Annotated in this window: 97 protein-coding genes and 2 tRNA genes (2 of these 99 cut by a window edge); 53 read left to right on the top strand and 46 right to left on the bottom strand. The window is 68.3% G+C overall.

Annotated elements, in window-relative coordinates; genetic code table 11:
- The 7 genes from P5F91_RS23975 to P5F91_RS23945 form a co-directional block, all read right to left on the bottom strand.
- Positions 1-291, bottom strand: partial view of a hybrid sensor histidine kinase/response regulator gene (locus P5F91_RS23975; RefSeq protein WP_277908462.1) — the 5' portion only. It extends 1,953 nt beyond the left edge of the window; 291 of the gene's 2,244 nt are visible here — the first part of the coding sequence; it begins with the start codon at positions 289-291; its stop codon lies beyond the left edge, outside the window.
- A 10-nt stretch (positions 292-301) separates the two neighbouring features.
- Positions 302-1,918, bottom strand: coding sequence for a methyl-accepting chemotaxis protein (locus P5F91_RS23970; protein WP_186454492.1), 1,617 nt, complete (start codon positions 1,916-1,918; stop codon positions 302-304).
- Positions 1,919-1,988: 70 nt separating this feature from the next.
- Entirely contained in the window at positions 1,989-2,639 is a 651-nt protein-coding gene (locus tag P5F91_RS23965) for a chemotaxis protein CheW (protein ID WP_145608168.1), read from the bottom strand.
- 3 nt (positions 2,640-2,642) lie between these two features.
- Positions 2,643-4,136: a CheR family methyltransferase gene (locus P5F91_RS23960; protein ID WP_277908461.1), complete on the bottom strand. Its 1,494-nt coding sequence runs from the start codon at positions 4,134-4,136 to the stop codon at positions 2,643-2,645.
- Positions 4,133-4,717 carry a chemotaxis protein CheW gene (locus P5F91_RS23955; protein WP_277908460.1) on the bottom strand — a complete coding sequence of 195 codons (585 nt, stop codon included), beginning with the start codon at positions 4,715-4,717 and terminating at the stop codon, positions 4,133-4,135. The genes P5F91_RS23960 and P5F91_RS23955 overlap by 4 nt, the downstream gene beginning before the upstream one ends.
- Complete coding sequence (locus tag P5F91_RS23950) at positions 4,710-6,782, bottom strand: response regulator (RefSeq protein WP_277908459.1); 2,073 nt, start codon at positions 6,780-6,782, stop codon at positions 4,710-4,712. Before P5F91_RS23950 ends, P5F91_RS23955 begins: the two co-directional genes overlap by 8 nt.
- A complete protein-coding gene (locus P5F91_RS23945) occupies positions 6,782-8,536 on the bottom strand; it encodes a response regulator (protein WP_145608176.1) in 1,755 nt (584 codons plus the stop codon). The genes P5F91_RS23950 and P5F91_RS23945 overlap by 1 nt, the downstream gene beginning before the upstream one ends.
- 458 nt (positions 8,537-8,994) lie before the next feature.
- Here P5F91_RS23945 and P5F91_RS23940 point away from each other — a divergent pair, with 458 nt between their 5' ends.
- Positions 8,995-11,058 (top strand): M3 family metallopeptidase, encoded by a 2,064-nt coding sequence (locus P5F91_RS23940; RefSeq protein WP_277908458.1) that lies wholly within the window; start codon positions 8,995-8,997, stop codon positions 11,056-11,058.
- A gap of 152 nt (positions 11,059-11,210) precedes the next feature.
- Here P5F91_RS23940 and P5F91_RS23935 read toward each other — a convergent pair whose 3' ends face one another.
- The 6 genes from P5F91_RS23935 to P5F91_RS23910 form a co-directional block, all read right to left on the bottom strand.
- Entirely contained in the window at positions 11,211-12,551 is a 1,341-nt protein-coding gene (locus P5F91_RS23935) for a GntP family permease (protein ID WP_277908457.1), read from the bottom strand.
- Positions 12,552-12,675: 124 nt separating this feature from the next.
- On the bottom strand, positions 12,676-13,647 hold the full coding sequence (egtD, locus tag P5F91_RS23930) for an L-histidine N(alpha)-methyltransferase (protein ID WP_145608180.1): 972 nt from the start codon (positions 13,645-13,647) through the stop codon (positions 12,676-12,678).
- Positions 13,644-14,999 (bottom strand): ergothioneine biosynthesis protein EgtB, encoded by a 1,356-nt coding sequence (gene egtB / locus P5F91_RS23925; protein ID WP_277908456.1) that lies wholly within the window; start codon positions 14,997-14,999, stop codon positions 13,644-13,646. Before egtB ends, egtD begins: the two co-directional genes overlap by 4 nt.
- 234 nt (positions 15,000-15,233) lie before the next feature.
- Positions 15,234-15,491 carry a hypothetical protein gene (locus tag P5F91_RS23920; RefSeq protein WP_138918527.1) on the bottom strand — a complete coding sequence of 86 codons (258 nt, stop codon included), beginning with the start codon at positions 15,489-15,491 and terminating at the stop codon, positions 15,234-15,236.
- A 112-nt stretch (positions 15,492-15,603) separates the two neighbouring features.
- Entirely contained in the window at positions 15,604-15,879 is a 276-nt protein-coding gene (locus P5F91_RS23915) for a hypothetical protein (protein ID WP_088873523.1), read from the bottom strand.
- A 47-nt stretch (positions 15,880-15,926) separates the two neighbouring features.
- On the bottom strand, positions 15,927-16,082 hold the full coding sequence (locus P5F91_RS23910) for a DUF3309 family protein (protein ID WP_004272020.1): 156 nt from the start codon (positions 16,080-16,082) through the stop codon (positions 15,927-15,929).
- A 320-nt stretch (positions 16,083-16,402) separates the two neighbouring features.
- Between P5F91_RS23910 and P5F91_RS23905 the strand changes: the two genes are divergently transcribed.
- The 11 genes from P5F91_RS23905 to P5F91_RS23855 all read left to right on the top strand — a co-directional run bounded on the left by P5F91_RS23905 (position 16,403) and on the right by P5F91_RS23855 (position 30,103).
- Entirely contained in the window at positions 16,403-16,804 is a 402-nt protein-coding gene (locus P5F91_RS23905) for a hypothetical protein (RefSeq protein WP_145608182.1), read from the top strand.
- Positions 16,805-16,856: 52 nt separating this feature from the next.
- A complete protein-coding gene (locus tag P5F91_RS23900; protein ID WP_040843936.1) occupies positions 16,857-17,042 on the top strand; it encodes a DUF3008 family protein in 186 nt (61 codons plus the stop codon).
- A gap of 170 nt (positions 17,043-17,212) precedes the next feature.
- Positions 17,213-17,590 (top strand): hypothetical protein, encoded by a 378-nt coding sequence (locus P5F91_RS23895; protein ID WP_145608183.1) that lies wholly within the window; start codon positions 17,213-17,215, stop codon positions 17,588-17,590.
- 307 nt (positions 17,591-17,897) lie between these two features.
- A complete protein-coding gene (locus tag P5F91_RS23890; protein ID WP_277908455.1) occupies positions 17,898-19,301 on the top strand; it encodes a TolC family protein in 1,404 nt (467 codons plus the stop codon).
- On the top strand, positions 19,298-20,668 hold the full coding sequence (locus P5F91_RS23885) for a multicopper oxidase family protein (RefSeq protein ID WP_277908454.1): 1,371 nt from the start codon (positions 19,298-19,300) through the stop codon (positions 20,666-20,668). Before P5F91_RS23890 ends, P5F91_RS23885 begins: the two co-directional genes overlap by 4 nt.
- Before the next feature lie 77 nt (positions 20,669-20,745).
- Positions 20,746-22,170, top strand: coding sequence for an MFS transporter (locus P5F91_RS23880; RefSeq protein WP_277908453.1), 1,425 nt, complete (start codon positions 20,746-20,748; stop codon positions 22,168-22,170).
- Positions 22,171-22,268: 98 nt separating this feature from the next.
- On the top strand, positions 22,269-23,978 hold the full coding sequence (locus tag P5F91_RS23875) for a flavin monoamine oxidase family protein (RefSeq protein WP_145608188.1): 1,710 nt from the start codon (positions 22,269-22,271) through the stop codon (positions 23,976-23,978).
- 76 nt (positions 23,979-24,054) lie between these two features.
- A complete protein-coding gene (locus P5F91_RS23870; RefSeq protein ID WP_186454493.1) occupies positions 24,055-25,773 on the top strand; it encodes an alpha-keto acid decarboxylase family protein in 1,719 nt (572 codons plus the stop codon).
- A 213-nt stretch (positions 25,774-25,986) separates the two neighbouring features.
- On the top strand, positions 25,987-27,369 hold the full coding sequence (locus tag P5F91_RS23865) for a glycoside hydrolase family 53 protein (RefSeq protein ID WP_277908452.1): 1,383 nt from the start codon (positions 25,987-25,989) through the stop codon (positions 27,367-27,369).
- Positions 27,369-29,729, top strand: coding sequence for a glycoside hydrolase family 2 TIM barrel-domain containing protein (locus P5F91_RS23860; RefSeq protein WP_277908451.1), 2,361 nt, complete (start codon positions 27,369-27,371; stop codon positions 29,727-29,729). Before P5F91_RS23865 ends, P5F91_RS23860 begins: the two co-directional genes overlap by 1 nt.
- 68 nt (positions 29,730-29,797) lie before the next feature.
- Positions 29,798-30,103 carry an NIPSNAP family protein gene (locus P5F91_RS23855; RefSeq protein WP_145608193.1) on the top strand — a complete coding sequence of 102 codons (306 nt, stop codon included), beginning with the start codon at positions 29,798-29,800 and terminating at the stop codon, positions 30,101-30,103.
- 130 nt (positions 30,104-30,233) lie between these two features.
- Here P5F91_RS23855 and P5F91_RS23850 read toward each other — a convergent pair whose 3' ends face one another.
- Positions 30,234-32,864 carry a TonB-dependent receptor gene (locus P5F91_RS23850; RefSeq protein WP_277908450.1) on the bottom strand — a complete coding sequence of 877 codons (2,631 nt, stop codon included), beginning with the start codon at positions 32,862-32,864 and terminating at the stop codon, positions 30,234-30,236.
- A gap of 428 nt (positions 32,865-33,292) precedes the next feature.
- The gene (locus P5F91_RS23845; RefSeq protein WP_145608196.1) at positions 33,293-34,243 is read right to left on the bottom strand and encodes an NAD-dependent epimerase/dehydratase family protein; all 951 of its coding nucleotides are present in this window, start codon (positions 34,241-34,243) and stop codon (positions 33,293-33,295) included.
- Positions 34,244-34,645: 402 nt separating this feature from the next.
- Here P5F91_RS23845 and P5F91_RS23840 point away from each other — a divergent pair, with 402 nt between their 5' ends.
- Positions 34,646-35,230 carry a TetR/AcrR family transcriptional regulator gene (locus P5F91_RS23840; protein ID WP_277908449.1) on the top strand — a complete coding sequence of 195 codons (585 nt, stop codon included), beginning with the start codon at positions 34,646-34,648 and terminating at the stop codon, positions 35,228-35,230.
- 7 nt (positions 35,231-35,237) lie between these two features.
- On the opposite strand, the gene alkB is transcribed toward P5F91_RS23840, so the two are convergent.
- The 4 genes from alkB to P5F91_RS23820 all read right to left on the bottom strand — a co-directional run bounded on the left by alkB (position 35,238) and on the right by P5F91_RS23820 (position 38,800).
- Positions 35,238-35,891: a DNA oxidative demethylase AlkB gene (gene alkB, locus P5F91_RS23835; protein WP_422394494.1), complete on the bottom strand. Its 654-nt coding sequence runs from the start codon at positions 35,889-35,891 to the stop codon at positions 35,238-35,240.
- Positions 35,888-36,637 (bottom strand): DUF72 domain-containing protein, encoded by a 750-nt coding sequence (locus tag P5F91_RS23830; protein WP_145608199.1) that lies wholly within the window; start codon positions 36,635-36,637, stop codon positions 35,888-35,890. Before P5F91_RS23830 ends, alkB begins: the two co-directional genes overlap by 4 nt.
- A 144-nt stretch (positions 36,638-36,781) precedes the next feature.
- Positions 36,782-37,624: an S-formylglutathione hydrolase gene (fghA, locus tag P5F91_RS23825; RefSeq protein WP_145608200.1), complete on the bottom strand. Its 843-nt coding sequence runs from the start codon at positions 37,622-37,624 to the stop codon at positions 36,782-36,784.
- Positions 37,625-37,690: 66 nt separating this feature from the next.
- Positions 37,691-38,800 (bottom strand): S-(hydroxymethyl)glutathione dehydrogenase/class III alcohol dehydrogenase, encoded by a 1,110-nt coding sequence (locus P5F91_RS23820; protein WP_145608202.1) that lies wholly within the window; start codon positions 38,798-38,800, stop codon positions 37,691-37,693.
- Between the two features lie 153 nt (positions 38,801-38,953).
- Between P5F91_RS23820 and P5F91_RS23815 the strand changes: the two genes are divergently transcribed.
- The gene (locus P5F91_RS23815) at positions 38,954-39,901 is read left to right on the top strand and encodes a LysR family transcriptional regulator (RefSeq protein WP_088873539.1); all 948 of its coding nucleotides are present in this window, start codon (positions 38,954-38,956) and stop codon (positions 39,899-39,901) included.
- Here P5F91_RS23815 and P5F91_RS23810 read toward each other — a convergent pair.
- The 6 genes from P5F91_RS23810 to P5F91_RS23785 form a co-directional block, all read right to left on the bottom strand.
- Positions 39,891-40,967, bottom strand: coding sequence for an ATP-binding protein (locus P5F91_RS23810; protein WP_145608203.1), 1,077 nt, complete (start codon positions 40,965-40,967; stop codon positions 39,891-39,893). The two genes, P5F91_RS23815 and P5F91_RS23810, sit on opposite strands and share 11 nt — an antisense overlap.
- 1 nt (position 40,968) lies before the next feature.
- The gene (locus P5F91_RS23805; protein ID WP_145608205.1) at positions 40,969-41,658 is read right to left on the bottom strand and encodes a response regulator; all 690 of its coding nucleotides are present in this window, start codon (positions 41,656-41,658) and stop codon (positions 40,969-40,971) included.
- Between the two features lie 15 nt (positions 41,659-41,673).
- Entirely contained in the window at positions 41,674-43,080 is a 1,407-nt protein-coding gene (locus tag P5F91_RS23800) for an efflux transporter outer membrane subunit (RefSeq protein ID WP_145608206.1), read from the bottom strand.
- A complete protein-coding gene (locus tag P5F91_RS23795; RefSeq protein WP_277908448.1) occupies positions 43,080-46,241 on the bottom strand; it encodes an efflux RND transporter permease subunit in 3,162 nt (1,053 codons plus the stop codon). The genes P5F91_RS23800 and P5F91_RS23795 overlap by 1 nt, the downstream gene beginning before the upstream one ends.
- 6 nt (positions 46,242-46,247) lie before the next feature.
- Complete coding sequence (locus P5F91_RS23790; RefSeq protein WP_277908447.1) at positions 46,248-47,405, bottom strand: efflux RND transporter periplasmic adaptor subunit; 1,158 nt, start codon at positions 47,403-47,405, stop codon at positions 46,248-46,250.
- Between the two features lie 200 nt (positions 47,406-47,605).
- Positions 47,606-48,784, bottom strand: a complete 1,179-nt coding sequence (locus P5F91_RS23785) for an MFS transporter (RefSeq protein WP_145608211.1) — start codon at positions 48,782-48,784, stop codon at positions 47,606-47,608.
- Positions 48,785-49,014: 230 nt separating this feature from the next.
- Here P5F91_RS23785 and P5F91_RS23780 point away from each other — a divergent pair, with 230 nt between their 5' ends.
- Genes P5F91_RS23780 through P5F91_RS23770 form a run of 3 tightly spaced genes read left to right on the top strand, consistent with a single transcriptional unit; the run spans position 49,015 to position 51,639 of the window.
- Entirely contained in the window at positions 49,015-49,740 is a 726-nt protein-coding gene (locus tag P5F91_RS23780; protein WP_145608213.1) for an SDR family oxidoreductase, read from the top strand.
- Positions 49,741-49,795: 55 nt separating this feature from the next.
- Positions 49,796-50,590 (top strand): SDR family NAD(P)-dependent oxidoreductase, encoded by a 795-nt coding sequence (locus tag P5F91_RS23775; protein ID WP_145608215.1) that lies wholly within the window; start codon positions 49,796-49,798, stop codon positions 50,588-50,590.
- A 20-nt stretch (positions 50,591-50,610) separates the two neighbouring features.
- Entirely contained in the window at positions 50,611-51,639 is a 1,029-nt protein-coding gene (locus P5F91_RS23770; protein WP_277908446.1) for an alpha/beta hydrolase, read from the top strand.
- 4 nt (positions 51,640-51,643) lie between these two features.
- Here the strand turns inward: P5F91_RS23770 and P5F91_RS23765 are convergent, their stop codons facing one another.
- Positions 51,644-52,000 (bottom strand): hypothetical protein, encoded by a 357-nt coding sequence (locus tag P5F91_RS23765; protein WP_145608217.1) that lies wholly within the window; start codon positions 51,998-52,000, stop codon positions 51,644-51,646.
- Positions 52,001-52,152: 152 nt separating this feature from the next.
- Here P5F91_RS23765 and P5F91_RS23760 point away from each other — a divergent pair, with 152 nt between their 5' ends.
- Positions 52,153-52,362, top strand: a complete 210-nt coding sequence (locus P5F91_RS23760) for a toxin-antitoxin system HicB family antitoxin (RefSeq protein WP_145608219.1) — start codon at positions 52,153-52,155, stop codon at positions 52,360-52,362.
- A gap of 43 nt (positions 52,363-52,405) precedes the next feature.
- Here P5F91_RS23760 and P5F91_RS23755 read toward each other — a convergent pair whose 3' ends face one another.
- Positions 52,406-53,518: a glycoside hydrolase family 43 protein gene (locus tag P5F91_RS23755; protein WP_145608221.1), complete on the bottom strand. Its 1,113-nt coding sequence runs from the start codon at positions 53,516-53,518 to the stop codon at positions 52,406-52,408.
- A 289-nt stretch (positions 53,519-53,807) separates the two neighbouring features.
- Between P5F91_RS23755 and P5F91_RS23750 the strand changes: the two genes are divergently transcribed.
- From P5F91_RS23750 to P5F91_RS23730, 5 genes are all read left to right on the top strand, one after another.
- On the top strand, positions 53,808-54,806 hold the full coding sequence (locus P5F91_RS23750; protein WP_145608223.1) for a cysteine synthase A: 999 nt from the start codon (positions 53,808-53,810) through the stop codon (positions 54,804-54,806).
- Between the two features lie 33 nt (positions 54,807-54,839).
- Complete coding sequence (sseA, locus tag P5F91_RS23745) at positions 54,840-55,706, top strand: 3-mercaptopyruvate sulfurtransferase (RefSeq protein WP_277908445.1); 867 nt, start codon at positions 54,840-54,842, stop codon at positions 55,704-55,706.
- A gap of 8 nt (positions 55,707-55,714) precedes the next feature.
- On the top strand, positions 55,715-56,338 hold the full coding sequence (locus P5F91_RS23740; RefSeq protein ID WP_277908444.1) for a GNAT family N-acetyltransferase: 624 nt from the start codon (positions 55,715-55,717) through the stop codon (positions 56,336-56,338).
- A gap of 156 nt (positions 56,339-56,494) precedes the next feature.
- The gene (locus P5F91_RS23735; RefSeq protein WP_145608229.1) at positions 56,495-57,214 is read left to right on the top strand and encodes a GNAT family N-acetyltransferase; all 720 of its coding nucleotides are present in this window, start codon (positions 56,495-56,497) and stop codon (positions 57,212-57,214) included.
- A complete protein-coding gene (locus P5F91_RS23730) occupies positions 57,211-58,407 on the top strand; it encodes an FUSC family protein (protein WP_277908443.1) in 1,197 nt (398 codons plus the stop codon). The genes P5F91_RS23735 and P5F91_RS23730 overlap by 4 nt, the downstream gene beginning before the upstream one ends.
- A 90-nt stretch (positions 58,408-58,497) precedes the next feature.
- On the opposite strand, the gene P5F91_RS23725 is transcribed toward P5F91_RS23730, so the two are convergent.
- Together P5F91_RS23725 and P5F91_RS23720 are read right to left on the bottom strand one after the other, a co-directional pair.
- Positions 58,498-58,875: a hypothetical protein gene (locus P5F91_RS23725; protein WP_145608233.1), complete on the bottom strand. Its 378-nt coding sequence runs from the start codon at positions 58,873-58,875 to the stop codon at positions 58,498-58,500.
- 328 nt (positions 58,876-59,203) lie between these two features.
- Positions 59,204-59,503 carry a hypothetical protein gene (locus P5F91_RS23720; protein WP_145608234.1) on the bottom strand — a complete coding sequence of 100 codons (300 nt, stop codon included), beginning with the start codon at positions 59,501-59,503 and terminating at the stop codon, positions 59,204-59,206.
- Between the two features lie 393 nt (positions 59,504-59,896).
- On the opposite strand from P5F91_RS23720, the gene P5F91_RS23715 reads away from it, so the two are divergent.
- The 4 genes from P5F91_RS23715 (at position 59,897) to P5F91_RS23700 (ending at position 66,137) form a co-directional block, all read left to right on the top strand.
- Positions 59,897-61,225 carry an amidohydrolase gene (locus P5F91_RS23715; RefSeq protein WP_145608236.1) on the top strand — a complete coding sequence of 443 codons (1,329 nt, stop codon included), beginning with the start codon at positions 59,897-59,899 and terminating at the stop codon, positions 61,223-61,225.
- Positions 61,226-61,325: 100 nt separating this feature from the next.
- Positions 61,326-62,507: a cystathionine beta-lyase gene (metC, locus tag P5F91_RS23710; protein ID WP_277908442.1), complete on the top strand. Its 1,182-nt coding sequence runs from the start codon at positions 61,326-61,328 to the stop codon at positions 62,505-62,507.
- Between the two features lie 2 nt (positions 62,508-62,509).
- Positions 62,510-62,956, top strand: coding sequence for a phosphoribosyl-AMP cyclohydrolase (hisI, locus tag P5F91_RS23705; protein WP_277908939.1), 447 nt, complete (start codon positions 62,510-62,512; stop codon positions 62,954-62,956).
- 136 nt (positions 62,957-63,092) lie between these two features.
- Positions 63,093-66,137 (top strand): response regulator, encoded by a 3,045-nt coding sequence (locus P5F91_RS23700; RefSeq protein ID WP_277908441.1) that lies wholly within the window; start codon positions 63,093-63,095, stop codon positions 66,135-66,137.
- Positions 66,138-66,239: 102 nt separating this feature from the next.
- On the opposite strand, the gene P5F91_RS23695 is transcribed toward P5F91_RS23700, so the two are convergent.
- Positions 66,240-69,236: an autotransporter outer membrane beta-barrel domain-containing protein gene (locus P5F91_RS23695; protein ID WP_145608242.1), complete on the bottom strand. Its 2,997-nt coding sequence runs from the start codon at positions 69,234-69,236 to the stop codon at positions 66,240-66,242.
- Positions 69,237-69,568: 332 nt separating this feature from the next.
- On the opposite strand from P5F91_RS23695, the gene P5F91_RS23690 reads away from it, so the two are divergent.
- On the top strand, positions 69,569-69,922 hold the full coding sequence (locus P5F91_RS23690; RefSeq protein ID WP_145608244.1) for a hypothetical protein: 354 nt from the start codon (positions 69,569-69,571) through the stop codon (positions 69,920-69,922).
- Between the two features lie 154 nt (positions 69,923-70,076).
- Here P5F91_RS23690 and P5F91_RS23685 read toward each other — a convergent pair whose 3' ends face one another.
- The gene (locus P5F91_RS23685; protein ID WP_145609026.1) at positions 70,077-71,939 is read right to left on the bottom strand and encodes a flagellin N-terminal helical domain-containing protein; all 1,863 of its coding nucleotides are present in this window, start codon (positions 71,937-71,939) and stop codon (positions 70,077-70,079) included.
- A 686-nt stretch (positions 71,940-72,625) separates the two neighbouring features.
- Between P5F91_RS23685 and P5F91_RS23680 the strand changes: the two genes are divergently transcribed.
- The 3 genes from P5F91_RS23680 (at position 72,626) to P5F91_RS23670 (ending at position 73,205) form a co-directional block, all read left to right on the top strand.
- Positions 72,626-72,702: transfer RNA gene (locus P5F91_RS23680), tRNA-Pro, on the top strand.
- A 70-nt stretch (positions 72,703-72,772) separates the two neighbouring features.
- Positions 72,773-73,078, top strand: coding sequence for an ETC complex I subunit (locus tag P5F91_RS23675; protein WP_145608246.1), 306 nt, complete (start codon positions 72,773-72,775; stop codon positions 73,076-73,078).
- A gap of 50 nt (positions 73,079-73,128) precedes the next feature.
- A tRNA-Arg gene (locus P5F91_RS23670) sits at positions 73,129-73,205 on the top strand.
- A 190-nt stretch (positions 73,206-73,395) separates the two neighbouring features.
- On the opposite strand, the gene P5F91_RS23665 is transcribed toward P5F91_RS23670, so the two are convergent.
- Positions 73,396-74,376: a zinc-binding dehydrogenase gene (locus P5F91_RS23665; protein WP_277908440.1), complete on the bottom strand. Its 981-nt coding sequence runs from the start codon at positions 74,374-74,376 to the stop codon at positions 73,396-73,398.
- A 95-nt stretch (positions 74,377-74,471) separates the two neighbouring features.
- Between P5F91_RS23665 and P5F91_RS23660 the strand changes: the two genes are divergently transcribed.
- Together P5F91_RS23660 and P5F91_RS23655 are read left to right on the top strand one after the other, a co-directional pair.
- On the top strand, positions 74,472-75,389 hold the full coding sequence (locus P5F91_RS23660) for a LysR family transcriptional regulator (RefSeq protein WP_277908439.1): 918 nt from the start codon (positions 74,472-74,474) through the stop codon (positions 75,387-75,389).
- Between the two features lie 118 nt (positions 75,390-75,507).
- On the top strand, positions 75,508-77,466 hold the full coding sequence (locus tag P5F91_RS23655; RefSeq protein ID WP_277908438.1) for an FTR1 family protein: 1,959 nt from the start codon (positions 75,508-75,510) through the stop codon (positions 77,464-77,466).
- 30 nt (positions 77,467-77,496) lie between these two features.
- Here the strand turns inward: P5F91_RS23655 and P5F91_RS23650 are convergent, their stop codons facing one another.
- Complete coding sequence (locus P5F91_RS23650; protein ID WP_277908437.1) at positions 77,497-79,251, bottom strand: DUF885 domain-containing protein; 1,755 nt, start codon at positions 79,249-79,251, stop codon at positions 77,497-77,499.
- Positions 79,252-79,521: 270 nt separating this feature from the next.
- On the opposite strand from P5F91_RS23650, the gene P5F91_RS23645 reads away from it, so the two are divergent.
- The 3 genes from P5F91_RS23645 to P5F91_RS23635 all read left to right on the top strand — a co-directional run bounded on the left by P5F91_RS23645 (position 79,522) and on the right by P5F91_RS23635 (position 82,422).
- Entirely contained in the window at positions 79,522-80,031 is a 510-nt protein-coding gene (locus P5F91_RS23645; RefSeq protein ID WP_145608254.1) for a nuclear transport factor 2 family protein, read from the top strand.
- Positions 80,032-80,110: 79 nt separating this feature from the next.
- Entirely contained in the window at positions 80,111-81,436 is a 1,326-nt protein-coding gene (chrA, locus tag P5F91_RS23640; RefSeq protein WP_145608256.1) for a chromate efflux transporter, read from the top strand.
- 128 nt (positions 81,437-81,564) lie between these two features.
- Positions 81,565-82,422: a class I SAM-dependent methyltransferase gene (locus tag P5F91_RS23635; protein WP_145608258.1), complete on the top strand. Its 858-nt coding sequence runs from the start codon at positions 81,565-81,567 to the stop codon at positions 82,420-82,422.
- On the opposite strand, the gene P5F91_RS23630 is transcribed toward P5F91_RS23635, so the two are convergent.
- Positions 82,419-83,336 carry a DMT family transporter gene (locus P5F91_RS23630; RefSeq protein WP_246134163.1) on the bottom strand — a complete coding sequence of 306 codons (918 nt, stop codon included), beginning with the start codon at positions 83,334-83,336 and terminating at the stop codon, positions 82,419-82,421. The two genes, P5F91_RS23635 and P5F91_RS23630, sit on opposite strands and share 4 nt — an antisense overlap.
- A gap of 155 nt (positions 83,337-83,491) precedes the next feature.
- Between P5F91_RS23630 and P5F91_RS23625 the strand changes: the two genes are divergently transcribed.
- Positions 83,492-83,908, top strand: coding sequence for a hypothetical protein (locus P5F91_RS23625; RefSeq protein ID WP_145608262.1), 417 nt, complete (start codon positions 83,492-83,494; stop codon positions 83,906-83,908).
- 215 nt (positions 83,909-84,123) lie between these two features.
- Here P5F91_RS23625 and P5F91_RS23620 read toward each other — a convergent pair whose 3' ends face one another.
- Positions 84,124-84,714: a hypothetical protein gene (locus P5F91_RS23620; RefSeq protein WP_277908436.1), complete on the bottom strand. Its 591-nt coding sequence runs from the start codon at positions 84,712-84,714 to the stop codon at positions 84,124-84,126.
- A 50-nt stretch (positions 84,715-84,764) separates the two neighbouring features.
- Here P5F91_RS23620 and P5F91_RS23615 point away from each other — a divergent pair, with 50 nt between their 5' ends.
- The gene (locus P5F91_RS23615; protein ID WP_277908435.1) at positions 84,765-85,337 is read left to right on the top strand and encodes a flavin reductase family protein; all 573 of its coding nucleotides are present in this window, start codon (positions 84,765-84,767) and stop codon (positions 85,335-85,337) included.
- 187 nt (positions 85,338-85,524) lie between these two features.
- On the top strand, positions 85,525-85,731 hold the full coding sequence (locus P5F91_RS23610; RefSeq protein WP_088873568.1) for a hypothetical protein: 207 nt from the start codon (positions 85,525-85,527) through the stop codon (positions 85,729-85,731).
- A gap of 51 nt (positions 85,732-85,782) precedes the next feature.
- On the opposite strand, the gene P5F91_RS23605 is transcribed toward P5F91_RS23610, so the two are convergent.
- Positions 85,783-87,837, bottom strand: coding sequence for a TonB-dependent receptor plug domain-containing protein (locus P5F91_RS23605; protein ID WP_277908434.1), 2,055 nt, complete (start codon positions 87,835-87,837; stop codon positions 85,783-85,785).
- A 209-nt stretch (positions 87,838-88,046) separates the two neighbouring features.
- Between P5F91_RS23605 and P5F91_RS23600 the strand changes: the two genes are divergently transcribed.
- On the top strand, positions 88,047-88,892 hold the full coding sequence (locus P5F91_RS23600; RefSeq protein WP_277908433.1) for a ferritin-like domain-containing protein: 846 nt from the start codon (positions 88,047-88,049) through the stop codon (positions 88,890-88,892).
- A 139-nt stretch (positions 88,893-89,031) separates the two neighbouring features.
- Positions 89,032-90,891, top strand: coding sequence for a DUF885 domain-containing protein (locus tag P5F91_RS23595; RefSeq protein ID WP_277908432.1), 1,860 nt, complete (start codon positions 89,032-89,034; stop codon positions 90,889-90,891).
- A 265-nt stretch (positions 90,892-91,156) separates the two neighbouring features.
- Here the strand turns inward: P5F91_RS23595 and P5F91_RS23590 are convergent, their stop codons facing one another.
- Entirely contained in the window at positions 91,157-91,759 is a 603-nt protein-coding gene (locus P5F91_RS23590) for a hypothetical protein (RefSeq protein ID WP_277908431.1), read from the bottom strand.
- Between the two features lie 157 nt (positions 91,760-91,916).
- Between P5F91_RS23590 and P5F91_RS23585 the strand changes: the two genes are divergently transcribed.
- Both P5F91_RS23585 and P5F91_RS23580 read left to right on the top strand, forming a co-directional pair.
- Positions 91,917-92,459: a GNAT family N-acetyltransferase gene (locus tag P5F91_RS23585; protein WP_277908430.1), complete on the top strand. Its 543-nt coding sequence runs from the start codon at positions 91,917-91,919 to the stop codon at positions 92,457-92,459.
- Between the two features lie 113 nt (positions 92,460-92,572).
- Positions 92,573-93,160, top strand: a complete 588-nt coding sequence (locus P5F91_RS23580) for a class I SAM-dependent methyltransferase (protein WP_277908428.1) — start codon at positions 92,573-92,575, stop codon at positions 93,158-93,160.
- Between the two features lie 88 nt (positions 93,161-93,248).
- Here P5F91_RS23580 and prfB read toward each other — a convergent pair.
- The 4 genes from prfB to P5F91_RS23560 form a co-directional block, all read right to left on the bottom strand.
- Positions 93,249-94,371 (bottom strand): peptide chain release factor 2 gene (prfB, locus tag P5F91_RS23575; RefSeq protein ID WP_277908427.1). Its coding sequence is split into 2 segments (ribosomal slippage): positions 93,249-94,301 and positions 94,303-94,371, totalling 1,122 coding nucleotides; the frame shifts between segments, so codons are not numbered across the junction.
- A 222-nt stretch (positions 94,372-94,593) separates the two neighbouring features.
- Positions 94,594-96,090, bottom strand: a complete 1,497-nt coding sequence (locus tag P5F91_RS23570) for a methyl-accepting chemotaxis protein (protein ID WP_277908425.1) — start codon at positions 96,088-96,090, stop codon at positions 94,594-94,596.
- A gap of 300 nt (positions 96,091-96,390) precedes the next feature.
- A complete protein-coding gene (locus P5F91_RS23565; protein WP_145608279.1) occupies positions 96,391-97,044 on the bottom strand; it encodes an OmpW/AlkL family protein in 654 nt (217 codons plus the stop codon).
- A gap of 115 nt (positions 97,045-97,159) precedes the next feature.
- Complete coding sequence (locus P5F91_RS23560; protein ID WP_277908424.1) at positions 97,160-97,678, bottom strand: hypothetical protein; 519 nt, start codon at positions 97,676-97,678, stop codon at positions 97,160-97,162.
- Between the two features lie 164 nt (positions 97,679-97,842).
- Here P5F91_RS23560 and P5F91_RS23555 point away from each other — a divergent pair, with 164 nt between their 5' ends.
- On the top strand, positions 97,843-98,241 hold the full coding sequence (locus tag P5F91_RS23555; RefSeq protein WP_277908423.1) for a hypothetical protein: 399 nt from the start codon (positions 97,843-97,845) through the stop codon (positions 98,239-98,241).
- Here P5F91_RS23555 and P5F91_RS23550 read toward each other — a convergent pair.
- Both P5F91_RS23550 and P5F91_RS23545 read right to left on the bottom strand, forming a co-directional pair.
- Positions 98,238-98,936, bottom strand: a complete 699-nt coding sequence (locus P5F91_RS23550) for a helix-turn-helix transcriptional regulator (RefSeq protein ID WP_145608285.1) — start codon at positions 98,934-98,936, stop codon at positions 98,238-98,240. The two genes, P5F91_RS23555 and P5F91_RS23550, sit on opposite strands and share 4 nt — an antisense overlap.
- 51 nt (positions 98,937-98,987) lie before the next feature.
- Positions 98,988-99,461: an OsmC family protein gene (locus tag P5F91_RS23545; protein ID WP_145608287.1), complete on the bottom strand. Its 474-nt coding sequence runs from the start codon at positions 99,459-99,461 to the stop codon at positions 98,988-98,990.
- 147 nt (positions 99,462-99,608) lie between these two features.
- On the opposite strand from P5F91_RS23545, the gene P5F91_RS23540 reads away from it, so the two are divergent.
- Together P5F91_RS23540 and P5F91_RS23535 are read left to right on the top strand one after the other, a co-directional pair.
- Positions 99,609-101,033 carry a sigma-54-dependent transcriptional regulator gene (locus P5F91_RS23540; protein WP_145608289.1) on the top strand — a complete coding sequence of 475 codons (1,425 nt, stop codon included), beginning with the start codon at positions 99,609-99,611 and terminating at the stop codon, positions 101,031-101,033.
- The gene (locus P5F91_RS23535; protein WP_277908422.1) at positions 101,023-102,402 is read left to right on the top strand and encodes a sensor histidine kinase; all 1,380 of its coding nucleotides are present in this window, start codon (positions 101,023-101,025) and stop codon (positions 102,400-102,402) included. Before P5F91_RS23540 ends, P5F91_RS23535 begins: the two co-directional genes overlap by 11 nt.
- On the opposite strand, the gene P5F91_RS23530 is transcribed toward P5F91_RS23535, so the two are convergent.
- The 3 genes from P5F91_RS23530 to P5F91_RS23520 are packed head-to-tail and all read right to left on the bottom strand — an operon-like array spanning position 102,386 to position 104,697.
- Complete coding sequence (locus tag P5F91_RS23530; protein ID WP_277908421.1) at positions 102,386-103,648, bottom strand: MFS transporter; 1,263 nt, start codon at positions 103,646-103,648, stop codon at positions 102,386-102,388. The two genes, P5F91_RS23535 and P5F91_RS23530, sit on opposite strands and share 17 nt — an antisense overlap.
- A complete protein-coding gene (locus P5F91_RS23525; RefSeq protein ID WP_277908420.1) occupies positions 103,645-104,205 on the bottom strand; it encodes a cysteine hydrolase family protein in 561 nt (186 codons plus the stop codon). Before P5F91_RS23525 ends, P5F91_RS23530 begins: the two co-directional genes overlap by 4 nt.
- Before the next feature lie 27 nt (positions 104,206-104,232).
- Positions 104,233-104,697, bottom strand: a complete 465-nt coding sequence (locus P5F91_RS23520; protein WP_277908419.1) for a MarR family winged helix-turn-helix transcriptional regulator — start codon at positions 104,695-104,697, stop codon at positions 104,233-104,235.
- A 212-nt stretch (positions 104,698-104,909) separates the two neighbouring features.
- On the opposite strand from P5F91_RS23520, the gene P5F91_RS23515 reads away from it, so the two are divergent.
- From P5F91_RS23515 to P5F91_RS23485, 7 genes are all read left to right on the top strand, one after another.
- Entirely contained in the window at positions 104,910-105,818 is a 909-nt protein-coding gene (locus tag P5F91_RS23515) for a hypothetical protein (protein ID WP_277908418.1), read from the top strand.
- A gap of 2 nt (positions 105,819-105,820) precedes the next feature.
- Positions 105,821-106,936, top strand: coding sequence for a DNA-processing protein DprA (gene dprA / locus P5F91_RS23510; RefSeq protein ID WP_338424092.1), 1,116 nt, complete (start codon positions 105,821-105,823; stop codon positions 106,934-106,936).
- A 70-nt stretch (positions 106,937-107,006) separates the two neighbouring features.
- Entirely contained in the window at positions 107,007-109,685 is a 2,679-nt protein-coding gene (gene topA, locus P5F91_RS23505; RefSeq protein ID WP_277908416.1) for a type I DNA topoisomerase, read from the top strand.
- A 28-nt stretch (positions 109,686-109,713) separates the two neighbouring features.
- Positions 109,714-112,050 (top strand): ribonuclease R, encoded by a 2,337-nt coding sequence (rnr, locus tag P5F91_RS23500; RefSeq protein WP_277908415.1) that lies wholly within the window; start codon positions 109,714-109,716, stop codon positions 112,048-112,050.
- A complete protein-coding gene (locus P5F91_RS23495; protein ID WP_145608301.1) occupies positions 112,051-112,443 on the top strand; it encodes a VOC family protein in 393 nt (130 codons plus the stop codon). It begins immediately after the preceding gene.
- A 188-nt stretch (positions 112,444-112,631) separates the two neighbouring features.
- The gene (locus P5F91_RS23490; RefSeq protein WP_246134169.1) at positions 112,632-113,015 is read left to right on the top strand and encodes a DUF983 domain-containing protein; all 384 of its coding nucleotides are present in this window, start codon (positions 112,632-112,634) and stop codon (positions 113,013-113,015) included.
- A 153-nt stretch (positions 113,016-113,168) separates the two neighbouring features.
- On the top strand, positions 113,169-113,761 hold the 5' portion of the coding sequence (locus tag P5F91_RS23485; RefSeq protein ID WP_277908414.1) for a S41 family peptidase. Its footprint extends 910 nt past the window's final position; the window shows 593 of its 1,503 coding nt (coding positions 1-593); the start codon lies at positions 113,169-113,171; its stop codon lies off the right edge, out of view.

Genomic DNA, 113,761 nt, shown 5'->3' with positions numbered 1-113,761 from the left:
TAGATCCATGCCGCCGGGGGTCAACGCCAGCCTGCCCCCCTTCAGGGCGGCGAAGACGCTTTCCATGGCATGGCACACGGCCACCACCGCGCCCAGGTTCACCGCACGGGCGGCACCCTTCAGGGTGTGCACCTCGCGGAAGGTGGTCTCCACCAGCTCCTGCGCGCGCTCACGCGGGGGCGACTGCTCCAGGGCCAACAGTCCGGCGGCGATGGCGGAGAGGTGCTCCTCCGCCTCCACCTCAAACATGGCCAGCAGCCTTTTCAGGAGCTGATCGTCCGACTGGCTCATGGGCCGGTCCTCAGGCCTGGTACTGGCCGGTGACGGTCTTCAGCTTGTGCCCCAGCTCGTTCAGGTTCTGGGCGGCGGTCTCGGCCTGCTTGGTGGCGTTCATGTTCTGCATGCTGGCCTGCTTGATGTTCTCCATGGCCAGCGCCACCTGGTCGATGCCCACCTGCTGCTGCTGGTTGGACGCGGCGATCTGGGTGGCTGCCTGGGTCGCCACGGCGATGCTCTGGGCCAGGCGGTCGATGGCCTCGCCCGCCGCCACCGACTGCTTCACACCGGCGTCCACCGCCTTGCTGCCCTGTTCGGCGGCCAGCACGGCCGTGGCCGTCGCCTTCTGGATGTCACCCAGGATGGAGCGCACCTGGGTGGTGGCCTGCTTGGACTGTTCGGCCAGGCTGCGCACCTCCTGCGCCACCACGACGAAGCCCTTGCCCTGCTCGCCGGCCCGCGCCGCCTCGATGGCGGCGTTGACGGCCAGCAGGTTGGACTGCTCGGCCAAGTCGTTCACCGTGGCCACGATTTCGCCGATGGCCTGGCTCTGCTCGCTCAGCTGCATGACCGCCTCGGCGATGGCCATGATCTGCTCGCGCACCCTGGTGATGCCCTCGATGGACTGTTCCACCGCCTGCTTGCCGTTCTGGGAGATCTGGGCCGTGTTCTGCGCAGTCTGCGAGACATACAGCGCCTTCTCGCTGGACACCTGGGAGGTCTTCTTCACCTCCTCCATGGTGGCGCTGGTCTGGGCCAGGGCTGTCGCCGTCTCGGCGGCGCTGGCCGCCACCTGGGCGGTGATGGTGACGATCTGGCTGGACGCCGTGCCCAGCACGTTGGTGCCGTCGCGCAGGTCGCGCATCAGCTGGCGCAGGGTGCCGGCCATCGCGTGGAAGGTCCGGCCCAGGCTGCCCACCTCGTCCGCCCGGTCGCTGACTTCGATCGCGCCCGCCACCGTCAGGTCGCCGGCGCCGATGCGCTCAGCCGTGGTGGTGATGGTGCGCAGGGGGGTCGCGATGTTGCGGCCCAGGAACAGGCCGGCCACCACGACGAAGACAGCCGCCACCAGGGTGCCGACGCCGATGACCAGCACCGTGCTTTCAGCGCTGGCCGCCGCCGCCGCCTCCCGCGCGCGCAGCAACTCGCCCTCGCCCGCCTGCATGGTGGCGACGATACGGCGGATGTCGTCCATCGACTGCTTGCCCCGGTCGCTCAGCACCACGGCCTTCGCCGGCTCAAATCCCTGCAGGCGGCGCAGGTCGATGGTTTCCTTCAGTTCCGCTGCTTTGTCCTTGAGGGGGACACGCAGGCGTTCCAGGTTCTGTTGCTGTACAGGGTTGTCCAGGGTCAGGGTCGCCACCGTCTGCAGCGCCTGCTCCATGGCGTTCAGGCCCTGCCGGTAGGGTTCCAGGTAGCGATCCTCACCCGTGATGAGATAGCCGCGCTGGCCCGTCTCCATATCCTGCACCGCGGTCAGCAGGCCCAGCAGCCGCGCCTGGACCTCATAGGAATGGGAGCGCAGCGTGGTGGTTTCCGTCAGCTGGCGGATGTTGCCGTACGAGGTGGCAGCCACCACGAGAAGAATGAACAGGACGCTGCACAAGCAGATCCAGATTTTCATTCCGACAGAGTACTTCATGACCGGCGCTCCCGAGGGGCTGTGCGTGGACGGTGGACTGTTTCGAGGATGGATGGACGATGGCGGCGGCTCAGCCCGACCAGGCGGCGGACCTGCCCTCGACGGTGAGCTCCGGATCGGCCAGCAGGCGCTGGGCATCCAGCAGGGCGAGATGGGGCGGCAGGACGCCGACGAGATAATGGCGCTGGCGCCCGGTGACGACACTGGGCGGCGCCTGCACCCTGGCGCGGGGGATGCGGGAGACACCGGCGATGGATGTCACCAGCAGGCCAAGGGCGCCCCCGCTTTGGCCGGGCGTCTGCGCCTGGCCCAGGACGACAACGCGGCGCAGTTCCGAAGACGGAACCGCGCCCAGATCCAGCAGGCGGCCCAGGTGGACCAACGGCAGCACCTGGCCGCGCACGGTGGTCACGCCGGCGATGAAGGACGGCGCCTTGGGCACGGTCGTCAGCCCGTTGAGGGCCAGCACCTCCGCCACCGCCGCCGTCTCGAAGCCATAACGCTCCTGCCCCACCGTGAATTCCATGTATTCCAGGACGTCGCCGTCATCCTCCAGCACGGGGGGCCTGGCCAGTTCCAGCCCGCGCCGATGCAGGATGCGGCGCGTCGTCTCCTCATCCGGGACCCAGCCGCGCTCCAGCGCCGCTGCCCAGCCGGCCAGACGGCGGTGAATGTCCTCCCAGTCGATGCCCCGCCCTTCGGCGGCCCGGTCCAGGACCATGCCTTAGAACTCCCCTCCCGTGGCCTGGCCCAGCGCCGCATGGGCGTGGGCGGCCACGTCCATCAGCCGCCCTACCGTCATGCCTTCCAGATCCGGCAGGATCTCCTCCGGCCGATGGCCTTCCAGCAGGCCCATGATGTTGCGGTAGTGCTTGCGCGCGTCCCGCACGCGGCCCTGGCTGCGGGCCAGGTTGGCCATGGCCAGGTGCGTGGCGATGGATTGCGGCGCCAGGAAGAGCGCGCGCTGCAGCGACGCGGCCGCGGCGGCGGCATCGCCCCGTTCCTGCTGGATCATGGCCAGCAGATGGTGCGCCTCGGCGCTGACCCGGTTGTGGTCCAGCACCCCCTGGCACCAGTGCGCCGCCTCCGCCAGATGGCCCTGGTTGGCGTAGCTGCGCGCCAGCAGCAGCATGGCGGCGTCATCCGCCGGCGCGAAGGCCAGCCGCGCCTCCAGCTGTTCCACCGCCTCGCCATAGCGCCCCTGGTCATAGAGGGAGCGGCAATGGTCGAGGCTGGGCACAGGGGGCTTGACGGCGGCGATGGGCGGGGCCGTCACCGGCAAGGCGGGCGGTTCCGGCACCGGGGATAGCGGCAGGATGGGGAAATGCTGGGTGACGGGCGCAGGGGGTGCCGCATGCGCCGGCAGCGGCAGCTTGCGGTATACGGTGGCGCCCTCGAAGGGCACGAAGGTCAGGGGGGCGAACATGGGCGGGGCGCCATCGACGGAGCTGGGCAGCAGCCAGCCGTTATCCACCAGCGACCGCGCCAGCCGCCGCACCACCCGGTTCGCCTGCGCGCCGTTGAAGTACATCAGCACGTTTCGGCACAGGATGACGTCCATGGCGTTGGTGTTGCTTTCCAGCGCCGGATAGGGATCGTCCACCAGGTTATGATAGGAGAAGGTGACCATGCGGGCGATGTCGGGGCTGATGCGATAGCGCCCACCCGGCAGGGGGGTGAAATAGCGGGTCCGCATGGCCGGGTCCACGCCGCGGAAGGACCATTCGCCATAGACGCCCTCCGCCGCCCGCCGCAGGAAGCGGGGGTTCACGTCGGTGGCCAGCAGCGTGACGGTCCAGTCCGCCCGGTCGGGCAGCAGCGTGTCCAGCAGCATCGCCAGGCTGTACGCCTCCTCCCCCGTGCAGCAGGCCGCACTCCAGATGCGCAGGGACAGCAATCCCATCGCCCGCCGCTCGGCGATCAGGTCCGGCAGGATCTGGCGGCCCAGGGCCTCGAAACTTTTGGGTTCGCGGAAGAAATAGGTTTCACCCACGGTCAGCTGGCCGGCCAGGGCCTCCAACTGCACCCGGTCGGGGCCACCCGCCGTCAACCAGTGCTGCACGGCCGCCAGCGTGCTGGGATAGCCCAGCTCCACCGCCGCCCGCTCCAGGCCGCGTTCCATGTCGGTCCAACGGTCGGCCGGGAAGTACAGCCCGATGCTGGCGCTCAACCGGTCTGACATGGCGGCCAGCAGGTTCTCCGGCAAGGTCCGGTTCATTCACCGTCCCCTTGGGCGCCGTCCCCCCGGGCGCCGTCCCCCCGGGCGCCGCCCCCTGGAGTGCGGTTCACGGTCATGCCGTTTTTGGCCGCCAGCGCCTGGGCCAGCTGCTCCTCCTCCGCCGCCGATAGGAAACGGTCCAGATCGTGGATCAGCAACAGGCCATCCGACAGCCGCACCACGCCGACAATGGCGTCGTCCGCCCCGGGGACCACGCCCTGGGCCGACACCCAGTCGATCGGCGCGCCCGCCACCGTGCCCACCACGCTGTCGACCAGCAGGACGACGGTGCGGCGCAGCCCGCGCGCCACGATCATGTGGTCGCTCAGCGACAGGGGGCGGCTGTCCAGGCCGAAGCGGCGGCGCACGTCCATGACCGGCACCACCTGGCCCTGCAGGTTGATGACGCCACGCACCAGGCCCGGCGCGCCCGGCAGGGGCGTCACCGCCACGGCGCGCACCGCCCGTTCCACCATGGCCAGCGGCAGGCCATAGGCCTGGCCGTCGAGGTCGAAGCGCAGAAGGAAGGCGCTGGCGCCTTCCGACGTGGCGGGGCCCGTGGTCAAGCCCCGCTCAACCATGGGCGTCCCCTTCCCCACCCGGCAACCCGACCGTGGCGGCGGTCAGCAGCAGCTTTTCCAGATCGACGGGCTTGCTCAGGAAGACCTCCAGCCCCACGGCGCGGCAGCGTTCCCGCTCTTCCGCCGTGACCCCGGCGGTCAGCACCACCAGGGGCGGCAGCGGCCGATCGGGCGTACGCTGCAGGGCGCGAATCCGCGTCGTGGCCTCCAGCCCGCCCATGACCGGCATGTGCATGTCCATGAACACCAGGTCGTAGGTGCCGGTGTCCACCGCCTGCACGGCGGCAGCGCCGTTATCCACGATCTCCACCTCATGCCCAACGCCGCGCAGGATGGTGGATACCAGGATCTGCGTGGACCGGTCATCCTCCACCAGCAGGATGCGGCGACCGCCCCTGGCGCGGCCCGAGGGGACCTCGGCCTCGACCCCGGTGAGCGGCGGCAGCGCCGCCGCCTCTTCCGCCGGCACGGCCAGCGGCAGTTCGAACCAGAAGCGGCTGCCCTGACCCGGCACGCTCTCCACCCCGATGCGCCCGTCCATGTGCTCCACCAAGCGGCGGCAGATGGCAAGACCCAACCCCGTGCCGCCGAAACGGCGGGCCGTGGTCTCGTCCACCTGGCTGAATTCCTCGAACAGGCCGGACAGCCGCTCCGGCGGGATGCCGATGCCGGTATCGGTCACGGACACCCGCAGGCGTGACGGCGCGCCCCCCAGGCCGGCCGGCGGCGGCAGCACTTCCGCCGTGAGGCTGACGCTCCCGGCCGGGGTGAACTTCACGGCGTTGGTCAGCAGGTTCAGCACCACCTGGCGCAGCCGGGTGGGATCGCCCATGATCTTGGCGGGCAGGGCGCTGGTCACCGCGGAGTTGAACGCCAGGCCCTTGCCGCTGGCCGAAGGCCGCACCAGGGCGATGCAGTCATCCACCAGGGTGCGGAAGTCCAGGGGCAGGTTTTCCAGGGTCAGCCGCCCGGCCTCGATCTTGGACAGGTCCAGGATGTCGTCCAGCAGGCCCAGCAGGGTGCGGCCGGCTTCCGCCTGCAAGGTCAGCAGGCGGTGCCACTCGCCCGGGCTGACGCCGCCACGCAGCAGCAATTCGGAGAAGCCGATGACCCCGGTCAGCGGCGTGCGCAGCTCATGGGCCACGGTGGCCAGATAGCGTGACTTGGCCTCGTTGGCCATGTCGGCGGCCTTGCGCGCGGCCAGCAGGTCGCGGGCCGTGGCCGCCAGATCCTCCGTCCGCTCCGCCACGCGGCGCTCCAGCGTCGCGTGCGCCTCGCTCAAGGCCTGTTCCGCCTCCTTCGCGGCGGTGATGTCGCGGGCGATGGTGACCAAGCCCTCGGTCGCCCCCTCGCCGTCCTTGAAGGTGGAGCGCACGACTGAATACCAGCGACGGCGCGATGGCGCCTCCGCCGATGCCGGGGCGTCCTGCTGGGTGTCGGTGACCGTGATTCCAGCTTCCAGGGCAGCCTGGTCCGCCGCCTCGCGCCGCACCGCTCCCTCGGCCCCGATCTCCTGGTCCGTGCGGCCGATCAGGTCGTCGGGGTTGTCCACGCCCAGGGCCTTGGCATGGGCCACGTTGCTGCGCAGGTAGCGCAGGTTCTTGTCCTTGAAGGCGATGGGATCCGGCACGCTGTTCATCAGGTGCGACAGCAACAGCCGCTCCTCCGCCAGGGCGCGGCGGACGGCGCAATGCTCCGCTGCCTCACGAATCAGGCGGCGCAGCCGGTCGGGCGTCCATGGCTTGGGCAGATAGCCGAAAATCTGGCCGGCGTTGACGGCTGCGCCAAGGGCGTCGATGTCAGTGTAGCCGGTGATCAGCACACGGGTGGCATCCGACAGCTCACGCGCCCAGCGCAGGAACTCATGCCCGGCCATGCCCGGCATACGCTGGTCGGAAATGATGACTAGGGGGGCGATGTCGTCGCCCTCCAGCATGGCCCGGGCCTTCAGCGGCGACGTGCTGGTCAGGACATAGAACTCGTCCTCCAGCGCGTCGGCGACCGCCGTCAGCACCTCCGGCTCATCGTCCACCACCATGACGGTGGGCAGCACCTGGGCGATCATTATGCTTCCCCCGGCATCGCATGCGCCGCGTGCGCAGGACCAGGCGGGGTCGGCGCGTCGGTGGACGCCCCGTCCATGGGGATCTTGATCACCACCTCTGTACCCCGCCCCTCGTCACTATGGAATTCCAGCCGCCCCCGGTGGCGCTGGATGATGCTATAGGAAATGGAAAGGCCAAGGCCAGTCCCTGACCCCACTGGCTTGGTGGTGAAGAACGGCTCGCAGATGCGGTCGCGGATGGCAGCGGGAATGCCGTGGCCGGTATCCCGCACGGACAGGCGGAACATGGCCCCGTCCCGGCCCGTCGCCAGGGTGATGGTGCCCGTCCCCTCGATGGCGTCGATGGCGTTGCCCACCACGTTCATCAGTACCTGGTTCAGCGGCCCCGGCTGGCAGGTGATGCGCTTGGGTCCCTCATACCGCCGCTCAACCGTGATTCGATCCGACAGCTTATGCTGCAGCAGGGTCAGCACCGACTCCAGGCTGTCCTCAATCTCCACCTCCTTCACCTCCGCCTCGTCCAGGCGGGAGAAGGTGCGCAGCTTCACCACCAGGTTTTCAACCCGGTCGATGCCCAGCCGCATGGCGTCCAGCCGCTGGCGCATCTTGTCCAGATCGCGGGCGCCCTTGTCCGACAGGTGCCCTTGCACCTCCGGCGTGATGGCCTCCAGGCAGCGCAGCACGGTACCCAGGTGGTTGCCGACGAAGGCCAGCGGATTGTTCAGTTCATGCGCGATGCCGGCCACCAGCGCGCCCAGCGAGGCCATCTTCGCCGCTTGCACCAGCTGCGCCTGGGTGCCCTGCAGCTCCTGATAGGCCTCCGCCAGCTCGGCGTGCGACCGCTCCAGCGCCTCCGTCATGGCGGCGCGTTCCTGGGCGATGCGCCGTTCGTCGCGCGTGCGCTCCAGTTCCAGTTCCTTATCCCGGAATTCGCCGCTGATGCGCAGGTTCTCCTCATGCAGGAACTTGCGGCGCAGCAGGGCACGGATACGGGCCTTCAGGATTTCACTCTCGCCGGCCTTGCCCACGAAGTCGTCGGCCCCCGCCTCCAGACCGCGCATCATGTCCTCCTTGTTGTCGCGGGAGGTCAGGATGATGATCTGGAACAGGCGGTCATGCTGGCGGCGCATCCGGTCCAGATGCTGGCACAGCTCCGTGCCGCTCATCTCGGGCATGACCAGATCAACCACGACGCAGTCGAACTTCTCCTCCGCCATGCGGGCCAGCGCCTCGCGCCCGCTGGAAACGCCGATTACCTCGTGCCCGTCCTCCTGCAACTGGGCGGTGATGAAGAAGAGGTAGGTGGGGCTGTCGTCCACCACCAGAAGGCGGCTCTTGCGGATGTCCACCGGCGCCTGGACCGCCGCCGCCGTGGTCTTGCGCAGCAGGGCGCCCACCCGGCTCAGCAGGATGTCGGTATCGACCGACTTGGGCACATAGGCGTCGGCGCCGCTGTCATAGCCCTGCCGCTCCCGGTCGGCGGCGTGGCTGTCGGTCAGCATCAGGACCGACAGGCCGCGCGTGCGCATGTCCATGCGCACGCGGCGCACGAATTCGTCGCCGTTCATGCGCGGCAGGTGGTAATCGACCATGGCCAGGTCGGGCATTTCCCGGCCCAATTGCTCAAGCGCGCTTTCGGCGTCCCCACAAACGGTGACGGACCATCCCTGGCGCTCCAGCATCATCTGCAATTGCAGGGCCTGCGTCGGCGAATCCTCGACCAGCAGGACGCGATGCGTGGACCCGCCCGTCATAGGCCGGCCCAGCCCGCCGCCATCCGCGCGGCGCGCCCTCGCTGATCCATCATTTCCGTCTCCAGGCCGGAACCCACCACGCACTGCCTTTTCCGGGACATCCCGCGTCCCATCTTGGTTAAGGGGAAAAGTGCCGGTTTCTCAAACCGTTTTCCACCATTCCCTGATGCAGGGGAAACCGTGGCGCGTGGCCGCCCCCCTGTCGACTGATGCGTCATGGGTACCCCGTGCGGGAGAACAGGGGGCCGGACATCAGGGCGCCCCTGGGATCACCGGGAATCATAGGCGGCGGCGTCCGTCCGTGCGCGGGCTCATCCGCATAGATTTCCACCGTGGGCGCGGCACATCGCCCCTGGACCACAGCGCCAGCCCGCCCTCTCATAATTGCGCGGTGGGCATCCCATATGGGACGGTGGACCTGAAACCGGCACGCCCAGATCAAGGACTTGAGCGCACCCATGAGCAACACGCCCACCGACACCGACATCGCCGCCGGCGCCGGCACCGCTGAGAATCCCCTGCTGGCCACCACCGGCCTGCCCGCTTTCGACGCGGTGAAGCCGGAGCACGTGGCCCCCGCGCTGGAGGCCGCCATCGCCCGGCACGAGGCCGTGGTCCAGGCCGTCATCAAGGGAGGCGACCGGGGCTTCGACGCCGTCTGCCGCGCCATGGAACAGGCGGAGGCGGAGCTGTCCGACCTGTGGGCCACGGTCAGCCACCTGCACAGCGTCGCCGACACGCCGGAGCTGCGCACCGCCCACGCCGCGGCGCTGGAGCGGTTGATCGCCTATTCCTCCTCCGTCGCGCAGAATCCCGACCTTTACGCCGCCTACGCCGCCGTGGACCCGTCGGCCCTGGGCCCGACGGAACGGCGCCTGGTGGACCTCAGCCTGCGCAACTTCAAGCTGGGCGGCGTCGCCCTGCCCCCGGCCGAGCGTGAGCGCTTCGCCGCCCTGCAGGTGGAGCTGGGCCGCCTGCAGACCGCCTACAGCAGCGCCGTGCTGGACGCGACCGAGGCCTGGGTGGAGCACATCACCGACGAGGCCCTGCTGGCAGGAGTGCCCGAGGCCGACAAGGCCATGCTGGCCAGCCTGGCGGCGGCGCGCAACCTCGACGGCTGGGCCGTCACCCTGCACCAGCCCTCGGTGCGCGCCATCCTGACCTATGCCGACAACCGCGACCTGCGCGCCCGCGTCTACCGCGCCTATGGCACCCGCGCCTCCGATCAGGGCCTGAAGCCGGAAACCTTGGACAACAGCGAGCGCATGGGCGCCATCCTGGCCCTGCGCCGCGAAGCGGCGACCCTCCTGGGCTTCATGGACCCGGTGGACCTGTCGCTGGCCACCAAGATGGCGCGGTCGGGTGCCGAGGTTGTGGATTTCCTGCGCGACCTGGCCCGCCGCGCCCGCCAGCCGGCGCTGGCCGACAAGGCGCAGCTGGAGGCCTTCGCCCGCGACACCCTGGGCATCGACGCGCTGGAGCCCTGGGACAACGGCTATGTGGCGGAGAAGCTGCGCCAGGCGCTGCACAGCATCGATGACCAGAAGATCAAGGCCTACTTCCCCCTGCCCCGCGTGCTGGACGGCCTGCTCGCCCTGCTGCGCGACGTCTTCGGCATCACCCTGACGGAGGAGGAAGGCATCCGCGTCTGGCACAAGGACGTGCGCTACTACACCCTGTCGCGCGACGGCGTGCCCTTCGCCGGGCTGTACATGGACCTGTTCGCCCGCACCGGCAAAAAGGGCGGCGCCTGGATGGCGGTATGCCGCGCCCGCCTGAAGCGCCAGGACGGGACCCAGCTGCCCGTCGCCTATCTCAACTGCAACTTCGCCCCGCCGGCGGGGGGCAAGCCCAGCCTGCTGAGCCACGGCGACGTGCTGACCCTGCTGCATGAGATGGGGCACTGTCTGCACCATGTGCTGAGCGAGGTCGATTACCCCTCCATCAGCGGCGTCACCGGATTCGAGTGGGACGCGGTGGAGCTGCCCAGCCAGCTGCTGGAGAACTTCGCCTGGGACCGGCAGGTGCTGCGCTCCATGTCCGGCCATGTCGATACCGGCGAGCCCCTGCCCGACGCCCTGTTCGACGCCATGCTCGGGGCCCAGCGCTTCCAGGCGGCGCTGGCGCTGCTGCGCCAGGTGGAGTTCGCCTTGTTCGACCTGCAGATGCATCTGGACGCCGGCATCACCGACGCCGCCGGCATCCAGGTCCTGCTGGAGCGGGTACGGGCGGAGGTGGCGGTGCTGACCCCGCCTGAATGGCACCGCTTCGCCCACGCCTTCACCCACATCTTCGCCGGTGGGTACGCCGCCGGCTACTACAGCTATCTGTGGGCAGAGCGGCTGTCCCTGGACGGCTTCGGCAAGTTCCTGGAGGGCGACAGGGCGGCGGCTGGCGAGGCCTTCCGCGCCCAGGTGCTGGCCGTGGGCTCAAGCCGCCCCGCGCTGGACAGCTATATCGCCTTCCGGGGGCGCGAGCCGGAAAACGACGCGCTGCTCAAGCGGTATGGTCTGGCGGCGTAAGCGGTGCCGTCAGAGGGCGGGCGCGGCCATCCGGCCGCTTGCCTTCCTCACTTTCCAGTCCGCTACGCTCCCCGGAAAGCTCCGGCGCCCCGGTCGCGGGCCACCAATGGCGCGGGAATATTCCCGCGCCGTTGGCTTTCTTGGGGCCAAGGTCAGAACAGGTGGCTGGCGGCCAGCACCAGGATCAGGCCGGTGACGGAGACGATGGTTTCCATCACCGACCAGGTCTTCAGCGTGTCGGCGGTGCTGAGGCCCAGGTAGTTCTTCACCAGCCAGAAGCCCGGGTCGTTGACGTGGGAGAAGAACAGCGAGCCGGCGCCCACGGCCAGCACCAGCCATTCCGGCGCCACGCCGGAGGTGGCCGCGACCGAGGTCAGCGCGCCGGACGCGGTGATGGTGGCGACGGTGGCGGAGCCCGTGGCCAGGCGGATCATCACGGCGATGCCCCAGGCCAGCAGGATGGGCGACACCGCCCCCTGTTCGGCAAAGCGCGCCAGCGTGTCGGCCAGCCCGGCCTCCACCAGCACCTGCTTGAAGGCGCCGCCGCCGGCGATGCTGAGCAGGATGCTGGCCGCCGGCGCCATGGCCTCATGCCACAGCGTGTCCCAATCGACCGGCTTCCCCCCACCCCACGTTCCAGGGCTGAAGAAGGCGGCCAGGGCCACCAGATTGGCCAGCAGCAGGGCCACCGGCGGGGCGCCAAGCAGCGCCAGCACTGGCCCGTGGCTTAGGGCCGGCACCGCCTTGGCGGCGATCAGCACCACCGGCAGCAGAATGACGGCCAGCGCCGTCCAGGGTGAGGGCAGTGGCCTGTCCGGCATCTCGGCCTGGGCACCATCCACGCCAGCGACATGGGGCGTGATCAAACCGGCGAACACCGGCCCGGCCAGCACGGCGATGGGCAGGCCCAGCAGCACGCCCAGCACCAGGGTCGGCCCCACGCCGGCGCCCAGCTGGTCCACCGCGATGATGGGCCCGGGGTGCGGCGGCACCAGGGCGTGCAAAACCGACAGCCCGGCCAGCGCCGGCAGCATCAGCAGCAGGCGCTGCCGCCCGCCCCGGTCGCCCCCGCCCCGGTCGCCGGTAAGCGGCAGGGCCGCGATGATGGGCAACAGCAGGACGACGCCCGTTTCGAAGAACAGGGGCAAGCCCAGGACCAGGGAGGCCAGCAGGCAGCCCCAGGGCCGCCAGCGCGGCCCCACCGCCCCCACCGTGGCGTTGGCCAGGGCGGCAGCGGCGCCGGAAACCTTGAGCATGGCGCCCAGGGTCAGGCCCAGGGCCACCACCAGGCCTGCCCCACCCATGATGTCGCCGAAGCCCTTCTGAAGGGCGGCCAAGGCCCGATCCGCAGCCATGCCCCGCGCCACCGCCAGGGCCAGCGCCGCGCACAGCAGCGCCAGGAAGGGATGCAGCTTCAGCCGGATGATCAGGACCACGGCCAGGGCGATGCAACCGCCCGCCGCCAGGACCAGCCAAAGGTCGCCGCCTACCACGCGGCCGCCCCGTGAAATCGGGAACCGGTATCAGCCAATGCCATCGCCCATCCTTCCAGGCCATTCACTCCCGGATCGGAGCTTCCTTGGCGGGCGCGCTTTTGTCCACCGGTTCCCTTGGCACTTACAACGGCGCCAGCAGCCAGTGCAGGCTGAACAGGCCGTCCGGATCGACCCACACCTGCGCAGGTTCGAACCCCGCGGCGCGGGCCATGTTCTGGAAGGTGGCGGGCGCCAGCTTGTAGGAGTCCTCGATGTGGATGCGTTCGCCGGCGCGGAAGTGGAAAAAGCGTCCGGCCACGGCGGCGCGCTGCTCGCGCTGGCTGATGAGGAAGATCTCGATCTTCGACTGGTCCTCATTGAAGTAGGCGTAGTGGCGGAAGCCGGAGAGGTCGAAGGTGCCGCCCAGCTCGCGGTTGATGCGGGCCAGCAGATTGAGGGAGAAGGCGGCGGTGACGCCCGCGCTGTCGTTGTAGGCGGCTTCCACCACCGCGATGTCCTTGGGGATGTCCACGCCCACCAGCATGGCCCCACCCGGCAGCATGTTGGCGCACCGGGCCAGGAAGGCCGTGGCCGCCACCGGCGTCAGGTTGCCGATGGTCGACCCGGGGAAGAAGCCCACACGGCGCCGGCCCACGGTGGGCAGCGACAGGGTCTGCTGGGTATAGTCGCCGCAGACGGCCATCACCTCGATCTGCGGCATGTCCAGGGCCAGGGCCGCCGCCTCGCGGATCAGCTGGTCGCGGGAGATGTCGATGGACACGTAGGAGGCGGGGCGGTCCAGCGCGTTCAGCAGCAGGCGGCTCTTGCGGCCGTCGCCGGTGCCGAACTCCACCACCTGCGCCTCCGGCCCCGCCAGCGCGGCGATCTCCGGCCCCAGGCGCTGCAGCATAGCCAGCTCCGTGCGTGTGGGATAATACTCCGGCAGTTCGCAGATGCGCTCGAACAGGGCGGCTCCCGCAGCGTCGTACAGATATTTGCAGGGGATGCGGCGGATGGGGTGGGAGAGGCCCGCCAGCACATCATCGCGGAAGCTGGCCGTGGCCGGCTCAAAATCCATGAAGCTCACACGATCGATCACGTCCGTCACGGTCATGGCGTCGTCCTCGCAAGTCGAATGCCGGAAAATTGCCAGCGCGCGGCCGGCGGGAAGAAGTTGCGGTAGGTCTTGCGCACATGGCCGGCCGGGGTGGCGCGCGACCCGCCGCGCAGCACCATCTGGCCGCTCATGAACTTGCCGTTGTACTCACCGATGGCGCCATCGGGCGGACGATAACCGGGGTAGCCGGTATAGGCGCTGGCCGTCCATTCCCAGACGTCACCGTAGAAGCCGGTCGCGGTATGGGCGTGAAAGCTGCCGTCGTCCCCGGGCCGCTGGCCCGGTTCGCCCGCCGCGATCTCCCACTCCGCCTCCGTCGGCAGGCGGGCGCCGGGCCAGCGCGCCTCGGCCCACTTGGCGTAGGCGTCCGCCTCATACTGGCTGACATGGCAGACGGGTTCATTGGGATCGATGGCGCGAACGCCGGACAGGGTCTTCACCCGCCACTCGCCCTCATCCCCCCGCTGCCAGTACAGGGGCGCCTGCCAGCCCTGGGCCTGCACGGTGGCCCAGCCATCGGACAGCCACAGGTCCGGACGGCGATAGCCGCCATCGGCCATGAAGTCCAGATACTCGGCATTGGTGACCACGCGATCCGCGATCTCGAACGCCTCCAGCCAAACCTTATGGCGGGGGCCTTCGTTGTCGAAGATGAAGTCCTCCTGCCCCGTGGCGCCAATGGCGTAGAGGCCCGCGGGCACGCCGCGCCAGACCACATCCCCCGCCGTCAGCGCCGGCGTCGCCGGCGGCGGGAAGACGCCCGCCGGGAAAGGGTGCAGCAGCAGGGCGTGCTTGATGTCGGTGATGATCAGTTCCTGGTGCTGCTGCTCATGCTGCAGGCCCAGTTCCAGCAGGGCGGCGGCGCGGGCATCGACGCCCCCCGCCAGCCAGGCGTCCATGGCGCGGTCGACATGGGCGCGGTAGTCCAGCACCTGCGCCACCGTAGGACGGGATAGCAGCCCGCGCGCGGGGCGCGGCCAGCGCTCGCCCACGCCCTCATAATAGGAGTTGAAGAGGTAGCGGAAACTGGGATCGAAGGGCTGATAGCCCGGCACCAGCGCCGTCAGCAGGAAGGTTTCGAAAAACCAGGTGGTATGGGCCAGATGCCATTTGGTGGGGCTTGCGTCCGGCATGGACTGCAGCGTCTGGTCCTCGGCGGTCAGGCCCCGGGTTCGGGCCAGCGTCTCCTGGCGGACGGCGCGATAGCGCGCCTGGGCATCGGCCGGCCGGTGACGCCCCGCCAGCGACAAAGGGGGCTGCACCGGCGGTGCGGCGTCAGCCGGTACCGGATGGGGGGGTACCGGATGGGCGGGTACCGGATGGGCGGGTACCGGAACGGCGAAAGGCACAGGCAATGTCCCCCTGGTAGGAAAGCCCCGATGGAAAGGCCGGCAATCAGCCCCGCGCCGTCGCCGTAGCGGATGACTGAACCATGCCGGCCATGCCCCGTATTGCACGGACTACGCGTAATCGTGTCGAAACGCGCAACGCCCCTTAAGGTTAGGACTCACCAGGGGGATTGCAAGGAAGGCAAGCATGGGGAACGACCCCGGAACACCGGGGCCGTTCCCGAAACACCTGGGTCAGCGGCTGCACAGCCGGGCCAGGATGAAGCCCGCGGCACCAGCCAGCGCGATGGCGGTCAGGGGTCGCGCCGCCACGCGGGTGCTCACTTCCTGCACCGCGACATCGCCCTTGGCCTTGGCCAAGTCGGCCGCGGCATAGGCGCCTTCGCGGAGGGCGTCATAGGCGGTGCGGCCAGCCCGGCTCGCCGCGGCGGCGGTATCCGCCGCGATGTCCGAGGCCTTACCGGTCACATCGTCGATGCTCATGCTAGCCATGGGACTGATCTCCTTATCGTCTCCGGGATTGAAGTGATGGTGTGAAACCCGCGCCGGCGGTGATTTGTTCCCACCGTTCTGCCCGAAGCGGGTTACCTCTACCTGGACGGGGCTACCCCACCTTCCCAGGGCCAGACGGACGCTCAAGCCCGCCCAGGGCCGACAGTGCGTCGCAAACCGCCTTCATCTGTTCGGCGGTTTGTCCGGGGGTGGCGCCGGTCATGCTTTCCTCCGACGCGACCATCAGCAGCTGAAGGTCATGTTCCCAATGCTGCAGCAACTGAATCTTCTGGTCGCGGGTGTATTGGTCGGACACGACGATATCGTGCGGCCGTTCGAAGTGGCTGGAAACGTCGCCTAGAAGGCGACCCAGGTCCTGGCTCGTCATCTTGTCCTCCGTCGTTTGGCGTGGGACAGCGGTGCGAAGGGCGGGCGTCAGGCTCTGCCTGTCAGCACCAGGACCAGCACGACGATCAGCACCAGGCCCAGCAGTCCGCTGGGGCCGTACCCCCAGCCGCTGCTGTAGGGCCAGCTGGGCAGGGCGCCGATCAACAACAGGACCAAAATAACCAATAAGACGGTTCCGATCATGAGGGGCCTCCTGAACAGGGTTCGGTTGTCAATTGCTGACGAACCCAACCACGCCGGCAGTCATTTGTTCCGGCGTAGGCCATCCGGTCCAGCCTAGGACTTTGGTCACGGCAGCGAAGCTTTGCCCGAAGCGTCTTCCTGCGAAAGAGGGTCGGACCATTGGCGGGGAACAAAGGCGGCGGGGCCTGATTTAGACTGCACGAATGCCGGCCCAACCCAAATGACGGCCCAGCCCAAAGGCCAGGCCCCCAGCCCCAAGGGCAGGCCCAGCACCCCGGGCGTCGACGACCCGGGCGTCGATGAGATGAAGGGACATCGTCATGCAGCTGTTATTCTGCGTCGGCTTGGGCGTCGTCTTGGGCCTGGTCTGCGGCAGGATCGTCAACGGCCGGCCGGGATTTTTCACGGTGGAGGCCCTGCTGGGTGCCATCGGCGCCGTCATGGGCGCCTTTTTCTTCGGTGGCCTGGGCGTGCCCGCCAGCGCCCCGGTCTTTCTGCACACGATGCTGTTCGCCACCTTCGGCGCCGTGGCCGCCATGATCACCCTCTACGCCATTCTCATGGCCGTTTATTGGGGCAGCACCTTGTTGCGCGAGTATGAGGACAAGGAGGCGGACGACACCGGCCCGCCCCCGGCGGAGGCCCTGCCCATCGAAACACCCCTGGCCGCGACACCCCTAGCGGCCGGTGCCCGGCAGATGGAAACCACCATCGGCCTTTAACCCCCCTGATAACCCACCTGGCGAATGCCAACCCAGCATATGGAGGACATCCATGCCCGCCAAATCCCAGTCCCAGCAAAAGGCCGCCGGCGCGGCGCTCGCCGCCAAGCGCGGCGACATCAAGAAAAGCGAGCTGAAGGGCGCCTCCCGCTCCATGGAGAAATCCATGAGCGAGAAGGAGCTGCACGACATGGCGTCGACCAAGCGCAAGGGTAAGGCCGAACACGTCCATCACTGAGTGTCGGTCACGACGCGCCGACAAGAATTGGCCAACCACGAACTTGGTAGGCCCACGAACGAGGGGGGGCGGGCGGCGACGCCCAGCCCCCCTCCTCATATCTGTGCGCCGGCCCCGCCACATTGGCTTTGCCCCTTGCTGGCGCCGGCCAGGGCGCTATAGTCGGCGCCATGATCCGGCTGTCCCCGCTTCCCCTGCTGGCGTTGCTCGCCCTCGTGATCCTGGTCACGGGCTGGTCTGCCCCCGCACGGGCGCATGATTGCGGGCAGGCCGTCACGGTGGCCGCATCCTCTGCCCTTGCCGCCGCCCCCGCCGACCACCCCATCGCGACCGCCGCCCACGACTGCCATGAAACGGCTGACTGCTGCTGCGCCGGCGGAATGGCGGGCTGCGCCACGGGGTGCGCCGGCCTGCTGGTGCCGTCCGGCCTGCCGGGTGCGGAGCGGACCGCCGCGCCGCTGGTGCTGGTGCCCGCCGGCGACAGCCGGGGCGCCGGCCTGGCCCTGGCGCCCGCCCTGGGACCGCCCAGACCCAGCCGCATCGCCTGAGGCCGGGCGCCCTTTTGAGGCCCCCGCGCATCCCCGCGACCGGTTCGCCCCCTATTCCGAGCTTTCCCATGCCCCCATTCCTTGCGCGCGTCGCCCTGCTGGCGACCGTGGCGGGCTGCGCCCCCGTGGCACCCCCCGCCTTTCCGCCGCAAACTGGCGCCGCCGACGCCGGCGCCCCCGTGACACCCTGGACCCGACCCGTGCCACCCGCCGCGGCGGCGCCCGTCCCGGATGCGGCCCCCCCGGATGCCGCCCCCATGCCGGCCATGCCTGGCATGGACCATGGTTCCCGCCACGGGAGCACGCCATGACCGTATCGACATGGTTGATGCCACTGATGATGGCCGGCGCGCTGGCCGGCTGCGCCACCGTCCCGCCCGAGGCCGGCTTCCCCGACGTGCAGAAGCAGCTGGAGACCCGCGTGCCCCAGCGCGTCGCCTGGAACCGTGACGCCGCCGACGACGCGCAGGCCGGCCAGGCAGTGGCCGCCCTGCTGGCCCGGCCGCTGACCGCCGACGGCGCCGTGCAGGTGGCGCTGCTGAACAACCCGGGCCTGCAGGCGACCTATGAGGACCTGGGCGTGGCCCAGGCCGACCTGGTGCAGGCCGGCCTGTTGCGCAACCCCATCCTGTCGCTGGCCACCGAGTTTCCCACCAAGGGGGCGGAGCCGCCGAAACTGGAATTCAGCGTCGTCGCCAACTTCCTGGACCTGCTGTGGCTGCCCGCCCGGCGACAGGTGGCGGCGGACCGGTTCGAGCAGGTGAAGCTGACTGTCAGCGCCGAGGTGGTGGAGTTGGCCGCCGAGACCCGGGCCGCCTATCTGCGCCACCGCGCGGCGCTGGAGGAGGCGCAGACCCTGGCCCAGGCGCTGGACACGGCGCAGGCGGCCTATGACCTGATGGTCCGCCTGAACCAGGCCGGCAACGTCAGTGAGCGTCGCCTGGCCACCGAACAGGCCGCCCTGGAGGAAACCCGGGTGGACAGCATGGAGGCCGCCGCAGATGTCACCGCCACGCGGGAGACGCTGACCCGCCTGATGGGCCTGTGGGGCCCGCAGGCGCAGTGGAGCGTGGCCGGCGACCTGCCGCCCCTGCCCCCTGAGGAACCGGGGCTGGCCACCGTGGAAAGCGCCGTCATCGCCGGCAACCTGAAGCTGGACGCCGCCCGTCGCACCACCGCCGCCAAGGCCTCCGCCCTGGGCTTGGCCGACGCCAGCCGCCTCTGGACCGACGGCGAGCTGGGCGTGGCCGGGGAGCGGGAAACCGACCGATCCCTGGTCATCGGCCCGTCCCTGACCCTGGCCCTGCCCCTGTTCGACCAGGGCCAGCCGGCCGTGGCCAAGGCGGAGGCCGAGTATCGGCAGGAGGCGCGGCGCACCCTGCAACTGGCCGTGGACCTGCGCTCGGAAGCGCGAGAGGCGCGCGACCGCCTGGTGCGCGCCCGCGACCTGGCGGACCATTATTTACACACCGTCCTGCCGCTGCAGGACCGCCTGGTCCGCCTGGGCATGGCCGAATACAACTACATGCTGACCAGCCCGTTCGAGGTCATGGCCGCGCGACAGGCCCGCCTGACGGCCTATCGCCGCTACATCACCGCCGTCCGCGACTATTGGCTGGCCGATGGCGATCTGATTCGCCTGGCGGGCGGACGCCAGACCATTTCCCAACCCACCCCCAACGAAGCGCCCCAGCCGGGAGGCCCGTCATGACCACCTATCTTCCCTGGGGCCGCCGCCAGTTGCTGAAGTCCGCCGCCCTGCTGGGCGGGGCCGGCGCCCTGCTGCGGGGCACGCCGGCTGCGGCGCAAGACCACGCGAACCACATCGCTCCGTCGAAGCCAGCAGCCAACCCCCGCACTATGCCCCGAGCCATGTCCATGGACCGCAAGACGGTGGCGGCGTCGGTCACCCCGCCGCGCCCGCCCAAGCTGGTGCCGGGCACGGAGCGGCCGGCCACCATCACCCTGAACGGCGGCACCCTGCCCTTCGTCCTGAAGGACGGGGTCAAGGAATTCCACCTGACGGCGCATGAATTCGAACAGGAGTTCGCCCCCGGCTTCAAGGTCAAGGTCTGGGGCTACAACGGCAGCAGCCCCGGCCCCACCATCGAGGCGGTGGAGGGCGACCGGGTGCGCATCCTGGTCACCAACAAGCTGCCGGAGCCCACCAGCATCCACTGGCATGGCGTGCTGCTGCCCTCCGGCATGGATGGGGTCAGCGGCCTGTCCGCCCCGCCCATCCCGCCGGGGGAGACCTGGGCCTACGAGTTCACGCTGCGCCAGCACGGGACCCAGATGTACCACCCGCATTTCGATGAGATGGTGCAGATGGCGGTGGGCATGATGGGCATGTTCATCATCCACCCCAGGGACGGCGCCGTGGGTCAGGTGGACCGCGACTACACCATGATGCTGCACGCCTGGGCCATCCACCCCGGCACCTCGCGCCCCGACCCGGCCGTGATGCTGGAACATGATACCTGGACCATCAATGGCCGGGTCTTCCCCGCCGTGGAACACCTGGTGGTGAAGACGGGACAGCGGGTGCGCCTGCGCATCGGCAACGTGTCCATGCACGAGCATCCCATGCACATCCACGGCCACCACATGTGGGTGACGGGTACGGACGGCGGCATGATCCCGGAAGGCGCCCGCTGGCCGGAAACCACCATCCAGGTGCCGGTGGGCAGCACCCGCACGGTGGAGTTCGTGGCCGACAACCCGGGCGACTGGGCCTTCCACTGCCACAAGACCCACCACGCCATGAATACCATGGGCCACGACATCCCCAACTTCCTGGGCGTCAGCCAGGGCGAGGTGGCCCAGCGCCTGGGCGCGCAGCTGCCGGGCTACATGCCCATGGGTGAAGGCGGCATGGGCGACATGGGGCATATGGCCGGCATGATGCCCGGCCCGGCCAACACCCCGCCCATGATGACCGGCACGGGGCCCTATGGCGGCCTGGACATGGGCGGCATGGTGACGGTGATCAAGGTGCGCGACGAGGTGGCCGCCGACTACCGCGACCCAGGCTGGTACAAGGCGCCCAAGGGCACCATGGCCTGGAAGGTGGGCTGACCTAAAAGCGTGGGACGGAAGCGGGACGGCACGCCATAGTCGCCCTGCTTCCCCGTTCCCATGTCCCGCCCGTCCCCATGCCTGACCCCGCCGTCCCTGCCCGCCACAGCCGCGCTGTCACCTACCTGGTGGCCGGCGCCTTTTTCATGGAGTTGCTGGACGGCACGGTCATCGCCACCGCCATGCCGGAGATGGCGCGGTCCTTCGGCGTGGCGCCGGTGGACATGAACATCGGCATGACGGCCTATCTGCTGGCGCTGGCCGTGTTCATCCCCATCAGCGGCTGGGTGGCCGACCGGCTGGGGCCGCGCACGGTGTTCGGCGGCGCCATCGCCCTGTTCACTCTGTCGTCCCTGCTGTGCGGCCTCAGCCCCAGCCTCTGGACCTTCACCGCCGCCCGCGTGCTGCAGGGACTGGGCGGGGCGGCCATGGTGCCGGTGGGGCGGCTGATCATCCTGCGCATCACCGAGAAAAAGGACCTGATGCGCGCGATCGGCACCACCGTATGGCCCGGCCTGGTAGCGCCGGTCCTGGGGCCGCCGCTGGGCGGCTTCATCGTCACCTATGCCGATTGGCCCTGGATCTTCTTCCTGAACCTGCCCCTGGGCCTGGCGGCGCTGGCCATGACCATCGCCTGGGTCCCCAACGAGCGCCCGACCGACACCCGGCCCCTGGATGTGAAAGGCTTCCTGCTGTCGGGCGCGGCCCTGGTGGCCCTGGTCTTCGGCCTGGACACCCTGGGCCAGGGCGCGCGGGCGCCTGCGCAAGCCGTCGGCGGCATCGCCCTGGGCTTGGCGCTGTCGGTCCTGACCGTCCGCCATTGCCGCCGCCACCCCGCGCCGCTGTTCAAGCTGGACGCCTTGCGCCTGCCGACCTACGCCATCGCCGTCTGGGGCGGGTCGGTGCAGCGGGTGGCCATCGGCACCGTGCCCTTCCTGACCCCGCTGCTGTTCCAGACCGTGCTGGGCCTGGACGCCTTTCAGTCCGGCACGCTGGTGCTGTGCATCTTCGCCGGCAACCTGTCGATGAAGATGGTGACCAACCAGGTGCTGCGCCGCTTCGGCTTCCGCCGGGTGCTGCTGGTCAACGGGGTGCTGATGTCCCTGTCGCTGGCGGCCTGCGGCCTATTCACGCCGGAGACGCCCAAGCCGATGGTGGGGCTGGTGCTGTTCCTGGGCGGCCTGTTCCGCTCCATGCAATTCACCGGCCTGGGCACCATCCAGTTCGCCGACGTGCCCAAGGAAGAGGTCTCGGCCGCGAACACCCTGGCCGCCATGCTGGGGCAGCTGACCTCCGGCCTGGGCGTGGTGGCGGGGGCGCTGGCCCTGAACCTGGGCGCCTTCCTGCGCGGCCATCCCCAGGGACAGTCGGACCTGACCGATTTCCGCAACGCTTTCTTCGTCATGGGGGCCGCCGTGCTGCTGAGCCTCTACGACGCCTGGAAACTGGCGCCCGACGCCGCCCGGAACGTCAGCGGGCACGAGCCAGCGAATACCCGTTAACGAAGCATTGATTTTCGGATTGCGCGCATAACGAGTATTGTGCCCTGACGGTTCGCCGGCGCCACGATGCGGCCGGCATCCACGGGGGAGGATATCGGATGAGCAAGATCCTGGACGTGGCGGTGATCGGCGGCGGCGTCGCCGGCACCTATTGCGCCTGGCGTCTGACGGGCCCGCAGGGCCTGAAGGAGGGCAAGCGGCGCGTGGCCCTGTTCGAATACAGCGACCGCATCGGCGGCCGGCTGTACACCAAGACCTTTCCCGGCATGCCCAACGTGGCGGCGGAGCTGGGCGGCATGCGCTACATCGTGCCGGAAAAGGACGATCCCACGTCCAACCAACCCATGGTCAGCAATCTGATCGAGGCGCTGGACCTGCCCAGCCACGTCTTCCTCATGGGCAATCCCGAGAAGGGGCCCGATGGCCAGCCCATCGGCGAAAAGGAGAACATCCTCTACCTGCGCGGCAAGCACCTGCTGGTGAAGCAGCAGGCCGATCCCGCCCAGGTGCCCTACAATCTCAGCTGGAACGAGCGCGGCAAGACGGTGAATGACCTGCAGGTCTTCGCCATGAACCTGCTGGTGCCCAACAACCAGAACCTGACCCTGGAACAATGGATGGACACCCGGGTGTACGGTCACCCGCTGTACACCTACGGCTTCTGGAACCTGATGTCGCAGACGCTGAGTTCCGAGGCTTATCAGTTCATGAAGGACGCCGGCGGCTATGACGCCAACGTCGCCAACGCCAACGCGGTGGCGCAACTGCCGGCCACGGAATACGCCAACACCGACGGCTTCCGCGCCATCACCGGCGGCTATCAGCGCCTGCCCCTGACCCTGGCCCAACAGGCGACCGAGCAGGGCGCCGAGATCCATATGAACCGGCGCCTGGCCAAGATCGAGAAGGACGCCGACGGCCATTACAAGCTGACCTTCATCGTCACCGAGACCCGCGTGATCGACACCGACTTCGGCGGCGTGCATGAGGAGACCAAGGACAAGGAGGGGGTACCGCCCGAAATCGTGCACGCCCGCGACATCATCCTGGGCCTGCCCCGCCGCTCGCTGGAACTGATCGACTGGGAAGGCTGGGACCAGAAAGGCGTGAAGGAGATGCTGTCCAGCGTCCTGATCCAGGACGCTTTCAAGCTGCTGCTGGCCTACGATTATCCCTGGTGGCGGGCCATGAATCTGGTGGCCGGCCGGTCCATCACCGACCTGCCGGTGCGCCAGATCTATTATTTCGGCACGGAAGAAGACCAGCCGGGCGGTGAGAAGGGCAACATGCGGTCCCTGCTGATGGCCTCATACAACGACATCACCACCGTGCCCTTCTGGAAGGGCCTGGAGCATGGGCCCCCCTTCGTCGGCCGCCGGCCCCAGAACGTGAAACCCCTGGCCAAGGAGCAGGCCGCCGCCACCGGCGACGACCAGCGTGTGGTGCCGCTGGCCGAATGCGTCGCCACCGACGCCATGGTGTCCAGCGCCCACCGCCAGATCCTGGAGGTCCATGGCCTGGTGGACGTGGATCAGCCCTATTCCGCCATCTACCACGACTGGTCGGGCGACCCCTACGGCGGCGGCTGGCACGAATGGAAGGCCGGCTTCCGCTACAACCTGCTGATGCCCCGCATCCGCCAGCCCCTGTCGGCGGAGAAGGTCTACATCTGCGGCGAGGCCTATTCCAACAACCAGGGCTGGGTCGAGGGTTGCCTGCAGACGGCCGAGCACGTCCTGCAGGACAAATTCGACCTGGCCTGGCCGGCATACCTGACGGGGCTGCCGGAAACAATCCTGGGGCCGTGATCCTGTCCCATTCCGTTCCAGCGGCCATGGGCGCGCGCCCATGGCGCCCCGTTCCATACCCGGAGGGTGTCGTCCCATGAACCCTTTGCCCGATCATTTTACCGTCAGCGACTACCTGATCCAGCGCCTGTACGAGGCGGGCCTCCGCGATGTGTTCACCGTGCCCGGCGACTATGTCGCCCGCTGGTTCGACTATATCGACGACCCGGCCCGCAACCCGGACACCCCCTTGACCCGACTGGGCTGCCGGTCGGAGTTGGAGGCGGGCTACGCCGCCGACGCCTATGCCCGCCTGCGCGGCATAGGTTGCGCCGCCGTCACCTATGGCGTGGGCGCCTTCTCGCTGGTCAACCCGGTGGCGGGATCGTATGTGGAGCGGCTGCCCGTGGTGGCCATCTCCGGCAGCCCCGGCACGGCCGCGACCGACCGCCCCTTCGCCCGCACCTACAAAATCCTGCTGCACCACGCCACCGGCACCTACCGCGCCGACCGCGACGCCTATCAGCACATCACGGTGGCGGCGGAGATCATCCGCGACGCGGCCCACGCCCCGGCGGAGATCGACCGCGCGCTGGGCCTGGCGCTGGCCTACAAGCGGCCGGTCTACCTGGAACTGTGGCGCAACCTGTGGGACGCCGAGTGCACCCGGCCCCAGGGGGCCCTGGCCGTGCCCAAGCCGCCCTGCAGCCAGACCGCCGTCACCCAGGCGGCGGCCGACGCGGCAGCCCGCATTACCGCAGCCGCCAAGCCCCTGTTCTGGGCCGGCGTGGAACTGCAGCGCTATGGCCTGCAGGACGCCTTCCGAACCTTGCGCGCCCAGACCGGTCTGCCTTACATCACCAGCCTGCTGGCCAAGAGCGTGCTGGCCGAGACGACAGAGGGCTTCGTCGGTACCTATACCGGGCCGTCGTCGGACTACACCACCTACCAGACGGTGGCGGACTCCGACCTGCTGGTGGTGACGGGTGACCTGATCACCGATGATTACGAGGGTATCGTCCAGGCCGATTTCACCACCATGATCGTGGCCTATGACAACGCCGTGCGCATTGGCGCCGCCACCTACAGCGACGTGCCGCTGGCCGACTTCCTGGCGGCGCTGGCCGCCGCCCTGAAGGACCAGCCGGCGCGCCAGCCCTGGGCGACCAAGGGCCCCGCCACCATCGACCCGGACTATAGGCCTTTCCCGCCCGACCTGGTCACCTATGCCCGTTTCTTCAAACGCATGGAGACGTGGGTGGAGGCTGACATGACCCTGGTTCCGGATGAAAGCAGCAGCATGTATGTCAGCTGCAACATCCCGGTGAACCGCGCCAACGGCTTCGTCAGCCAGGCGGCCTGGGGGGCCATCGGCTATGCCTCGGCGGCCGGCTTTGGCCTGTCGGTGGCCGATCCCGCCGCCCGACCCGTGGTGTTCGCCGGCGACGGCGGCTTCCAGATGGTGGCTCAGACCATTTCCAGCATGGCGCACTACGGCCGCAACCCGGTCGTCTTCATCATGGAAAACGCCGTCTATGGCATCGAGCAGGCCCTGACCAATTCCGCGACATACACGGAGGACCAGCCCTTCAACGCCTACAACAAGATCCCGAAGTGGGAGTATGCGGAATTCGCCCGCGCCCTGGGCGCCAAGGCCGCCCGCGTCGCCACGCTGGAGCATCTTGAAACGGTGCTGGCGGAGGTGAAGGAGGACCGGGACCATGTCTGGCTGGTGCAGGTGGTGCTGCCGGAACGCGACATCCCCTCGGAAATCCTGCGCCTGGCCACCAACACCCCGCCCAGCCCGGGACAGTGACAGGTCTTGCGATGGGACGAGAAGCGGGGCGGGCAGCGATGTCCGCCCCGTTTTCACGTCCGCTCCTGGGTGGTTGACACCGCGATCTTATTTATATGATAAAAAAGCGTCTCGGTGGATGAGATGCCCGACGTCGCGCCGGGCCATAAAAGAACGAACGCCCCTGGGAGGGGGGTTCCAGGGCGCCCGCCCTGGCCCGGAAGTGAGGTCGCCTTGTCCCTGCATCTGTCCTGCCCGATGGTGCCGGCCGCCCTGGCCGTCCTCCTGTCGTCATCGTCCGCCTTGGCCGGGGCGCCCTATCTGGGTGCCGACCTGTCCTTCGCCAATGAGATGGCCGATTGCGGCGCCGTCTACACCGACAACGGGCAGGCCGCCAATCCCTTCCAGATTTTGCGCCGGCACGGCGGCAACCTGGTCCGCGTCCGCCTCTGGAACAACCCGGACTGGACCCGGTACAGCACCCTGGACGATGTGAAAAAAAGCATCCGCCTGGCGCATGAGGCCGGGTTGCAGGTGCTGCTGGACTTCCACTATTCCGACGACTGGGCCGACGGCGACAACCAGCCCATCCCCAAGGCGTGGGAGCGGCTGGACCAGGCCGCCCTGGTGCAGGCCGTGCACGATTTCACCCGCGACACGCTGGCAACCCTGGCGGCTGAGGGCCTGACGCCCGACATGGTGCAGGTGGGCAACGAGACCAACGGCGACATCCTGCGGGCGCCAAAGACGGAGGGGAAGCCCATCCGCTGGGCCCGCAACGCCGCCCTGCTGAACGCCGGCATCCGGGCGGTGCGGGAGGCGGCGGCCGCCACCGGCCACCCCATCCAGATCATGCTGCACGTGGCCCAGCCGGAAAACCTGGAGGCCTGGTTCGCCGATGCCGAGGCCGCCGGCGTCACCGACTTCGACATCATCGGCCTCAGCTATTACCGCAAATGGTCGCGCCAGCCGATCACGGTCATGGGCCGCACCGTCAACCGCATGGCCACCCGCTTCGACAAACACGTGCTGCTCGTGGAAACCGCCTATCCCTGGACGCTGGAGCCCAGCAGCGCCTCGCCCAGTGTGCTGGGGGACGACAGCCTGGATCCCGCCTATCCCGCCACGCCGGCGGGACAGCGGGCCTATCTGCTGGACGTCACCCGGACCGTCATCGCCAACGGCGGCATCGGCATGGTCTATTGGGCACCGGATTGGGTCGCCACCCAGTGCCGCACCCGCTGGGGCGAGGGCACCACCTGGGGCAACGCCGCCCTGTTCGGCTACGGCGCCCAGCACGCAGCATTGCCCGGCTGGGACTATGTCGGCGCCCACTATGCCGCGCCCGTCCCCGTGACCTTCCGCCTGGCCGTGCCGGCCGGCGCCACGCCCTATTTCTGGGCGGATTTCCTGGACAACGACGCCGGCAGCTTCCCGGTAAAGGCCAAGGATGGCGAGGTGGAGATCCACACCACCGTGATGCCGGGCATGACCATCCATTACCAACTGTTCGACGGGCCGGGGTTTGAGCACCCCTTGCTGCCCGCCGGCAAGGATGGCGTCGCCACCCGCACCGTCACCACCGCCACGACCATCACCGCGAAAGCCGGTCATTGATGCTGAAGCCGCTTCTGAAGACGACCGCCGCCGCCCTGGCCCTGCTACTGGGCGCCTCCGCCGCCTTCGCCACCGACATGCCTTTCAACGATGGCTGGCAATTCCATCGGGTGGAGGATGGCCCGGCCCTGGGTCATGAGGCCCTGCCCCCGGCGGACTGGACGTGGGAAACCGTGCGCCTGCCCCACACCGCGCACCTGGAGGCGCGGATTATCCAGTCGGCGGGACAGCCGCAATGGCAGGGCGACGCCTTCTATGTGAAGCGCTTTCGCAGCGATCCGTCCTGGAAGGGCCAGCGGGTGACCCTGCGCTTCGAGGCCGCCATGAACGTGGCCGACGTCTGGCTGAACGGCCGGCACCTGACCACCCACCTGGGCGGCTTCCTGCCTTTCACCCTGGATCTGACGGACGGGTTGAAGGCGGATGGCGAGAATGAGGTGGTGGTGCACCTGGACAACCGCGACAACGCGGTAACGGGGCCGAAGCCGCTGAAGGATTTGGACTTCAACACCTACGGCGGCCTTTATCGCGGCGCTACCCTCAGCGTGCGCGCGCCGCTGCACATCACGGACGAGATGCTGGCCGGCCATGTGGCCGGTGGCGGCATCGTCGTGCGACAGACCCACGTCGACAGCGCCCGCGCCGACCTGACCGTGACGACGGAGGTGCGCAACGACGGCGCCCAGGCGCGGCACTTCACGGTCATGCAGCGCCTGACCCGCAACGGCAAGACAGCGGCGCGGACAGCCAGCGGGGCTGTGACCCTGGCCCCTGCCACCGCCCTGGCCCTGCCGCAGGATTTATCGGTGCCCCACCCCCACCTATGGTCGCTGGATGACCCGGCGCTGTATGAGTTGGAAACGACGGTGGTGGCGGACGGCAAGGTGGTGGACAGCCGTCGTACCCGCGTCGGCCTGCGCGGCATCGTCATGACCAAGGACGGGCTGTGGCTGAATGGGCGCAAGACCTTCCTGCGCGGCGTCAACCGCCACCAGGAATACCCCTATGTCAGCTACGCCCTGTCGCCGGAGGCCAGCCGGCGGGAGGCGCGCCTGATCAAGGCCGCCGGGTTCGATTATGTCCGCCTGTCACACTATCCCCAGGACCCGGCCTTCATGGACGCGGCGGACGAGGTGGGACTGCTGGTGCTGGACGGCATCCCCGGCTGGCAGTACGCGCCGCAGGACCCCGCCTTCGCCGCCCAGGTGGTGCAGACCTGCCGCGACATGATCCGCCGCGACCGCAACCATGCCAGCGTGCTGGCCTGGGAATGCTCCCTGAACGAATCCCCCATGGCGGATGCACTGGTGGACGCGCTGCATGCCACGGTGCATGAGGAACTGCCCGGCCCCGGCGTCTATTCTGCCGGCTGGATGCCGCGCGCCTATGACGTCTACCTCCAGGCCCGCCAGCATCGCCTGCCGGAAGCCGGCAAGAAAGAGGCGTCGGCCGCCGCCCCCGACAAGCCCCTGATCGTCTCCGAATACGGCGATTGGGAGTATTACGCCCTGAACGCCGGCTTCCAGCAGGGCCAGTGGGGCGACCTGCTGCCCCAGGAACGCAGCAGCCGGCAAGAGCTGGGCGGCGCGGAAAAGGGCTTGCTGCAACAGGCGACCAACGTGCAGGAGGCGCACAACGACAACCTTGGCATGACCGCCGTGGGTGACGGCTATTGGGGCATGTTCGACTACAACCGCGGCTACGCCCCGGACCTGGAAACCTCCGGCGTCTACAGCATCGACCGCCTGCCCAAGCCGGCCGCCTATTTCTTCATGAGCCAGCGCGACGCCAAGGCCGACGGGATCGGCGCCATGGTCTACATCGCCACCCGCTGGACCTCGGAGAGCAGCACGGCGGTACGGGTGTTCAGCAATGCCGATACCGTCGAGCTACGCCTGAACGGCCGGCTGGTCGCCCACCAGACGCCGGACAAGGACCGCCTGTCCACCCACCTGCGCCACCCGCCCTTCACCTTCCATCTCGATGGTTTCGAGGCAGGAACGTTGGAGGCCGTGGCCTACATCGGCGATCGCGCGGTCGCCCGCCAGCAGGTGCGCACCCCCGGCGCCGCCCATCATCTGGAACTGTCGCTGGACACCCAGGGCGGCGCCCCCGCCGCCGGCCATAACGACGTGCTGTTCGTCCGTGCCCGCTTGGTCGACGCCGACGGCACCCCCATCCCCACCACCGGCACCGACATTCACCTGGGCCTTGCTGGCGATCTGACGCTGATGAGCCCCGACCACGTGCCCACGGAAGCCGGTACCGCCAGCTTCCTCATCCGCGTGGGCGACAGCCTCAACGGCGCCGTCACGGCGGATAGCGCCGGCCTGGCAGCGGTCAGCTTGCCGGTGCGCTGAGGTGGACGGCCGGCGAGGGAGTGGTCCAAGGTACGTTCCCTTGGACCACAGCCCCGGAGCCTGCCATCGTGATCACCTGCCACGTCCGCTATGTCCTTGATCCGTACAAGGTGGCGGAATTCGAGGAATATGCCCGCCTGTGGATCCCCTTGGTGACCCGCATGGGCGGCACCCACCACGGTTATTTCCTGCCGGCGGAAGGCGCGAACAACATCGCCTTAGCCCTGTTCAGCTTCCCCAGCCTGGCAGCCTATGAGGATTACCGCCGCCGCGCGGCCGCTGATCCCGACTGCCAGGCCGCCTTCGCCCTGGAGGCACGCAACCGCAGCATCCTCAGCTATGAACGCAGTTTCATGCGGCCGGTGCTTGAGTAGGTTATCTTTAAGATTTACGCGAAAAAAAGGCCGGGGCGATGGTGCGCCCCGGCCGGGAGGGAGTAGAGAGAAGTAAAAACTAGGGAAATATACTCATCAGGAAATAACAGATACGCGAAACAACAGACACTCAGTACTTGAACGTCACGTCGAAGGAGTAGCGCTGGCCGTATTTCTCATACCGGGCCAGACGGTCCGGCATGTTGTCGAAGTAGAGGCGCAGCGGCTCGTTCGTCAGGTTGTTGACCTGGAAGCGGAAGCCGATGTTGTCGTTCAGCTGGTAGGCAGCGCTGAAGTCCAGCGTGCTCTCCGCCTCCAGCGTCGTCAGCTGCGTCGCGTCCCAGCCGTAAATGGTGGTGAAGCGGCTGTGGTACTTGTAGCCCAGGCGGGCCTCCACGCCGGCGTGGTTGTACCACAGGTCCACCGTCGCCGTGTGCCGGGCCAGGCCGTTGGCCGCCAGCGGGTTGTTCACCGGCGCGTATTCGTGAACGTTGCTGTTCACATAGGCGTAGTTGGAATAGATGCCGAAGTTCTGCAACGGCTCCGGCAGGAAGAAGAACGGCGTCTGGAAGGTGAACTCAGCACCGCGGATGAAGCCGCCGCTGCCGTTGAACGGGCTGATCATCTGATAGGGAACGCCGTTGATGTCCTGGACGGCGGTCTTGTAGCCGACGTTGCTGTCCAGGTACTTGTAGTAACCGGCGACGGCGACCAAAGCCTCCGGCCGGAAATACCACTCATAGGACAGGTCGATCTGCTTGGCCTTGTAGGGCTGCAGCTTGGGATTGCCGCCGCTGCCCGTGGGGGTGTTGCCGGTGGTGTCCAGGCTGCGGCTGGCGCGCAGCTCATCCAGCGGCGGACGGCTGATGGCCTGCGACAAGCCCAGGCGCAGGGTCTGGTCCGGCGCCACCTGGAAGTTCATGTTCAGGCTGGGCAGCGGCTCGGTATAGCTGTTGCCGACGCTGACCGGGGTATAGGGGCCGCCGTTGACGGACTGGAAGGCGCTGCTGTCGGTGTCTACGTGGATGACGCGCACGCCGACGTTGCCGCTGACCGGCACGCCGAACAGGTCGGTGTCATAGCGCAGCTTGGCGTAGCCCTCCTGCGTCTTCTCGTTCACATGCCACTTCTGCGACAGGTCTTCCGTTGCCAGGTTGGGGTTCAGCCCGCCCAGGGTCTTGTTGACCAGGCTGTCGAAGTCGCCGTCCAGCAGTGCCGGCATGGTGTAGCCCGGCACGGTGAAGGTGCTGAGCATGCTGGACGGGATGGTGGTGCTGGTCGGGGTCTGCGTCCAGTTGTAGGCGCTGTACCACTTGGTGCGGTCGGCGATGCGAAGGCCGAAGTCGAAGGCCTTCAGCACGCTGCTGTCCAGGTCCCGCGTCACGTCCAGGCGGCCGGCGCCCAGGCTGTCACGCAGATGGTCGGGGCCGGTGTTGTTGCCCTGGGCCACCGACAGGTTGCTGTTGGCCAGCGGGTTGCCGACGACGGACAGGGTGGGCGTCACGCCGTCGCGGAAGTCGAACGTGCTGTCCACCGGGTTGGTGCTGTCGATGTACAGCGCGTTCCAGACGTTGTCGCGGTTGGCGTAGCTGTAGGAGACGTCGCCCGTGACGGTCCACTTGTCGGCCGTCCACTTGACGTTGGTGCCGGTGTTGAAGACCGAGTTCTTCTGGTCGTAGCGGGCGATGACGTTGCGCAGGTAGTTGTAGCCGACGGTACCGGCGGCCACGTCGCCGTTCTGCAGCGTGTAACTCTTGTACCAGGTGCCGGTGCCATCCCAGTTGCCCCAGTTCTGGAACCATTGCTGGTTCTGGTTCTCGACGATGTGGAACTGGGAGTAGAAGGCGTCGACCTTGATTTCCAGGTTGTCGGTGGGCCGCATCTGGATGACGCCCAGCGCCCCTTTGCGCAGCTCGTCAATACGGGTCACCTCGGTCTGGGCGCCCCAGGGGGTGGGATCCTTGATGCCGTCGCCGTTCAGGTCGCCGGCATCGGCACCGGCGTTGTAGCCCCAGCCCTGGATGGAGGCGTAGCCGTTCTTCTGCTGCTGCACCGTGCCGCCCAGCGCGAAGGCGACCTTGTCGTTGATCTTGCCGACATAGGTGGCGCTGCCGCGATAGCCCACGGGGCTGTAGCTGGGCAGGTCGGCGGCGGCACCATAATAGACGGCGCCGAAGCGGCCGACGAATTGCGGCCCGGTATAGTCCAGCGGCTGGATGGTCTGCAGGTTGACGGTGCCGGCGATGCCGCCGGCGATCAGGTCGGCGGACTGCGCCTTATAGACCTGCACGCCGGTCAGCAGCTCCGATGGATACTGTTCATATCGGATGTTGCGGTCAGGCTCGCTGGATGCCACCTCGCGGCCGTCCACGGTCCCGAAGGCCAGGCGCGGCCCCAGGCCACGGATGACCGCCTGACTTTCATTGCCCCGGTCGCGGGTGCCGTTCAGGCCGGGCAGGCGCACCAGCGCCTCGGCGATGGTCACGTCGGGCAGCTGGCCGATGTCCTTGGCGGAGATGGCTTCCGACACCACGTCGGTGCTGCGCTTCTGGTCCAGGGCGTCGCGCAGGCTGGCGCGCAGGCCGGTGACGACGATCTCCTGCAAATCGTCGGTGCCACCATTGGGTGCCGAGGCGGCGCTTTGCGCGTGGGCGGAGCCGGCGAAGGCGGCGGCCACGGCGCATAAGGCCACCGCGCTGACGCCCCCGCGGACGCGGGCGGTAACCGGACGGAAATAGACTTTCTGGGCGTGCTTACGCATGTCCCTCCCCTTCGTGTTTCTTGTGGCGGAACCGCTTGGGCGGCCCGCTTTTATGGACGGTGATTCTCCACCGTCCGTCATCCACGGCATCGTCCCAGGGCCACCGCGTCCGCCATGCGGGAGGCGGATGCAGCTGATGGAACGATCCCGCCGCCTGATATTTTTATCATATTAATCGTCTTATTCGCCGTCAAGCACTCCGTTACAGAAAAAACGTCCTACGGCGCTGTACGCTTGTACGGTCAGCGCCAAGGCACGGGGGCGCCCGCGCTGGCCTCTTCAGGGCAACGCGTCAGTCCCACCGGCGAAACGGATGATTTCGGATAAAGGGCGTCGCCGCCACGGCCCCTGCACGACGGGGCCACGGGAAGCCGGAGCGTATAATCAATGCGACGATCGCCGGCCGCCCGGAACTTAGCTCCGTGGCTTCACAGGGTGGCCAGCGCGGACTCCACCAGGGCGTCCAGGGTGCCGTCATGGTGGAAGCCCGCAGCCTCGGCAGCCGGCGTCAGCAATGGCGGGTGGGCGCCGAACGCCGCCTCCAGGGTCCCATCGGGAACGTGGGTGACCAGGCCGGCGTCAGCCCCCAAACGGCGGGCGATCGCCGCGATGAGTTCCCCCATGGAGACGCACAGGGCCGGTAGGGTAACGGCGCCCCCGGCGGGCATGAGCGCGCAGTCGACACGGGCGGCGTGCAGCAGGTTATCGACGCAGCGGTCCAGCGACATGGCCCAGATGGTGGCGGCCGGCGACACCGGGCAGATGTAGGGCCGCCCGGCCGCCAGGGCATGGAACACGTCGCTCATGAAGGCGGACTTCAGGCCGGTGGCGCCGCCCGGGCGGGCCAAGATGCCGGACAGGCGGATGGCCACGGGATCGACCAGGCCCCGGCGGCGATAGTCGGCCAGCGCCACCTCCACCATCAGCTTGTGCGCGCCATAGGTCATGGCCGGCCGCAAGGGGGTGGCGTCATCCACAAGCGCCGGCATGGGATGGCCCAGCACGGCGATGGTGCTGGTGTAGACCACGCGCGGCGGCAGTGTCCGGCCCCCATGCGCGGCGGCCATCGCCTCGATCAGGTCCAGCGTGCCGTCCAGGTTCACCTTGCGCGACAGGGCGGGATCGCGGGTCGCCGCCCCGCCGGGCAGGGCGGCCAGGTGGAACAGCATATCGGCGCCGTCCGCCACCAGCCGGGCGCGCACCGCCGCGTCCGACAGGTCGCCCACCACCCGCCTGACACGGATGTCGTCAAACGCCGGCGGTTCCAGGTCGGCCAGCACCAACCGCTCCACCCTTCCCCCATTCGGGCCCCGGGCCAGCAGGCGCCGGGCCAGATGCCGGCCGACGAAGCCGCCGGCACCGGTCAGAATGATCCTCATGACGTTCCCGCTGTTGCCTGGCTCTCTCGCCGGCCACGATAGCCCCGCGCCGCCCCCTTCCCATAAACGATAGGGTGGAGGCGTGGTATCGACCGCACCGAAGGGTCGCCCGAACACCCCCTCGCCACCCGCCGGCCAATGCGACCGGAGGTAACGGGATGCCGCGCCGGAGGAGGCGCCTTTAACGGCGGCCGGCATGGTGTCGCGGCCGAACTAAGCGGCACACGAAAGTGCCGCGCGACAAAATATAAAGGTGAGCCCCCTGCACTACAAAAAGTGTTAATGCCTCTGCCCGGGTGCGTTACGCTGCGCGCACCTCTAGTAATGGGCCCCCTTCCGGGATGAGACGCGGACTTAGCTGACCAGATGGCCGAAAAAACACTAAAACCCGGCAACGACCTGATGAAACGGGTGCAACAGGCCTTCCTCACCTATGGTTACAGCGACCTCACCATGGTGGACCTGGCGGAGGCCTGCGGCTTCACCCGCCGGGCCCTATACCACTATTTCAGCAACAAGGAGGACGCGTTCAAAGCCACCATGCGGCATGAGAACGCGGCCCTGATCCAGGCGGGGATGGAGGCTGGCGCCCGCGTGCGGCAGGCCGGCGGCAGCGCGCTGGACATCATCACCGAGATCATGGACGTGCGTTACGGCTACACCCGCCGCGTCCTGTCCAAGTCTCCCCACATCATCGACCTGAACGCGGAGGCGTTCAAACGCGGCCGCGAGCAGATGATCGAAGCCGCGATCAATTTCCAGGCGCAGCTGGAAAAGCTGCTGCGGGAATTGGAGCAGGACGGCCTGCTGCGCCTGTCGCCGGAATTTACCCACGCCATGGCGGCCCAGGCCTTGGCCGATGGCGGCCGCGCCGTGAACCAGAGCTTGCCGCCCTTCCCCGCGGAGCACCTGACGGCCCGTTACCGCGCCATGTGCCGCGCCGTGCTGTTCGGCTGCGCCACCCTCCCCGAGCCCAAGGCGGAGTGAACGCCCGCTAGAGGGCGCGGCGCAGCGTCAAATTGATGCGCCGCGCGCCCAGCAGCGGGTGTGTGCCCGCCTTCAGCGGCAGGATGCCGTGATGGAACAGGCGCGACGGCCCGCCCCAGACCACCACATCGCCATGGGTCAGCGCCACCCGGCGCACGGGATCGTTCCGCTTCAGCCCGCCGAACTGGAAGGTGGCCGGCAGGCCCAGGGATAGCGACACGATGGGGTGGCCCTTGTCCCGCTCATCCCGGTCCTGGTGCAGGGTCAGGCGCGCGCCGGGTTCATACTGGTTGATCAGGCAGGCGTCGGGATCGAACCCAGCGTAGCCGGCCTCCGCCGCCGCTGCGCGCGCCAGGACGCGCACCGCCCCGGGCAGGGGCGGCCACGGCAGGCCGGTCAGCGGATCCTGAGGCGCGTAGCGATAGCCGGACCGGTCGGTGACCCAGCCGGCGGGCCCGCAGTTGGTCATGGCCACGGACATCTCGAACCCGCCGGGCGTCACCATGCGGCGGAAGGGGGCGGCGGCCGTGACGTGCACCAGGGCCGCCAGCAGATCCTCGACACGGGGCAGCGCCCAGCCGCGCAGCAGCACGGCCCCGGGCCCGATCTCCTCCCGTGCCGGCGGGGGCGGCTCCAGCCCGGCCAGCAGATCGGTCATCATCCCAGGCGTTCGATGAGGGCCATGGCGGCGGCAGGGTTGCGCACCTTGTGGCCGCTGATGACGTAGAGATAGACATCCTTGCCGCCCGATGCCCAGTCCTTGGCCTTCTTGGCCCAGGCGTCCAGGGCGGCCTCGCTGTAGCCTTTCTCCTCCCCCTCCGTCGTGCCCATGATGCGGGCATAGGTAAAGGGGGCGGTGTCGACCTCGATCTCCGGATAGTCGCTATCGGCGGCGTGGATCACGGCGACGCCGTGCTTTTTCGCCAACTCAGTGAACGCGGGATCGCGGAAGCTGTCGTGCCGCACTTCCACCGCGTGACGCAGCGCCCGCCCGCCCGCCTCGGCCGGCAAGGCCGCCAGGAAGGCGCCGAAATCCTCCGAATCGAACTTCTTGGTCGGCATGAACTGCCAATTGATGGGGCCCAGCTTGTCCTTCAGCTCCAGCACGCCGCTGTCGATGAAGCGCTGCACCGACTCCGCGGCCTCCGCCAGCACGCGGCGGTTGGTGGTGAAACGCGGCCCCTTGAGGGAGAAGACGAAATCGTCCGGCGTCTCGTCATGCCACTTGGCGAAGCTCTCGGGCTTCTGGGAGCCGTAATAGGTGCCGTTGATCTCGATGGAGCTGAGCTTGCGGCTGGCGTATTCCAGCTCCCGTTTCTGGGTCAGGCCGTCGGGGTAGAAGGTGCCCCGCCAGGGCTCGTACGTCCAACCGCCGATGCCCACCCGGATACGGCCCTGCTTCGCCATCGCTTCCTCCCCTCGCCAATCGCCGACGTCGCATAGCGCGCCGCGCATCGTCCGTCCCCCCGTTTCCTCACACGGAAACGGGCGGCCCCGCCATAGGTGGGACACGCCCGGGAAACGTCAACGGTGTCGGAGGCAAGAACGCCTTCAGGCCTTCAGCCGTTCCGCGTGCCATTCCAGATGGTCGCGCATGAAGGTGGAAATGAAGAAGTAGGAATGGTCGTAGCCCTCCTGCAGCCGCAGGGTCAGGGGGATGCCGGCATCAGCGCAGGCCTGACGCAGCAGCTCCGGCCGCAGCTGGTTTTCCAGGAAGCTGTCGGCCGTACCCTGGTCCACCAGCAGGTCGGGCAGCCGCGCGCCATCCTGGATCAGCGCCACGGTGTCGTGGCGGCGCCAGGCGGCCGGGTCGTCGCCCAGGTAGCCGGGCAGCGCCTTCTGCCCCCAGGGCACCTGGGTGGGGGCCACGATGGGCGCGAAGGCGGAGACGGACTTGAAACGGCCCGGGTGGCGCAGGGCCACGGTCAGGGCACCGTGCCCGCCCATGGAATGGCCGGTGATGCCCTGGCGATCCATGTCGACGGGGAAGTTGGCGGCCACCACCTCCGGCAATTCCTTGGTGACGTAGGACCACATGCGGAAATGCGGCGCCCACGGCGCTTGCGTGGCGTCGACATAGAAGCCCGCGCCCTGGCCCATGTCCCAGGCGGCATCATCGGCCACGCCCTCGCCCCGCGGGCTGGTGTCGGGGCAGACGATGACCAGCCCCAGCTCGGCCGCCGCCTGCCGGAACTCGCCCTTGTCGGTCACGTTGGCATGGGTGCAGGTCAGGCCCGACAGATACCAAAGTACGGGCAGCTTGGCGCCATTCGTGGCTTGAGGCGGCAGGAAGACGCTGAACACCATGGGCGTGCCGGTCTCGGCCGAGGCATGGCGGTAGACGCCCTGGATCCCGCCATGGCTGCGGCTGGTGGATACGGTCTCAAGGGTCATGAGGGGGCCTCCAGACATAGGAAGACCGGGCGCGGCGGCCGCGCCCGGTCCTGACGGCGGATCAAATCAATACACCACCACCGAGCGGATGCTTTCGCCGGCGTGCATGAGATCAAAACCCTTGTTGATCTCGTCCAGGCTCAGGGTATGGGTGATCATGGGGTCGATCTGGATCTTCCCGTTCATGTACCAGTCGACGATCTTGGGCACGTCGGTGCGGCCCTTGGCGCCGCCGAAGGCGGAGCCCTTCCACACGCGGCCGGTAACCAGCTGGAAGGGACGGGTGGAGATCTCCTTGCCGGCCTCGGCCACGCCGATGACCACGGACACGCCCCAGCCGCGATGGCATGCTTCCAGCGCCTGGCGCATCACCAGGGTGTTGCCCGTGCAGTCGAAGGTGTAGTCGGCGCCGCCATCGGTCAGGGCCACCAGGTGCTGGACGATGTCGCCCTCAACCTTCTTCGGGTTGACGAAATGGGTCATGCCGAAGCGGCGGCCCCATTCCTCCTTGCTGTCGTTGATGTCGACGCCGACGATCTTGTCGGCGCCCACCATCCTGGCGCCCTGGATGACGTTCAGGCCGATGCCGCCCAGGCCGAAGACGACGACGTTGGCGCCGGGTTCCACCTTCGCCGTCTTCACCACGGCGCCCACGCCGGTAGTGACGCCGCAGCCGATGTAGCAGGAGGTGTTGAAGGGCGCGTCCTCCCGGATCTTGGCCAGAGCGATCTCCGGCAGCACCGTGAAGTTGGAGAAGGTGGAGCAGCCCATGTAGTGGAAAATGGGCTGGCCCTTGTAGCTGAAGCGGCTGGTGCCATCGGGCATCAGGCCCTTGCCCTGGGTCGCGCGGATGGCGGTGCACAGGTTGGTCTTGCCGGACAGGCAGGATTTGCACTGGCGGCATTCCGGCGTGTACAGCGGGATGACGTGGTCGCCCGGCTTCACGCTGGTGACGCCCGGTCCCACCTCGCGCACGATGCCGGCGCCCTCATGGCCCAGGATGGACGGGAACAGGCCTTCGCTGTCCAGGCCGTCCAGCGTGTAGGCGTCGGTGTGGCAGATGCCTGTGGCCATGATCTCGACCAGGACTTCGCCCGTCTTGGGGCCCTCCAGGTCCACTTCCACGATCTCCAGGGGCTTCTTCGCCTCGAACGCCACGGCGGCACGGGTCTTCATGGGTGCGTTTCCTATCTGGTGCAGGATTGATGCCGGCGCCTTCCCCCTCCAGAGTAAGGGGAAACCGGCCCGTGAGCCGCCACCTTACGCCAAGGCGGGCGCCCCCGTCCGCGCGACTATAGTATCGATTTCCCCGGCAACGATATCCTGACCATGCTGATCGAGAACCTGACCGACATCACCATCTTCATCCGCGTCGTCGCCACCGGCAGCCTGTCGGCGGCGGCGCGGGAGCTGGACCTGTCCCTGGCGGTGGTGTCCAAGCGCCTGGCGCGGCTGGAGGAACGGCTGGGCGTGCGCTTGGCCAACCGCACCACCCGGCGATTCAGCCTGACGGATGAGGGGTTGGAGTTCCATGAGCGCTGCGTGCGCATCGTCGCCGACCTGGAGGAGGCGCAGGATCTGGTGGCCAGCCGCCGGCGCGCCGCCACCGGCCTGCTGCGGGTGACGGCCACGGCCGCCTTCGCCCGCCGCCACATAGCCCCCCGCCTGCCCCGCTTCCACGCCCAGTATCCCGACGTGCGGGTGCAGGTGCTGGTGACCGACACGGTGGTGGATCTGGTGGAGGCCGGCATCGACGTCGCCATCCGCCAGGCGGCCCTGCCCGACAGCACCCTGATGGTGCGCTGGCTGGCACCCAACTATCGCATCCCCTGCGCCGCCCCCGGCTACATCGCCCAACATGGCGAGCCGGCGACGCCGCAGGACCTGCTGCACCACCACTGCATCGTCATGGGCGACCCGCCCATGTCCACCTGGCGCTTCGACTGCCGCGAGGCGCTGGGCGAACCGGTGGCGGTGGAAATCCGCCCCCTGATCCAGACCAATGACGGCGAGGTCGGCCACGCCGCCGCCCTGGCCGGCTCGGGCATCGTGCTGAAATCCATCTGGGACATCTGCGACGACCTGGCAACCGGCCGCCTCAAGGGCCTGCTGCCGCAGTACCACTCCCCCGCCCCGGCCATCCAGGCCGTCTACCCCGCCGGCCGCCACGCCGCCGCCAAGCTGCGCGCCTTCCTGGATTTCCTGTCGGCGGAACTGAAGGCCGACCCGTGCTGGGGGGTGGCCAACCGGCCGGCGCGCGACACCGTCACGGCCTGAGCGGCAGCCTGATCTCGAACGCCACGCCCTGCGGCGTCACCGGCTCCGCCCGCACGTCGCCGCCATGGGCGCGGGCGATGGCCTGGACGACGGCCAGGCCCAGGCCGGTGCCGCCGCTGATGCGGGCACGGGAATCGTCGGCGCGCCAGAAGGGGTCGAAGGCGTGGGCCTCCATGCCTGGCGGCAGGCCGGGCCCCTCGTCCGCCACACGCAGGACGACGCTGCCCGCCTCGGCTTTCGTCTCCACCCGCACCCGGCCGGGGGCGGCGTAGCGGCGGGCGTTCTCCAGCAAGGCCAGCAGGGCCTGGCGGACGCGGGCACCATCGGCCGACACCTCCAGCGGCGCCAGGTCGGTTTCGATCGCCAGGCCGGCGGCGGCGCAGGTGGGGCCCACCAGGGCGACCACGGCCGCCGCCTCCGCCGCCACGTCCACCTGATCGCGCCGCAGCTCCAGCCGGCCGCTCTGCGCCAGGGTCAGCAGCTTGAGGTCGTCGACAATGCGGGTCAGCAGGTCCACCTGCCCCACCAGCCCGCGGAAGGCTTCCATGTCCGGGGTGAACACGCCGTCGGCATAACCCTGCAGGCGGCCGCGCAGGATGGTCAGGGGCGTGCGCAGCTCATGCGCGATGGCCACGTTCCAGGTGCGCATCTCGATGGCGGCGCGCTCCAGCTGAGCCGCCATGGCGTTGAAGTCCTGCACCAGTTGCTTGGTCTCGCGGAATCCGCTCTCGTCCACCGGGGCGCGGGCCGTCAGGTCGCCGCCGGCGATGCGCTTGGCGGCCCCGGCCACCGCGTCCAGCGGGGCGATCAGCCGGCGGGCGAAGCGCACCGCGGCCCGCGCCGCCATGGCGACGCCCACCATGCCCAGCAGCGCCGTGACCGACCAGTCCATGACATGCTGCCAGATGCCGGGCGGATGGTGGAACAGGTCCGGCCAAAGGCGGAACATGAGGGTGAAGAAGATGGTGAGGCCCACGGTCATGAGCACCAGGGCCAGGCCGGTGACCGCGGCCATGGACAGCACCAGCTGCCGGTTCAGGCCGGTGATGCGCCGGAAGTGCCACATCCTAGACGGCCGGTCCCAGGCGATAGCCCACGCCCCGCACCCCTTCCATGAAGCCGCCGGCGCCGGCGGCCTGCAGCTTGCGCCGGATGTTGCTGGCGTGGCTGTCGATGGTGCGTTCCAGCGTGTCGCCCTCGGGCAGGCAGGCGTCGATCAGTTCCCCTCGCGTGAAAGCGCGGGTGGGGGCCCGCATCATGTGGGCCAGGATGCGGAATTCCGTCAGCGTCAGGTCCAGCCGGTTGCGCTTCCCCTCCGTGGTCACCACCGCCATGTGGGCGGTCAGGTCCAATTCCAGCCCGCCCAGCCGCAGCAGGGTCTGCCCCTCGGTGGAGCGGGTGCGGCGCAGGACGGCCTTGACCCGCGCCACCACCTCCAGCGGGTTGAAGGGCTTCACGATGTAGTCGTCGGCGCCGATGCGCAGGGCCTGCAGCTTGTCCAGATCCTCGCTCAGCGCCGTCACCATGATGACCGGGGTGTCGCCGCGCCGGCGCAGCTCGGCCAGCACCTCGTACCCGTCCACCCTGGGCATCTTCACGTCCAGGATGACCAGGTCGGGCGGCAGGGCGCGGTGCAGGTCCAGCGCCACCTGGCCGTTGATGGCGGTGACGGTGCGCAGGCCTTCCCGCTCCAGATAGCCCTGCAGGATGCTGGCGATCTCCGGCTCGTCCTCGGCAATCAGCACCAGGAAGCTCATGATCCCGGTCCCTTCCTATTTCACCCCGCCGCCCAGCACCTGGTACAGCGTGACCAGGTTGCCGGCGTCGGTCAGTTGCACCGACACCAGGGTCTGCTGCGCGGAATAGAGGGTGCGCTGGGCGTCCAGGGCGTTCAGATAGCTGTCCGCCCCCTGCTTGTAACGGGCCTGCGACAAGTCGTAGCTGGTCTGGGCGCTGCGCACCGTGGCCTGCTGGGCGTCCAGCTGCTCGGCGATGGTCCCACGGCGGGCCAGGGCGTTCGCCACCTCCTTGAACGCGGTCTGGATGGTCTTCTCATAGGTCGCCACCGCCGCCTGCTGCGTGGCCTTGGCATAGTCCAGGTTGGCCTGGTTGGCGCCATTGTCGAAGATGGGCACCGAGACCGAGGGCGTGAAGCTCAGCGATTGCGACTGGGCCTGGAACAGGTTGCCGAAGGCCGAACTGGCGAAGCCCGCCGCCGTCGTCAGGCTGACGGTGGGGAAGAAGGCGGCGCGGGCGGCGCCGATGTTGGCGTTGGCCGACTTCAGGCTATGCTCCGCCGACAGCACGTCCGGCCGGTTCAGCAGCACGTCGGTGCTGATCCCCGCCGGCAGGGCCGCCAGGGTGAAGGTGCGGCCCTCGATGCCATCCGGCAGATGGGCGGGGTCCACCGGCCCGCCCGTCAGCGTCTCCAGCGCGTTCAGGTCCTGCGCCACCAGGGTGGTGTAATTGGCGACGTCCGCCCGCGCCGTCTGATAGACGGTGTCGGCCTCCGCCGCGTCCAGCCGGGTGGCGACGCCGTTGCTGAGGCGCTTGCGCGTCACGTCGGCGGAATGCTGGGCGCTTTCCATGGTCGCTTGCGCAATGCGCAGCAGGCTCTTGTCGGCGGCGTAGGTGATGTAGGCGCTGGCCACCTCGGAAATCAGGCTGATGCGGGTGGCCCGCGCCGTCTCCTCCTCCGCCAGATAGGTCTCAAGGTCCGCCCGCGTCAGGCTGGCGACGCGGCCGAACAGGTCGGCCTCGAAGGCGCTGACACCGACGGCGGCGGACAGGGACTTGGTCTCCTGCCGGTTGGACCCGGCCCCGGTGCGGCTGTAGCTGCCGCTGGCCGAGGCGTTCACCGTCGGCAGCTGCGCCGCCTCCTGCACCCGGTACTTGGCCCGGGCGGCCAGCACGTTCTGCACCGCCACCCGCAGGTCGCGGTTGTTGTCCAGCGCCTGGCCGACGACGGCGCGCAGGTCGGCGTCGACGAAGAAGTCCTGCCAGCCCGTCTCCGCCACCGGCGTGGCGGCAGAGGCCGGTGGGGCATAGGCGGCCCCCTGCGGCCAGGCGGTCGGCACCGGCGCCGCGGGACGCTGGTAGTCCGGATCCAGCGAGATGCAGCCGGCCAGCAGGCTAAGCGCCAGAAGGGAGGTGGTGGTGCGCAAGAACGGCCGCGTCATCACACACCCTCCGAATGCAGGTCATCGGTCTGGTCTTTCCTGGGAGCGGCGCCGTGCTTTTCGGCCAGGTCGCCGCCGAACAGCTTGCGCACCAGCACGTAGAACAGGGGCACGAAGAAGATGGCCAGGACGGTCGCCGAAATGACGCCGCCGACCACGCCGGTGCCGATGTCGTTCTGGCTGCCCGCCCCCGCCCCCGTGGCCAGGGCCAGCGGCAGCACACCGGCCACGAAGGCCAGGGAGGTCATCAGGATGGGACGCAGGCGCAGGCGCGCGCCCTCGATGGCGGCCTGCACCGTGGGTACGCCGCGCTTCTCCGCCGCCTCCGCGAACTCAACGATCAGGATGGCGTTCTTGGCGGACAGGCCGATGGTGGTCAGCAGGCCCACTTGGAAATAGATGTCGTTGCTGAGGCCGCGCAGCGTGGCCGCCGTGACGGCGCCCAGGACGCCCAGCGGGATGACCAGCAGCACCGACACCGGGATGGACCAGCTTTCATACAGGGCGGCCAGGCAGAGGAAGACCACCAGGATGGACAGGGCGTACAGCATGGGCGCCTGGCCGCTGGACAGCCGTTCCTGGTAGGACAGGCCGGTCCACGACAGGCTGGTGCCAGGCGGCAGCTGGGCCGCCAGCTTTTCCATGGTGTTCATGGCATCGCCGGAGCTGGTCTCACCGGCGGCTGCTCCCTGGATTTCCAGGGCGGCCAAGCCGTTGAATCGCTGCAGCTGCGGCGGGCCCATTTCCCAGCGCGCCTGGGCGAAGGCGGTGAAGGGCGCCATGGTGCCGTTGGATCCCGTGACGTACCAGGCCCCCAGATCCTCGGGCGCCGAGCGGTAGGGCGCATCACCCTGGACATAGACGCGCTTCACACGGCCACGGTCGATGAAGTCGTTGACGTAGTTCGCCCCCCAGGCACCGCTGAGCGTGCTGGTGATGTCGCCGATGGACAGGCCCAACGCGGTCGCCTTGGCGTGGTCGATGTCGATCTTCAGCTGCGGCGTGTCGTCCAGGCCGTTGGGGCGGACGGCCTGCAGGGTCTTTTCCTGCGCCGCCAGGCCCAGCAGCTGGTTGCGGGCGCCCATCAGGCCGGCATGGCCCAGGGTGCCGTTGTCCTGCAGCCACATGTCGAAGCCGTTGGACTGGCCCAGGCCCTGGATGGACGGCGGGATGAGGGAGAAGATCTGGGCGTCACGGATGCTGGACAGGCTTTTCGTGGCGCGGGCGGCGATGGCCTGGGCCCGGTGTTCCGCCCCCGGCCGGTCGCTCCAGTCCTTCAGCGCCAGGAAGGCCATGCCGGCGTTCTGGCCGGAACCCGCGAAGCTGAAGCCCGCCACGGTGAACAGGGCGCGCACCGTGCCGCTCTCATTCTCCAGGAAGTACTTCTCGATGGCGCGGGACACCTGGTCGGTGCGGGCGTATGTCGCCCCCACCGGCAGGGTGTACTGTACCATGACGCTGCCCTGGTCCTCATCGGGCAGGAAACTGGTGGGCAGGCGCACGAACAGCAGGGCCATGGCGCCGACGATGACGCCATAGGTCAGCATGAACAGAACGGGCCGGCCGACGATGCCGCCCAGGCGGCGGGCGTAGCCTTCCTGCCCCCGGTCGAAATTGCGGTTGAACCAGCCGGCCAGGCCCTTGGTATGGGCATGGCCGTTGGCCTTCAGCAGCGTGGCGCAGAGGGCCGGCGACAGCACCAGGGCCACCACCACCGACAGGGCCATGGCCGACACGATGGTGATGGAGAACTGGCGGTAGATCACGCCGACGGACCCGCCGAAGAAGGCCATGGGCAGGAACACGGCCGACAGCACCATGGCGATGCCCACCAGGGCGCCGGTGATCTCGGTCATGGATTTCGCCGTGGCCTCGTAGGCGGACAGCTTGTCCTCGCGCATGATGCGCTCGACGTTCTCCACCACGACGATGGCGTCGTCCACCAGCAGGCCGATGGCCAGCACCATGGCGAACAGGGTCAGGGTATTGATGGAATAGCCCGCCGCCGACAGCACGCCGAAGGTACCCAGCAGCACCACGGGCACGGCGATGGCCGGGACCAGCACGGCGCGCCAGCTCTGCAGGAAGACGAACATCACGATGACCACCAGGATGATGGCCTCGATCAGGGTCTTGATCACCTCATGGATGGACAGCTTCACGAAGGCGGTGCTGTCGCGGGGATAGGCGATCTTGTAGCCGGCGGGGAAGTTGTGGGCCATGGCCTCCACCTTGGCCTTCACGGCGGCGGCGGTCTTCATGGCGTTGGCGCCGGAGGCCAGCTGCAGCGCCATGCCCGAGGCCGGGTGGCCGTTCAGCCGGGTGCTGACGCTGTAATCCTCGTTGCCCAGTTCCACCCGCGCCACGTCGCTGAGGTGCACGGTGGCGCCGTTGGTCAGCGTCTTGACGATGATCTTGCGGAACTGGTCCGGCGTCTGCAGCCGCGACATGGCGGTGACGGTGGCGTTCAGCTGCTGGGTGTCGGCGGAAGGGCGGGCACCGATCTCACCCGCCGTCACCTGGGTGTTCTGCGCCTGGATGGCGCTTTCGATGTCCGACGGCATCAGGCCGTAGCTGTGCAGCTTGTGCGGGTCCAGCCAGATGCGCATGGCGTACTGCGACCCGAAGACACGGGTGGTGCCCACGCCGTTCACGCGGCTCAGCGGGTCCTGCAGGTTGCTGACCAGGAAGTCGGCCACGTCGGCGCTGGTCGCCTTGTCCGTCTCGTCATAGACGGAGACCACCATCAGGAAGTCGGTCTGCGCCTTGGCGACGGTGATGCCCTGCTGCTGCACCTGGGTCGGCAGGCGGCTGGTGGCCTGGGACACCTTGTTCTGCACCTGCACCTGGGCCACGTCGGGGTTGGTGCCCTGCTCGAACGTGACGCTGATGCTGGCGCTGCCGTTGGAGCTGCTGCTGGAGCTGAAGTACAGCAGGTGGTCGATGCCGGTCAGCTGCTGTTCCAGCACCTGCACCACGCTGCTCTCCACCGCCTCGGCCGATGCGCCGGGGTAGGAGGCGCTGATGGAGACCGACGGCGGCGCGATGTCGGGATATTGCGAGATCGGCAGGGTGAAGATGGCCAGCACGCCGAACAGCATGATGACGATGGCGATGACCCAGGCGAAGATGGGCCGGTCGATGAAGTAGCGTGCGAACATGGCGGCTTACTTCCCGCCGGCAGGAGTCGGCGCGGGCTTGGCCGACAGGTCGACCTCCACCGGCGTCACCGTCTGGCCGGCCTTGACCTTCAGCGAGCCCTCGACGATCAACCGGTCGCCGTCCTTCAGGCCGCTGGTCACCAGCCACTTGTCGCCCACCGTGCGGTCCACGGTCAGCGGCCGCTGCTCCACCTTGTTGTCGGCCGTCACCACCAGGGCGATGGGCTCGCTCTTGGGGTTGCGCGATACGCCCTGCTGCGGCGCCAGGATGGCGTCGGGCATCACGCCCTGTTCCACCATCGTGCGGACATACATGCCGGGCAGCAGCATTTCCTGCGGGTTGGGGAACATGGCGCGCAGGGTCACGGCACCGGATTCCTGGTCCACCGACACCTCGGCGAACTTCAGTGTGCCGGGGGTGGCGTAGGCGGTGCCGTCCTCCAGCTTCAGGGTCACCTGCGCGTCGGCCTTGCCCAGCCCGCCGGAGACCAGGCGCCGCTTCAGCGACGTCATCTCCGTGCTGGACTGGGTGATGTCGACGTAGATGGGGTCCAGCTGGGTGATGGTGGCCAACGCCGTCGTCTGGTCGGCCGTCACCAAGGCCCCCTCGGTGATGCTGGACCGGCCGATGCGCCCGCTGATGGGGGCGGTGATGCGGGTGTAGTCCAGGTTGACCTTGGCGGCCTTCACCGCCGCCTTGTCGGCGATGATGGTGGCCTGGCCCTGCTGGTAGGCGGCGCGGGCGTCGTCGTAATCCTGCTTGCTGACACCCTCGACCTTCACCAGCTCGCCATAGCGCTCGGCCTTGGATTTCAGGCTGATCAGGTTGGCCTCGGCGTTGGCCAGGGTGCCCTGGGCCTGCTCGTATGCGGCCTCATAGGGCGCCGGGTCGATCTGGTACAGCAGCTGGCCCGCCTGGACCATGGCACCTTCCTCGAACAGGCGCTTCTGGATGATGCCGGCCACCTGCGGCCTCACGTCGGAGATGCGATAGGCACTGGTGCGGCCGGCCAGCTCCGCGCGCAGCGGCACCGCCTGGGTGTGCAGGACGACGAAGCCGACCTGTTGCGGCGGCGGGGCCGCCTGCTCCTGCTTCTTCTCGCAAGCCGTCAAGGCCAGCAGGGCGGCGCCCACGAGGGCCGGAAAACTCAATCGCTTCAACATCTCGGGCGTCATCCTGACGGTTACGGCGGCCACTGCAGCTCACTACCCGCGGTTGCTACACGACCCCTAGAGGCAGAAGCAAGATAGCAAAGTGGCCGATAATTCCGGGATGGATTATCCGAGTTTTGTGGAGAATGCGTGGACGGGTGATCCAGGCCGCGTTGGACCAGCCCTCTTCAGGTCAGGGGATCAGCGACACGTCAGCAAGATACCTCTGCCACCTTCAGGCTGGTCGCCGCCCGCCGGTCCTGCACCCAGCCCAGCAGGGCCAGCAGCAGGCCGCCGGCCGCCACGGCGGCCCCGGCATAGGCCACCGCCTCATAGCCCAGGCCGCCGTCGATCACCAGGCCACCCAGGAAGGCGCCGCCGGCGTTGCCCAGGTTGAAGGCGCCGATGTTGAGGGAGGCCGCCAGGTTGGGCGCGTCGCTGGCCTTTTCCAGCACCCGCATCTGCAGGGGCGGCACCGTGGCGAAGGCGGCCATGCCCCAGACGAACAGGGTGGCGATGGCGGCGATGGAGTTGTGCATGGTGAGGGAGAAACCGGCCAGGACCAGGCCCAGCAGGGCCAGCACCCCCACCAGGGCGGGCATCAGCGCCCGGTCCGCCAACTTGCCGCCCAGCACGTTGCCCAGGGTCAGGCCCAGGCCGAAGACCAGCAGGGCGCTGGTGACGCCGGTGGGCGACAGGCCCGCCGCGTGTTTCAGGATGGGGGTGATGTAGGTGAAGACGACGAACACGCCGCCGAAGCCCAGCACCGTGGTGGCCAGGGCCACCAGCACGGCCGGCCGCTTCAGCACCGCGACCTCCCGCCCCAGGCTGCCCTGTTCCGAGGCGGCAACCGGCGGCACCAGCGCCGCCACCGCCAACGCCGCCGCCAGGCCCAGCCCGGCCACGGCCCAGAAGGTAGCACGCCAGCCGAAATGCTGGCCGATCAGGGTGCCCAGGGGCACGCCCAGGATGTTGGCCAGGGTCAGGCCCGTGAACATCAGGGCGATCGCGCTGGCCCGCCGGTCCGCCGGCACCAGGCTGGCCGCGACGACGGAGCCGATGCCGAAGAAGGACCCGTGGGTGAAGCTGGCGACGATGCGGGCCACCATCAGCATGGTGTAGTTGGCGGACACCGCCGCCATCGCGTTGCCCGCGATGAACAGGACCATGAGGCCGATCAGCAGCGTCTTTCGCGGCAGCCGGCCGGTGGTCAGGGTCAGGATGGGGGCGCCCACCACCACGCCCAGGGCGTAGCCGGAGATGAGCAGGCCCGCCATGGGGATGGAGACGCCCAGGTCCACCGCCACATCGGGCAGCAAACCCATGATGACGAATTCCGTGGTGCCGATGGCGAAGGCCGCGGCGGCCAGGGCAAAGAGGGGAAGCGGCATGGAAAACACTCCGGCCTTATGAAAGGCCGCAGGGGAAAAATCCCGTCGGCGGCCTATCTGTTTCGTGTCGTACCCACCCTCGCCTTTCTCGCGCCTGCGAAAAACGGGACAGTCGCGGAAGCACTCTTCACGTTTTGGAAAGAGTGATTTGGCAACGGCGCCCATTCTTGCCACCCCGGGCCGGTGCTACATCAAAGGCCATGCAAACATTGGCAAAAGGACGCCTACAAATGTTCGACCTGACGAATAAGGATGTGCTGGTCATTGGCGGTTCCTCGGGCATAGGCCTGGCCACGGCGGTCGCCGCCGCCAAGCTGGGCGCCCGGGTCACCATCGCCTCCCGCAATGCCGAAAGGGTGGCGGCGGCGGTGGAGATCATCGGCCATCAGGCCCAGGGCCGCGCGCTGGACACGCTGGATGACGCCGCCGTCGCCGGCTTCTTCCAGAGGGGCAAGACTTACGACCATGTCGTCATCACCGCCTCCAGCACCAGCCGGGGCACGGTGGCGGAGATGCCGCTGGCCGACGCCTACGCCTCGCTGAATTCCAAGTTCTGGGGCGCGTACCGCGTGGCGCGCGCCGCCACGGTGGCCGACGCCATCAACCCCGGCGGTTCGCTGACCTTCGTCACCGGCTACCTCGCCATACGCCCCAAGAAAGGTGCCGCCCTGCAGGCCGCGATCAATGCGGGGCTGGAGGCGCTGGCCAAGGGCTTGGCCCTGGAACTGGCGCCGGTGCGGGTCAACGCCGTCTCCCCCGGCTTCGTCGATACCCCGCTGTGGGGTCACGCCCCGGCGGCGGAAAAGGCCGCCCGCCTGGCCGGCATCGCCAAAGGACTGCCCGCCGGCGTCGCCGGCCAAGGCGAACACCTCGCCGTTCAAATTATCTCAGGAATGGTCAATCCCTACCTGACCGGCAGCGTTACCTATGTGGACGGCGGCGGCGCCCTGGTCTGACCCAACGCCCCCTTTTCCCCTGACAGCCCCTTTCCCCGACAAAGAGAGCAGAACCATGCAGATCGACCTGAAGGGCCAGACGGCCATCGTCACCGGTTCCACCGCCGGCATCGGCTTCGCCATCGCGCTGGGCTTGGCCCAGGCCGGCGCATCCGTCATCCTGAACGGCCGCAGCCAGGCCACCGTCACCGCCGCCGTGGCCAAGCTGAACGAACTGGTACCCGGCGCCGACGCGCGCGGTGTAGCCGCCGACGTCAGCACGGCGGAGGGTGCCGCCGCCCTGGTGGAGGCCGTGCCCCAGGCCGACATCCTGGTGAACAACGCCGGCATCTTCGAGCCCAAGGACTTCTTCGAGACGCCGGACGAGGACTGGACCCGCATGTTCGACGTCAACGTCCTGTCGGGCGTGCGCCTGTCGCGCAGCTACCTCAAGGGCATGCTGGAGCGCAACCAGGGTCGCGTCATCTTCATCTCGTCGGAATCCGGGCTGAACATCCCGGTGGAGATGATCCACTACGGCTTCAGCAAGACGGCCCAGCTGGCGGTGTCGCGCGGCCTGGCCAAGCTGACGCGGGGCAGCAAGGTCACCGTCAACGCCGTCCTGCCCGGCCCCACCCTGTCGGAAGGCGTAGAAGCCATGCTGAAGGACCAGGTGGCCAAGACCGGCAAGCCCATCGAGGAGGTCGGCGCCGATTTCGTCCGCGCCTTCCGCCCGACCTCGCTGATCCAGCGCACGGCGACGGTGGAAGAGGTGGCGAACATGGTGGTCTACGCCTGCTCCCCCCAGGCGTCGGCCACCAATGGGGCCGCCCTGCGCGTGGACGGCGGCGTGGTCGACTTCATCGCCTGATACCGGAAGGTCCATCCCTCATGCGGCGCTTGATTCCCCTGATCCTGGCGGCCGCCCTGGCCGCCAGCCCCGCTGTCTCCACCACGGCGGGGGCCTCCTCCACCGTCGCCCCGGCGGCGGCGGAGCCCATCGGCATCGCGCTGGAGGGATGGCCCTATCCCTTCCCCGTCAGTTATTTCGAGTTCCAGGTGAAGGGGCAGACGCTGCGCCAGGCCTATATGGACGTGGCGCCCGCCGGCAAACCGAATGGCCGCGTGGCCCTGCTGTTCCACGGCCGCAACTTCCCCGCCAGCTATTGGGACAAGGTCATCCGCGCCTTCACCGCTGACGGCTACCGCGTCATCGCCACCGACCAGATCGGCTTCGGCAAATCGTCCAAGCCCGACCTGCCCTACAGCTTCGATTTCTTCGCCGCCAACAGCGCCGCCCTGCTGGACAGTCTGGGCATCAAGCAGGTGGATCTGGTGGGCCATTCCATGGGTGGCATGCTGGCCGCCCGCTTCACCCGCACCTATCCGGAGCGGGTGCGCCGCCTGGTGCTGGAGGCGCCGGTGGGTCTGGAGGATTACCGCCTGACCGTGCCGCCAGTCAGCGACGCCTTCCTCTACGACCGTGAATACGCCCTGACGGCGGACGCCTACCGCGACTTCCTGAAGAACACCTATTCCCTCTCCGTGCCGGTGGCGGAGATCGAGCCCTTCGTCGGCCTGCGCGAGCGGCTGAAGGCCAGCGGCGAGTATCCGCGCTGGGTGACGTCCTTCATCAAGTCCTATCAGATGATCCACGACCAGCCGGTGGTGCACGAATACCCGCTGATCGCCACCCCCACCCTGTTCATCATGGGGTCGGCCGACCACAACGCGCCGGGCAAGCCCTACACCACCAAGAATCTGGGGGCCGGCATGGGCCGCAACGCCGACAACGCCAAGGCCATCGCCGCGTCCATGCTCAACGCCCAGGTGGTGGTGTTCGACGGCGTGGGTCATCTGGTCCACCTGGAACGGCCGGAAGATTTCAACAGGACGGCGCTGGGGTTCCTGGACCGCTAACACCTCAGAGGTCGTCGTAGAGGTTGCCCTCGTCCAGGGGCGGGGCGTGCTGTTTGCCGGGGCGGGCGGGCGCCTGCCTTGCCGCCGCCGCATCCGCGCGCACGGCGGCCAGCGGGCGGTCATCCACCATCACGTCCTCATCCGTGTCCGGGCCGGGGTCGCTCTCCGGCTTGACGCCGGCGTTGCGCAGCCATTCCCCGCACCAGTCGGTGGACAGGGTGGTGGGGAAGACGCCGCCCGGCGCCCGGTCGGTCACCACCGGCGGATAGCGCCGGCACTGTCCCTTGGGCCCCCGCTCCCGCACGCCGCCACCCAGCCAGTGGCGGCAGGTGTAGCAAATCTCGGAACGGCGGACGGCCATGGGACCAGGCTTTCAGCTGCGGATGTCGTGTGCGCCCCTTATACCATGCCCTCGAGCCGGCGATGCAAATGAGGATAAGCCAATGCCCATTTGCGGCGGGCGGTCACGCCAGTATCCGCGTATATGGTTTAAGGCCAACTTTGGAGAGCTTCATGGGCAAGACCAAGTATTCCCTGCGGCCCCGATCTTGGCCAAAATTGATTGCGAACCGTCTCACCAAGAAGCTGTCCGCCTTGGAAACGGAGGCATTTTTCCGCGACCGAGCTACCGACGGTTCACGCGATGCCTTCCTGGCTTTTCTGGATGGCGCTGGGGATGAAAAACCTGCCGCTGGCGATAGCCCTACGGAACCATCGCACTGACATGAGGGGGAGGACAGGTACAAACCCGCCCTCCCCACGCCCATCACGGCACAAATGGATCGACGGTCTGGATCGAGCCGTCGGCGTTGAAGTGCAGCTCGGTCACCTTGACGTTGCGCAGGTGGTTTTTGCCGCTCAGCTGGTTGTCGGCATAGAACAGCCAGGTCTTGCCGCCCCAATCGACGATGGAGTGATGGGTGGTCCAGCCCTGTACCGGCAGCAGGAAATGGCCCTGGTACTTGAAGGGGCCATAGGGGTTGTCGCCGGTGGCGTAGGCCAGGAAGTGGGTGTCGCCGGTGGAATAGGTGAAGTAGTAGGTGCCGCCGCGCTTGTACATCCACGACGCCTCGAAGAAGCGCCGCTCATGGTCGCCGCCCAGCAAGGGCTTGCCGTCCTGGCCCAGGATGACGACGTCGCGCGGCTTTTCCGCGAAGGTCTTCATGTCCGGCGACAGCTTGGCGATCTTGGCGCTGAGCGCGGGCTTGTCGTCCTGCTTCAGGTCGGTGTCGCCGATGCCGGCGTCGTAATGGCCCTTGGCCCACTTCTGCAGCTGGCCGCCCCAGATGCCGCCGAAATACATGTAGCTGCTGCCGTCCGCGTCGGTGAACACGGCGGGGTCGATGGAGAAGCTGCCGGGGATTGGCTTGGGCTCCGCCTTGAAGGGGCCGGTGGGCGAAGTGCCGGTGGCGACGCCGATGTGGAAGACGCCCTTCTTATCCTTGGCGGGGAAATAGAGGTAATAGGTGCCGTTCTTGTACGCGGCATCCGGGGCCCACATGAATTCCTTGGCCCAGGGGACCTGCTCCACCGACAGCGCCACGCCGCCGATGGTCACCTTGCCGCCGATCGCGTCCATGGACAGGACGCGATAGTCGCGCATGGCGTACTGGCTGCCCAGGTCGTCGTCGGGGATGCCGGCATCGATGTCGTGGCTGGGATAGACGTAGATTTTGCCGTCGAACACATGCGCCGAGGGATCGGCCGTGTAAATTTCGGTCACCAGCGGCTGCGACAGGAAATGCTTGCCGTTGAGCGCCACCGGATTCTGGGTGGTCGACTGGGCGGCGGCCTCGGGGGGCTTGTCCTGGGCTGTGGCGACCCCGGCCGCCATGAGCGCGCCCACGACAGGCAGGGTGAAACCGAACAAGCGACGCATGTGTCCTCCCGATATTTTTATGGCCCCTATCCTCGCGGCGGGGCGGCAAGGCCGGAAAGTTACCGCTACCATTGGCCGAACACAAGGGCATCCGCGCGGGCGTCACCTGCGGGCCATGGGCCTGATTTGCCAGCATTGGCTGTGTGGTTTCCCCGCCACTCAACGCAATATGCGGGGGCCAATATGCGGGGGTCGCGCTTGAAGGGCGCCCTTGGCCTCACTAGTCTCTGCACATCTCTTCCGGGCCGCCGCTGGGCGGCGCCGGGCCCAGACATGACGGAAGACGGCTTTGGACATACGCGACGGTTTCATCGGAACGATCGGCCATACCCCCTTGGTCCGGCTGGAAGCGGCCTCCAAGGCGACGGGCTGTGACATCCTGGCCAAGGCCGAGTTCCTGAACCCCGGCGGGTCGGTCAAGGACCGCGCGGCCCTGGCCATCATCCAGGATGCCATCAAGCGCGGCACGCTGAAGCCCGGCGGCACCATCGTCGAAGGCACCGCCGGCAACACCGGCATCGGCCTGGCCCTGGTGGGCAACGCCTGGGGCTTCAAGACCGTCATCGTCATGCCCGAGACGCAGAGCCAGGAAAAGAAGGACATGCTGCGCCTGATCGGCGCCGACCTGCGCCTGGTGCCGGCCGTGCCCTACAAGGACCCGGGCAACTATGTCCATGTCAGCCGCCGCATCGCGGAGGAACTGGCGGCGACGGAGCCCAACGGCGCCGTCTGGGCCAACCAGTTCGACAACCTGGCCAACCGCGAGGGCCACCGCGCCACCACCGGCGTGGAAATCTGGGAACAGACCGGCGGCAAGGTCGATGCTTTCACCTGCGCCGTGGGCACCGGCGGCACGCTGGCCGGCGTGGCCCTGGCCCTGAAGGATCGCAACCCCAACGTTCGCATCGTGATGGCCGACCCGCTGGGCAGCGTGCTGTACAGCTGGAAGAAGACGGGGGAACTGGTGTCCTCCGGCACCTCCATCACCGAGGGTATCGGCCAGGGCCGCGTCACCGCCAACCTGCTGGACGCCCCCATCGACGACGCCGTGCAGATCCCCGATGAGGAAGCCCTGCCCATCATCTTCGACCTGGTGAAGACGCAAGGCCTGGTGGTGGGCGGATCCAGCGGCATCAACGTCGCTGCCGCCATCCGCGTCGCCCGCGACCTCGGCCCCGGCCACACGGTGGTGACGGTGCTGTGCGACTTCGGCACCCGCTACCAGTCCAAGCTGTTCAACCCGGAATTCCTGCGGGAACGGAACCTGCCCGTTCCCGGCTGGCTGTGACCCGGCTGGCTCTGTGATAAGGAGGCGAAGCCCATGACCCCCAGTTCCACGACCCCGGGCGCCCTCGTCAGCACCGACTGGCTGGCCCAGCACCTGAATGACCCGGACATCCGGGTGGTGGACGCCAGCTATCACATGCCGGCCGTGCCGCGCGACGCCCAGGCCGAATTCATCGCCCAGCACATCCCCGGCGCCGTCTTCTTCGACATCGACGGCATCGCCGACAAGACCGTCCCCCTGCCCCACATGCTGCCCACCGCCGAGGTGTTCGCCCAGGCCGTGGCCGACCTGGGCATCGGCCGCGACAGCACCGTCGTCGTCTACGACGTCTATGACCTGTTCAGCGCGGCCCGGGTGTGGTGGACCTTCCGCGTGTTCGGTCACGACAAGGTCTATGTCCTGGACGGCGGCCTGCCCAAATGGCTGGCGGAGGGCCGGCCGGTGGAGGCCGGCCCCGCCCAGCCCAAACCGGCGGGAGAGCCGATCGCCGCCCGCCTGAACCCGGCCCTGGTGCGCGATGCCGACGCCATCCGCGAAAACGTGGACCGCAAGGTGGAGCAGGTGGTGGACGCCCGCTCGCGAGGCCGGTTCGAGGCGACGGCGCCGGAGCCGCGCGCCGGCTTGCGCGGCGGCCACATCCCGGGCAGCCGCAACGTGCCCTTCAACGACCTGATCGCGGGCGGCCGCCTGCGGCCGCCGGATGAACTGGCGGCGCGCTTCCAGGACGCCGGCGTGGACGTGAACCGTCCCTTGGTCACCAGCTGCGGCAGCGGGCTGACCGCCGCCATCCTGGCCCTGGCGCTCTATGAGATCGGCCAGCCTGAGGTCGCCATCTATGACGGGTCATGGACGGAATGGGGCGGCCGGGCGGACCTGCCCGTCGCCACCGGTCCGGCCTGAGGCCGTCCATGAAGCCCGAGACCTGGACGCTGCCGGCCGACCTGCCGGCCGGCAAGCTGCCCGTCACCGTCACCTACCTGGAAATGGCGGAGCCGCCGGCCGGCCCGGCGCGGACGAGGCCCGAGGACGTGGACGGCCCGGTGCATGCCCGGAACTGCCCGCCCGCCTATTACCGCTTCCTCTACGACACGGTGGGGGAGCCGTGGCTGTGGGAATACCGCCGCCGCATGGCGCCGGAGCGCCTGGCCGAGATCCTGGCCGACCCGGCGGTGGAGGTGCACGTCGTCTCCGTCCAGGGCGTACCCGCCGGCTATATCGAGCTGGACGCGGAAAAGCTGGCCAGCGACGCCACCATGGACGTGGCCTATTTCGGCCTGATGCCCTGGGCCATCGGCCGGGGCATCGGCCCCTGGCTGTTGGACTGGGGCGTGCGCCTGGCCTGGACCAAGCCGTCGGTGCGGCGGCTGACCGTCAACACCTGCACCTTCGACCACCCGTCGGCCCTGGGACTGTACCAGCGCGCGGGCTTCAAGGTCCTGCGGACGGAGGACAAGCTGGTGGACGATCCGCGCCTGACCGGCCTGCTGCCCCTGTCGGCCGCCCCGCACATCCCCCTGGCGCGCCGCCCTTAAGTCCCCGCCCTCAAGCCTGCGCCATTTGCCGCATCCCAAGACCCGCAAGGTTGCATGATCGTCCGACGTGCCATCCCCGAAGGGGCGCAACGCGTGCAGTTCTGCGCGCACTCCTGCACAGGAGCCGCCCCGCCACCAGGCAGGGGGAACGGGGCGATGACGACCATGGTGACGACGGCAGAGGCGCCGGCCGGCAAGCTGCCGGTGCTGGTAACCTTCATGGAGATGGCCAAGCGGCCCGGGACGCCGGAATGGCCCATGCCGGAAGGGGTGCACGGTCCGGTATTGGCCCGGCACTGCACCCTGGCCTATTATCGCTTCCTCTACGACACGATCGGCGAGCCATGGCTGTGGGAGATCCGGCGGCGCATGGACCAGGGTGAACTGGCCCGGATGCTGGCCGACCCGCAGGTGGAGGTGCATGTGATCCATGTCGACGGCATGCCCGCCGGCTTTGTGGAACTGGATTGGCGCCTGTTGCCGGCCGATGGCACGGTCGCCATCGACTATCTGGGCCTGATGCCCTGGGCCATTGGCCGGGGCCTGGGGGGCTGGCTGCTGGACTGGGCCGTGCGCCGGGTATGGGAACGCCCGCGCGTCCGCCGCCTGACCATCAACACCTGCAGCTTCGACCACCCCGCGGCATTGCCCCTGTACCAGCGCGCCGGCTTCCGCCGCCTGCGGCAGGAACGCAAGTTCGTCGACGATCCCCGGCGCGCGGGTGTCCTGCCGCTGGGGGCCGCCCCCCACATTCCGCTGGCGCGGCCGGTACCCCCCGCCCCGCCCCTTGCCCCGGCGCCTGACGGCGCACCGCCGCAAGCCGGTGACCCGTCCCGCCGGCCCATGGCCTTCCGCCCCACGGCTGGCAGCCCATGAGTTTGCTGGCGGCTGTGCGTGCGCCTGAGGTGCGATTGGCCTTCCGCGTCACCGTCGCCGGCACGGCGGCGCTGGCCATGGCCCGCCTGTTCAACCTGCCCCAGGGCTACTGGGCCGTCATCACCGCCATCATGGTCATGCAGGCCAGCATCGGCGGCTCATTGAAGGCGGCGCTGGACCGGTTCGCCGGTACCCTGTCCGGGGCCGCGTGGGGTGCCCTGGTCGCCACCTTCGGCCAGCACGACACGCTGTTGCACCTGTGCCTGACCCTGGCCATGGCGCTGGCGCCCCTGGCTTGGCTGGCCGCCCGCTATCCCGTGTGCAAGCTGGCGCCCGTCACCGCCGTCATCGTGCTGCTGACCTCCGGCGGGGGGACGCAGTCGTCCTTCATGCTGGCGCTGGACCGGGTGTTCGAGATCGTCATCGGCAACGTCATCGGCCTGGCCGTGGCCCTGTTCGTGTTTCCCGCCCGCGCCCATGGCGTGGTGCTGGCCACCGCCGCACGGGTGGCCGACCTGTGCGCCGACATGCTGGACGTGCTGCTGGACCCGGACTTGGCCGACGATGTGCGCCAGGGACTGTCCAAGCGCCACGCCCAGCTGTGGGCGGCGCTGCGCCCCCTGGATACGGCGGCGGAAGAGGCGCAGCGGGAACGCCGCACCTGGCTGGGCGATCAGCGTGACCCGGCCCCCCTGGTGCGCACCCTGACGCGCGTGCGCCATGACCTGGTGATGGTGGGCCGCGCCACCAGCAACCGCGCGCCCTCGGGCGTGGCCGCCGCCCAGCGGCTGGAAGGTCCGCAGGCGGAGGTGCGCCGGCAGGGCGTGCTGTTCCTGCGCCACGCCGCCATGGCCTTGCGCGCGCCCTCGGCGCTGCACGGGCAAGGACAGATACCGCCCGTCGAGCCTGTGCAGGCCGCGACCCACGCCTATTTGGACATGGTGCAAACCTTGCGGGCGGAGGGTGTGCTGCGGGAGCTGCCGCGCGGCGTGACGGGACAGATCTACACCCTGTCCTTCGCGCTGGAACAGCTGAGCCAGGATCTGACGGACCTGCATGCCCGGGCGGAGGAGATGATCCCGCCGGCCCGGCATCCGGAAAAGAAGCCGGAGGAAATCGCCGTGCTTGCCGGGGTGGAACCTGTGGCCACCCAGCCGCCGACGACGCCGCAGGATACCCCGTCACCAGGGTAAGGGTCCCCAGCGTGAGGCGGACCAGCGTGGGGCGAGAGCGGGCAAATCCCGCCGTCCCGCCCCGCACCGGAGAGACGCTGGTGGGCTTGATCAGCGGGCGGTGTCGGCCACCTGCTCGGCCGGCAGGGTGGCGAAGTCGCGGGCCACGACCTTCAGGTCATGGATGGTGCGATCATAGCTGTTGGCGATGGCGGCACGGCCGTCGGGCGTCCAGGCGATAACGCTGCGGGCGCTTAGATTGTCCAGGCAGGCCAGGCGGGCCTGGGTGGCCTTGCCATAGGCGCGGACCTCGGCCGTGGCGGCGCTGACCTCGGCGGCCGTGGCGGTGGCGGACAGGTGGTTCACGGGGGCCACGGGAGCCTTGCCGCAGGCGCGCTCAACACCCAGGGATTGGGCGGAGGCAGGAAGTGTGGCGGTGACCATGCCACCCAGGACCAGGGCGGCGAAAACACGGGAAACGGAAGCCATGTTGATCTCTCCGATGGCGAAAGGTTGTGCCTTGACGGTCGCGCCCTCCCCGCGGATTGATTGGCGAAACTGCCATTTCGCATACGCACATTATTTATTGTGCGCCGCGGCAACCGTACGATCGCCGGGTTGGGGTGTCAACAATGACCCGACCATTGATAACGCTATCATCGCCGAACAATTTTGCCCGAACCCCTTGGCTGAAAACAGAATTATCCTTCTGATCTGAATATTTTGCAGCCGCGCATGGCTGCCATGAGCAAAATGACAAAGGCGGCCGGTGACCGGCCGCCTTCGCTGATGAATCGTGAAAGAGACGACGCGGTGGCTAGTCGCCGGATGGCGCCGGGGCCAGGGTCGGGCTAGTGGTGCCGCTATTAGCGGCGACCTTGGCCAGGCAGGCGCTGCGCGCCTTGGCCTTGGCGGCGTAGCTGTTCACCTGGGCCACGAAGGCGTCGCCGTTGATGGACGCCGGCCGCGCGTCCAGGCGCTTCAGCGACAGGGTGGGCGCCGGACCGCAAGGGCTGGCCGCATCCGCGGCCCAAGCGGCGCTACTGGTGACGGTGCCACCGGCCAAGCCGGCCAAGGCAAAAAGGGCGCAAGCAATGGATTTGGACATCGCAGTCATGGGTCATCTCCTTGAAAAAACAAGGCCTTGGTGTCTTCTCGACCCGTACCCGCCCCGGTGCGGTCCGGCCTGTCGCCGGCTTCGTTAATTTCACGTTATAGTGGTTGCGTTATGTAATAACGCTACCTTTGCCTGTTACCGGTGTCAATCACGCCGACGGCAGGGAAGAGGCGCCTTCGCCATAGGGCGACGGGCGCAAAAGGTAGAGGGCTGAACCACTTGCCCACGGCATCGGCGCCTTAAGCGCGATACGTCGGTCACCGGTACGCATAGCTGCCATGCATCAACGCGAACCTGCCACAGGCTGGCCCGCGCGGGGCGGACAGGTACCCTTGCCGTCAGAAGGCTGCGCCGGATCAAGGCGATGGCGGCAAACAAGAAGGGGCGGTGACAATGGGTAAGCGGCATTTCGGCTGGATATTGGCCCTGGGCACGAGCGTGGGGGGCCTGATAGCCGCCGCCCTGCCGGCCCATGCCGGTGATCGTGAAACGGCGCAGGCCACGTTGGACACCCGCGCCGCGGTGGAGCAGCCCAAGATCATCGCCTGGCGCCGCGACATCCATGAACATCCCGAGCTGGGCAACCAAGAGACGCGCACGGCGGCCCTGGTGGCCAAACACCTGAAGAGCCTGGGCCTGGAGGTGCGCACCGGTGTGGCCAAGACCGGCGTGGTGGCCGTGCTGAAGGGCGGCAAGCCCGGCCCCGTGGTGGCCCTGCGCGCCGACATGGACGCCCTGCCGGTGGCGGAGCAGGTGGACGTGCCCTTCGCCTCGAAGGTGAAGACCCAGTACAATGGCCAGGAGGTGGGCGTGATGCACGCTTGCGGCCACGACACCCACGTCGCCATGCTGATGGGCGTGGCCGAGGTGCTGGCCGGCATGAAGGACCAGCTGCCCGGCACAGTGAAGTTCATCTTCCAGCCCGCCGAGGAAGGCCTGCCCAAGGGGGAGGTCGGCGGTGCCGAGCAGATGCTGAAGGAAGGTGCCTTCGATAACCCCAAGCCCGACGCTGTCTTCGGCGTGCACGTCATCTCTACCCTGCATGCCGGCGACGTGGGCTACCGCCCCGGCCCCTTCATGGCGGCGGCGGATGAGTTCGTCATCACCGTGCATGGCAAGCAGAGCCACGGCGCCCTGCCCTGGACCGGCGTGGACCCCATCGTCACCGCCTCTCAGATCGTGCTGGGGATGCAGACCATCGAAAGCCGGCAGATGGAGGTGATCAAGGAACCGTCCATCCTGAGCGTGGGCAGCATCCATGGCGGCAACCGCAACAACATCATCCCCGACACGGTGACCCTGAACGGCACCATCCGCACCTTCGACGAGGGCATGCGCGCCGACATCGACAAGCGGTTGCGCCGCACCGTGGCCGGCATCGCCGAGTCCGCCGGCGCCACCGCCGATGTGGACATCATCAAAGGCTATCCGGTCACCATCAACAACCCCGAACTCACGGCCAAGATCGTCCCCACCCTGCAGCGGGTGGCGGGCAAGGAGCATGTGAAGCTGATCGACAAGGTCACTCCGTCGGAGGACTTCTCCTTCTACGAACAGCAGGTGCCGGGCGTGTACCTGTTCGTGGGCATCACCCCGCCGGAGACGGACCTGTCCAAGGCGGCGTCCAACCACTCGCCCAAGTTTTTCGTGGACGAGTCCGGCCTGATCGTGGGCGCCCGCACCCTGGCCCACCTGACGGTGGATTACCTGTACGGGCTGTAACGCAACGGAGGCATGACGGGATGCGGCGGCGGGGCCGCTTCCCCGGGGGCGGGGGCGGTGCCAAGATGCCCACCTATTTCCGTTTCGATCCCACCGGACCATGTCTGAAGACACAAAAAACCCCGCCACCCTGCTGGTCCATGCCGGCCGCAACCCGCTGGACAATTATGGCGTGGTCAACGTGCCGCCCTATCGCGCCTCCACCATCCTGTTCTCCTGCCTGGATGAGTTGGAGGGGCACGATCCCGAGCATAGGGCGCCGCGCTACGGCCGTCGCTCCACCCCCAGCAGCCTGGCGTTCGAGGACGCGGTGGCGGCGCTGGAGGGCGGGCACCGCGCGGTGGTGGCCAGCTCCGGCCTGGCCGCCGTCACCACCGCCCTGCTGGCCTATGCCAAGGCCGGCGGTCATCTGCTGGTGGCCGACACGGTCTATGGCCCGTCGCGCGATTTCTGCGACAAGGTGCTGACGCGCCTGGGCGTGAGCGTGGAGTATGTCGACCCGCTGATCGGCGCCGACATCCGGCACAAGCTGCGGCCGGAGACCACGGCCATCCTGCTGGAATCCCCCGGATCCCTGACCTTCGAGGTGCAGGACATTCCCGCCATCGCGAAGGCCGCCCATGACAGGGGCGTGGCCGTGCTGGTGGACAGCACGTGGTCGGCCGGCATCTGCAGCAAGCCGCTGGACCTGGGCGCCGACGTCGTTATCCACGCCGCCACCAAGTATTTCGTGGGCCATGCCGACGCGACCGTGGGCGTCATCGTCGGCACGCGCGAGGCTTGGCAGCGGGTGAAGGACACCGCCCTGCAGCTGGGCCAGAACGTGGGCGGCGACGACCTGTATCTGGCCATGCGCGGCATGCGCACCCTGGCCGCCCGCATGGCCCGCCACCAGGAGACGGCACTGGCCATCGCCCGCTGGCTGAAGGGCCGGGACGAGGTGCAGCGCGTGCTGCACCCGGCCTTCGCCGACTGCCCCGGCCATAACATCTGGAAGCGCGACTTCACCGGATCCAGCGGCCTGTTCACGGTGGAACTGAAGAAGCAGCCGCGCGCCGCCGTCGCCGCCCTGGTCGACGGCATGTCCCACTTCGGCATCGGCTTCAGCTGGGGCGGGTTCGAATCCCTGATCCTGCCCACCGACCCGCGCAAGATCCGTACGGCCACGCCCTGGACCGGCACCGGCACCCTGATCCGCCTGCATGCCGGCCTGGAGGACGCCGACGACCTGATCCGCGACCTGGAACGGGGCCTTGCCCGCATGAAGGGAGCCGCCGCGTGAGCATGAGTGCCGACATCGCCTATCCCCTGCCCGCCGCCACCGTCGAGGCGACGCTGGCCGCCATCCGCTTCGACGCCAACGGCCTGGTGCCGGCCATCACCCAGCAGCACGACACGGGTGAGGTGCTGATGATGGCCTGGATGAACCGTGAGTCCGTGGCGGAAACCCTGGCCACCGGCCGCGTCTGTTATTGGTCGCGCTCGCGCCAGTCCTTCTGGCGCAAGGGCGACACCTCGGGCCAGGTGCAGCACCTGCGGGAACTGCGGGTGGATTGCGACGGCGACACCCTGCTGCTGCTGGTCGACCAGGTGGGGGTGGCCTGCCATACCGGCCGCCGGTCCTGCTTCTACCGTTCGGCGACGCCGGACGGGCTGTCCACAATCGCGGATGTGGTCACCGACCCCCTGGACCTGTATCCGCCGCATGGCCACAAACACACAACAACTTAGCTAAAAGTCCAGCAATCGTTTCCTGTTTCCAGTATTGTCCAATTGACGGCGACTGCTTGGTGGCCGACCATTTGGCAGTGGGGTCCGATCCGGTTTTTGGGTGGAACCGGTGGATCCCCCGTGGGGGAAGACGGGTATGACTGGCGCTGTTCAGGGGGCTGGTGGCGAATTGGGATCGTCATCCCCACGCCCCCGTGACTTGGCGCAGGCCGCCACCCTGTTCGCGGCCCCCACCACACCATCGCAGCACGCGGCGGCCTTCCTGGTCGGCCTGGCGATGCTGGCCCTGTTCCTGATTGGCGCCATGGGGGCGAAAACGCCCGTGGGCAACATCCCCGGCCTGCTGCCCGCCTACGCCGTCATCATCCTGGTCACCGACCTGCTGACGTCCTTCCTGATCGCCAGCCAGTTCCTGCTGTCGGGCCACCGCGCGCTGCTGTGGCTGGTGGGTGGCTACGCCTATTCCGGCGCCATGGCCGTGCTGCAGGTGGCGGCCCTGCCCGGCGCCTTCGCGCCCCTGGACCCGGACGGCCCGCTGTCGCAATCGGCGCTGTGGCTGTACACGGCCTGGCACATGGCCTTCCCCTTGGCGGTGCTGGGCTTCGCCCAGCGGCAGCGCCAGGCCCCGCCGCCGGTGGCGGGCGACGCGCGCAAGATGCTGGCGCTGGGTGTTGGGGTGGGTGCCGTGCTGGCGGCCGGCCTCACCCTGGCCGCGGTGCTGTTCTCCGTCGACCGCTGGCTGCCGCGCGTCACCCTGGTCAACACCTACAACAATGACATGGCGGTCAAGGTCATCTACGTGGCCATGCTGCTGATCAACTTCTGCACACCGGCCATTCTGGCGACGGTGACCAAGGTCCGCACGGTGGGCCATCTGGGGCTGTTGATTTCCACCGTCGCCCTGGCGATGGACACGCTGCTGAACGGCCTGGGTCTGGCGCGCTTCACCTTGGGCTGGTTCCTGGCCCGCGCCGATGGCGCCATCGCCTCCAGCGTCGTGCTGCTGCTGCTGTTGGCGGAAATGGTCGCCCTGTATCGCCGCGTCCACCTGATGAACGGGCAGCTGAACGCCCAGCGCGAGCGTCTGCTGGCCCTGACCGGCGACCTGGACCGCGCCCGGCGCACGGCGGAAGAGGCCCGGCAGGTGGCGGAGCGGGCCAACGCCGCCAAGTCTGACTTCCTGGCCAACATGAGCCACGAAATCCGCACCCCCATGAACGGTGTCACCGGCATGGCACAAATACTGCTGGACACACCGCTGACCACCCAGCAACGCGGATATGCCGAAATCATCCGCGACAACGCCGACGCCCTGCTGGGGGTCATCAACGACATCCTGGACATCTCGAAGCTGGAGGCGGGCAAGGTCAGCCTGGAACGCATCCAGTTCAACCTGGATGAGCTGGTGGACGGTGTCCTGTCCATCCTAGGGCCCAAGGCCCGCGACAAGGGGCTGGAGATTGGCGCCCTGGTGCATGAAGGCGCCATGGGCATGTGGTGGGGCGACCCCACCCGCGTGCGCCAAGTGCTGCTGAACCTGGTGGGCAACGCCATCAAGTTCACGGCCAAGGGCGCCGTGTCGGTGGACATCAAGCTGCTGGGCGACGGACCCGTACTGCCGGAACAGACGCGCCGCCTGCGCGTCACTGTGCAGGACACCGGTATCGGCATCGACCCGGCGAAGGCGGGCAGGCTGTTCCAGATGTTCGAGCAGGCCGACAGCTCCATCACCCGCCGCTTCGGCGGCACCGGCCTGGGCCTGGCCATCAGCCGCCAGCTGGTGGAGTTGATGGGGGGCGCCATAGGGGTGGAGAGCACGCCCGGGGAGGGTGCCACCTTCTGGTTCGACATCCCGTTGGAACGGGCGGTGGCGCCCAGCCGCACGGTCCAGCCCCTGGGTGACCGCCTGCGCGGCCGCCGCGCCCTGGTGGTGGACGACACCCCCGTCAACCGCCTTATCCTGGTGCATCATTTGATGACCTGCGGCATGACGGTGGATGAGGCCTCGGGCGGGATTCAGGCCCGCAACCATCTGCTGCGAACCATGGCGGTGATGGACGGAACCCTGGACGGCGCGTGCACGGATGGCGGTCAGGCCGCCCTGCCGGATGTCATCCTGATCGACCACCACATGCCTGAGCTGGACGGGCCCGGCCTGGCCGCCTGGATCCGGGCGGAACCGCGCCTGGCCGGCGTGCGCCTGTTGCTGGCCAGCTCACTGGAAGCGCCCGCGACGGGGGACGGCGCCCGCGAAAGCCTGTTCGACGCCGTGGTGCCCAAGCCCATCCGCCGGCCCCAGCTGCTGGAGGCACTGGCCAAGGCCTGCGGCCTGCGCGTCGACCTGGCGGAGACCGCCCCGCCCCGCCCCGCCACGGCCGCCACCCCGGCGGGCGCCACCAAGCCCCGCATCCTGGTGGTGGAGGACAACCTCACCAACCAGACCATCGCCTCGGTCCTGCTGGAAAAGGCGGGATACCACGTGCAGATCGCAGAGGATGGGGCGCAGGCTGTGCGCGCCTGCCTGCAAACCCGTTTCGACCTGGTGCTGATGGACGTGCAGATGCCCGTCATGGACGGCATCGAGGCAACCCGCCGCATCCGCGCCGTGGACGTGCGCGTGCCGCAGATGCCCATCATCGCCATGACCGCCAATGCCATGGCCGGCATGCGCGAGGAATACCTGGCCGCAGGGATGGACGACTATGTATCCAAGCCGTTCAAGTCCGATCGCTTCCTGGAAACGGTGGGCCGCTGGCTGGCGGAGCGCGCGCCCCAGCCGGCGACCGAACCGGACGCGGCCACCCTATTGCTGGAACCCCGGGTCCTGGCGCGGCTGGAACGGACGGTGCCGCCAACGGACTTCCGCGCCTTGGTCGACGGCATCGTCAGCCGCGGCCGTGGCCGGCTGGATGCCGTCCTGGACCTGAGCGCCGCCCACGCCACCGGGGCGCTGCGCGAAGCCACGCGCGACCTGGCGGTGATGGCCGACAGCTGCGGCCTGGTGCTGCTGGCCCGCCAGGCACGCCTGCTGGGCGACAGCCTGGCCCAGTCGGGCAGTGGGGCAAACGGTGGGACGGACGGTGGGGCGGACGTGGAGGAGCAGCTGCGGGCCCTGGCCGACCTGGGCCACCGCTCCTGGGATGCGCTGCGCCAACGCTTCCTGGGTTTGGACGTGGCGTAGACTTCCCCCAAATCCCCCTTGGCCTTGGCCTGTGCTATCGCCATGAAAAAAGGCGGCCCCCGGATGGGGACCGCCTTGCCAGAGGTGCGCGAAGCGCCCGGATCAGAACCGGAACTTGCTCACGAAGCGGGCGTCATAACCGATGAAGCCACGACGGTCTTCGCCGCCCAGCTCCAACGCGATGTCGGAGTAGCGGTTGCCGCCCTGCACCGTGATGCGGGCGATGGGGCCGCCGCCGACCACGGACTGCGGCATCAGGGTGAAGCTGGACCCACCGGCGAAACTGGCGGTGGTGTCGCCCGGGCCATCGCCGAACACCTGCTTCCACCCCACGGTCAGGGAGGGCTTCCACTGGAAATCCCCGCCCAGCTGGGTCCCGAAGGTCAAGGCGGCCTCGGCGTTGCCCTGCTGGCCGGTGCGCTCGTCGATCTTCAGGTTGAAGCCGTCGCTGCCGCCGCTTTCCTGGTGGGCGCCATCGGATAGCACGAAATAGTCCAGCGAGGCGGTGGGCCGCACGAACATGAAGCCCAGCGACTGCTCATACCCCAGGCCGAAATGGGCATCGCCCAAATAGCCCGACCAGTGGGCGTTGGCGTCGCGCTCGAACGCGGCGCCCTCATCGTCGGTGCCGGTGAAGACGCGCTTGCTGGAGAACCGGATATAGCCGGCGTTCAGGCTGGCGCTGGCCATCAGCCCACCATACCGGTCGCGCCAGTAGGCGCCGCCGGTGAAGACTTCGCCCTTCACCTGGTTGCCGCTGGAGGCGTCCGGATCGTTGACGGCGGTGATCATATAGGAGGAGGACAGGCCGACGATGCCGACATTCTCCACCGACTTCTCATAACCGCCCATCAGCGCCACGCCATTGCCGTTGTAGCCGGGGCCCTCGCCCCGGTTCTGCGACACGGCGAAACCCAGCTCCTGCACCCAAGCGCCGCGCTTCTCATCCTTCATGGCCACGGTGGGGTCGGATTCGGTACGGGCCAGCGCCATCATGCCGCGGTTCAGCAGCTGGAAGGGGCCGCCGTTGTAGTCGGGCAGCATCTTCTCATAGAGGCTGCCGAAGGAGCTGGCGCTGGTGGCGTTGAAGAAGGCCTCGCCGATCTGCGTATCCTTGTCGAAGGCCCCGTAGACGGCGTTGAACGCGCCGGCGCCCACGGTAATGCCCGCCTCGGCCGCCGTCCGACGCGCCACATTCACCGTCACGGTACCGGCGGTGGTGTCGGTGGCGACGTTGGCCTTGTACCAGTAGGACACGTCGCCCAGCAGCGACTGGTCGGTGCTGCCCACGCTCAGGCTGCTGGCCTTGATGACGGTGAAACTGTTGCTGTCGGTGACCTTGCTCTTGAAGATCAGGCCGATCTTGGTGCCCGACGCCAGCGAAGCGGCGCCGGAAACGTTGAACAGGGTGTTGGTGTTGTTGACCGGGTCGGCGGTGAAGTCGATCTCGCCGCTGGACCCCACGGTCAGAGAGCGCATGGTGATGGTGCTGGTGCTGCTGTTGCGCAGCTTGCCGTTGGTGACCGTGGCGGCCAGGGTGCCGTCGCTGGTCAGGGCGCCGGCGTAGACGGCGCCGCCGTCGATGGTCAGCGTGTTGGTGCCGCTGCCGAAGGACAACGCGCCCGTGACCTTGCCCCCCGTCAGGTTGACGGTTGCATCGCCCGAACCCAGCAAAATGTCGCCGGTGATGGTGCCGCTGCTGGTGATGGTGACGCCGACGGTGTTCGCCCGCAGGTCCAGCGCTGTGGCCGTGCCGGTGATGCCGGTGTTGTCCGTGGATTTCGTGACGGTGGCCAGGATAGTGCCACTGTTGTTGATCTGCGTGACGGTGCCGCTCGCATCCTTGATGGCGATCGCGTTGCTGGCCACCGAGGTCGTGGCGCCGGCATAGCCGGTGGCGTAAGCCGCGACCGTGCCGGTGATGTTGATGCTGTTGACAGTGGCGCCACTGGCGATGGAGATGGCGGTCGCCGTCGAGGACTGGGACGACACCGTGGTGCTGATGGTGCCGGAAATGGCGATGTCGGTGACGGTGGCGCCCGAGCCGATTAGGATGCCGGTGGAATCCGCCTTGTAGGACAGGCTGGTCAGGGTGCCCGACAGACTGAGGCCGCCCAGGACGTTGACAGTCCCGCCCTGGCCGCCGATCTGAATGCCCGTGGTGCTGAAGCCGTCGTAGACGCCGTTGGCCACGATGCCGCCCGCCAGAACCAGGCCGCGGGTGTTGTCGGGATAGGTGCCCAGGGTGATGTTGTCGGTGGCGTCGCCGACCACCAGGGCCGGGGCCGAACCATAGGACGTGAGCGAGCCCGTCGATTCCAAGTAAAGGCCGCCCGTTATCGTCTGGGCGATGCGGAAGGCGGCGCCGCCCTGCAACTCGTCATTGGCGGTCAGCGCCGCGAAGCCGGCCGTGGTGGTGGGCCGCGTGGTCGACAAATAGCCGGTGGAGGTGACGCTGCCCGTGACGTCTATCGCCCCTTCCATGACCCCGTCGACGGCCACACCGACCGACCCGGTGCCCAGCGCGCTGACCGTGCCGGAAATGACCAGGCCCCCCACGGTGTGCCCAGTGTACTGGATGCCATATGAGTTGTTGCCCGTCACCGACACCGTGCCGCTCATCGTCACGCTGCCGTCCATGTCGGACGCGACCCGGATGCCGGCGCTGTCGTTGCCGCGCACCGTCAGGGTGGCCGAGGTGTTGATGTCGCCCGTGAACACCCCCGTGCCGGTGACCCAGATGCCATTGCGCCCCTCGGCCGAGGTCAGCGGGATGGTGGAGCTGACGCTGCTGTCGGTCAGCGTCAGGGTGCCGCTGAGGCTGACGCTGCCGGTGGTGCCGCCCTTCACCAGGATGCCGGTGGTGTCATCGCCGCCGGTGATGGAGATGGTGCCGGAACTGCTGACCGAGTTGTTGCTGTCCAGCGTCACCGCGGCGCCACTGGATGGGCTGACCGTCCCCGTGATGGTCAGATCGCCGGCGGAAGAGGTCGCCACACCGGTGGTCCGGGTGTCGGAAATCGTCGTCGCCGCGTGAAGGTCGGTCAGGGCGGCGAGGCACAGGGGTGCTGCGGCCACTGGCGCGAGAAGGCGCTTCATTTGCTGAAAAATCCTGCCTGTTCAGACGAATAACGGACATTTGGCCGGTGTACCGGCGGGAAGGGACGGAACTGGCCGGGTTGTAGCGGCCGGATTGTGGGCGGGGGATTGCGGCCCATACGGACCGGGTTACACGGCCCGGTCGTCCAAACCCGGCGCGCCATTTCGAGAAAAATTCCCGCCGTCACGGTGATCGGCCAATTTGCCGCAGCCCTACCCGCGCCTATCCTTCCGAACGGCGGGACGCGATGGGCCTGGGATATTTGCAACTGGCGGCGGCGCGGAGACCTGGCGTAGAGTTCCCGCGCCCCAGCCTGCCGGAACGCGAGCGCATGAAGGAACTACGCTGCATCGTCTTCACCGACCGCGAGGTGGTGAGCGCCATCACCGAACGGCGGCGCAAGCTGAACGACGCCTTCCCCGACGGGGATGTCACCAGCCTGGAGTACACGGTCAACCGCGGCGTCAGCGCCCGCCTGTCCGTGACCCTGAACGGCGCCGCCAACGACGTCACCATTCCGGAACAGGAGCTGCAGGCGGCCCTGGTGGGCTATTGCATGTCCCGCAACGTTCCGCTGCCCGTCGTGGCCGACAAGGCCCTGTACGTCATCAAGGGACGGGCCACCCTGATGATCACCATGAATTTCAAGAAGCCGGCGCGCCTGGTCGTTTTGGGCGTGGAATGACCCCAGCGAATCCCCAGGCCTGAGCGCGAAATGAAAAAGGGCGGCCCGCTGGGGACCGCCCTTTTCCTTGTGCCCGCCGCTGTCCGGGACCGGGGCGGCGGGAGGGGGATCGGGTGGCCTTTTGCCACGCCGCCGCCCGCCCCGCCGTCACCGATTAGAACAGCTTCAGGATGGCCTGCTGGCTCTGGTTCGCCAGCGACAGGGTGGTGACACCCAGCGACTGGCGCGTCTGCAGGGTCAGCAACTCGGCGCCGGCTTGGTTCTGGTCGACCTGCACCAGGCTGTCCGCACCGTCCGACAGGACGTTGTTGAAGGCGTCGGTGAAGTCGGACCGGGTCTGGATGACGTTCAGGTTGGTGCTGAGCGTCTGGCCAGCGGACCGCAGCTGGGTGGTGGCGTAGGTCAGCTGGGCCACGGCGGCGTCGATGTCCGACCGGTCCAGGAAGTCGTTCTGGGCATAGTCGAGACGCAGGCCCTGGCCGTCGGTGGTGACGTTGGTGGACTTGACGCTCAACGAGTTGGTGTTGGTCTCGTTGAACTGCACCAGAAGATCGTTCTGGGTGTTGGCCGGCGTCTGCTGCGACGTCGTCATGTTGGCGGAGCGGTTGGCCGAAGCCGCCTGCATGATCTTCGTCGAGTCGACGTTGATGCGCACCGTGCCGGTGGTGAAGGACATGGCATTTTCGCCGTCCGTCAGCTTGCCGCTGCCCCGATCATTGGCGCCCGACCGGGTGATGGACACACCGTTCAGGTCGGTAGCCGTGACGGCCAGATCCACATCCTTCTCGATGGTGGAGGTGCCGTTGCCCGCGGTGCCCAGTCCTTCCAACGTGGAACGGTCGACGGTGAAGGACACGACCGAGCCCGAGGAGAAGGACACGGAGATGTCCTTGGTCAGGGCGTTGACGGTCGAACTGCCCAGCGTGAAGCTGTTGGACGTGCCATAGGGGCTGGCCGCGGTAATCTGGAAGGTGCCGGGCGTCGAGGAACTGACGGTGAAGCCTGAGATCGAGCTGCCCGGGACGGAGATGGAGTTGGTGATGAGGTTCTGCAGGTTGGTCGCGATGGCGGTCTGGCGCAACGTGGGCGACGGGTTGGCCACGTCACCGGCCGAGGCGGTGTAGCTGAACGTCCGGCCATTGATGGTGACGTTGAAGGTATCGCCCTCGTCAATGTTGCCGGTGATGTTCACCTGCGATATCTGCGGCGTGCCCGAGGTGCCGGCGCTCACCAGGCTGTTGGTGGCGCTCTGGGTGTTGTCGAAGAAGGTGATGGACCGGGACTCGCCGCCTTCGGTGACCACGGCCGTGCGGGTCTGTCCCACGGCGCCACGGATTTCGATCGACACGTCGGAGAAGTTGCCGGCCGTGCTGCTGAGCTTGCCGGACACCTTCAGGCCGAACAGGCCGCGGGCGTCTTCCGCAGAGGCGATGTCGCCGGCGTTGCCGGAGATGTCGCCCGTGCCGGATACGCGGATGGAATAGGTGTCCGAGGTGGTGACGTTGGTCACGCGGCTGTTGGACAGGCCGGTGATGGAGTTCACCGTGGACCGCGACGTGGAGGTGGCGTCGAAGGTCTGGCCGCTGCCGGCCAGCAGGTTCTTGCCGCCGTAGCCGCTGTCGGCGGCCAGCTTGTCGATCTGGTCCTTGATGTCATTGAACTGGGCGGCCAGCGACTTGCGGGTGGCGATCGAGCCGGGGTCGTTGCCCAGGTTGGAATAGGCCGAGGTCGTCAGGCCCTTGGCCTGGTCGATCAGCTTCTGGATGGAGGTGATGCCCTGGTTGCCCGCCTTGATGGTGCTGATGGCCTGGCCCATCGCGTCCTTCAGGGTGGACAGGTCGCTGGCACGCTGGTTCAGCCCCTGGGCCGCGAAGAAGGCCGTGGGGCCGTCCAGCGCGCTATTGACCTTGTTGCCCGTGGACAGTTGCGCCTGGAGCTTGTCGATCGAGCTGTTGGTGTTCTGCAGCAACAGCAGGTTGGAACGCATTGCCGAAGAGAGGGCGACTTGAGAGGACATCATTTATCTCCTTTTGAGCTGCCGGAGGGCGGCCGTTTGGGCCGGTCTGATCCTTCTGGCGAGAGCAAGCTGCTGGTCCCATGCCATCGAAGAGCACCACCCGCCCGCTGCCGGGGGGGCCTAAGTCCCCGTCTCCGGGCGGCAACCCGTTCCCTGCCGGGATGGCGGGACGGATTGGTCCGGGGTTGCCCGGGGGCGCTACGCTGGTATGGACGCCATCAACCTCCTCTGATGGACGGTTAAGTTCGTCCGCTTAACCGCAGAAACCGTGCCAACAGCCCACGGCGATGTTTACACGTCTGTAAATAAAGGGATTTTCAGGCGCTGGGCGGCTGGCCGCGACAGGAATGCGAACAATTGGGGCGGTCGGAATTTCCCGCCGCCCGGTCAAAATTGCCGGGTGACGCGGCCCAAGGCGGCCGGGATTTCCTGGTTGCCGGCCCGAAATTGGCCCCGCCTGCGCCCCGCCGGGCCCCGGAATGCCCCTGCCCTGGGGCCTGCGGGCTGACACCGGCCGCCGCCATGGCGCTTTTTGCCGGGCACCGCACCACTCTTTCGTGCGTTGGGGGGCCAGGATTTCAGCTGAAAAGCCGGGCACAAGGCGGGGCAGGGTTGCCGCGCGCCCGGCCGCTTTCCTGATTGACCATGGCCCCGCGAACCGCGTAAACCCTAGCTCGCGATGGTTTCGGGGCGTAGCGCAGTCTGGTAGCGCGACGGTTTTGGGAACCGTAGGCCCCCGGTTCGAATCCGGGCGCCCCGACCATCGCCCGGACCGGCGCCGGAATGGCGACGGCAGGCAACAGGTGTTTCGTTCAACCGGGGACGTTCCAGAGATGCAGGTTCGTATCTATCAGCCGGCCAAGACGGCCATGCAGTCCGGCCGGGCCAAGACCCATGCGTGGATTCTGGAATATGAACTGGCCACCCCCCGCCGGCCGGAGCCGCTGATGGGCTGGACCAGCTCGGGCGACACCCTGAACCAGGTGAAGCTGACGTTCGACAGTGCCGAAGAGGCCATCGCCTACGCGACCCGCAAGGGGTGGGCCTACGAGGTCATCACCCACAACGACCGCATCGTCCGGCCGAAGAACTACGCCGACAACTTCCGCACCGACCGCCCCCGCGTCGGCCGCTTCTGATCCCTTCCTGATATTGGGCGCCCCGGCCCTCGGGCCCGGGGCCGCCTCCGGGCCCCATAGCTCAGTTGGATAGAGCAACCGCCTTCTAAGCGGTAGGTCGCTGGTTCGAATCCAGCTGGGGTCGCCAACCCGCCGGACCCGCCTTGTGGGAGGCAGCATAGTTTGGCCTTTTTCGGCCATAGTCTGCCTCGAAATGCACCACAGTTTGGCGTCTGTCTTGTAAAAAAGCCTGCCATGGATCGTCCGTGGCAGGCTTTTTGTCTTTTAACACTATGATAACTTAGGGTTCCTCCGTCTTCAGACCGTGGCGCCCGAACTTAGCCAAGGCTCACGACGATCTTCCCTTTCGCGTCACCCGATTCCATGAGGCTGTGAGCCTCGCGAATATCGTCGAAGCCGAACACATGGGCCGGCGTTGCGTGATAGGCGCCTGAGGTCGCCTTATCGATGAGCGACTGGAACGGAACCTCCGATAGAGGAAATTCAGATCCGCCCAGGACGAGGGCACTTGCAAAGACGCTCAGTCGCCGCCCGCTCGGGATGTTGAATACCGGCTGTAAGCTGAGTGGTTCTCCACCGCCCAAGAAGCCGATGAGGCATACCTCGCCGTCCCGCTTCAGCATGGCCAGCGAGTCCAGCACGGTCGAGTTCCCCACGATATCGAGGACGGCATCGACGCCGTCCTTATGTTCCCGACGCAAGGTGGTTGATAGTTCCGGCCCCTCGATCATGGCAGCGTGAGCGCCGGCGGCCTCGATCAGGCCTGCGCGCGCGTATCGCCGTGTCGTGCCGATTGCCAGCACACCCAGGTCGGCGGCGATGTTAACCGCCGCCTGGCCGAGCGCCGAGGTTGCGCCGCGGATGACCAGTGTCTGCCCGCGCTTGAGCTTCAGGATGCTGATGATCGCCGACCACGCCGTCGCGTAGGACTCCGGCAACGCTGCGAGATCTTCCCAGGACAGGTCGGTTTCGACCGCGACGACGTTACTTACGGGAACAAGGGTAAGCTCGGCATAGCTGCCGTTTAGGCTTCGCCCCATCCCGCCGACGAGGCCGACGACGGTCTGACCTGGGCGGAATTGGCCCGACGGATCAGACCTGACGAGACCGGCGCACTCAATGCCGCTGATCTCCGCAACCTCGCCCCATGCCCCGCGCCGGAAGTAGATTTCCGCGTGGTTGAGGCCGAAGGCCTTGACCTCGATGAGGACGTGACCGGCCCGCGCCACCGGATCGGGCCGCTCCTCGATCGCCAAAACCTCCGGCCCACCATATTGCTTGATTACGATCGCCTGCATGTCCCGGTCCTCCCTGTTCGCGAGTGAGCACCAAGATAGAACCGGGCTGCGCCAATAGATTTTACAAAGTTTCGTCCATGATTGTAGATTGAACCATGCCACGCGCCATGACCTTAACCCAGCTTCGAGTGCTCGACGCCGTAGCGGCGGAGGGTTCTCTGCAGGCGGCGGCGGCGCGCCTCGGTCGTACCCATCCGACCCTACACACCGCGATCGCCAACATTGAACGGGAGATCGGATTCACCCTGTTCGACCGGAGCGGCTATAGGTTGACGCTCACCCCCGCAGGCGCCGCCTTCCTGGCCCGCGCTCAACGGGTGCTGGTCGAAGTGGACGGGCTGCTTGTCTATGCCGACCACGTGGCTGCGGGCGACGAGATCGAACTGACCGTCGTCATCGGCGACCTGACGCCGTTGCCCCCCATGCTGGAGCTGTTGAAGGACTTTTTTGCGGGACACCCGCAGACTCGCCTCAATCTGCGGTTCGAGACGCTATCGGCCCCTTGGGAGCTGCTCGAAAATGGCCGTGCCGATTTGATCCTGCATCACGTCGAACAGGGCGACACTCGCTTCGAAACCCTCCCGCTTCGCCGGGTCAAACTGATCCCCGTCGTGGCGCCGGGCTTCCTGACCTTTCCAGCCCAGGCGGCGACGGTCGAGCGCATGCGAGACTTCACCCAGTGCGTCATCCGCGACAGCGCGGTTATGCCCGCCGATCGGGAGTACTTCATGATCGACGGCGCCAGAACCTGCACGGTAACCGACCAAATCATGAAGCGTGAGGTCATCCTGCAGGGCCTGGGCTGGGGACATATGCCCGATTACCTGGTGGCCGAGGATATTAGGCAGGGCCGGCTTCAATCCATCGCGAACTCAGTGTTCCGAGGTGGCTCAGTCGACATCGTCGCAGCGCGCAAAGCTGGCAATACGCCCGGACCAATCGCCGCCGCCTTGTGGAGCGCGATGGCCCGGCCACCAAGTCAGCTCTTCGCTCAAGTGGACACCCCCGCATAGCCGGTGCCACGGGTCCCGTCGTTTCCGACGATGGCGATGACGCCCCCCATGGTGCATCCACAGGGCAGACGCGCGCCAGCCCATGCTTGCAAAGAGACCGGTGGTGGAGTTACTGAGAATGACTCGCACTTCTCAACTGGGCCGCACCATGGTCAGACCGCGTCACCTTCTCGCCGCCGCCCTCCTGCTGCTGGGCTTGGCCGCCGCCCTGCCCGCCCGGGCGGCGGAACCGGCCACGGCGCAGACCATCTGGCGGCTGCTGGACTATGTGGCGGTGGATTACGCCGGCGCCGTGACCGACGGCCGGGTGACCAGCGAGAGCGAATATGCCGAACAGGCGGAGTTCGCGGCCAGCGCGCGGGAGCGGATGGCCGAGCTGCCGCCCACCCCCACCCTGCCCCGGTTGCAGGCCCAGGCCGACGCGCTGAAGGCCGCCATCGCCGCCAAGGCGTCCCCGGTCGAGGTGGCGGGCCTGGCCCGCGCCCTGGGCCGGGATCTGCTGGCCGCCTACCCCGTGCCGCTGGCGCCCACCACCCCGCCGGATCTGGCGCGGGGCCGGGCCCTTTACGCCGAGAATTGCGCCGCCTGCCACGGCGCCACCGGCCATGGTGACGGCCCGGTGGGCGTCACGCTGGACCCCAGGCCCGTGGCGTTCAGCGACGCCGAGCGCGCACGGCAGCGCAGCGTCTTCGCCCTGGAACAGGTGATAGAGCAGGGGCTGGACGGCACGCCCATGGTCAGCTTCGCCCACCTGCCGGCCGACGACCGCTGGGCCCTGGCCTTCATCGCCGGCGGCTTCGCCTACACGCCCGGCGACATCCAGGCGGGCGAGGCGCTGTGGCGCGCGCGGCCGGACCTGCACGCCCTTTTTCCCAATCTTGAGGCCCTCACCCAGGCCTCGCAGGCCGCCCTGGAGGAAAAGGTGGGCACCAGCGACGCCCAGGCGCTGCTGGCCTACCTGCGCGCCCATCCCGACGCGGTCATGCCCAAGGCCAACGACAGCCTGACCATCGCGCGCGCCAAGCTGGGCTTGGCCGTGAAGGCCTATGAGGCCGGCGACGCCAAGGCGGCGGGCGACCTGGCCCTGGCCGCCTACCTCGACGGGTTCGAGCCGGTGGAGCCCATCCTGAAGGCGCGCGACGGCGGCCTGATGACCCGTGTGGAAAGCGCCATGGGCGCCTTCCGCGGCGTCATCAGCCAAGGCCGGCCGGCGGACGAGGTGCGCGCCCAGGCCCAGGCCATCACCGGACTGCTGACCGAGGCGGAGCATGCGCTCTCGCCAGCCGCCGCCAGCGACGCCTCCACCTTCGTCGGCGCCTTCACCATCCTGCTGCGCGAAGGGCTGGAGGCCTTGCTGATCGTGGTGGCGATGATCGCCTTCCTGCGCAAAGCCGGGCGCGCGGATGTGCTGCGCCATGTCCACCTGGGCTGGACCACCGCCCTGGCTGCCGGCCTGGCGACGTGGGCCGCGGCGACTTACCTGGTGTCCATCAGCGGCGCCAGCCGGGAACTGACGGAGGGCCTGGGCTCGGTGTTCGCCGCCCTGGTGCTGCTGTCGGTGGGCGTGTGGATGCACGGCAAGTCCCAGGCCGGCGCCTGGCAGCTGTACATCAAGGAGAAGCTGTCCCACGCCCTGTCGCGGCAGTCGGCCTGGTTCCTGTTCCTGCTGACCTTCGTGGTGGTCTATCGCGAGGTGTTCGAGACCATCCTGTTCTACATGGCGCTGTGGGCGGAGGGGGCGCACATGGCCGTGCTGGCCGGCGCCGGGGCGGCCGTGCTGCTGCTGGCCGCCATCGCCTGGGGGCTGCTGCGCTACAGCCGCCGCCTGCCCATCGGCGCCTTCTTCGCCTGGAGTTCCGGGCTGATGGCCGTGCTGGCCGTGGTGCTGGCCGGCAAGGGCGTGAAGGCCCTGCAGGAAGCCGGCTGGCTGGACGTCATCCCCCTGGCCCATGTGCCCAGCGTGGAGATCGTGGGGCTGTTCCCCACGGCGCAAACCGTGGCGGCGCAAGCGGTCATGGCCGCCGCGCTCGCCGCCGGCTTCGCGTATAATGCCCTGCGGGCCGGCCGGAAAGCCTAAGGCTTTCCCCCTCAAGCGCCGGGCGGCGGGTTACGGCTTCGCCCCCTGGCGGGCCAGCCAGCGTCCCATCTGGTCGTGCAGGATGTCCATGGGCATGGGGCCGTCGTCCAGCAGGGCGTCGTGGAAGGCGCGGATGTCGAAGCGGGCGCCCAGCGCCTGCTCCGCCCGCTGGCGTTCCGCCAGGAACTTCAGCTCGCCCACCTTGTAGGCCAGGGCCTGGGCCGGCCAGGCGATGTAGCGCTGCGTCTCGCCCAGCACCACGCGTTCCGGCAGGGCGGTGTTGTCGCGCAGGCAACTGGCGGCCTGATCGGCGCTCCACCCCTTCCAATGGATGCCCACGTCCATCATCAGGCGGCAGGCGCGCCACATGTCGAAGGACAGCCGGCCGAAACGTTCGTAGTCCGTGCGGTAGACGCCCATGTCCTCGCCCAACTGCTCGGCATACAGCGCCCAGCCCTCGATGAAGGCGGTGGGTTCGTCCTTGCGGCGGAAGGCCGGCAGATCCGTGCGCTCCTGCCCCAGGGCGATCTGCAGGTGGTGGCCGGGCACGCCCTCATGCAGGATCCAGGACGGCAGGCCGAACAGCGGGTCGCCGAAGGATTGGGCACCCACCACCACGCGGCCGGGCACGCCCTTCACCGGGTCGCCCAGGTCATAGCCGCTGGACGAGCCCTCCTGCTCCGGCGGCTTCTGCCGGATGGTCCAGGTCAGGCGCGGCAGCTTGCCGAACCACAGGGGGAGCAGGCCGTCGATGCGCTTGCCGATCTCGCTGGCCTTTTCCACGTACGTTGCCAAATCCGGGGCGTAGAACTGTTTGTCCGTACGCAGCTTGGCGATGAACTCGGGCAATGTGCCGGTGAAGCCGGTGGCCCGCATCGCGGCCTCCATCTCCCCCCGGATGCGCGCCACCTCCCGCTCCCCCAGCGCGAATACGGCGTCGGGCGTCAAGTCGGTGGTGGTGGAGCGTCGCACGGCGTAGGCGTAGTACTCGCGCCCATCCGGCAGGCTGCTGGCCCCCAGCGTGTCGCGCGCATGGGGCACGTAGTCCTGCTCGAAGAAGACCACCAGCTTCGCCTGCGCCGGCTTCACCGCCTGGGTCACCGCCGCCAGGGCATCGGCACGCAGGGCCGCCTGACGGTCTGCCGGGATGGTGGCGGGCAGGACCTTCAGCGGCCCCAGCAGGGGGCTGGCCTCCGCCGGCTGGTCAGCCGCGATCTTCAGGATGTTGAGGACGGAGGTGGCGGTGGGGCGCGGCTGGACGAAGCCGGTTTCCAGCCCGCGCCGCATGTTGGCGATCTGCTGGTCATAATAGGCGGGCAAGGCCCTGAGGCGCGCGATCCAGGCCTGGGCATCTGCCTCCGTCCGGATGACGGTGGTGGCGGCGGCGTAGTTGGCGGTGTTGAAGAAACCGTCGCCATTGTCGAAGGGAATGCGATCCTCATCGAACCTGGCACCGTCCATCAGCACGCCCAGACGCCAGTCCAGCAGGCGCCGGGTCAGCGCCTCCTCGCCATCGGGGGCCGAGGGCGGCAGCCCGTCCAGGCGGGCCTTCAACGCGGCATAGCCCTGGGCGCGGCGGTCGGCGGCGGCCTTGCTGACGTCCGGCCAGCCGGGCCTGTCGGTGCCGTCCGTCTGACGGGCCAGCGCCTCATAGTCGGCGATAACGGCGTCCACGCCGCCGGCGGGCTTGGCGATCGGAATGGCGGGCTTGGCCCAGGCGGAAAAGGGGACGGGGGATACCGCCGCCAGAGTGAATGCCAGCGCCACCGCGGTACGGTTCATCATCGCCCCCTGCTGCCCGTTATTTCCACACAAGGTCGATGATGGGATATTATATGTCAAATATTTTATACTATTTTACGGCGACGTGCCGCCGCGCCCGGGACCGGAGCACCGATCCGCATAAGCGGCATGGCCCCAACCCTTCCACGCCACCACCCCAGAGTCGCCACAATGCCCGTGCAGGTAAAGGGGCGACGCGGGGACGGGCGCGTGACGGGGAAATCGCCCTGCCTGTCCGCCTTCCCCCGTCGCCCAGTCCCCGATGAGGAAGAGATGCGCCTGACACTCCGTGCCCTGGCCCTGGGCGTCGCGCTGGCCGGTTCCGGCCTGGCGTCGTCCCAGGCCGCCCCACCCCCGGCCAACCAGGCGGCCGGCGCCACCAGCACCCGCATCCCCGACAGCGCGGCGGAAGGCGAGGCCAACCGCCAGACGGTTCTGTCTTTCTACGACGCCTTCTTCAACAGGCATGACCTGTCCGCCGCCGACCGCTACGTCGCCCAGGACTACCGGGAGCATACTCCCGGCCTGGCCGATGGCCGCCGCGCCCTGCAGGACGCCTACGCCACGGTCTTCCAGCATCATCCCGACGCCAAGGTGGAGGTGGTTCGCAGCATCGCCCAGGGGAACCTGGTCGTGCTGCATGTGCACGCCATCCCCGGCCCGGATGCCCAGGGCACGGCGGTGGTCGACATCTTCCGTGTGCTGGACGATAAGGTGGTGGAGCACTGGTCCGTCAGCCAGCCGGTGCCGGCCAGCGACCCCGACGGCAAGGGCGTGTTCTGAAGCCTCGCCCTTGACGCCGGCGGCGGCGCGGGGCTTAGTCAGCAGGCCCGCACCACCCAGCCCCTTCGGCCCGCCTGCCATGTCCCTCCCCAGCCTGCCTGAGGCGACCCGCGTCTGGGCGCGCATTGGCCTGCTGAGCTTCGGCGGCCCCGCCGGGCAGATCGCCCTGATGCACCGTGAGCTGGTGGAAGACCGCCGCTGGATCGGGGAGGCGCGGTTCCTGCACGCCCTCAGCTACTGCATGCTGTTGCCGGGACCGGAGGCGCAGCAGCTGGCGACCTACATCGGCTGGCTGCTGCACGGGCGCCGGGGCGGGCTGATCGCCGGCGGCCTGTTCATTCTGCCCGGTGTGCTGGTCATGCTGGGCCTGAGCACCCTCTACACCCTGTACCATCAAGCGCCGCTGACGGGCGCCCTGTTCCATGGGCTGAAGGCCGCCGTGCTGGCGCTGGTGATGGATGCCGTGCTGCGGCTGGGCCGGCGGGCGTTGCGCGGCTGGCCATCGCTGGCCGTGGCGGGGCTGGCCTTCCTGGCGCTGGCGGTGGCGCACCTGCCCTTCCCCCTGGTTGTCCTGGCCGCCGCCATCATCGGCATGGCGGCGCGCCGGTTCTTCGCACCCACCGCCACCACGGCTGGCGGGGACGCCTTGCTGGACCGGCAGTTGGAGGCTGCCGTGCCGCCGCACGCGCAGCCCAGCCGGGGCAGGGCGCTGGCCACCCTGGCCCTATGGCTGCCCCTGTGGCTGGGGCCGCTGGCCGTCCTGCGCCTGGTCACCGGCGCCGACAGCGTGTGGACCCACCTGGCGCTGTTCTTCAGCGGCATGGCCCTGGTCACCTTCGGCGGCGCTTACGCCGTGCTGGCCTATGTGGCGCAGGCGGCGGTGACGGGATACGGCTGGCTGACCCCAGGGGAGATGATCGACGGTCTGGGCCTGGCGGAGACCACGCCCGGCCCCCTGGTCCTGGTGCTGCAGCATGTCGGCTTCCTGGCGGCCGCCCACGCCCCCGGAACCCTGCCGCCGCCGCTGGCCGGGTTCCTGGGCGCCCTGCTGACCAGCTGGGTCACCTTCGCGCCCTGCTTCCTGTGGATCTTCCTGGGCGGCCCCTATGTCGAACGGGTGCGGACCAACACCACGATCACCGCCGCCCTGGCCGCCATCACGGCGGCCGTGGTGGGCGTCATCCTGAACCTGGCGGTGTGGTTCGGCTGGCATGTGCTGTTCAGCGGCAGCCGGCCGCTGAACCTGGGCCCATTCAGCCTTTCCCTGCCCACCGGGCCGGACATCCCCGCCGCCTTGCTGGCGCTGGTGGCCTTCATCGCCTTGCGCCATACCCGCCTGGGCCTGCTGCCCACCCTGGCCGCCTGCGCCATGGTGGGCGTGCTGCTGAACGTTTTAGGCATATAGCCCAACATTCGCGTCAAGATCGGGAGTGGCCGTCTCATGATGGCGGCGACGACGCCCATATCGCCTGCGGGCCGATCCCGTCGACGACTTGGCCGAGTGGCTGGACCCCATAGCCGGAAATCCGCTTCATGAGCCCTGACAGCCCGCCACCCAAGCCGCTTGACCTGACCCGTCCAGGCCTGACCAATCCGGGCCTGACTGGCGTGCCGGAGACCATGCTGTGGACCCTGCACAACCGGGCGGCGGAGGCCATGCGGCCCAACGCCCGTTTCCACGACCCGGAGGCGGTCCGCATCTACCAGGCCCTGGCCTACGACTATGAACGCCACTTCGGCCGCGCCGACGGGTCGCACGCCATGCGCGCCGCCGCCATCGATGTCCTCCTGCGCCGCTGGCTGGAACGCCATCCGGACGGCACCATCGTATCCTTGGGCGAAGGGCTGGAGACGCAGCGCCACCGCGTGGATAACGGCCGCCTGAGCTGGCTGACGGTGGATTTGCCGGAGGGCATCGCCCTGCGCGACCATTTCCTGCCACCCGGCCCCCGCGTGCGCCACCTGGCAGCCGACGCGCGCGACCCCGCCTGGATGGACGCGGTGACGGGCAACGGCCCCGTGCATATCGTCGCCCAGGGCTTGTTCATGTATCTGCCCGAGGCCGACGTGCGCCAACTGGTGGCCACCCTGGCCCGGCGCTTCCCCGGCGGGCAGCTGGTGTTCGACACGGTGCCCGCCTGGCTGTCGCGCCTGACCCTGCGCGGCCTGCACCGCACGCCGCACTACCGCATCCCGCCCATGCCCTGGGGCATCGACGCCGACGCCGTGGCCCCCACCCTGCGCAGCTGGTCGCCCCGGGTGGCAGTGGTGGAGACGCTGGACTATCGCATGCCGCGGGGCCTGCCCCGCCTGATGGACACGCTGTTCCGCCTCACGCCCGCCCTGCGCCACAAGCTGCCCGGCCTGGTGCGGGTGGAGTTTGAGGGTTAGCTGGCAGTCGCCGGGGCGGCGTCCGCCTCCGGCTTGCGCCAGGTCCTGGGCCCTAGCACCAGCAGGTTGCCCGCCACCGCCAGCGCCAGGCCGATGAAGGCCGCCGCCGACCAGTGATAGCCCTCGAAAACGGTGGAGATGATCAGCGCCAGGATGGGGATCATCACGGCGACGTAGCCGGCGCGATCCGCCCCGATGCGGCTGATCAGGGAGAAGTAGGCCAGGAAAGCGATGACCGAGCCGAACAGGGCCAGATAGGCCAAGGACGCTGCGTAGCTGAGGCTGGCCGGAAAGCTGAAGACGGCACCCCGGGCTAGGGCCACCCCCACCATGAGGACGGCGCCGAAGGCCATGCTCCATGCCGTGGCCGGCAGCAGGGGGACGCCCAGCTTGGCGCCGCGCTGCACGCAGATGCTGCCCAGCGAGGCACTGACGTTACTGAGCATGACCAGGGCCAGGCCCACCGCCGCCTTGCCCGTCAGACCGTCCACCCGCAGTTCCGGCAGGAACAGCAGCACCACCCCGCTCATGCCGACCAGCCCGCCGAGCAGCACCAGGGGGCGGATGGGCTGGCGCAGGAAGATGCGGGCATTCAGCACGTTCATGAGGCTGAGGGCCGAGCCCGCCACCGCCACCAGGCCGGACGGCAGCCGCTCGGTCGCCAGGTAGACCAGAAGGTAGTTGGTGGAGAAGGTAAAGGCGCCGACCAGCGCCACCTGCCGCCAGGCGTGCCGGGGCGGGATCACCTTCTGCCCCCGCGCCACCAGCCAGCCCATGAGCAGCACGGCCGCCAGGCCGAAGCGATAGGCCACCGATACCGCCGGATCCACGGCCCCCAGCTGGAACTCGATCACATACCAGGTCGACCCCCAGATGAGGACGGCGGTCAGGTACAGGCCCAGGATGGGGGACATGGCGGCAACCCGTGAACGGCAATGCGGCCGGCCACGGCCGGCGCGGGCGGCAACGTTAGAGCGAGGGGCACGTCCGGCCAATCCGTTTCTTGTGCCGGTGACATTTTTCGACAGGTGCCCGAGACTGCCGGCCCGTTCAGCACAAGGCGCTTCGCATGTTCATCTTCACCGGCCTATTCGCCGACCCCGCCGAAGGCTTGCCCGAGCAGTTTTCCCGCCTTTGGCCCGGGCTCGACATTATCCGTATCGATCGGCCAATCGTGGCGATCGCGGCGCGGTTCGATCCACATCTGGATGATGAAGCCATGGATCGGGCGGTCCCCCTGGTCGAGGCCTTGTCGGCGCGCCATCCCGCCGGCCGTTTTCTGCTGCTGCACACCGAGTGTTTCGGCGGCGACTGTGGATACAGGGGCCAGATCCTCCAGGACGGCCGGACAGTCTTGAAGGCGGATGGGGACGGGGCGGCGCTGCGGCGCCTCATTGGATATTGGGGTATCGACCTGGGGCCGCAGGCGCGGTTCGAGCCTCTACGGCGGGATTTTCCGTGGCGCCGAGAAACGCCCCCAGGGTGACCCTGGTGCTGGACAAGGCCACTGCCACCCGCGCGTTAGTGGAGGGCAGCGGCGCCTTCGCCCTGTAGGTGCCGACGCGGGCGGCGACGTTAGAGCGAGGGGCCCGCCCGGCCAATCCGTTTCTTGTGCCGGTGACATTTTTAAAAGCGGGAGATGCCGGCACCGCCAAACGGCGCGGCCGGCACCCCGATCCCGTACTGTACGATACGAATGGATCAGCTGCCGCAGCTGGGCGTCACCGCACCCATCGCCGAGACCTGGCGGTTGGTGGTGACCCTCACCTGCCCACCCGCGGCGATGGACATGTAGCCCGGAACGGCGCCCGCCCAATGATAAGCGCCGTCTTTGAGCGGCAGGTTGGTCCCCAGCCGCACCGACGCGCCACCGCCTGGCGGCAGGTAGTCGATGGTCACGGCGGTGGCTGGCAGCTTGGGCGTTGAGGTTACGGTGCCGTCGACGGACAGCAGGCAGGATGCCGCCGCCGTCGGCGTGTTGACGACGATGTCACTGTCGGCCGCCCAGCATGCGGCCGGAACAAGGAACGAGGCTGCGGCGCAAACCGCGGCGAATACCGATTTCCGCATAATTATTTTCCTTCCATATCCTGCCGGGAATAGGGCTTCGTGAACCCCACCCTGTGTCGGCATGTTATCCATACCCATCCGGCGGCAGGGGGCCCCGTCGCCGGCCACACAACCGTACGGTAAGGGCCGCTTATTTCCTTCTTCCCTTATTCTTCCGCCCGCCTTTGCGCAGATTCCCGTTAAGCGCGCAGCGGCGCGCCCATCAACGATGACGTCGGCCATCGGATGGGTTACCTCTGCCGTGCGCAGCCCACCGCCAGAGAGGCAGACCCTTGGAAATCGCCCCTATCCAGCCCGTCGACCTCGCCAAGGCCTATCGCCTGCTGAACCACGGCCCCACCGTCCTGGTGTCGGCCCACCATGGCGGGAAGGACAACGTCATGGCCGCCGCCTGGGCCTGCCCGCTGGATTTCGACCCGCCCAAGGTCACCTTGGTGCTGGACAAGGCCACCGCCACCCGCGCGTTAGTGGAGGGCAGCGGCGCCTTCGCCCTGCAGGTGCCGACGCGGGCGCAAGCGAACCTGACCCGCGGCGTCGGCGGCGAAAGCCTGGCAGACGCCCCCGACAAGCTGGCCCGCCACGGTGTGGAGCTGTTCCGCATGGCGGGACACGTCCCGCCCCTGGTCGCCGGCTGCGCCGCCTGGCTGTCCTGCCGCGTCATTCCCGAGCCGCATAATCAGGGAACCTACGACCTGTTCATCGGCCAGGTGGTGGCCGCCTGGGCCGACGCCCGCGTCTTCAAGGACGGGCACTGGATGTACGAGGTGGCCGATCCCGCCTGGCGCAGCCTGCACCACGTGGCCGGCGGCCATTTCTACGCCATCGGCGAGCCCGTCAGGGGCTGAGGCCTGCGCCCGGGCGATGGCTTAACCCTCAGCCTGTGCAAAAAATTCAGAAGCGCTGCCCCAGTCGTTAGCAACCTGTTCATCTTCCCGGGCGTAAAAATAACGTCATGAGCCGCAACGCGCTGCTTCCCGCCTTAATCCTTCCACAATAAAGGACGATGGTTTGGGAAGTTTAGGAGTAAGGACCATGACCGCCGTGTTCAATAAAGATCGCCTGGTCACTTTGAGCCTGTGGGTGCTGCTGTTGAGCATCGCCTGGTCCCTGCCGGTGATCAGCTACATGCGTTCGGAACACGAACGCGCCCTGGTCAAGGCCGGCCACTACTATAAACCCGCCTTCCCGGCCGAGTTCTACGTGAATCAGCAGCCCTCCAGCGCCGTCACCCCGCGCTAAGTATTCCGACGCGCCGCGACAGTCCTTCATTTGCCTACCGGTTGACGCATACTACCAGTCAACGCGCGCTCCGGCGGAGATGATCCGCCCCGGGGCGATCGCCACCAGCCCATCGATGCGGCGTCCTGATTCCACCGTGCGGTCGAACAGGTTCTCCGCCGTGGCAAAAACCGCCAGATAATCCGATATCCGCCAGGTGCCCGACAGGTCCACCGTGACCGTGGGCGCCAGCGAGCGGCTGTTCAGTCCATCCTCATATTGCTGGCCGCTGGCCTTCACCCGCAGCGCCGTGGTGAAGGCGGACGACGGCGTCCAGGTCAGGTCCGCCGTGCCGGTGTGCAGCGGGCTTTGCGCCAGGCGCTTGCCCACCAGCGCCGCGAAGCCATCGGCGCGCAGCACCGTCGACCGGCTCCACAGATAGCCCAAGGTGGCATCCAGCGTGGGGTCCAGGGCCCAGGTCGCCCGCATCTCCGCCCCCTCCGCGCGCACCCGGTCCAGGTTGCGGCGCTGGGCGAAGGTGCCGCCGGCCGGCACCACCACGCCGAAGCCCGGCACCGTCCCCGGCTTGGTGGTGATCAGCACATTGTCCACGGCGTCGGTCACGCCGTCGTGATATGCGGTCAGGCTGACCGTGGGACCATGCGCCGGCGCCCAGGTAACCCCGGCCTCCGCGCCCACCATGCGTTCCGGCTTCAGCTGGGCGTTGGCCTCGATGATGTCGTTGCCCACGCGATAGGGGCGGTAGAGTTCATTGATGGTGGGCAGGCGGAAGCCGGTGTAGGCGGCCGCGCGCAGGGTCCAATCCGACAGGGGTCGCCAGTCGGCGCCCAGCCGCGCCGTGGGCAGGACGCCACCCCGGTCATCGTAGTGGTCGTTCCGGGTCACGGCGCCGGTCTGGATAGAGCGCTCCACCCGGTGGCCGTCGCCCGTGCTCCAACCATCCAGGCGCACGCCGCCGTGCAGGTCGACAACCGGCGTCAACGGCCACGTCTGCTCGGCATAGACGCCGCCCACCACCTGATCGCCGCCGGCGTCGCGATCGCGCTGGAACACCCCGGCCACGGGCTGGAAGCGCTCATGCGTCGCCCCCTCGGCCCAGCGCAGGTCGGCACCCAGCACGGTGCGGCGGCCACCCCCCTCCTCCACAATGGTGGACAGCGATCCCCCGGCGGCCGTGGCCGGTACGCGGTACTGGTCCAGGGCCGGCGTTTCAGCCGTGCGGGTGGCGTTGACGGAGGAGAACCTGTTCCTGAAGACATAGCGGCGCAGGTAAAGCGTGCCGTGCCAGGGCAGGCCCAGGGGGCCATCCTCATCCGCCAGGCGCAGACTGCCCTCCAGCGCGTCGGTGCCGTTCTCCTGCAGGGGCGTGCCGTTGCCGCGGTGCTCATGGAAGGCGGAGAGGGTGCCGGCCAGCGCCAACGGCCCGGCATCGCCTTGCGCCTTGACATCCACCCAAGCGTCATCCCAGCCGGCCTGGGTGTCGATGGGGCCGCGCTGGTCGGACCGCACGAGATAGCTGCCGTCGCTGCGGCTGGCGTGCGCCAGGACCGAGACGCCACCGGCGGCGGCGCCGGCCGTGCCCTCCGCCAGGCCATTGCTGCCGGCACGGACCTCGCCCCCTTGCAGCGGCTTGGTGGTGATGCGGATGACGCCGTCCAGGGCCTGGTTGCCCCAGGGGCCGGCGCCGCTGCCCTCCGTCACCGCCACACTGGCGACGGCGGCGGTGGGCAGGCGGCTCCAGTACACCCAGCCGCCGAAGGGGTCGTTGACCGGGATGTCGTCCACCAGCACCAGGGTGCGCCCGGCACCGTTGGGTCCCAGGGCGCGCAGCGAAATGCCCTGCGATGTGGGGTGGGCGCTGGTACTGCCCGTCCGGCGAAACAGGGAGAAGCCGGGCACGCTGCGCAGCGCCTCATCCAGCCGCCGCTCGGGTGCCGCGTCCAGCCAGGTGCTGTCCAGTTGCAGGGTGCCGTAGATGCGCTCGGTGGCGGCGTCGGGCGGCACCCGGCCGGTGACGATGATGGTGGGCAGCTGGTCCGCATCCCCCGCCCCCCACGCGGCCGCCGGCAACAATGCCGCCGCCAGCGCGATCCCCGCCCGCCTCATGACGATTTACTCCCCGCATTGCCCCCATGTCCGGGGCCCGACGGCTTAAATGCCGCCCGGGGCCCTGTCAAATCCCGATGGGGGGCGCGGGCCCCTTGACTTCCCCCCACCGGATGGCGTCCAAAAACGCCATGGCACCCTACCATGTTCCAGACCCTGCTTCGGCCGATACTTTAGAACCATTCCAAGATGGTTCAGCCGAGCAACCGTTGCCCCCCAGCCTCGCAGCGGCCGCCATCCATGTGCTGACCACGGCGGCGCCAACGGAAAAGGTGCGGCTGACCCGGCTCTATGCGGCGGCCTGGCGCGGCGGATCACTGCCGGATCGTCCCGGCCCCATCCCACCCGACCGGCCGGCGCGGCCGGAGCGGCCGGAACTGAAGCTGCCCCGCGACATGCCCAAGCGGCGCAAGGCCGGCAGCGTGGCGGGCCGCGTGGCCCTGCTGCACGCCCTGGCCCATATCGAGCTGAACGCCATCGACCTCGCCTGGGACATCGTCGCCCGCTTCACCACCTTCCCCGATGGCAGGCCGGCCCCCCGCGCCTTCAAGGACGACTGGGTGACGGTGGCGGATGAGGAAGCCAAGCACCACGGGCTGCTGGCCGGCCGTCTGGCCACGCTGGGCGCGGCGTACGGCGACCTGCCGGCGCACGACGGGCTATGGCAGGCCAGCGAGGTCACGGCCCACGACCTGGCCGCCCGCCTGGCCCTGGTGCCCATGGTGCTGGAGGCGCGCGGCCTGGACGTGACGCCCATGATGATCGCCAACCTGAAGAAGGTGGGGGACGAGGACAGCGCCGCCGTACTGCAGATCATCCATGATGAGGAGATCGGTCACGTCGCCGCCGGCCGCCGCTGGTTCGGCGTCATCGCTGCCGCCGCAGGGGAGGAGCCAGCGGAGCATTGGCGTGCCCTGGTACGCCAGTATTTCAAGGGCGACATCAAGCGACCCTTCAACGACGCCAGCCGCATCCGCGCCGACTTCCCGCCCGACTGGTACGAGCCGCTGGCGCCCCCGGAAACCATCCTGACCGGCGGGGCATCCCCGGACTGAACACCCCGTTACCATTCGGTAACAAACTCATCTTGGGCGGTGCCCATCGCCCTTGCTACCATCCGCGCCATCCGGCTGGGCCTATGCCCGGTTCCCGCCTTCCGCTGGTCGCCAGCCCCATCACGGTATCAAAACCCCCATGACCGCTTCCTCCTCCCGTGAGACCATGACCCGCCGTACCCTGCTGCGCCGCGGCCTGATGGCCGGTACCGCCCTCGTGGCCCTGACGGCCGCCCCCGGGCTGATCGCCCAACCCGCTGCCGCCGCGGAGCCGTCGGAGACGGAGAAGGCGCTGAACGCGTTCTTCGAGGATTGCTGGAACGAGGATCTGGCCCGCGACCCGCAGCAGCGCACCGTGCTGGGCCTGCCGGGCCCGCACGACAAATGGACCATTCCCGACGACGCCCACCTGCTGGAAAGCTTCCACCTGGCCGAACAGCGGTTGAAGACCCTGAAGGGCTTCAAGGTGTCGGAGCTGTCGCCCGGCGCCCAGGTCAGCGCCCGGCTGTTCGAGAATGAGCTGCAGCAGACCATCACCCAATATCCCTGGCGCAACCACAGCTATGTCATCAGCCAGCTGACTGGCCCCCACACCGACATCGCCAGCTTCCTGATCACCTACCACGCCGTCGGCAGCGCGCAGGACGCGGAGGACTATGTGGCCCGCCTGGTGGGCATCGCCCCGCTGATGGACGCCTACATCGGCCGCATCGGCAAGCAGGCCGACATGGGCGTCCTGCCCCCGGCCTTCGCCTTCAAATCCATCCTGGAAGCGGCGCGCAACGTCATCACCGGCAAGCCGTTCACGAACGGCGCCACCGAAAGCAGCCCCCTGCTGGCCGACTTCACGGAAAAGGTGACGGCGCTAAAGCTGGCCGACGCCGAGCAGGCCCGCCTGATCACCGCCGCGGAAAAGGCCCTGACCGGCCAGGTCCAGGCCTCGTTCCAGAAGCTGATCAGCACCGTGTCGGCGCTGGAGACCAAGGCCACCACCAGCAACGGCGTCTGGGCCCTGCCGGATGGGGAACGCTTCTACCGCTCACAAGTACAGCTGATGACCACCCTGCCCCTGGACCCGGCGGCCGTGCACGCCCAGGGCCTGAAGGAGGTGGCGGCGCTGCAGGACGAGATGCGCGCCATCATGGCCAAGGTGGGCTTCAAGGGCGAACTGCGCGCCTTCTTCGATTACCTGCGCACCGACAAGCGCTTCTTCGATCCGGCCACGCCGGAGGGCCGCGCCACCTTGCTGAAGCGCGCCACCGACATCATCGACAGGATGCGCTCGGACCTGGACCGGTTCTTCCTGACCAAGCCCAAGGCCCCCATCGTGGTCAAGGCGGTGGAGCCCTTCCGCGAAAAGGCCACGGCCAGCGCCTTTTATGAGCCCGCCTCGCCCGACGGGTCGCGGCCCGGCGTGTTCTACACCAACCTGTACGACATGTCGGTCAACCCCATCCCCATGCTGGAAAGCCTGGCCTATCACGAGGGCATTCCCGGCCATCACATGCAGATCGCCATCGCGCAGGAGATGGCCAACCTGCCCACCTTCCGCCGCTTCATCTGGAATAGCGCCTATGGCGAGGGCTGGGCCCTGTACGCCGAGCGCTTCCCCAAGGAATATGGCTATTACCAGGACCCCTACTCCGACGCCGGCCGCATCGCCTCCGAACTGTTCCGCGCCGCCCGCCTGGTGCTGGACACCGGCATCCATCTGAAGCGGTGGACGCGGGAACAGGCCATCGCCTACATGAACGACAACACGGCCAACCCCGAGCACGACAACATCACCGAGATCGAGCGCTACTTCGTCTGGCCGGGCCAGGCGCTGGCCTACAAGATCGGTATGAACAAGATCCTGGAACTGCGCGAGGCCGCCAAAGCCAAGCTGGGCACCAAGTTCGACATCCGCGCCTTCCACGACACGGTGCTGACCTCGGGCTCGGTCAACCTGCCGGTGCTGGAGGCGCTGGTGCAGGATTGGGTGAAGCGTACCGCCTGAGATGGATTTCAGTTGCCCCGGATTTGGGACGGCCATGCCAGATAGCCCGCCGTCCCCGCCATATCGGGTATGCGTCATATTATCACACAAACTGATGGTACGTGGCGCCGGGTCGTTGCACGGTGCCGCGTATCAGGCGTAAGGGTGGCCCAACCAAACGTGGCGCCCAATCCGACGAGAGCTTTGGCAGTTCACGGCATGCGTGGGGGCGGCATCCCGATCCGGGGCCGCCCCTTCGTGTTCTGGCCCTGGCCGCTTTCGTGCCCTACAGGCAAGGGTTGGAAACCGGCGGCCGGGGCACCGACAGCGCCGCCGCCAATTCCGCCCGCAACTTGTCCAGCGAGGCGGATCGCAGACCGCCCAGCATGCGTTGGGCGTCGCCACCACCACATATCTTGGCCTGGGCCTCCGGTCCCCGCAAGGCGGCAGCGTCCCGCTGCTTTTTCAGCCGCGCCTCTTCCGTTGCCTTCAAGGCGTCCTTGGTGATGGGCGTCAAGCTGTTGGCGACCACGAAATCGTCGATCTGGTCCAGGCCCTCATCCATGAAGCGGCGCAGCGCGTCATCCCCGTCCTGGCGGCAGGTATCCAGACCCTCGCGCAAGGCGACATAGATTCCCCGCAGGCACAGCACGGCACCGTGGCCGCTGCGATCCTCCATCACCGTCTGCGGCTTGCTGCTGCCATCCCGCCATTGGCGGGCGACGACACCGCCGGCATAGGTGATTTCCCGCGTCTCGTTTCCCCTGGCATCCCGCCCCAGGCGCACCGTGGCACCGGCGGGAACCGGAACATCCCCCCAATCATCGGACGGCGCCGTCCCCGCCTGTGCGATCGTCGACAGGCCGACACCCAACAGTATGGTCAACATCAGAGCGCGCACGGTTTCCTCTCCACCCCAAGACGAAAGACTTCTTCGCCCGCGCCTGATTTGTGTCGGTAAGATGGTGGCCCCATCCGGCCCTGCCGCGTCATTTTGTGTCGTGTGTTGTATCGTGTGCCCGGAGGCCCCGCCCAAGATGGATGCCATGCCTGAGATCCCGACACTCAAGACCGCACGCCTGCTGCTGCGCCCTTGGCTGCCGACCGACCGTGACGCCTTCGCCGCCCTGGCGGACGATCCCCGGGTGATGGAATTCCTCATCCCCCTGGACCGCGCCGGCAGCGACGCCCTGGTCGATCGCGTACAAGCACACTTCGTCCAGCATGGCTTCGGCTATTGGGCGGTGGAGGTGCCGGGGATGGCATCCTTCATCGGCTTCGTCGGGCTGGGCACCGTGGGGTTCGAGGCCGCCTTCACCCCGGCGGTGGAGATCGGCTGGCGGCTGGCCAGCGCGCATTGGGGGCGGGGTTATGCTACCGAGGCGGCGCGGGCGGTGATGCACGCGGCCTTCACCCGCTTTGACCTGCCAGAGGTGGTGGCCCTGACCGTGCCGGCCAACCGCCGGTCCCGCGCCGTCATGGAACGGCTGGACATGACCCACGACCCGGCGGAGGATTTCGACCATCCCCGCCTGGCCGAGGGCCACCCCCTGCGCCGCCACGTGCTGTACCGCAAACGCCGCCCTTGAACCGCCGGCTGGGCGGCCGGCCGGCAACAAGACCTGGACGCGCCGCCGCAGCCGGCGTAAGCGCTATCCGCCCGCCACAGCACAGCGGCATCGGGCGCCTTGGAGGGAATGGGATGGATCAGCGGACGCTTGCTGCCTACGACACCGCCGCAGAGGCCTACGCCGAGGACTGGCACAGCCAGCCGGCGCCATCGGACCTGCACGACCTGATCCGCCGGCACTTTACGCCCGGCCAGCCCACGGTCGACATCGGCTGCGGCAGCGGGCGGGAGGTCGCGTGGCTGGCGGCCAACGGCTATCCGGCCGTGGGCTATGACGCCTCCGAAGGCTTGCTGGCGCAGGCGCGGGCCCGCTATCCAGGCCTGGACTTTCGCGTGGCCACGCTGCCCGACTTGGCCGGGCTGCCCGACCACGGCTATGCCAACGTGCTGTGCGAAACGGTGATCATGCACCTGGGCGCCGGCTTGGTCGCGCCCGCCGTCCGTCGCCTGGCCAGCCTGGTACGTCCGGGCGGCACCCTTTATCTCAGCTGGCGGGTGACCCGGGGCGCCGATGCGCGCGACGGCGCCGGGCGCCTCTATGCCGCCTTCGACAACCGCCTGGTGCGGGAGGCGCTGGCCGGTGCGTCGCTGCTGCTGGATGAGGAGGCCATCAGCGCCTCCTCCGGCAAGACCATCCACCGCCTGATCGCGCGGTTCTGAAAAGGGCTCCTTTGAAAATGATAAGGGCCGGTGGATCGCTCCGCCGGCCCTTTATTACGTTATCAAAACAACATAGGCGGACTGCGGCTTACGCCTCCGCCTCGTCGGCCTGCCCCTTGATGCGGTGGGCCAGGGCGGCCTGCAGGAACTCATCGATGTCGCCATCCAGAACGGCGCCGCTCTGGCTGGTTTCGACACCGGTGCGCAGGTCCTTCACCATCTGGTAGGGCTGCAGGACGTAGGAGCGGATCTGATGGCCCCAGCCGATCTCCGTCTTCTGCGCCTCCAGGTTGGCGGCGGCCTCCTCACGCTTGCGCAGCTCCATCTCATAGATGCGGGCGCGCAGCATGTCCCAGGCCTTGGACCGGTTCTTGTGCTGGCTGCGTTCCTGCTGGCAGGCGACCACGATGCCGGTGGGCATGTGGGTCAGGCGCACGGCCGAGTCCGTCTTGTTCACGTGCTGGCCGCCCGCGCCGGAGGCACGGTAGGTATCGACGCGCACGTCCTTCTCGTTGATCTCCACCACGATCTTGTCGTCGATGACAGGGGTGACGGAGACGCTGGAGAAGCTGGTGTGCCGGCGGGCCTGGCTGTCGAAGGGGCTGATGCGCACCAGGCGGTGCACGCCCGATTCCGTCTTCAGCCAGCCATAGGCGTTGTGGCCCTTGATCTGGATGGTGGACGACTTGATGCCGGCCTCTTCACCGTTGGTCTCGTCCAGCAGTTCGACCTTGAACTTATGCTGTTCGGCCCAGCGGGTGTACATGCGCAGCAGCATCAGGGCCCAGTCCTGGGCCTCCGTCCCGCCGGCGCCGGCGTTCACTTCCAGATAGCAGTCGTTGGCGTCGGCCTCACCCGACAGCAGGCTTTCCAGCTCCAGGGCCGCGGCGCGCTTCTGCAGGGCGATCAGGCCCTGCTCGGCGTCGGCGACGATCTCCTGGTCGCCTTCCAGCTCACCCATCTCGATCAGCTCGATGCCGTCGTTCAGGTCGCGCTCCAGCGCGCGATAGCCTTCGATGGCGGTCTCAAGCTGGGTCTTTTCCCGCATGATCTTCTGCGCACGGTCGGAATCGTCCCACAGCTTGGGGTCTTCCGACAGGGCGTTCAGTTCGTCGTAGCGGCGGAGGGCATTCTCCCAGTCAAAGATGCCTCCTTAGCAGCGTCAAGGACTGTCGCACAGCCTCGACGACCGCCTCGATCTCGGCCCGCATCGCGGTCCTCCTCGTCTCGGGTCATAAAATGGTCTTGTAACGGACCGCTTAGATAACCGCTTGGACGCCCGATTAAAACCCTGCATTTCGATGGAGGGCCTTGCGACGCCCGCCCCCCCTGGTCACGTGCAAAAAGGGTCACGTGCAAAAAGGGTCACGTGACAAAAAAGGGCGCCCCCGAGGGGACGCCCTTCAAGGTCCGGGTCAACAAGGTGGGGGTCGTCAGCCGACCATGGCCAGCGAGGCCTCGTTGATCCGGCGGGTCAAGGCGTTGGCGCCATTGGTGGCGTCGGCGATCTTGGTCAGGCTTTCGCTGATGCTGGAGACGCCGTCGGCGGCGGTCTGCATGTTGCACGAGATGTCGCGGGCCACCGCGTTCTGTTCCTCCACCGCCGCCGCCATAGCGCCGGAGATGGCGCTGATGCGGTTGATGATGCCGCCGATGCCCTGGATGGCGCTCGCCGATTCCGTGGTGGCCAGCTGCACCGTGCTGATCTGCTCGGCGATCTCGCCCGTGGCCTTGGCCGTCTGGTTGGCCAGGGCCTTGACCTCGCTGGCGACGACGGCGAAGCCTTTGCCGGCCTCACCGGCGCGCGCCGCCTCGATGGTGGCGTTCAGAGCCAGCAGATTGGTCTGGCTGGCGATGTCGCTGATCAGCTTCACCACCTCGCCGATGCGCTGGGCGGCGCTCAGCAGGCCGGAGACGGAGGCGTTGGTCCGGTCCGTCTGATGCACCGCGTCCTCGGAAATCTTGGAGGCTTCCGCCATCTGGCGGCTGATCTCCTCGATCGAGGCCACCAGCTCGGTGGCGCCGCCGGCGATGGCCTGCACGTTGCCCGAGGCGATCAAGGCGGCGTTGGAGGCGTGGCTGACCTGCTCATCGGTCACGGTCATGGCGACGGCCAGGCCGTTCAGGTCCTGGGAAATCACCTTCTGCGTGGCGGCGCGGCGGTCGCGCGCCTCGACCTGCTCGGTGATGTCGGTGGCGAACTTGACCACCTTGTAGGGCTTGCCGCTGATGTCGAAGATGGGATTGTAGGTTGCCTGGATCCACACGGCGCGGCCGCCCTTGCCCAGGCGCTTGTATTCGGCCGACTGGAACTCGCCCCGGGCCAGCGCCGCCCAGAAGCGGCGGTACTCGTCACTGGCCTTGCAGGCCGGGTCCACGAACATGCTGTGGTGCTGACCCTGGATCTCCGCCAGGCTGTAGCCCAAGGCGTTCAGGAAATTCTCGTTGGCCGTCAGGATGGTGCCGTCCATCTTGAACTCGATGACGGCTTGGCTCTTGTGGATGGCCTTCAACTGGCCGCACAGGTCGTCGTTCCGCGACCGGCGCTCGGTGATGTCGGTCGCCAGCTTGATGACCTTCACCGGCTTGCCGGTGATGCCGAACACCGGGGTGTAGGTCGCCTGCAGCCAGACCTCCCGGCCGCCCTTGGCCACGCGCTTGTATTCGGCGGTCTGGAATTCACCGCGGGCTAGGCTGGCCCAGAAGTTCCGGTAGTCGTCGCTGTTTCTGTAGACCTCGTCCACGAACATGCTGTGGTGCCGGCCCTGGATCTCCGCCAGGGTATAACCCATGGTCTTCTGGAAGTTTTCGTTGGCCGTCAGGATGGTGCCATCGAGTTTAAATTCAATGATGGACTGGGAGCGGTTGACAGCATCCAGAATGGACTTCAGATCAGAGCCCGCACCCTGTGAAAACAACCCGTTCATCATGATCGACCCCGATCTTCTGATTATTGCGCGTGGTCAGGATTACCCGACCGGACATGCAAAAAATTAGGGCCGTATCCTTAAGTTTCCCTTAAATGCACAGACTACAAATACCTTGGTTAACGGTTTAAATTCAGGCACTTAGCATGTCATTCACATGCCATTTATTACTAACCTGAAGGATTGGATCACCTTACAGTTGAACTCATTTTACTGCTAACGATCCGCATCAAAAACGGCTGGGCCGCCCCACGCGTGGTGGGACGGCCCGGCCTTTCGACAACCAATAGAATGATGCGCGCATCAGAAGCGGTAGCCCACGCCAAAGCCGACCAGCCAGGGGTTGATGTCAACGTCCGCCTTGATGGGCGTGCCCAGGCCGGCGTTCACCGTGGCCGTGGTGTTGAGCATCAGCTTCTTCAGGTCCAGGTTCAGGGACCAGTGGTCGTCCAGTTTGTAATCGACGCCGGCCTGGAAGGCGTAGCCGAAGGTGTTGTCATACTTCAGGCCCAGGGCATCGCCCTTGTCGACGCCGTAGAACAGCGTGTAGTTCACACCGACGCCAATATAGGGGCTGATCTTCTCATGCGGCATGAAGTGGTACTGGAAGGTCAGCGTCGGCGGCAGCAGCCAGACATTGCCCAGGTCCACCTTGCCCAGCGGCGTGCCCGACGCCTTCACATTGTGCGGCGTGGTGCCGGCGATCAATTCCGCGGCAATGCTGTCGGTGAAGAAGTAGCTGAAGTCCACTTCCGGCACGATGGCCGTGCTGATGTCGGTGTGGCCGGGAATACCGGCGCCCCCCAGCGACAGGGAGCTACCGACGTCCGGCGCCACCACAAGGGCGCGACCGCGGATTAGAAAATCACCAGCGTCGGAGGCATGAGCCGCCGGGGCCACACCGTAAATCCCGGCCAAGAGCGCAGCGGCAGCCACCGTGACGGACAAGAACTTCATCACTTACCCCTCCTTGAACAGTGCGGCCGGCGAATGTTCCACCACCTTGGCGCCGCACTTATTTTTCAATGAGAGGAGTTTTATTGGAGTTCTGGCCGCCTATCCCTGACCTGTATCAATCAGCATCTTCCAGCGACGCAATACGGACCGGCGGAAAGGCCATGACTGGATCATCGCCTGCCCCGGCAACCAGGGCCGCCGCGATGGCGTCCAGGTCGGCGCCATCCAGCCGCATCAGCCCCACGGGCAGGCTGAACCCCCAGCCCATGGCCGCCAGCGCCCCGTCCAGCACGGCGGCCAGCGGCACCGGCCGCGACGGTAGATAGGCGACCGGCACGCAGGCCCACGCCCGGCCGGCGGCGTCATGCTCGACATACGTCCCACCGGGCAGGACGTGGCCCACCGCCAGGAAACAGGAGCCACCCGAGGCGTCAGGGGCAAAGCAGGCCACACGCTGCCCCGCCGCCACGCGGCGCAGCACGCCGTCGTGGCGGACCGGCAGGCGCACGTCCCCGGCCGCCCGGCCCCGGCCGATGGCACCGACGGAGGCCACCCACACCCACCCCGGCATACCGGTGGCCAGGGGCATGGCAGGCGGCAGGCAGCGGGAAGCGGGGGCGGTTTCGGGGGTCATGGCGGCGCTCCATCGACGGATAGATCTGCATCCTAGCGCCGCCCCCTGACAGATCCTGTCAGCAGCATCGCCACCCTCGCCAAACCATTCGGCAGGCGATAGGGTCCCTGCCTTTCGCATACGCTCGACACGCGCCTGGCTCGATACGCGCCTAGGAGGACAGCATGCTTTTCCGGATCCTGTTGCTGGCCGGTGTGACCGCCGGCGCCGCCTTCCCCGCCTGGGCCCCCGCCTGGGCCCATGATTGCCAGCCCTACCAGCCGGAGCCCGTGACCCTGATGGGGGAGATCACCCTGCAGCACGGCACCCGCAGCGGCGCCAAGGGCGTCACCCATGAGGACTATTACGTGCTGACCTTGCCGCAGATGATCTGCGTGACGGGCGGCACGGCGGAAACGGATGAGGACGTGGAGTCAATCGACGCCCTTCAGTTGAAGCTGCCCCAGGGCGTCAAGCCCCCGCTGGGCCGCCGGGTGGCCGTGACCGGCACCCTGTTCCACCGCCTGGCCGATGGCCATACCGACGTGCTGCTGACCTATGACAGCATGAAGCCGGCGCCTTAAGGGGCCTCCGGGTCCATGGCGTCCATCTCCGCCTTCCAGTCGGCCAGCAGGGCGTGGCGGCGGCGGGGATAGCGGTCGGCCTCCACCGTCACCTCGACGATGCGGTCGGTGCGGAAGTGGCGGAAGGCCTGCCGCGTCTCGCACCACGCCGCCACCATGCGGATGCGCTCCATGAAGGCCAGGGCGAAGGGCCAGATGGTGCGGTCGCTGGCCCGCCCTTGCCCGTCGGTGTAGGCGATGCGCAGCTTGCGCTCCGTCCGGATGGCGCGGCGGATTTCCGTCAGGTCGCGCGGTTCCGTCACGCTGGGCTTCAGCGACACCGGCACCAGGCCGCTGTCCTCCGCCAGGGCCTTCAGGTCGGCCGGCAGCACGGCCGTGATCTTGGCGGTGGCGTTCTGCGCCGCCAGGCCCAGGGGGCCGTCGCCCCGCTGCGCCACCCAGCGCAGGCCCAGCACCAGGGCCTCGATCTCATCATCGCCGAACATCAGGGGCGGCAGCATGAAACCGGGGCGCAGGACATAGCCCAGGCCGGCCTCCCCCTCCACCGGCACGCCCTGAGCCGCCAAGGTGGCGATGTCGCGATAGACGGTGCGGATGGAAATCCCCAGCTCCCCCGCCAGGTCGGCGGCCGTCACCGGCCGGCGATGGCGGCGCAGGGCCTGGATGAGGTCGAGCAGGCGGGCGGAACGGGACAAGGCGGCGGGTCCGGATGAATCAAGGTCACCGCCAGGATAGCCCGCGCGCCGTCAGGCCGTCTGCACCAACCCGTCCGTCACCACCGGGAAATTGACGGAGTTGGCGATGAAGCAGAAATGATGCGCCTTGTCGTGCAGCGCCTGGGCCAGCGCCGCATCGCCACCGGCGGCGATGGTCACCGTCGGGCGCAGGGTGACCTGGGTGAAGTGGCCGTTGCCGTCCGCCGTCTCCACCATCATGCCCTCCGCCTGGTCCTGGTAGGCGGTGACGACCAGCCCGGCCTCGGCCGCCAGGTGCAGGTACCACAGTTTGTGGCAGGTGGAGAGGGAGGCGACCAGTATCTCCTCCGGATTGTAGCGGGTGGCGTCGCCCAGGAAGGCGGGGTCGGAGGAGCCGGGGATGATCGGCTTACCCGCCGCCTGGATCTCATGGTCGCGAGTGTAGGCGCGATAGTTGGCCGTGCCCTGCCCCTTGTTCCCGGTCCAGGTGACGGTGACGCGGTAGGTGTGTTGCTTGCCGGCCATGATGTCGCTCCCTTTGGCTGATGGTTGTTGCCGGCATTGGAGGGGAGCCACTCTTGTTGCGCCAGGGGGAACCACCGCAGAACGGACATGCGCTCTGACCCTGGGCGGTGTACGATTTCGGACAGTATTGTGGGGGACTTCGCACCGATGACACAGAAAAGCGGCCGTATCCTGATGGTGGACGACGACCAGGACATCCTGGTGGCCGCCCGCCTGCTGCTGAAGCGGGAAGGCATCCTGGTCCATACCGAGAGCCAGCCGGATCGCATCCCGCAGCTGTTGAAGGATGAGGTGTTCGACGCCGTCCTCCTGGACATGAACTTCGCCATCGGCGCCAACACGGGACGCGAAGGCTTCCAGTGGCTGAAGCGGGTGCTGGAGATCGACCCCACCCTGTCCGTCATCCTGATGACCGCCTATGGCGACGTGGGCACGGCGGTGGAGGCGATGAAGCAGGGCGCCTGCGATTTCGTGCTGAAGCCCTGGTCCAATGAGCGGCTGGTGGCGACCCTGATGAGCGCCATGACCCTGACCGCCTCCCGGCGCGAGGCGGCCCAGCTGGGCGCCCGCAACAAGGAGCTGGCGGCAGCCTTGGACCAGCCGGGGCAAACGCTCATCGGCAGCAGCCCGGCCATGGCCCGGGTGCTGACCCTGGTGGACCGCGCCGCCCCCACCGACGCCAACGTCCTGATCCTGGGCGAGAACGGCACCGGCAAGGAGGTCATCGCCCGCGAAATCCACCGCCGGTCCCGCCGGGCCGACCAGGTGTTCGTGGCCGTGGACCTGGGCGCCATTGCCGAGAACCTGTTCGAGAGCGAGCTGTTCGGCCACAAGAAGGGCGCCTTCACCGACGCCAAGGAGGATCGCGTGGGCCGGCTGGTGGCGGCCAACGGCGGCACCCTGTTCCTGGATGAGATCGGCAACCTGCCCCTGTACCAGCAGAGCAAGCTCTTGTCGGTGCTGGAACAGCGGGTGGTCATCCCCGTGGGCGGCAACCGGCCCATCCCCATCGACGTGCGCCTGATTTCCGCTACCAACATGCCGGTGGAACAGCTGGAAAGCCCGGACACCTTCCGCCAGGATCTGCTGTACCGCATCAACACGGTGGAGCTGCGCCTGCCCCCCTTGCGCGACCGGGCGGACGACATCCCGGCACTGGTCACGCATTTCATGGGACTGTACGCCCGCAAATACGCCATCCCGCCGCGCCGCCTGTCCGCCGACGCGCTGGCGCGGCTGAAGGCCTATCACTGGCCGGGCAACGTCCGCGCCCTGCGCCACGCGGTGGAGCGTGCCATGATCCTGGGCGCCGGCGATGTGCTGGAGGCGGAGGATTTCTCCCTGCCGTCCGCCCCCGGCGGCGCCCCCCGGCCGGCGGCACCGCCACCCACGACCTTGGCGCCGGTGGGTGATGACGGCCTGACCTTAGGCACCTTGGATCTGGAGACGGTGGAGGCGCAGGTGATCCGCCGGGCGCTGGACAAGCACCAGGGCAACATCAGCCACGCCGCCAATGAGCTGGGCATCACCCGCACCTCCCTCTACCGCCGGATGGAGAAGCATGGTCTTTAAGTCGTCGTTCAGCACGGCGCTGACCCTGCGGGTGACCCTGCTGTGCCTCAGCTGCGTGGCCCTGGGCCTGCTGCTGCAGGCCACCGACTACCACGCCACCGAGGCGCTGGTGCTGTTCCTGATCGCCTTCCAGATCGGCGGCGTGGTGCGGGTGGTGAACACCACCAACCGCGAGCTGGCGCGCTTCCTGAACGCCCTCAGCCATTCGGACTTCACCCAGAGCTTCAGCTATCGCGCCATGGGTCCCAGCTTCCAGGAACTGGGCCACGCCTTCGCCGGGGTGTTCGACAAGTTCCGCGACGCCCGCGCCGACGCCGAGCGCAAGGCCGATTACCTGAACGTGCTGGTGGAGCATGTGCCCGTGGCCCTGGCGGAGGTGCATCCCGACGGCCGCGTCAACCTGCTGAACAACGTGGCCCGCCGCCTGATTGGCCATGACGACCTGAACCGCCGCCTGGTGGACGGCGGCACCCTGGATTCGGCGCTGCGCGTGCTGGAACCGGGGAAGAGCGCCCTGCTGAAGGTGGCGGGCGGCATCACGCCCCTGCACCTGACGGTGCGCGCCACCCAGCTGACCCTGGCCGAAGGGCCGCGCCTGCTGATCAGCCTGCAGAACATCGGCGGGGAGCTGGAGGCGACGGAGGTCAAGGCCTGGTCGGACCTGGTGCGGGTGCTGACGCATGAGATGATGAACTCGCTGACGCCCGTCTCCTCCCTGGCGGGCACGGCGCAGTCACTGCTGGCCGACCTGCGCACCCAGCTGGAGACCATCCCCGGCCTGCCGCCCGCCGTGCTGCTGGACGCGGCCGACGCGGGCGAGGCCATGGACACCGTCACCCGCCGCGCCGGCGGCCTGCTGCGCTTCGTCGAGCGTTACCGCCGCTTCACCCAGATGCCCCGGCCGAAGGTGGAACGGCTGAAGGTGCGGGAGTTGTTTGGCCGGGTGGAGCGGCTGATGGGTCCGGCGATGGCGGAGCATGGCGTGGCGCTGGAGGTGGTGGTGCTGCCGCCCTCGCTGGAAATCAGCGCCGACCCCGACCTGATCGACCAGGTGCTGATCAACCTGGTGAAGAACGCGGTGGAGGCGCTTGACGAGTGGAAGGCCGGCGGCACGGCGACCCGCGCCCCCGCCATCACCCTGGCGGGGCACCTGGACGTGACCGGCCACCTGAACCTGCTGGTGCGGGACAACGGCCCCGGCATCCCGCCCGATGTGGCCGACAAGATCTTCGTGCCCTTCTACACCACCAAGCGCGAGGGCAGCGGCATCGGCCTGCCGCTTGCCCGCCAGATCATGCTGGCCCACGGCGGCACCATCGCCGCGTCGCCCGTGGAAGGTGGCGGCACGGTGTTTACTCTGCGGTTTTAACCCCGCCCCAAAGCCGCCAGCCGGTGTGCGTGAGCAGATAGCGCACCCCAACCAGCGCCGCGACCAAGCCGGAAGCGGCCCCCAGGCCCAGGGACCAGCGCGGGCCGGCCACGTCGGCCACCCAGCCGACGACGGGGGCGCCCAACGGTGTGCCCCCGACCGCGATGGCCAGCAGCAGGGCCACCACCCGGCCGCGCATGGCGCTGTCGGTGGAGAGCTGCACCAGGCTGTTGGTGGAGGTGGTGAAGGTCTGCGCCGCCACGCCGACGACCACCAGCAGGATGCCGAACGCCCAGGTGGTGGGCATGACCGCCGCCAGGGCACATCCCACGCCGAACAGCAGCGCGGCACCCGTCAGCAGGGACACGGTGGGCGTGGCGCGCCTGGCCGCCAGCAGGGCGCCGGCGACGGAGCCGATGGCCATGGTGGAGCTGAGCACGCCGTACTCGTCCGCGCCGGCGCGGAAGACGTGCACCGACATGGTGGAGATGAAGATGGGGAAGTTCAGGCCGAAAGTGCCGATGAGGAACAGCATCAGCAGCACGGCCTGCAAATCCGGCCGGCCCCAGACATAGCGGAAGCCCTCGACGAAGCTGCCCCGGCTGCGCGCCGCCCGCACGCGCGGATGGAAATCCGCCACCCGCAGCAGGCATAGCGAGCCGATGACGGCGACGAAGGAGGCGGCATTGATCAGGAACACCCAGCCGGTACCCACCGCCGCGATCAGCACGCCCGCCACCGCCGGCCCGATCATGCGCGCCGCGTTGAAGGAGGTGGAGTTGAGCGCCACGGCGTTGGCCAGGTCCGCCTCGCCCACCAGCTCACCGATGAAGGTCTGGCGGGCGGGCGCGTCGAAGGCGGCGACACAGCCCAGCAGGAAGGCGAAGATGTAGACGTGCCACAATTGCACCAGGCCCAGCACGGTCAGCAGGCCCAGGCCCAGCGCCAGCAGGGCGGAGGCGGCCTGGGTGCACAACAGCAGGCGCCGCCGGTCGAAATAGTCGGCGGCGAAGCCGCTGAAGGGCAGCAGCAGGGCCAGGGGCCCGAATTGCAGGCCCATGACGATGCCGACGGCGGAGGCGCCGTTGACATGCGCCAGTTCCGTCAGCACTAGCCAGTCCTGCGCCGTACGCTGCATCCAGGTGCCGACGTTGGACACGATGGCGCCCAGGAACCACAGGCGGAAATTGCGGTTGGCCAGGGAGCGGAACGTGCCGGTGGCGGCGGAAGCGATGGGCGCCGTCATGAGGCCCCGTCCAGCAGGGCCAGGATCTCGGCCGTGGTGCCGGTCTCGCCCAGACGGGGAAAGATGCGCGTGACGCTATGGTCATGGGTTTCGGCGTCGCGGTCGGCCATGGCATCGACGGCCAGCGTGACGTTGTAGCCCAGCGCATGCGCCTCGCGCGCCGTGGATTCCACGCCGATGCTGGTGGCGACGCCGGCCACCACCACCTGGGTCACGCCCCGGTCCTTGAGGTAGGCGTCCAGGTCGGTATGGGGAAAGGCGCCCCAGGTGCGTTTCCCCACGCGGTGGTCCCCCGCCTGGGCATCCAGTTCAGGGACCAGCTCGGCCCAGTCCGGCGGCAGGTCGCGCGGGCCGCGCCTCTGCTCCGTCCGGCCCGGGGGGCCGCCGGCCACGGTGACCAGCACCACCGGCAAGCCCTTGCGGCGAAAGGCGGCGGCCAGATCGGCGGCGTTGCGCAGAACCCCGCCCAGGGGCGGCAGGCCCGGCATGGCCAGCAGGCCTTTCTGCAGGTCGATGACGATCAGGGCGGTGCGGGCATCCACGGTGGTGACGGCCATGGCCGGTCTCCTTGAAGGTTGGGAATGTCAGTCGGTGACCAGACGCTTCAGAAGGTCGACCGCGCGTCCCAGTTCCGCCCGCTCCGTCGCCGTCAGGCGGGCGCGCATGGCGCGGAACAGCCAGTCCTCATGCAGGGCGCGGCCTGCCCGCACCCGCTCGCGGCAGGCCGGGGTCAGGTCCCATAAGGTCTGGCGGCCATCGGCGGGATCGGCGCTGCCCATCACCAGGCCTACCGCCTCCAGCGCCGCGACGGTGGCGCCCATGGACTGAGAGCGCACGCCCTCCGCCTTGGCCAGGGCCGTCACCGTGGCCGGCCCGCCGTCCAGCCGGCGCAGCACGGCGATTTGCGAGGGCGTCAGGTCGCCGACGTTGGCCTGCTCACGCAACTTGCGCCGCAGCTGGCCCATGACCACGCGCAGCTCCACCGCCGTCGCCATGGTGGCCGATGTGTCGGGGTCGCCCGCGTCGGGCCTCTCCAGGGGGTCGTTCATGCCCCGGTTTTAGCAGGTATGAAGATAAACTACAAAGTCTTCCTTCATATATTGGCGACACAGCGGTGATGGCTGCGCGGGGACCTATACCCGACACCACTTTACTGCGCCGCGCTGTTTGGTCGTTCCCTCAATAGGTGTGTCGCGATAGATTTACCGCTCTCAGGCGGGGCCTTGCGGTTCGGGAGGGCATGGTGCGCAGGATATTTTTGGTGACGGCGTTGCTGGCGCTGCTGGGTGCCGGGTTGCACATGATGACGGCTCCGGCGGACGCGCAGACGGCGGCGCCGGTGACCGTGACCGAGACGCCCGTCACCGTCGCGCCGGCTCCGGACGCGCCTCCCGGCGTCGTTCCCCGGACCATGATCCATGTCGACGACGGCCCCGAAGCGGCGGCGGCCATGGCCAAGGCGGCTCGCGACGCCAGCCTGGCGCTGGCGTGGAAGTCCTTGCCGCAAAGCCAGAAGACCCTGGCGGTGGGCAGCGTGCTGGTGCTGGTGGCGGTCACCGCCGCCCTGCTGTACCTCGCCATGTCCACCGACATGCTGCGCGACAACACGCCGTCCACCTTCGCCGGCGTCACCAGCGCCACGGGCAAGCCGCTGCGCCGCGCCTTCAGCCTGGCGCAAAGCCAGATGGCTTGGTGGTTCGTCATCGTGCTGGCGGCCTACCTCTACCTGTTCCTGGTGACGGGGGAACTGGACACCCTGACGGGCCAGGCGCTGTGCCTGATGGGTCTCGGCACCGGCACCGCCATGGGGGCGGCGATGGTGGAGCAGAACAAGACCAACCCCATCCTGGCGGCCTACCAGGCCGTGCTGGCGCAGATGGCGGACCCGGCCACGCCGCCGGCCGACCTGCCCACCCTGACCGCCACCCGCGACACGCTGGCCCGCCAACTGGCGTCCCGCGATTTCGTCCACGACATCCTGACCGACGCCAACGGCATCAGCCTGCACCGCTTCCAGACGGCGGTGTGGACGGTGGTCATCGGGGTGTTGTTCCTGATCGAGACGGTGGTCCACCGCAAGATGCCGGACCTGGACCCCTATAGCCTGGGCGTGCTGGGCATCAGCGCCGGCACCTATCTGGGCTTCAAGATCCCGGAACAGCCCAATTGAGGGTGGGCACGCGCGTCCTTTCCCCTGCCGAGCGCCTGGACTGGCTGCGCCTGACGCGCACGGAGTCGGTGGGGCCCGTCACCTTTCATCGCCTGATGGAGCGCTTCGGCGCCCCGGCGGCGGCCCTGGAAGCCCTGCCCGACCTGGCCCGGCGCGGCGGGCGCGACCGTCCCCTGAGCATCGCGCCGCGCGCCGCCGCCGAACGGGAGTTGGCGGCGCTGGACCGCATGGGCGCCCGCCTGCTGTGCTGGTGTGAACCCGATTATCCCGCCCAGCTGGCCGCCATCGAGGACGCGCCGCCCGTCCTCACCGTGCTAGGCGACCCTGCCCGCCTCAGCCGCCCGGCCGTCGCCGTGGTGGGGGCCCGCAACGCCTCCCTCACCGGGCGCAAGCTGGCGGCCATGATTTCCCGGGACCTGGCGGAGGCCGGAATCTCCGTCGTTTCCGGCCTGGCGCGGGGCATCGACACGGCGGCGCATGAGGCGGCGCTGCACCGCTGCACCGTCGCGGCGCTGGCCGGTGGCGTGGACGTCATCTACCCGCCGGAAAACGCGGAGCTGCACCGGCGCATCGCCGATCAGGGCGCCCTGGTAGCCGAATCGCCGCCGGGGACGGAGCCGCAGGCCCGCCATTTCCCCCGGCGCAACCGCTTGATCTCCGGTCTGTCGCGCGGCGTGCTGGTGGTGGAGGCGGCGCTGAAGTCCGGGTCGCTTATCACCGCCCGGCTGGCGCTGGAACAGGGCCGCGACCTCTTCGCCGTACCGGGGTCGCCGCTGGACCCGCGCGCCCAGGGCTGCAACCGCCTGCTGAAGGACGGCGCGGTCTTGGTGGAGACGGCGGACGACATCCTGGCCTATCTGGGCCCCCAGGGTTTGGCCACGTTCAATGCCCCGCCTGCGGGCGGCGGGCCCGTCCCGCCCCCCGTCGATCCGGGGGAAAAGGAGATCGAGGCGGCCCGTCCCCGGGTCACCCTGTGCTTAAGCCCCACCCCGGTACACATTGACGAAATTGTCCGGGACTGCCAATTGTCTGCGGCGGTGGTGCTGACCATCCTGCTGGAACTGGAGCTGGCGGGCCGTCTGCATCGCCACCCCGGGGGCCGCGTGAGCCTGGCGTGACGCTGGACGGCGCCGCCCCGGGATCAAGGTTTTCGGAAAGCATCGCCACCTATTGCAGTGCGGGGTCCCCTTGTCGGGCAGCAACGTCCTCATCGTCGAATCGCCGGCCAAGGCGAAGACCATCAACAAGTACCTGGGCGATGATTTCACCGTTCTCGCCAGCTACGGCCATGTGCGCGACCTGCCGGCCCGCGACGGTTCGGTGAAGCCGGAAGAGGATTTCTCCATGGAGTGGGAGCTGGGCGACCGCTCCAAACGCCATATCGACGAGATCACCCGCGCCGCCAAGGGCGCCACCCGCATCTACCTCGCCACCGACCCGGATCGCGAGGGGGAGGCCATTGCCTGGCACGTCAAGCAGCTGCTGGATGAGAAGCGCATCACCGGCAAGGTGGACGTGAAGCGCGTCACCTTCAACGAAATCACCAAGAGCGCGGTGCTGGACGCCATCGCCCATCCGCGCGACGTGCACCAGGAACTGGTCGACGCCTACCTGGCCCGCCGCGCCCTGGACTACCTGGTGGGTTTCACCCTGTCGCCGGTGCTGTGGCGCAAGCTGCCGGGCTCGCGCTCCGCCGGCCGTGTGCAGTCCGTGGCCCTGCGCCTGATCTGCGAGCGTGAGTCGGAGATCGAGGCCTTCCGCCCGCAGGAATACTGGACCATCGAGGCGGAGTTCCGCACGCCGGCGGGGGCGCCCTTCACCGCCCGTCTGGTGGGCCTGAACGGCAAGAAGCTGGACAAGTTCACCCTGGGCAACAAGGGCGACGCCGATGCGGCCCTGGCCACCATCCGCCCGCTGTCCTTCATGGTGCGGTCGGTGGAACGGCGCCAGGTGCGCCGCAACCCCTTCCCGCCCTTCACCACCTCCACCCTGCAGCAGGAGGCCAGCCGCAAGCTGGGCTTCGGCGCCACCAAGACCATGCGCATCGCCCAGAAGCTGTATGAGGGCGTGGACATCGGCGGCGAGACGGTGGGCCTGATCACCTATATGCGTACCGACGGCGTGCAGCTGTCGAACGAGGCCATCGACGGCGCCCGCCGCCTGATCTCCTCCGCCTTCGGCAACGAGTACCTGCCCAACGCCCCGCGCGTGTACAAGTCCAGCGCCAAGAACGCGCAGGAAGCGCACGAGGCCATCCGCCCCACCGACATGTTCCGCCGGCCGGACCAGATGGGCCGCTTCCTGGACAAGGATGAGCAGCGCCTGTACGAGCTGGTGTGGAAGCGCACCATCGCCTGCCAGATGGCCAGCGCCGAGCTGGACCAGGTCTCGGTCGACATCGCGTCGCCCAAGGCCGAGGCGCAGTTCCGCGCCACCGGCTCCATCGTCACCTTCGACGGCTTCCTGAAGGTCTATCAGGAAGACCGCGACGACGCCGGCGATGACGAGGACAAGGACACCCGCCTGCCGGCCATGAAGGATGGCGACGACCTGGCCAAGGGCGAGGTCAAGTCCGACCAGCACTTCACCCAGCCGCCGCCGCGCTACACCGAGGCCAGCCTGGTGAAAAAGATGGAGGAGCTGGGCATCGGCCGGCCGTCCACCTACGCCAGCATCCTGCAGGTGCTGCAGGACCGGAACTACGTCCGCCTGGAGAAGCGCCGGTTCGAGCCGGAGGACCGCGGCCGCCTGGTCACGACCTTCCTGGAGAACTTCTTCAACCGGTATGTCGAATACGGCTTCACCGCCGACCTGGAAACCAAGCTGGACGACATTTCCGGCGGCCGCATCGACTGGAAGACGGTGCTGCGCGAGTTCTGGCAGGCCTTCTCCACCGCGGTGGAGGGGACCAAGGACCTGACCATCACCCAGGTGCTGGACGCCCTGGACGAGGCGCTGGGCCCGCACTTCTTCCCCACGCCGGCCGAGGGCGGGCGCGACCCGCGCGTCTGCCCCGTCTGCGGCGAGGGCCGGCTGTCGCTGAAGTTGGGCAAGAACGGCGCCTTCATCGGCTGTTCCAACTACCCGGACTGCAAGTACACCCGCCCCCTGAGCGTCGAGGGGGGCGAGGAGGGCAACGCCGACCGCGAACTGGGCACCGACCCGGAAACGGGCTACCCCGTGTCCATGAAGCGGGGCCCCTACGGCGTCTATGTCCAGACGGGTGCGCCGGACGAGCCCAAGCCCAAGCGCGTGTCGCTGCCGCGCGCCATGAACCCGCAGGATGTGGACCTGGACATCGCCCTGCGCCTGCTGGCCCTGCCGCGCAGCCTGGGCCCGCATCCGGAGACGGGGCAGGAGATCACGGCCGGCATCGGCCGCTTCGGCCCCTATCTGAAGCATGGCGACGCCTACAAGAACCTGACGCCGGACGACGACGTGCTGACCATCGGCCTGAACCGGGCCGTGGTGCTGCTGGCCGGCGTGGCCGCACGCAAGACGGTGGCGGGCCGTGAGCTGGGCAACCATCCCAAGGACGGCAAACCCATCACCCTGGGCAGCGGCCGCTTCGGCCCCTACGTCAAGCACCTGAAGCTGTTCGCCAGCATCCCCAAGGCCATCAACGCCGACACCATCACCCTGGAACAGGCGGTGGAGCTGTTGGCGGCCAAGGCGGCCAAGGACAGCGGCAAGAAGCCGGCGGCGGCAGCCGACGGCGAGGAGAAGCCGAAGAAGACGGCGGCCAAGAAGGCACCGGCGAAGGCGGCGACCACCAAGGCGGCGGCTGAGAAGAAGGCCGCCACGCCGAAGAAGACCACCACGACCGCGAAGAAACCCGCGGTGAAGAAGACGGCGGCGGGCGACTGAGCCCGTCACCTCGGTTCAAGGATTGATCATGCCGAAGCGTCCGGAGGGCCCCCGGCGGGCTTTGCCCAGGCCGGTGCCGGCCCGCCGTGCGGCCGACGCCCCCTTCCCCACCAGGGAAGAGATCATGGACTATATCCAGTCCAGCCCCGTGCCCGTGGGCAAGCGGGAGATCGCGCGCGCCTTCAACATTACCGGCGACGGCCGCATCGTCCTGAAGGAGCTGCTGAAGGAACTGGAGGGCGAGGGCAGCATCGAGAAGGGCGAGGGCCGGCGCGTCGCCGTGCCGGCGGCCCTGCCCGAGGTTGCGGTGCTGATCGTCAGCGAAGTGACACCGGATGGCGAGGTGCTGGCCCGGCCCACCAGTTGGGCGCATGAGGCGCCGCCGCCCCGCATCTACATGGCCGCCGAGAAGCGCGGCCATCCGGCATTGGCGGTGGGCGACCGCGTGCTGGCCCGCCTGTCGCGGCAACCCCAGGCCGGCGGCGGGGAAGACGTCTATGAAGGCCGCACCATGCGCAAGCTGGACAGCGGCACGGCCACCCGCATCGTCGGCATCTATGAGCGCGCCCGCGACGGCGGCCGGCTGAAGCCGGTGGACCGCCGCGCCAAGGCGGAATTCGCCGTGGCCGACGCCAACGCCGAGGGGGCACAGCCGGGCGAGCTGGTGGTGGCCGAACTGCTGCCCGCGTCCCGCCTGGGCCTGAAACAGGTGCGGGTGGTGGAGCGGCTGGGCAGCATCGAGGAGCCGCGCGCCGTCAGCCTGATCGCCATCGCCCAGCACGCCATCCCCACCCAGTTCGCCAAGGCGGCCATCGAGGAGGCGGAGGCCGCCCCCGAACCGACGGTGGAGGGGCGCACCGACCTGCGCGACGTCCCCCTGGTGACCATCGATGGCGAGGACGCGCGCGACTTCGACGACGCCGTGTTCGCGGAGCCTGACACCGACCCCAACAATCCGGGCGGCTGGCATCTGCTGGTGGCCATCGCCGACGTCAGCTTCTACGTCCGGCCCGGCATGGCGCTGGACCGCAACGCCTTCGACCGGGGCAACAGCGTCTATTTCCCCGATCGCGTCGTGCCCATGCTGCCCGAGGCGCTGTCGAATGAGCTTTGCTCCCTGAAGCCCGAGGTCAACCGCGCCTGCCTGGCGGTCCACATGTGGATTGACGCGCAAGGGCGGCTGAAGCGCCATCGCTTCGTGCGCGGCCTCATGCGCTCCGTCGCGCGCCTGACCTACACCCAGGTGCAGAAGGCCCGCGACGGCGAACCGGATGACCTGACCGGCCCGCTGATGGAGCGGGTGATCACCCCGCTGTACGGCGCCTTCGCCGTGCTGCAGAAGGCCCGCGACGCGCGTGGCACGCTGGAACTGGATCTGCCGGAACGGCTGGTGAAGCTGGACGAGGCCGGCACCATCCAGAGCATCGGCGTGCGCCCCCGCCTGGACAGCCACCGCCTGGTGGAGGAATTCATGATCGCCGCCAACGTGGCGGCGGCGGAGGCCCTGGAGGCCAAGCACAGCCCCTGCATGTACCGCGTGCACGCCGAACCCGCGCGCGACAAGCTGGAGGCCCTGCGCCAGTTCCTGGGCTCCCTGGGCTACACCCTGGCCAAGGGCCAGGTGATGAAGCCCATCCTGTTCACCCGCATCCTGAACAAGGCGGCGGAGACGCCGGAGGCGGACCTGGTGAACACCGTCATCCTGCGCAGCCAATCCCAGGCGCTGTACCAGCCGGAGAACATCGGCCATTTCGGCCTGGCCCTGCCGCGCTACGCCCACTTCACCTCCCCCATCCGCCGCTACGCCGACCTGGTGGTGCACCGCGCCCTGGTGAAGGCCTACGGCCTGGGGCCGGGCGGGTTGGATGAGGAGGAAGCGGGCCGCCTCGTGCAGGTGGGGGAGCATATCTCCGTCACCGAACGCCGCGCCGCCACGGCCGAGCGCGACGCCCTGGACCGCTATGTCGCGGCCTATCTGTCGGACAGGGTGGGCGGCACCTTCACCGGCCGCATCGGCGGTGTCACCCGCTTCGGCCTGTTCGTCACCCTGGACGAGACGGGGGCCGACGGGCTGGTGCCCATCTCCACCCTGCCGGACGACTTCTATGACCATGACGAGGCCAACCACCAGCTGGTGGGCCGCCGCTGGGGCCGCACCTACCGCCTGGGCACGATCGTCAAGGTGCGCCTGGTGGAGGCCGACCGCATCTCCGGCAGCATGGTGTTCGCCCTGCTGGGCGAGGACACGGACGACGCCCCCTGGCTGGCTGGCGGCAAATCTGATGGCAAAGGTGGCCGCGCCCGCCTGACCAAAAAGACCGCCACCAAGGCCCGCGTCAAGCGGGCGCCGCTCAAGGATAAGTGAATGCCTCAATTCATCGGCGGCGTCGCCCTGGTCGTGCGCGACTATGACGAGGCCAAGGCCTGGTACCGCGACGTCCTGGGCTTCGACGCCGTGGAGGACACGGACCTGGGCGGGGGCAAGCGCTGGGTGGTCATGGCGCCGCCCGGCTCAGCTGAAACGCGGCTGCTGCTGGCCAAGGCGGCGGGGCCGGAGCAGGAGGCCGCCATCGGCAACCAGGCCGGCGGCCGCGTCTTCCTGTTCCTGCGCACCGACGATTTCTGGCGCGACTACCATCGCATGAAGGCGGCCGGCGTCACCTTCTGCGAGGAACCCCGGGTTGAAGCCTATGGCACCGTGGTGGTGTTCCAGGACCTCTACGGCACCCGTTGGGATCTGCTGCAGCTCAACGCCTGATGTCCCCGGCTCACAATTCGGGGAAATCACAACAAGTGTAGATAGCAGGGCTGTACCCTGTGAAACGCGTCTGGACCATGGCCCGGGCCATACCCATCATCTAGGCCATGACGACCGACCCCGTCCCCCCTGTTGACCCGCATCCGAGGGCAGTCCGCGAGGCCAGCGTCGCCGAGATGGAGGACACCATGACGGACACGCACGAGGAAATCATCGCTCCGCCCAAGGGCATGGCCGGCACGGCCATGATGCGCGGCATCCGCCGCTGCTGCCCCAACTGCGGCGCCCACACCCTGTTCGCGGGCTATACCAAGGTGGCGCCGGTCTGCACCAACTGCGGCCTGGAATTGGGTAAATTCCGCGCCGACGACGCGCCGCCCTACTTTACCATCTTCGTCGTCGGTCATATCGTGGTCGGCGCCGCCTTGGCGGTCGAACAGAATTTCCACCCCGCCCTATGGGTCCACGCGGCCCTGTGGGGTCCGTTGACCGTGGGCCTGTCGCTGGCCTTGCTGCCCCTGTTCAAGGGGGCCGTGATCGGCGTGCAGTGGGCCATGGGCATCCGCGGCTAGGGGAACAACAAACCGGGAGGCGCCGTGGCCCAGGCCACATGCCGGGCACACCGCGCCCGCTCCACCCATATTAGGCCCGCCCATACCAGGCCAGCCCACGTCAGGCCTGACCGCATCCGCCGGGGCGCCGCGCTGGCCCGGACGCTGGCGGCTTTGGCCGGCGTTTTGGCCCTGGCGGCCTGCGCCGGCGGCACCGAGAATCGTGGCAGCGTTACCGCCGAGCAATTCTACCAGAGCGCCTACAGCAAGATCGACGAGCTGTACCTGGAACCGGTGGACATGCGCCGCCTGGTGGTGGACGGCCTGGTCCATGTCGGCGTGGTCGTGCCCGACCTGACGGTGACGATGCAGCCGGGGGGCGGGGCCGTGACCCTGGCGGTGGCCCGGCGGGCACCGCGCACCTTCACCCTACCCGCCGGCCGCGACGCGGCATCCTGGGCCCATCTGGCCGCTCTCACCACGGACTGGACGGTGGCGCAAAGCGCCGATGCCGGCCCCGGCGACCAGACGCGGGAAACCCTGTTCCGCGCCATGCTGGAGGGCGGCACCGCCGACCTCGACCCCTACAGTCGCTATTCCGTGCCGGCGGCGGCGCGGACGGAGCGGTCGCGCCGCGAAGGTTATGTCGGCATCGGCGTGACGCTGGAGGAAACGCCGCGCGGCTTCCGCATCATCGCCGTGGCCCCGGGCAGCCCGGCCTCCGTCGCCGGCCTGCTGGTGGGCGACGTCATAACCGCCGTGGGCGG

This window comes from Nitrospirillum amazonense (assembly GCF_029594735.1).
In the GTDB taxonomy this organism is placed as follows: domain Bacteria; phylum Pseudomonadota; class Alphaproteobacteria; order Azospirillales; family Azospirillaceae; genus Nitrospirillum; species Nitrospirillum amazonense.
The sequence above is the reverse complement of the archived record's forward strand: the minus strand, read 5'-3'. Positions and strand labels throughout refer to the sequence as shown.

What these genes read in the sequence shown, in the direction of transcription:
- P5F91_RS23590 (WP_277908431.1), bottom strand. Translation starts at nt 91,759, where the DNA reads ATGTTGACCATACTGTTGGGTGTCGGCCTGTCGACGATCGCACAGGCG.
- hisI (WP_277908939.1), top strand. Translation starts at nt 62,510, where the DNA reads ATGAGTGCCGACATCGCCTATCCCCTGCCCGCCGCCACCGTCGAGGCG.
- P5F91_RS23885 (WP_277908454.1), top strand. Translation starts at nt 19,298, where the DNA reads ATGACCACCTATCTTCCCTGGGGCCGCCGCCAGTTGCTGAAGTCCGCC.
- P5F91_RS23650 (WP_277908437.1), bottom strand. Translation starts at nt 79,251, where the DNA reads ATGATGAACCGTACCGCGGTGGCGCTGGCATTCACTCTGGCGGCGGTA.
- P5F91_RS23685 (WP_145609026.1), bottom strand. Translation starts at nt 71,939, where the DNA reads ATGTCCTCTCAAGTCGCCCTCTCTTCGGCAATGCGTTCCAACCTGCTG.
- P5F91_RS23560 (WP_277908424.1), bottom strand. Translation starts at nt 97,678, where the DNA reads ATGACCCCCGAAACCGCCCCCGCTTCCCGCTGCCTGCCGCCTGCCATG.
- P5F91_RS23535 (WP_277908422.1), top strand. Translation starts at nt 101,023, where the DNA reads ATGGTCTTTAAGTCGTCGTTCAGCACGGCGCTGACCCTGCGGGTGACC.
- P5F91_RS23800 (WP_145608206.1), bottom strand. Translation starts at nt 43,080, where the DNA reads ATGACGCGGCCGTTCTTGCGCACCACCACCTCCCTTCTGGCGCTTAGC.
- P5F91_RS23735 (WP_145608229.1), top strand. Translation starts at nt 56,495, where the DNA reads ATGACGACCATGGTGACGACGGCAGAGGCGCCGGCCGGCAAGCTGCCG.
- P5F91_RS23530 (WP_277908421.1), bottom strand. Translation starts at nt 103,648, where the DNA reads ATGACGGCGCCCATCGCTTCCGCCGCCACCGGCACGTTCCGCTCCCTG.
- P5F91_RS23570 (WP_277908425.1), bottom strand. Translation starts at nt 96,090, where the DNA reads ATGATGAACGGGTTGTTTTCACAGGGTGCGGGCTCTGATCTGAAGTCC.
- P5F91_RS23715 (WP_145608236.1), top strand. Translation starts at nt 59,897, where the DNA reads ATGGGTAAGCGGCATTTCGGCTGGATATTGGCCCTGGGCACGAGCGTG.
- P5F91_RS23805 (WP_145608205.1), bottom strand. Translation starts at nt 41,658, where the DNA reads ATGAGCTTCCTGGTGCTGATTGCCGAGGACGAGCCGGAGATCGCCAGC.
- P5F91_RS23780 (WP_145608213.1), top strand. Translation starts at nt 49,015, where the DNA reads ATGTTCGACCTGACGAATAAGGATGTGCTGGTCATTGGCGGTTCCTCG.
- P5F91_RS23970 (WP_186454492.1), bottom strand. Translation starts at nt 1,918, where the DNA reads ATGAAGTACTCTGTCGGAATGAAAATCTGGATCTGCTTGTGCAGCGTC.
- P5F91_RS23960 (WP_277908461.1), bottom strand. Translation starts at nt 4,136, where the DNA reads ATGAACCGGACCTTGCCGGAGAACCTGCTGGCCGCCATGTCAGACCGG.
- P5F91_RS23720 (WP_145608234.1), bottom strand. Translation starts at nt 59,503, where the DNA reads ATGACTGCGATGTCCAAATCCATTGCTTGCGCCCTTTTTGCCTTGGCC.
- P5F91_RS23580 (WP_277908428.1), top strand. Translation starts at nt 92,573, where the DNA reads ATGGATCAGCGGACGCTTGCTGCCTACGACACCGCCGCAGAGGCCTAC.
- P5F91_RS23545 (WP_145608287.1), bottom strand. Translation starts at nt 99,461, where the DNA reads ATGGCCGGCAAGCAACACACCTACCGCGTCACCGTCACCTGGACCGGG.
- P5F91_RS23920 (WP_138918527.1), bottom strand. Translation starts at nt 15,491, where the DNA reads ATGGCTAGCATGAGCATCGACGATGTGACCGGTAAGGCCTCGGACATC.
- P5F91_RS23905 (WP_145608182.1), top strand. Translation starts at nt 16,403, where the DNA reads ATGCAGCTGTTATTCTGCGTCGGCTTGGGCGTCGTCTTGGGCCTGGTC.
- P5F91_RS23730 (WP_277908443.1), top strand. Translation starts at nt 57,211, where the DNA reads ATGAGTTTGCTGGCGGCTGTGCGTGCGCCTGAGGTGCGATTGGCCTTC.
- P5F91_RS23770 (WP_277908446.1), top strand. Translation starts at nt 50,611, where the DNA reads ATGCGGCGCTTGATTCCCCTGATCCTGGCGGCCGCCCTGGCCGCCAGC.
- P5F91_RS23870 (WP_186454493.1), top strand. Translation starts at nt 24,055, where the DNA reads ATGAACCCTTTGCCCGATCATTTTACCGTCAGCGACTACCTGATCCAG.
- P5F91_RS23565 (WP_145608279.1), bottom strand. Translation starts at nt 97,044, where the DNA reads ATGAAGTTCTTGTCCGTCACGGTGGCTGCCGCTGCGCTCTTGGCCGGG.
- P5F91_RS23950 (WP_277908459.1), bottom strand. Translation starts at nt 6,782, where the DNA reads ATGATCGCCCAGGTGCTGCCCACCGTCATGGTGGTGGACGATGAGCCG.
- P5F91_RS23760 (WP_145608219.1), top strand. Translation starts at nt 52,153, where the DNA reads ATGGGCAAGACCAAGTATTCCCTGCGGCCCCGATCTTGGCCAAAATTG.
- P5F91_RS23525 (WP_277908420.1), bottom strand. Translation starts at nt 104,205, where the DNA reads ATGGCCGTCACCACCGTGGATGCCCGCACCGCCCTGATCGTCATCGAC.
- rnr (WP_277908415.1), top strand. Translation starts at nt 109,714, where the DNA reads ATGCCGAAGCGTCCGGAGGGCCCCCGGCGGGCTTTGCCCAGGCCGGTG.
- P5F91_RS23775 (WP_145608215.1), top strand. Translation starts at nt 49,796, where the DNA reads ATGCAGATCGACCTGAAGGGCCAGACGGCCATCGTCACCGGTTCCACC.
- P5F91_RS23540 (WP_145608289.1), top strand. Translation starts at nt 99,609, where the DNA reads ATGACACAGAAAAGCGGCCGTATCCTGATGGTGGACGACGACCAGGAC.
- P5F91_RS23625 (WP_145608262.1), top strand. Translation starts at nt 83,492, where the DNA reads ATGTTCATCTTCACCGGCCTATTCGCCGACCCCGCCGAAGGCTTGCCC.
- P5F91_RS23490 (WP_246134169.1), top strand. Translation starts at nt 112,632, where the DNA reads ATGACGGACACGCACGAGGAAATCATCGCTCCGCCCAAGGGCATGGCC.
- P5F91_RS23660 (WP_277908439.1), top strand. Translation starts at nt 74,472, where the DNA reads ATGCCACGCGCCATGACCTTAACCCAGCTTCGAGTGCTCGACGCCGTA.
- P5F91_RS23895 (WP_145608183.1), top strand. Translation starts at nt 17,213, where the DNA reads ATGATCCGGCTGTCCCCGCTTCCCCTGCTGGCGTTGCTCGCCCTCGTG.
- P5F91_RS23910 (WP_004272020.1), bottom strand. Translation starts at nt 16,082, where the DNA reads ATGATCGGAACCGTCTTATTGGTTATTTTGGTCCTGTTGTTGATCGGC.
- P5F91_RS23585 (WP_277908430.1), top strand. Translation starts at nt 91,917, where the DNA reads ATGCCTGAGATCCCGACACTCAAGACCGCACGCCTGCTGCTGCGCCCT.
- P5F91_RS23845 (WP_145608196.1), bottom strand. Translation starts at nt 34,243, where the DNA reads ATGAGGATCATTCTGACCGGTGCCGGCGGCTTCGTCGGCCGGCATCTG.
- P5F91_RS23850 (WP_277908450.1), bottom strand. Translation starts at nt 32,864, where the DNA reads ATGCGTAAGCACGCCCAGAAAGTCTATTTCCGTCCGGTTACCGCCCGC.
- P5F91_RS23635 (WP_145608258.1), top strand. Translation starts at nt 81,565, where the DNA reads ATGAGCCCTGACAGCCCGCCACCCAAGCCGCTTGACCTGACCCGTCCA.
- P5F91_RS23940 (WP_277908458.1), top strand. Translation starts at nt 8,995, where the DNA reads ATGAGCAACACGCCCACCGACACCGACATCGCCGCCGGCGCCGGCACC.
- P5F91_RS23815 (WP_088873539.1), top strand. Translation starts at nt 38,954, where the DNA reads ATGCTGATCGAGAACCTGACCGACATCACCATCTTCATCCGCGTCGTC.
- P5F91_RS23755 (WP_145608221.1), bottom strand. Translation starts at nt 53,518, where the DNA reads ATGCGTCGCTTGTTCGGTTTCACCCTGCCTGTCGTGGGCGCGCTCATG.
- P5F91_RS23605 (WP_277908434.1), bottom strand. Translation starts at nt 87,837, where the DNA reads ATGAGGCGGGCGGGGATCGCGCTGGCGGCGGCATTGTTGCCGGCGGCC.
- P5F91_RS23630 (WP_246134163.1), bottom strand. Translation starts at nt 83,336, where the DNA reads ATGTCCCCCATCCTGGGCCTGTACCTGACCGCCGTCCTCATCTGGGGG.
- P5F91_RS23790 (WP_277908447.1), bottom strand. Translation starts at nt 47,405, where the DNA reads ATGTTGAAGCGATTGAGTTTTCCGGCCCTCGTGGGCGCCGCCCTGCTG.
- P5F91_RS23555 (WP_277908423.1), top strand. Translation starts at nt 97,843, where the DNA reads ATGCTTTTCCGGATCCTGTTGCTGGCCGGTGTGACCGCCGGCGCCGCC.
- P5F91_RS23900 (WP_040843936.1), top strand. Translation starts at nt 16,857, where the DNA reads ATGCCCGCCAAATCCCAGTCCCAGCAAAAGGCCGCCGGCGCGGCGCTC.
- P5F91_RS23765 (WP_145608217.1), bottom strand. Translation starts at nt 52,000, where the DNA reads ATGGCCGTCCGCCGTTCCGAGATTTGCTACACCTGCCGCCACTGGCTG.
- P5F91_RS23740 (WP_277908444.1), top strand. Translation starts at nt 55,715, where the DNA reads ATGAAGCCCGAGACCTGGACGCTGCCGGCCGACCTGCCGGCCGGCAAG.
- P5F91_RS23610 (WP_088873568.1), top strand. Translation starts at nt 85,525, where the DNA reads ATGACCGCCGTGTTCAATAAAGATCGCCTGGTCACTTTGAGCCTGTGG.
- P5F91_RS23860 (WP_277908451.1), top strand. Translation starts at nt 27,369, where the DNA reads ATGCTGAAGCCGCTTCTGAAGACGACCGCCGCCGCCCTGGCCCTGCTA.
- P5F91_RS23655 (WP_277908438.1), top strand. Translation starts at nt 75,508, where the DNA reads ATGACTCGCACTTCTCAACTGGGCCGCACCATGGTCAGACCGCGTCAC.
- P5F91_RS23595 (WP_277908432.1), top strand. Translation starts at nt 89,032, where the DNA reads ATGACCGCTTCCTCCTCCCGTGAGACCATGACCCGCCGTACCCTGCTG.
- P5F91_RS23915 (WP_088873523.1), bottom strand. Translation starts at nt 15,879, where the DNA reads ATGACGAGCCAGGACCTGGGTCGCCTTCTAGGCGACGTTTCCAGCCAC.
- metC (WP_277908442.1), top strand. Translation starts at nt 61,326, where the DNA reads ATGTCTGAAGACACAAAAAACCCCGCCACCCTGCTGGTCCATGCCGGC.
- P5F91_RS23945 (WP_145608176.1), bottom strand. Translation starts at nt 8,536, where the DNA reads ATGACGGGCGGGTCCACGCATCGCGTCCTGCTGGTCGAGGATTCGCCG.
- P5F91_RS23955 (WP_277908460.1), bottom strand. Translation starts at nt 4,717, where the DNA reads ATGGTTGAGCGGGGCTTGACCACGGGCCCCGCCACGTCGGAAGGCGCC.
- P5F91_RS23645 (WP_145608254.1), top strand. Translation starts at nt 79,522, where the DNA reads ATGCGCCTGACACTCCGTGCCCTGGCCCTGGGCGTCGCGCTGGCCGGT.
- alkB (WP_422394494.1), bottom strand. Translation starts at nt 35,891, where the DNA reads ATGATGACCGATCTGCTGGCCGGGCTGGAGCCGCCCCCGCCGGCACGG.
- P5F91_RS23520 (WP_277908419.1), bottom strand. Translation starts at nt 104,697, where the DNA reads ATGAACGACCCCCTGGAGAGGCCCGACGCGGGCGACCCCGACACATCG.
- P5F91_RS23495 (WP_145608301.1), top strand. Translation starts at nt 112,051, where the DNA reads ATGCCTCAATTCATCGGCGGCGTCGCCCTGGTCGTGCGCGACTATGAC.
- chrA (WP_145608256.1), top strand. Translation starts at nt 80,111, where the DNA reads ATGTCCCTCCCCAGCCTGCCTGAGGCGACCCGCGTCTGGGCGCGCATT.
- P5F91_RS23810 (WP_145608203.1), bottom strand. Translation starts at nt 40,967, where the DNA reads ATGTGGCACTTCCGGCGCATCACCGGCCTGAACCGGCAGCTGGTGCTG.
- P5F91_RS23880 (WP_277908453.1), top strand. Translation starts at nt 20,746, where the DNA reads ATGCCTGACCCCGCCGTCCCTGCCCGCCACAGCCGCGCTGTCACCTAC.
- P5F91_RS23795 (WP_277908448.1), bottom strand. Translation starts at nt 46,241, where the DNA reads ATGTTCGCACGCTACTTCATCGACCGGCCCATCTTCGCCTGGGTCATC.
- P5F91_RS23700 (WP_277908441.1), top strand. Translation starts at nt 63,093, where the DNA reads ATGACTGGCGCTGTTCAGGGGGCTGGTGGCGAATTGGGATCGTCATCC.
- P5F91_RS23725 (WP_145608233.1), bottom strand. Translation starts at nt 58,875, where the DNA reads ATGGCTTCCGTTTCCCGTGTTTTCGCCGCCCTGGTCCTGGGTGGCATG.
- P5F91_RS23965 (WP_145608168.1), bottom strand. Translation starts at nt 2,639, where the DNA reads ATGGTCCTGGACCGGGCCGCCGAAGGGCGGGGCATCGACTGGGAGGAC.
- sseA (WP_277908445.1), top strand. Translation starts at nt 54,840, where the DNA reads ATGACCCCCAGTTCCACGACCCCGGGCGCCCTCGTCAGCACCGACTGG.
- P5F91_RS23830 (WP_145608199.1), bottom strand. Translation starts at nt 36,637, where the DNA reads ATGGCGAAGCAGGGCCGTATCCGGGTGGGCATCGGCGGTTGGACGTAC.
- P5F91_RS23690 (WP_145608244.1), top strand. Translation starts at nt 69,569, where the DNA reads ATGAAGGAACTACGCTGCATCGTCTTCACCGACCGCGAGGTGGTGAGC.
- P5F91_RS23890 (WP_277908455.1), top strand. Translation starts at nt 17,898, where the DNA reads ATGACCGTATCGACATGGTTGATGCCACTGATGATGGCCGGCGCGCTG.
- P5F91_RS23840 (WP_277908449.1), top strand. Translation starts at nt 34,646, where the DNA reads ATGAAACGGGTGCAACAGGCCTTCCTCACCTATGGTTACAGCGACCTC.
- P5F91_RS23695 (WP_145608242.1), bottom strand. Translation starts at nt 69,236, where the DNA reads ATGAAGCGCCTTCTCGCGCCAGTGGCCGCAGCACCCCTGTGCCTCGCC.
- egtD (WP_145608180.1), bottom strand. Translation starts at nt 13,647, where the DNA reads ATGACCGTGACGGACGTGATCGATCGTGTGAGCTTCATGGATTTTGAG.
- fghA (WP_145608200.1), bottom strand. Translation starts at nt 37,624, where the DNA reads ATGACCCTTGAGACCGTATCCACCAGCCGCAGCCATGGCGGGATCCAG.
- P5F91_RS23875 (WP_145608188.1), top strand. Translation starts at nt 22,269, where the DNA reads ATGAGCAAGATCCTGGACGTGGCGGTGATCGGCGGCGGCGTCGCCGGC.
- P5F91_RS23620 (WP_277908436.1), bottom strand. Translation starts at nt 84,714, where the DNA reads ATGGCCGACGTCATCGTTGATGGGCGCGCCGCTGCGCGCTTAACGGGA.
- P5F91_RS23665 (WP_277908440.1), bottom strand. Translation starts at nt 74,376, where the DNA reads ATGCAGGCGATCGTAATCAAGCAATATGGTGGGCCGGAGGTTTTGGCG.
- P5F91_RS23785 (WP_145608211.1), bottom strand. Translation starts at nt 48,784, where the DNA reads ATGCCGCTTCCCCTCTTTGCCCTGGCCGCCGCGGCCTTCGCCATCGGC.
- P5F91_RS23820 (WP_145608202.1), bottom strand. Translation starts at nt 38,800, where the DNA reads ATGAAGACCCGTGCCGCCGTGGCGTTCGAGGCGAAGAAGCCCCTGGAG.
- P5F91_RS23675 (WP_145608246.1), top strand. Translation starts at nt 72,773, where the DNA reads ATGCAGGTTCGTATCTATCAGCCGGCCAAGACGGCCATGCAGTCCGGC.